This window comes from Mycobacterium sp. UNC410CL29Cvi84 (genome assembly GCF_000686745.1).
GTDB lineage: Bacteria > Actinomycetota > Actinomycetes > Mycobacteriales > Mycobacteriaceae > Mycobacterium > Mycobacterium mucogenicum_B.
This window is the reverse complement of the sequence record NZ_JMLM01000023.1, coordinates 1-84,391: the sequence shown is the minus strand read 5'-3', so window position 1 is coordinate 84,391 and position 84,391 is coordinate 1. Positions and strand designations below refer to the sequence as shown.

At 66.3% G+C, this 84,391-nt stretch carries 80 protein-coding genes and 2 pseudogenes; 48 read left to right on the top strand and 34 right to left on the bottom strand.

Going from position 1 to position 84,391, the window contains the following annotated elements; translation table 11 throughout:
- Positions 1-279 (top strand): annotated as a pseudogene (locus BR47_RS33605) (IS481 family transposase); the annotation flags it as partial.
- A 312-nt stretch (positions 280-591) separates the two neighbouring features.
- Positions 592-1,962 carry a flavin monoamine oxidase family protein gene (locus BR47_RS0125300; protein WP_029121192.1) on the top strand — a complete coding sequence of 457 codons (1,371 nt, stop codon included), beginning with the start codon at positions 592-594 and terminating at the stop codon, positions 1,960-1,962.
- Here BR47_RS0125300 and BR47_RS0125295 read toward each other — a convergent pair.
- From BR47_RS0125295 to BR47_RS0125285, 3 genes are read right to left on the bottom strand one after another with little or no spacing between them, the layout of a single operon-like run.
- A complete protein-coding gene (locus BR47_RS0125295; protein ID WP_029121191.1) occupies positions 1,959-3,323 on the bottom strand; it encodes an ABC1 kinase family protein in 1,365 nt (454 codons plus the stop codon). The two genes, BR47_RS0125300 and BR47_RS0125295, sit on opposite strands and share 4 nt — an antisense overlap.
- A gap of 50 nt (positions 3,324-3,373) precedes the next feature.
- On the bottom strand, positions 3,374-4,270 hold the full coding sequence (locus BR47_RS0125290; protein ID WP_029121190.1) for a hypothetical protein: 897 nt from the start codon (positions 4,268-4,270) through the stop codon (positions 3,374-3,376).
- Between the two features lie 7 nt (positions 4,271-4,277).
- A complete protein-coding gene (locus tag BR47_RS0125285) occupies positions 4,278-4,508 on the bottom strand; it encodes a hypothetical protein (protein ID WP_020099741.1) in 231 nt (76 codons plus the stop codon).
- A gap of 114 nt (positions 4,509-4,622) precedes the next feature.
- Between BR47_RS0125285 and BR47_RS0125280 the strand changes: the two genes are divergently transcribed.
- On the top strand, positions 4,623-5,267 hold the full coding sequence (locus BR47_RS0125280) for a TetR/AcrR family transcriptional regulator (protein WP_051634994.1): 645 nt from the start codon (positions 4,623-4,625) through the stop codon (positions 5,265-5,267).
- A gap of 7 nt (positions 5,268-5,274) precedes the next feature.
- Here BR47_RS0125280 and BR47_RS0125275 read toward each other — a convergent pair whose 3' ends face one another.
- On the bottom strand, positions 5,275-5,838 hold the full coding sequence (locus tag BR47_RS0125275; protein ID WP_029121188.1) for a peroxiredoxin-like family protein: 564 nt from the start codon (positions 5,836-5,838) through the stop codon (positions 5,275-5,277).
- Positions 5,835-6,905, bottom strand: coding sequence for an oxygenase MpaB family protein (locus tag BR47_RS0125270; RefSeq protein ID WP_029121187.1), 1,071 nt, complete (start codon positions 6,903-6,905; stop codon positions 5,835-5,837). Before BR47_RS0125270 ends, BR47_RS0125275 begins: the two co-directional genes overlap by 4 nt.
- 124 nt (positions 6,906-7,029) lie before the next feature.
- Here BR47_RS0125270 and BR47_RS0125265 point away from each other — a divergent pair, with 124 nt between their 5' ends.
- The gene (locus BR47_RS0125265; protein ID WP_029121186.1) at positions 7,030-7,491 is read left to right on the top strand and encodes a nuclear transport factor 2 family protein; all 462 of its coding nucleotides are present in this window, start codon (positions 7,030-7,032) and stop codon (positions 7,489-7,491) included.
- A gap of 5 nt (positions 7,492-7,496) precedes the next feature.
- On the opposite strand, the gene BR47_RS0125260 is transcribed toward BR47_RS0125265, so the two are convergent.
- Entirely contained in the window at positions 7,497-8,519 is a 1,023-nt protein-coding gene (locus tag BR47_RS0125260) for a fused (3R)-hydroxyacyl-ACP dehydratase subunits HadA/HadB (RefSeq protein ID WP_020099736.1), read from the bottom strand.
- Positions 8,520-8,712: 193 nt separating this feature from the next.
- Between BR47_RS0125260 and BR47_RS0125255 the strand changes: the two genes are divergently transcribed.
- A complete protein-coding gene (locus BR47_RS0125255) occupies positions 8,713-9,600 on the top strand; it encodes an SCO6745 family protein (protein WP_029121185.1) in 888 nt (295 codons plus the stop codon).
- On the opposite strand, the gene BR47_RS0125250 is transcribed toward BR47_RS0125255, so the two are convergent.
- The 4 genes from BR47_RS0125250 to BR47_RS0125235 are packed head-to-tail and all read right to left on the bottom strand — an operon-like array spanning position 9,597 to position 13,342.
- Positions 9,597-10,694 carry an LLM class flavin-dependent oxidoreductase gene (locus BR47_RS0125250; RefSeq protein WP_020099733.1) on the bottom strand — a complete coding sequence of 366 codons (1,098 nt, stop codon included), beginning with the start codon at positions 10,692-10,694 and terminating at the stop codon, positions 9,597-9,599. The two genes, BR47_RS0125255 and BR47_RS0125250, sit on opposite strands and share 4 nt — an antisense overlap.
- A gap of 10 nt (positions 10,695-10,704) precedes the next feature.
- Positions 10,705-11,730 (bottom strand): ABC transporter substrate-binding protein, encoded by a 1,026-nt coding sequence (locus BR47_RS0125245; protein ID WP_029121184.1) that lies wholly within the window; start codon positions 11,728-11,730, stop codon positions 10,705-10,707.
- Between the two features lie 12 nt (positions 11,731-11,742).
- The gene (locus BR47_RS0125240) at positions 11,743-12,495 is read right to left on the bottom strand and encodes an ABC transporter ATP-binding protein (protein ID WP_029121183.1); all 753 of its coding nucleotides are present in this window, start codon (positions 12,493-12,495) and stop codon (positions 11,743-11,745) included.
- 10 nt (positions 12,496-12,505) lie between these two features.
- Complete coding sequence (locus BR47_RS0125235; protein ID WP_029121182.1) at positions 12,506-13,342, bottom strand: ABC transporter permease; 837 nt, start codon at positions 13,340-13,342, stop codon at positions 12,506-12,508.
- A gap of 230 nt (positions 13,343-13,572) precedes the next feature.
- On the opposite strand from BR47_RS0125235, the gene BR47_RS0125230 reads away from it, so the two are divergent.
- Positions 13,573-14,322 carry an SDR family oxidoreductase gene (locus BR47_RS0125230; RefSeq protein WP_029121181.1) on the top strand — a complete coding sequence of 250 codons (750 nt, stop codon included), beginning with the start codon at positions 13,573-13,575 and terminating at the stop codon, positions 14,320-14,322.
- A 35-nt stretch (positions 14,323-14,357) separates the two neighbouring features.
- Complete coding sequence (locus tag BR47_RS0125225; protein WP_029121180.1) at positions 14,358-15,269, top strand: AraC family transcriptional regulator; 912 nt, start codon at positions 14,358-14,360, stop codon at positions 15,267-15,269.
- Positions 15,270-15,282: 13 nt separating this feature from the next.
- Here BR47_RS0125225 and BR47_RS33330 read toward each other — a convergent pair whose 3' ends face one another.
- Positions 15,283-15,492, bottom strand: coding sequence for a hypothetical protein (locus BR47_RS33330; RefSeq protein ID WP_141772309.1), 210 nt, complete (start codon positions 15,490-15,492; stop codon positions 15,283-15,285).
- A gap of 101 nt (positions 15,493-15,593) precedes the next feature.
- Positions 15,594-16,232, bottom strand: coding sequence for a TetR/AcrR family transcriptional regulator (locus BR47_RS31415; protein ID WP_051634993.1), 639 nt, complete (start codon positions 16,230-16,232; stop codon positions 15,594-15,596).
- A gap of 181 nt (positions 16,233-16,413) precedes the next feature.
- On the opposite strand from BR47_RS31415, the gene BR47_RS0125210 reads away from it, so the two are divergent.
- The 5 genes from BR47_RS0125210 to BR47_RS0125190 are packed head-to-tail and all read left to right on the top strand — an operon-like array spanning position 16,414 to position 22,496.
- Positions 16,414-17,064, top strand: coding sequence for a hypothetical protein (locus tag BR47_RS0125210; RefSeq protein ID WP_141772308.1), 651 nt, complete (start codon positions 16,414-16,416; stop codon positions 17,062-17,064).
- A gap of 57 nt (positions 17,065-17,121) precedes the next feature.
- Positions 17,122-18,930 (top strand): peroxidase family protein, encoded by a 1,809-nt coding sequence (locus BR47_RS0125205; protein WP_020099724.1) that lies wholly within the window; start codon positions 17,122-17,124, stop codon positions 18,928-18,930.
- A gap of 6 nt (positions 18,931-18,936) precedes the next feature.
- Positions 18,937-20,247, top strand: coding sequence for a cytochrome P450 (locus BR47_RS0125200; protein ID WP_029121179.1), 1,311 nt, complete (start codon positions 18,937-18,939; stop codon positions 20,245-20,247).
- Between the two features lie 48 nt (positions 20,248-20,295).
- Positions 20,296-22,218: an acyl-CoA dehydrogenase family protein gene (locus BR47_RS0125195; protein ID WP_029121178.1), complete on the top strand. Its 1,923-nt coding sequence runs from the start codon at positions 20,296-20,298 to the stop codon at positions 22,216-22,218.
- 11 nt (positions 22,219-22,229) lie between these two features.
- The gene (locus tag BR47_RS0125190; protein WP_020099720.1) at positions 22,230-22,496 is read left to right on the top strand and encodes a hypothetical protein; all 267 of its coding nucleotides are present in this window, start codon (positions 22,230-22,232) and stop codon (positions 22,494-22,496) included.
- Positions 22,497-22,559: 63 nt separating this feature from the next.
- On the opposite strand, the gene BR47_RS0125185 is transcribed toward BR47_RS0125190, so the two are convergent.
- Positions 22,560-23,081: a DUF302 domain-containing protein gene (locus tag BR47_RS0125185; protein WP_029121177.1), complete on the bottom strand. Its 522-nt coding sequence runs from the start codon at positions 23,079-23,081 to the stop codon at positions 22,560-22,562.
- Positions 23,082-23,293: 212 nt separating this feature from the next.
- On the opposite strand from BR47_RS0125185, the gene BR47_RS0125180 reads away from it, so the two are divergent.
- The 3 genes from BR47_RS0125180 to BR47_RS0125170 are packed head-to-tail and all read left to right on the top strand — an operon-like array spanning position 23,294 to position 26,460.
- Positions 23,294-24,310 (top strand): glycoside hydrolase family 6 protein, encoded by a 1,017-nt coding sequence (locus BR47_RS0125180; RefSeq protein ID WP_029121176.1) that lies wholly within the window; start codon positions 23,294-23,296, stop codon positions 24,308-24,310.
- A 51-nt stretch (positions 24,311-24,361) separates the two neighbouring features.
- Positions 24,362-25,465 carry an MBL fold metallo-hydrolase gene (locus BR47_RS0125175; RefSeq protein WP_029121175.1) on the top strand — a complete coding sequence of 368 codons (1,104 nt, stop codon included), beginning with the start codon at positions 24,362-24,364 and terminating at the stop codon, positions 25,463-25,465.
- Between the two features lie 14 nt (positions 25,466-25,479).
- The gene (locus BR47_RS0125170; RefSeq protein WP_029121174.1) at positions 25,480-26,460 is read left to right on the top strand and encodes an amidohydrolase family protein; all 981 of its coding nucleotides are present in this window, start codon (positions 25,480-25,482) and stop codon (positions 26,458-26,460) included.
- On the opposite strand, the gene BR47_RS0125165 is transcribed toward BR47_RS0125170, so the two are convergent.
- The 5 genes from BR47_RS0125165 to BR47_RS0125145 form a co-directional block, all read right to left on the bottom strand.
- Positions 26,457-27,290, bottom strand: coding sequence for a hypothetical protein (locus BR47_RS0125165; protein WP_029121173.1), 834 nt, complete (start codon positions 27,288-27,290; stop codon positions 26,457-26,459). The two genes, BR47_RS0125170 and BR47_RS0125165, sit on opposite strands and share 4 nt — an antisense overlap.
- 15 nt (positions 27,291-27,305) lie before the next feature.
- Entirely contained in the window at positions 27,306-28,421 is a 1,116-nt protein-coding gene (locus BR47_RS0125160; RefSeq protein ID WP_231506774.1) for an alpha/beta hydrolase, read from the bottom strand.
- A 77-nt stretch (positions 28,422-28,498) separates the two neighbouring features.
- Positions 28,499-29,272: a glucose 1-dehydrogenase gene (locus BR47_RS0125155; protein WP_036420142.1), complete on the bottom strand. Its 774-nt coding sequence runs from the start codon at positions 29,270-29,272 to the stop codon at positions 28,499-28,501.
- 75 nt (positions 29,273-29,347) lie between these two features.
- Positions 29,348-30,826 carry a WS/DGAT/MGAT family O-acyltransferase gene (locus BR47_RS31410; RefSeq protein ID WP_177127431.1) on the bottom strand — a complete coding sequence of 493 codons (1,479 nt, stop codon included), beginning with the start codon at positions 30,824-30,826 and terminating at the stop codon, positions 29,348-29,350.
- A 228-nt stretch (positions 30,827-31,054) separates the two neighbouring features.
- Positions 31,055-32,527 (bottom strand): APC family permease, encoded by a 1,473-nt coding sequence (locus BR47_RS0125145; RefSeq protein WP_029121171.1) that lies wholly within the window; start codon positions 32,525-32,527, stop codon positions 31,055-31,057.
- A gap of 220 nt (positions 32,528-32,747) precedes the next feature.
- Between BR47_RS0125145 and BR47_RS0125140 the strand changes: the two genes are divergently transcribed.
- Positions 32,748-33,545 carry a L,D-transpeptidase gene (locus BR47_RS0125140; protein WP_029121170.1) on the top strand — a complete coding sequence of 266 codons (798 nt, stop codon included), beginning with the start codon at positions 32,748-32,750 and terminating at the stop codon, positions 33,543-33,545.
- A 349-nt stretch (positions 33,546-33,894) separates the two neighbouring features.
- Here BR47_RS0125140 and BR47_RS32815 read toward each other — a convergent pair whose 3' ends face one another.
- From BR47_RS32815 to BR47_RS0125120, 3 genes are all read right to left on the bottom strand, one after another.
- Complete coding sequence (locus BR47_RS32815) at positions 33,895-34,311, bottom strand: hypothetical protein (protein ID WP_412457992.1); 417 nt, start codon at positions 34,309-34,311, stop codon at positions 33,895-33,897.
- 323 nt (positions 34,312-34,634) lie between these two features.
- A complete protein-coding gene (locus tag BR47_RS0125125) occupies positions 34,635-34,850 on the bottom strand; it encodes a three-helix bundle dimerization domain-containing protein (protein ID WP_020099708.1) in 216 nt (71 codons plus the stop codon).
- 120 nt (positions 34,851-34,970) lie between these two features.
- Positions 34,971-35,573: a TetR/AcrR family transcriptional regulator gene (locus BR47_RS0125120; RefSeq protein WP_029121168.1), complete on the bottom strand. Its 603-nt coding sequence runs from the start codon at positions 35,571-35,573 to the stop codon at positions 34,971-34,973.
- Positions 35,574-35,598: 25 nt separating this feature from the next.
- On the opposite strand from BR47_RS0125120, the pseudogene BR47_RS0125115 reads away from it, so the two are divergent.
- Positions 35,599-36,364 (top strand): annotated as a pseudogene (locus BR47_RS0125115) (SDR family NAD(P)-dependent oxidoreductase).
- A 160-nt stretch (positions 36,365-36,524) separates the two neighbouring features.
- Positions 36,525-37,511, top strand: a complete 987-nt coding sequence (locus BR47_RS0125110; protein ID WP_036427743.1) for an alpha/beta fold hydrolase — start codon at positions 36,525-36,527, stop codon at positions 37,509-37,511.
- An 18-nt stretch (positions 37,512-37,529) separates the two neighbouring features.
- Here the strand turns inward: BR47_RS0125110 and BR47_RS0125105 are convergent, their stop codons facing one another.
- On the bottom strand, positions 37,530-38,669 hold the full coding sequence (locus tag BR47_RS0125105; protein WP_029104809.1) for an acyl-CoA dehydrogenase family protein: 1,140 nt from the start codon (positions 38,667-38,669) through the stop codon (positions 37,530-37,532).
- 93 nt (positions 38,670-38,762) lie between these two features.
- Here BR47_RS0125105 and BR47_RS0125100 point away from each other — a divergent pair, with 93 nt between their 5' ends.
- Positions 38,763-39,347 (top strand): TetR/AcrR family transcriptional regulator, encoded by a 585-nt coding sequence (locus tag BR47_RS0125100; RefSeq protein WP_020099703.1) that lies wholly within the window; start codon positions 38,763-38,765, stop codon positions 39,345-39,347.
- Positions 39,348-39,493: 146 nt separating this feature from the next.
- Entirely contained in the window at positions 39,494-40,585 is a 1,092-nt protein-coding gene (locus BR47_RS0125095) for a cellulase family glycosylhydrolase (protein ID WP_404822190.1), read from the top strand.
- 1 nt (position 40,586) lies between these two features.
- Here the strand turns inward: BR47_RS0125095 and BR47_RS0125090 are convergent, their stop codons facing one another.
- Together BR47_RS0125090 and BR47_RS32280 are read right to left on the bottom strand one after the other, a co-directional pair.
- Positions 40,587-41,837, bottom strand: coding sequence for a DUF445 domain-containing protein (locus tag BR47_RS0125090; RefSeq protein WP_029121164.1), 1,251 nt, complete (start codon positions 41,835-41,837; stop codon positions 40,587-40,589).
- 216 nt (positions 41,838-42,053) lie between these two features.
- The gene (locus BR47_RS32280) at positions 42,054-44,177 is read right to left on the bottom strand and encodes a PecA family PE domain-processing aspartic protease (protein ID WP_141772307.1); all 2,124 of its coding nucleotides are present in this window, start codon (positions 44,175-44,177) and stop codon (positions 42,054-42,056) included.
- A 413-nt stretch (positions 44,178-44,590) separates the two neighbouring features.
- Between BR47_RS32280 and BR47_RS32275 the strand changes: the two genes are divergently transcribed.
- The 16 genes from BR47_RS32275 (at position 44,591) to BR47_RS0125015 (ending at position 60,530) form a co-directional block, all read left to right on the top strand.
- On the top strand, positions 44,591-46,516 hold the full coding sequence (locus BR47_RS32275; protein ID WP_141772306.1) for a hypothetical protein: 1,926 nt from the start codon (positions 44,591-44,593) through the stop codon (positions 46,514-46,516).
- A gap of 93 nt (positions 46,517-46,609) precedes the next feature.
- Positions 46,610-46,834 carry a hypothetical protein gene (locus BR47_RS32810; RefSeq protein WP_081831393.1) on the top strand — a complete coding sequence of 75 codons (225 nt, stop codon included), beginning with the start codon at positions 46,610-46,612 and terminating at the stop codon, positions 46,832-46,834.
- 169 nt (positions 46,835-47,003) lie between these two features.
- Positions 47,004-47,447 carry a hypothetical protein gene (locus BR47_RS33885; protein WP_231506773.1) on the top strand — a complete coding sequence of 148 codons (444 nt, stop codon included), beginning with the start codon at positions 47,004-47,006 and terminating at the stop codon, positions 47,445-47,447.
- Between the two features lie 18 nt (positions 47,448-47,465).
- Entirely contained in the window at positions 47,466-49,091 is a 1,626-nt protein-coding gene (locus BR47_RS31400) for an alkyl/aryl-sulfatase (protein ID WP_353582983.1), read from the top strand.
- 271 nt (positions 49,092-49,362) lie between these two features.
- Positions 49,363-50,073 carry an MlaE family ABC transporter permease gene (locus BR47_RS0125070; protein WP_051128409.1) on the top strand — a complete coding sequence of 237 codons (711 nt, stop codon included), beginning with the start codon at positions 49,363-49,365 and terminating at the stop codon, positions 50,071-50,073.
- A complete protein-coding gene (locus BR47_RS0125065) occupies positions 50,070-50,924 on the top strand; it encodes an ABC transporter permease (protein WP_029104806.1) in 855 nt (284 codons plus the stop codon). Before BR47_RS0125070 ends, BR47_RS0125065 begins: the two co-directional genes overlap by 4 nt.
- Before the next feature lie 5 nt (positions 50,925-50,929).
- Positions 50,930-52,240, top strand: a complete 1,311-nt coding sequence (locus BR47_RS31395; RefSeq protein ID WP_051634988.1) for an MCE family protein — start codon at positions 50,930-50,932, stop codon at positions 52,238-52,240.
- Positions 52,237-53,265 carry an MCE family protein gene (locus BR47_RS0125055; protein ID WP_029121162.1) on the top strand — a complete coding sequence of 343 codons (1,029 nt, stop codon included), beginning with the start codon at positions 52,237-52,239 and terminating at the stop codon, positions 53,263-53,265. The genes BR47_RS31395 and BR47_RS0125055 overlap by 4 nt, the downstream gene beginning before the upstream one ends.
- Positions 53,262-54,623 carry an MCE family protein gene (locus BR47_RS0125050; protein ID WP_081831392.1) on the top strand — a complete coding sequence of 454 codons (1,362 nt, stop codon included), beginning with the start codon at positions 53,262-53,264 and terminating at the stop codon, positions 54,621-54,623. Before BR47_RS0125055 ends, BR47_RS0125050 begins: the two co-directional genes overlap by 4 nt.
- A 2-nt stretch (positions 54,624-54,625) precedes the next feature.
- Positions 54,626-55,948, top strand: coding sequence for an MCE family protein (locus tag BR47_RS0125045; RefSeq protein ID WP_036427735.1), 1,323 nt, complete (start codon positions 54,626-54,628; stop codon positions 55,946-55,948).
- Positions 55,945-57,066: an MCE family protein gene (locus BR47_RS0125040; RefSeq protein ID WP_029121159.1), complete on the top strand. Its 1,122-nt coding sequence runs from the start codon at positions 55,945-55,947 to the stop codon at positions 57,064-57,066. Before BR47_RS0125045 ends, BR47_RS0125040 begins: the two co-directional genes overlap by 4 nt.
- Before the next feature lies 1 nt (position 57,067).
- A complete protein-coding gene (locus BR47_RS0125035; RefSeq protein ID WP_081831391.1) occupies positions 57,068-58,546 on the top strand; it encodes an MCE family protein in 1,479 nt (492 codons plus the stop codon).
- A complete protein-coding gene (locus BR47_RS0125030) occupies positions 58,516-59,091 on the top strand; it encodes an Rv1363c family protein (RefSeq protein ID WP_029121157.1) in 576 nt (191 codons plus the stop codon). Before BR47_RS0125035 ends, BR47_RS0125030 begins: the two co-directional genes overlap by 31 nt.
- A gap of 37 nt (positions 59,092-59,128) precedes the next feature.
- Positions 59,129-59,713 carry a hypothetical protein gene (locus BR47_RS0125025; protein WP_036427734.1) on the top strand — a complete coding sequence of 195 codons (585 nt, stop codon included), beginning with the start codon at positions 59,129-59,131 and terminating at the stop codon, positions 59,711-59,713.
- Positions 59,683-60,054 carry a DUF732 domain-containing protein gene (locus BR47_RS0125020; protein WP_231506772.1) on the top strand — a complete coding sequence of 124 codons (372 nt, stop codon included), beginning with the start codon at positions 59,683-59,685 and terminating at the stop codon, positions 60,052-60,054. The genes BR47_RS0125025 and BR47_RS0125020 overlap by 31 nt, the downstream gene beginning before the upstream one ends.
- Positions 60,051-60,530: a CAP domain-containing protein gene (locus tag BR47_RS0125015; protein ID WP_020099687.1), complete on the top strand. Its 480-nt coding sequence runs from the start codon at positions 60,051-60,053 to the stop codon at positions 60,528-60,530. The genes BR47_RS0125020 and BR47_RS0125015 overlap by 4 nt, the downstream gene beginning before the upstream one ends.
- 14 nt (positions 60,531-60,544) lie before the next feature.
- Here the strand turns inward: BR47_RS0125015 and BR47_RS0125010 are convergent, their stop codons facing one another.
- Together BR47_RS0125010 and BR47_RS0125005 are read right to left on the bottom strand one after the other, a co-directional pair.
- Positions 60,545-61,582, bottom strand: a complete 1,038-nt coding sequence (locus BR47_RS0125010) for an LLM class F420-dependent oxidoreductase (protein ID WP_029121154.1) — start codon at positions 61,580-61,582, stop codon at positions 60,545-60,547.
- A 2-nt stretch (positions 61,583-61,584) separates the two neighbouring features.
- Positions 61,585-62,004 (bottom strand): nuclear transport factor 2 family protein, encoded by a 420-nt coding sequence (locus BR47_RS0125005; RefSeq protein ID WP_029121153.1) that lies wholly within the window; start codon positions 62,002-62,004, stop codon positions 61,585-61,587.
- A 110-nt stretch (positions 62,005-62,114) separates the two neighbouring features.
- Here BR47_RS0125005 and BR47_RS0125000 point away from each other — a divergent pair, with 110 nt between their 5' ends.
- Genes BR47_RS0125000 through BR47_RS0124985 form a run of 4 tightly spaced genes read left to right on the top strand, consistent with a single transcriptional unit; the run spans position 62,115 to position 65,319 of the window.
- Positions 62,115-62,675: a PadR family transcriptional regulator gene (locus BR47_RS0125000; RefSeq protein WP_029121152.1), complete on the top strand. Its 561-nt coding sequence runs from the start codon at positions 62,115-62,117 to the stop codon at positions 62,673-62,675.
- Positions 62,676-62,683: 8 nt separating this feature from the next.
- A complete protein-coding gene (locus tag BR47_RS0124995; protein WP_029121151.1) occupies positions 62,684-63,442 on the top strand; it encodes a helix-turn-helix domain-containing protein in 759 nt (252 codons plus the stop codon).
- A 49-nt stretch (positions 63,443-63,491) separates the two neighbouring features.
- A complete protein-coding gene (locus tag BR47_RS0124990) occupies positions 63,492-64,067 on the top strand; it encodes a class I SAM-dependent methyltransferase (RefSeq protein WP_029121150.1) in 576 nt (191 codons plus the stop codon).
- 40 nt (positions 64,068-64,107) lie between these two features.
- On the top strand, positions 64,108-65,319 hold the full coding sequence (locus BR47_RS0124985) for a DUF7373 family lipoprotein (protein WP_020099681.1): 1,212 nt from the start codon (positions 64,108-64,110) through the stop codon (positions 65,317-65,319).
- On the opposite strand, the gene BR47_RS0124980 is transcribed toward BR47_RS0124985, so the two are convergent.
- Positions 65,309-65,824 carry a hypothetical protein gene (locus BR47_RS0124980; RefSeq protein WP_029104801.1) on the bottom strand — a complete coding sequence of 172 codons (516 nt, stop codon included), beginning with the start codon at positions 65,822-65,824 and terminating at the stop codon, positions 65,309-65,311. The two genes, BR47_RS0124985 and BR47_RS0124980, sit on opposite strands and share 11 nt — an antisense overlap.
- 81 nt (positions 65,825-65,905) lie before the next feature.
- Between BR47_RS0124980 and BR47_RS0124975 the strand changes: the two genes are divergently transcribed.
- Complete coding sequence (locus tag BR47_RS0124975; protein ID WP_020099679.1) at positions 65,906-67,576, top strand: alpha-keto acid decarboxylase family protein; 1,671 nt, start codon at positions 65,906-65,908, stop codon at positions 67,574-67,576.
- 7 nt (positions 67,577-67,583) lie between these two features.
- On the opposite strand, the gene BR47_RS0124970 is transcribed toward BR47_RS0124975, so the two are convergent.
- Positions 67,584-68,360, bottom strand: a complete 777-nt coding sequence (locus BR47_RS0124970; RefSeq protein ID WP_029121149.1) for an alpha/beta hydrolase family protein — start codon at positions 68,358-68,360, stop codon at positions 67,584-67,586.
- A gap of 155 nt (positions 68,361-68,515) precedes the next feature.
- On the opposite strand from BR47_RS0124970, the gene BR47_RS0124965 reads away from it, so the two are divergent.
- Positions 68,516-69,409, top strand: a complete 894-nt coding sequence (locus BR47_RS0124965) for a mycobacterial-type methylenetetrahydrofolate reductase (protein ID WP_020099677.1) — start codon at positions 68,516-68,518, stop codon at positions 69,407-69,409.
- 32 nt (positions 69,410-69,441) lie between these two features.
- On the opposite strand, the gene BR47_RS0124960 is transcribed toward BR47_RS0124965, so the two are convergent.
- Positions 69,442-69,903, bottom strand: coding sequence for a hypothetical protein (locus tag BR47_RS0124960; protein WP_029121148.1), 462 nt, complete (start codon positions 69,901-69,903; stop codon positions 69,442-69,444).
- 125 nt (positions 69,904-70,028) lie between these two features.
- Here BR47_RS0124960 and BR47_RS0124955 point away from each other — a divergent pair, with 125 nt between their 5' ends.
- Positions 70,029-70,547: a MarR family winged helix-turn-helix transcriptional regulator gene (locus tag BR47_RS0124955; protein WP_029121147.1), complete on the top strand. Its 519-nt coding sequence runs from the start codon at positions 70,029-70,031 to the stop codon at positions 70,545-70,547.
- Here the strand turns inward: BR47_RS0124955 and BR47_RS0124950 are convergent.
- Entirely contained in the window at positions 70,537-71,766 is a 1,230-nt protein-coding gene (locus BR47_RS0124950) for an acyl-CoA dehydrogenase family protein (RefSeq protein ID WP_020099674.1), read from the bottom strand. The two genes, BR47_RS0124955 and BR47_RS0124950, sit on opposite strands and share 11 nt — an antisense overlap.
- A gap of 82 nt (positions 71,767-71,848) precedes the next feature.
- Between BR47_RS0124950 and BR47_RS31390 the strand changes: the two genes are divergently transcribed.
- Positions 71,849-72,463 (top strand): TetR/AcrR family transcriptional regulator, encoded by a 615-nt coding sequence (locus tag BR47_RS31390; protein WP_036420135.1) that lies wholly within the window; start codon positions 71,849-71,851, stop codon positions 72,461-72,463.
- Here BR47_RS31390 and BR47_RS31385 read toward each other — a convergent pair.
- On the bottom strand, positions 72,460-73,053 hold the full coding sequence (locus BR47_RS31385; protein ID WP_036427733.1) for a TetR/AcrR family transcriptional regulator: 594 nt from the start codon (positions 73,051-73,053) through the stop codon (positions 72,460-72,462). The two genes, BR47_RS31390 and BR47_RS31385, sit on opposite strands and share 4 nt — an antisense overlap.
- Before the next feature lie 199 nt (positions 73,054-73,252).
- Between BR47_RS31385 and BR47_RS0124935 the strand changes: the two genes are divergently transcribed.
- Together BR47_RS0124935 and hrpA are read left to right on the top strand one after the other, a co-directional pair.
- Complete coding sequence (locus tag BR47_RS0124935; RefSeq protein ID WP_029121146.1) at positions 73,253-74,470, top strand: oxygenase MpaB family protein; 1,218 nt, start codon at positions 73,253-73,255, stop codon at positions 74,468-74,470.
- Positions 74,471-74,563: 93 nt separating this feature from the next.
- Positions 74,564-78,460: an ATP-dependent RNA helicase HrpA gene (gene hrpA, locus BR47_RS0124930; RefSeq protein WP_029121145.1), complete on the top strand. Its 3,897-nt coding sequence runs from the start codon at positions 74,564-74,566 to the stop codon at positions 78,458-78,460.
- A 49-nt stretch (positions 78,461-78,509) separates the two neighbouring features.
- Here the strand turns inward: hrpA and BR47_RS0124925 are convergent, their stop codons facing one another.
- Positions 78,510-79,610, bottom strand: a complete 1,101-nt coding sequence (locus BR47_RS0124925) for a DUF1214 domain-containing protein (protein ID WP_029121144.1) — start codon at positions 79,608-79,610, stop codon at positions 78,510-78,512.
- A complete protein-coding gene (locus BR47_RS0124920; RefSeq protein WP_029121143.1) occupies positions 79,607-80,182 on the bottom strand; it encodes a TetR/AcrR family transcriptional regulator in 576 nt (191 codons plus the stop codon). Before BR47_RS0124920 ends, BR47_RS0124925 begins: the two co-directional genes overlap by 4 nt.
- 108 nt (positions 80,183-80,290) lie before the next feature.
- Here BR47_RS0124920 and BR47_RS0124915 point away from each other — a divergent pair, with 108 nt between their 5' ends.
- A complete protein-coding gene (locus BR47_RS0124915) occupies positions 80,291-81,454 on the top strand; it encodes a sulfotransferase family protein (RefSeq protein ID WP_231506775.1) in 1,164 nt (387 codons plus the stop codon).
- Between the two features lie 9 nt (positions 81,455-81,463).
- On the opposite strand, the gene BR47_RS0124910 is transcribed toward BR47_RS0124915, so the two are convergent.
- Entirely contained in the window at positions 81,464-83,233 is a 1,770-nt protein-coding gene (locus BR47_RS0124910; protein WP_036427738.1) for a CocE/NonD family hydrolase, read from the bottom strand.
- A 342-nt stretch (positions 83,234-83,575) separates the two neighbouring features.
- On the opposite strand from BR47_RS0124910, the gene BR47_RS0124905 reads away from it, so the two are divergent.
- Positions 83,576-84,301 (top strand): Rv3717 family N-acetylmuramoyl-L-alanine amidase, encoded by a 726-nt coding sequence (locus BR47_RS0124905; RefSeq protein WP_029121140.1) that lies wholly within the window; start codon positions 83,576-83,578, stop codon positions 84,299-84,301.
- Positions 84,302-84,391: the final 90 nt, after the last annotated feature.

Genomic DNA, 84,391 nt, shown 5'->3' with positions numbered 1-84,391 from the left:
CAGCTTCAGCCCGTACCAGCGCTACCGGCCAGCACCAGCATCCGCACGCTGACCACCGCCGGCACATTCATGCTCGCCGGGGTCATCTACAAAGTCGGGGGCCGATACGGCCTCCAAGAGGTCTTGGTCGCTACCGACGGCGACAAAATCATCGTCGCCGACCTCGACGGCGAGATCCTCATCGAGCACACCCGGGCCGCACTAGGAGTGACCTACGTCGGCAACGGAAAGCCCCGCGGCTCACACCCCAAACCAGAGGAAACGTTACCGATGTCCTGATACACCAACTGTCACCGATGTGCTGATGCAGAACTGTCACCGATGTCCTGATACATCACAGGTCTGACATGTGCCAGTGATGCATCAGGACATCGGTGACACTTGGGCTCGCAGACTCGGGTCGCAGCCGCGACTTCGCGAAAGCACATTTACGCGCGCGCATATTTTGTGCAAATCCGGATTCGGCACTGGCCAGGCCGGCGTACCTTGAGCTCAGCCCACCCTCGCCGTCGATGAGCTGGCCAGGCCAACCGCACCTGATCGCAGGGCGTGTGGCACGAGCACGGAACTTCCGAAGCGAAGGGGCGACTCATGACAGCCGATGTCGATTTCTGTGTTGTGGGAGCGGGTTTCGCGGGATTGACCGCCGCCCTGCGGCTGAAACAGGCGGGCCGTTCGGTGGCCCTGTTGGAAGCGCGGGACCGGGTCGGGGGCCGCACCTTCACCGAAGTGCTGCCGGACGGGACATGGATCGACCGCGGCGGCGCGTGGGTCGGGCCGGGGCAGGACCGCATCAAGGCCCTGATGGCCGAATACGGCGTGACCGAATACAAGGAGTACGTCGACGGCGACGCCATGATGATCGTCGACGGCAAGAAGCACCGGTACTCCGGCACCATCCCCTGGGCGATGAGTCCGTGGGCCATCGCCAACCTCGGTGCGGGCCTCCTCGAGATCGGGCAGATGTGCAAGACCATCCCGTTCGACGCCCCGTGGGAGGCGAAGAAGGCCGCCGAGTGGGACCGAATCACCTTGGGGGAGTGGCTGCATCGCAACATCCGCTCACATCAGGCGCGCGAGATGCTCGACATGGCCATGGCCGGCATCTACACCTCGGCCGCGTCGGAGACGTCACTGTTGTGGGCGCTGCATCAAATGGGTTCCGGTGGCGGCCCGGTGTTCGTCATCTCCAACGCCGGCGGCGCGCAGGACGCCCGGGTGTGCGGCGGTATGGGCGCGATCTACGGGCCGATGGCCGCCGAACTCGGTGACGCGCTGCATCTTTCGCGCCCGGTGGACCTCATCGCGCAGGACGACGACGGCGTCACCGTGCACGCCGAGCGATTGACGGTGCGGGCTCGGCACGCGATCGTCGCCGTCCCGTTGGCCGTCGCCACCCAAATCGACTATGAGCCAATGCTTCCCGTCGACCGGATGTTCCTGCACCGGCGCATGCCGAGCGGCGCCGTGTTCAAGATTTCAATCGTCTACGAGACGGCGTTCTGGCGTGCGGACGGTCTGTGTGGGCAGTCGGCCGCCCCGGGCACTCCGGCGACGCTGACCATCGACGCCTGTACCGACACAGGCACGCCGGGCATCATGTGCGTCATCACCGAAGGCCCGGCCGCGCGCAAGCTCGGGCTGCTCGATCCGGCGGAACGCAAGGCCGTCGTCGTCGATGAACTGGTGGACCGCTTCGGGCCGCAGGCTGCGGCACCGGTGAGCTACCACGAACAGAACTGGACGGTCGAGCGCTACTCGGGTGGCGGCATGATTGGTCACGCGCCGCCCGGCGTCCTCACCGAATTCGGCCACGCGCTGCGGACCCCGTGCGGGCGGATCCATTGGGCCGGAACGGAAAGTTCGGCCATCATGTGTGGCTGGATCGACGGCGCGGTGCGTTCCGGAGAACGTGCTGCTGCCGAGGTGCTGGCGGCGGACAGCGTGGTCCAAGCGGGCTAGCGGCTCGCGCGCCACCGCGCGATCTCGCGGCCGATCTCGGTCTCCGCGGGTCGGTCGAAGAACCATTCCTGGCCGATCCGGTACCAGTTGTTGGTGCTCTGCAGATGTCCCAGCGTGCCGAAGGTGAGGAAGTCGGCACGTCGCGAGAAGACGTGTTCGGGTGGCAGCATCTGCCGCTTCATCCCCGCGAATTCGGTCTGCCGTGGATCGATGGCCGAGACGACGGCGCCGGTGGCCAGCTCAGGCGTGATGGTGAGGTCCTCGTCGATCATGTGCCATTCGCTCGCGGCCCAGATGTACTCCAGGCAATCCTGTGCTGTCACACCGGATTCCGTGTCCACGATGCCGCGGTCGAGCATCAGGCGGTACAGGTCATCGGCCCGGCCGTCGATCGCGGCGTGAAAGCAGTCCAGCTCGAACGCGACGTTGGCCGGGTCCATACGGTTGTACAGCCCGAAGTCGACGAAGCCGACGCGGCCGTCGGCGGCCAGCATGATGTTGCCCGGGTGGGGATCACCGCAGAATTCGTGGTTGGCGAACAGCGAGCCGATATAGAAGCGGTAGACCAGTTCTCCGATGCGATTGCGGTCGGCCGCCGGCAGCGTGCGCATGTGCTCGAAGCCTGCGGCGTCGAGGTATTCGGTGACCAGCACCCGCGGTGTGCAGAACTCGACCACGCTGTCGGGGACGACGATGAACGGGTGTCCCCGGTACTGTTCGGCCACCATGTGCTGCGTCTCGGCCTCGCGCAGGTAGTCCAGTTCGCTCTCGAAGTTCCGGGTGATCTCGTCGAGCATGGCGGTGTTCGCCGACGGCCACAGCCGCCAGAGCTTCATCAGCAGGGCGAGATTGCGCATGTCGGCCTGGATGGCCCGATCCACGCCGGGGTACTGAACCTTGACGGCGACGTCGCGGCCGTCGCGCAACCGGGCTCGGTACACCTGGCCGATTGATGCTGCGGCCGTGGGGGATTCGTCGAAATCTGCGAAGACGCCGGACAGGGGACCCAGGTCGGTTTCCATGACCTCGCGCATGGCGCTGAACGGCGCCTGCGGCGCCTGATCCCGTAGCGCGGCAAGCTTTTCCCGGAACTGCTCCCGATGCGATTCCGGCACCAGATCCAGCTCGATCACCGACAGCATCTGGCCGAGCTTCATCGCGGCGCCCTTCATGGAGCCCAGCACCGTCACGAGATTCTCGGCCATCTGGATGGTGGCCCGCTCGGCCAGCAGCTCTTTGGCGCGTTCCGACCGGCCGACCATCGACAGCCGGGTGCGGCCGCCGCGCACAGCTTGCTTCGCGGCGAGGGCGCCCAGCTTGCCGCCCCGCGCAAGACGCCCTTCAGGCAGTCGGCGTGCCACGCTGCCTCCCACGGAATCGGTGCAACGACGCCATCAACGTACCGGCCCGGTTACGCAGGTGTCTCGTGTGCCCAGGACTCGGCTTCGCGGGCGATCCGTTGCCAGGCCTCGAGGCTCGCCAGGCGTGCGCGGGCCTCACCGTCCAGGACGGCGGAGATTTCGAGTACCTCTGTGACAACGCCTTCGGTCTGGGCGACCTCGAGTACGTGCGCGACGACGTCGACGTCGGGATGGCCGAGCAGTTCGGTGACCGCGGGCCGCGCGAGCTCGGGGTCGATCCGGTTCAGCAGGGACAGCAGCGCTGCCAGCACCTCCGGCTTGCCCGCGGCGGCAGCCCGGGCCATGCGCAACGACCGGTCAGGTCCGGCGGCCCGCATGATGTCGTTCATGACGTGCGTGTCCGATACCAGTACGCCGGTCAGGATGATGCCCTCGTCGTCGTCGATGGCCCGCTCGAACGCCACGATGAGTTCGTCAGTGGCGAATTCGACGAACCGCGACGCCGTCAGGTAGTCGCGGCGCCGCAGCAGTTCCTTCGCGGCCGGGATCAGCAGTTTGGCGGGCAGTCGCGGGGCGAAGTGCGGGATGACCCGAGGGTCGACGTACGGCGCCGCGTCGGCGAGATAGCTCGGTTTGAGCCCGGACAGTACGCCGATGGCGCGGTCTCCGTGCGCAAGTCCCACTGCGCCCCCGACGCGCCCCGCGACTTCCGGCGGCACCGCGCGGTGAGCCACGGTGACCACCAAGGCATTTGGGACCAATGGCGCGAGCTTGCCGACGCGTGCGAAGGCCTCGGCCTGTTCGTCGAACAGCGCGTCGGACAGTGCGCTGCGAAGCGCCTTGAGGTCGTCGGCACCGAGTCGTTCGAGGCCGGCCAGGTTTGCGGCATCGGTCTGCAGCAGTGCGGCCAGCAGCGACAGTTGTGCGCGGGTCAGGATGTCGGCCATCAGTGAGTCACCGTCCGAACAGGATCTTGCGGGCGGCGGGCCGGATCAGCCGGGGCAGGACTTTGAGCCCGTCGTCGAGTGAGTCGTTCAGGCTGCGCTGGTGTGCCACCTTCGCCTTCCTGAGCAGACCGAGCAGCTGGGCTGATTCCTCGGGGGTGAGCTTCTCGAGTACTTCCCGCGGTTGTCCGAGCTCGTCGAGCAGCGGGTTGTCGGTACCCCGGGTAGCGGCTTTGTCCATTCTAAATAACTACCACATTCGGATGGTGCAGCTATCCGAAGACGTCCGGATCGGCGGAAAAGAGCCCTTAAGCTGGCCCGTTATCTGGATAGCGATAGTATCGAAGCTCGTCGTGTGGAGAATGTGGAGGACGTGGTGGCGGCTCGGAAGGTGCTGACGCGGGCGGAGAGCCAAGCGCAGACACGGCAGGAATTGCTGGACGCCGCGGAGCAGCTCTTCTACGCCAACGGGTACCACGCCACGTCCCTGGCGGCCATCGCAGCGGAGGCCGGACGCACCATCGGTGCGGTCTACAGCAACTTCGAGGGCAAAGAAGCGCTGTGCCTCGAGGTGATCCGCAACCGCTCCATGGCCGAACTCAATCAACTGCTCGGACCGCTCGTGGCGGCCGGCGTCTCCACCGACGACAGGTTGGCCGCGCTCGCGAGTTGGTGGGCCCGCATCGGCGCCAAGCCCAACCTCGTCGTGTTGACCGCCGAGTACGTCACCAGCACCTTCCATAATCCCGAGCAGCTCGCCAAGGCGCGTGAGGCGCTGGAACGATTCAAGGAATCGACGCGGGTCTTGCTCGAAGACGCCGTGCCGGAAGGGGTTCCGGCCGACCACCCGCTCATGGACGACGCCATCGAAGTAGCGGTGGCGACCGGCGCGGGCATCGCCATGGCCCAGGCGCTGGGCACGATCGACGCCGAGCGGGGTGCGGCGCTGATGGTCGCCAACATGCGGTTGTGGTTCGACGCGCTGGTCGTCGGCAAGTAGCGCCGAGTCAGTCTGTCCCTGCCGTCACCCGTTGTGCCGCAACGGCGCGGAGCGCTGCGACCACGTCGCTCCCGGTCGCCAGGTCCGCGGCGTACCGCGCCCGGTGTTCCCACGTGACCCGTCGGCCGCCTCGTTCGACGACGAACACACCACCGAGCCGGCGCGGATCGCCGGTGCGCTGATAGGGGTAGATCCCGGCCCGGACGAAGTCGAGGAAGGCGCTCGCATTCCGGATCGGGTTCAACCATCGCCGTCGGGCGGCCAATCCCATTGTGCGGTAAAGGGTGTGGTCCTGAGTGGCCATGACGGGAGTGCGGCAACCGGCCCGCTTCCGGAAAGTGAAGCCCTGGATCGACGTGCCGATGCCGATCAGGATCACCTGGGCGCCAAGAGCTTCCGCTTCATCGAAGTGCGCCGTCAACTCTCTGGCTTGGGCCAGGCCGAAGGCGCTGCCGAACTGCGGCAGGAACACCAGCGCCACGGGTCCGTCGCGCCAGAAGTCCTGAAACTCGTGCAGGTGGTGCCGGTCGTCGAACACCCGCTCGTTGCTGATGACGTCGACGCGGCTCATATGCTCGCTCCCGCAACGGCGAACGGGCACATCGTGCCGCGCTTGCCGTGCTGCAGCGTCAGGCCGGGGTCGTGCGTCATCTCGACGAAGCCGCTGCTGTCGGCATGACGAATCACGTTGTGCAGATGGCCCCACATTTCGGGACCGAAGTACGGGATGAAGATGCGGTCGAAGACCGGGTTCTCCAGCGCCTTGACGGTCGCCTTGACCAACAGTGAGCCCAGCCGTGGCCGCATCCGGTAGTCCTCGAGGCCGCAGATCTGTCGCACATACGGTGTCAGTAGCGGGATGGCGGCCCAGATCGCCACGCGCATCAGGGTTCCGAGGACGAGGTTCGGGTTCAGTGGTGTCACCGGTGGATGGGTCATGAAATCGGTGAGTTCCTGCGCCGGGCGCGTGAAGGCCATGAGCTCCTGCTCGGCCCGCTGCACCCAGGCTTCGACATCCTCGGGAGTGTCCGGCAGCTCGCCCGCCGGCATACCCATCAGCTGACACACCCTGACCTGCTCGCGGTAGAACTGGCGCTCCTCTTCGTCGGTCGCATTCGGGTCGCCGAAGGCCTTGTACGCGCGCCACAGGTGCGGCCAGCCCACCACGTAGGTGAACTTGAGCGTCTCGACGTGGTTGGCCTGAAACAGCTCGCCGGTCGCGGGTACCTCGCCGGTGATGTGAGAGTGCTTGCGGAACAGGTCAACTCCCACCTTTTCGGCGCTGGCGGTGTCGCCCGCTACGGCGCCGGCGAAGAAGTGCAGGCTGCGCCGGATGCGGCCGATCGTGTCGTAGTAGTACGTCGTGTGATGGCCGACGCCGTACGCCCCGTCCGGGTCCAGTACCGAGATGAAAAGCCCTGAGAGAGCGCCCATTCCGGCAACCATGACGTTCTCGTAGACCTTCCAGCTGATCGACTCGGGCCCGAAGTAGCCGTTGTCGATCCGTGGGGCCTCGGCTATCGCCAGGGCTTTCTTCCCGTTCTTGCCGTGCAGCTTGAGCAGGAAGTCGTACCGGCGGTCGATTCTCTGGCGTTCGGCTTTGGGCATCGCGACGTCCTGTAGGCGGACGGACTTCATGGGCTCCTCCGGTACCAATTGAAATAGCAACGTTATTCCAATGGTGACGTTACTCCAACCGGGACGGGCCGACAAGACTTACGGCCGCCATAGGATGCGGAGGACGAGCAGGACGGAGAACTGGATGTCAGACGCCGCAACGCACAACGCCGTGCAGAAGTTGGTGGACGCCGAGGAGTTGCGGACGGGCTTGGGCACGTTCGCGCGCGTGGTCGACGGCAAGCGATGGGCGGAGGCTTCGCAGGTCTTCGCCGACGACGTCACGTTCGACTATGGCGACCAAGGGCCGCAGTCAGGCCTGCCCGCGCTGGTGGCGACGTTCCGCCGATATCTCGAAAAGTGCGGCGGCACACAGCATCTCATCGGTTCCATCCAGGTCGAGGTGCGCGACGACGACACGGCAGTGACGCGGGCGTACGTACAGGCCCGGCACCAGGGCCTCGGCCCGCTCGCGGCGGACACCTTCGACACCAACGGCGAATACACCGACACCTGGGCCAGGCGGCCCGAAGGCTGGCGCATCGTCAACCGCATCAGCTGGTGGTCGTCGATGTCGGGTAATCCCGCGGTTCTGTTCCCGCAGTAGCGGGATCAGCGGAAGCGGACGTCCATGGTCGCGAGGCCGAAGATCTTCTTGCCGCCCGACTTGGCGCCGACGATGACGACACCCGTGCGGGTCTCGGGATCCAGCGACTTGATCTTGCCGCTGAACTCGATGTCGCAGCCTTCGGTGGCAGGCACCACCGCGGGCGCCGACAGGCGCACGGTGTAGCGGCTCACGGCACCGGGGTCGCCGGACCACGTCGAGGCGTATCCGGCACCGAGGCCCATGGTCAGCATGCCGTGGGCGATGACGTCGGGCAGCCCGGCCAGTTGCGCCAGGTCCTTGTCCCAGTGAATCGGGTTGGCGTCGCCGGCCACACCGGCGTAGTTCACGAGGTCGCCGAGCGACAGCCGCAGGTGACTCGCGGGCAGTTCGTCACCGACGGACACGTCGTCGAACGACGGTGTCCCCGGCGTCCGGGCCGAGTCGGTGGCGAACCGGATCTCGCCTTCCGGACGCACCGTCTTGCGGTACTCCTCGGAGCCGATGTCCAGGATGTTCATGTCGTGCATCATGGCCTTCTGCACGGCCGTCTTGACGTCGCCGTCGATGTCCTCGGCCGTCACGCCGACGACGGTGGTGTGCAGGGTGTGGACACGCTCGCCCTTGGTGTCGGTGAAGGTGTTGGTCACGGTGATGAAGTCGCGGCCCGCGGTCCGGCGCACCGACGTGAGCTCGACGTCGATGACCAGCTCATCGCCCGCCACGATCGGGCGGTGCTGCTCGAAGACCTCTTCGGTCTGCAGGTATGTGTCGTAGCCAACGACGATCGACTCGAACATCCGCCGGTTGCACTTCATGCCGGGGGTCGAGGTGAACGTGATCGGTGCGATGACGTCGGCGTAGCCGAGCTCATTGGCGGCAGCGACGTCCCAGTGCGCAGGGTGGTAATCCTGCACCGCGCGGGCGTACTCGCGCAGCTTCTCGCGGCCGACCAGGTAGGTGCCGTCCATCTGGTAGTGGTGGCCGATCCGCGCTTCGAGCGGCGACGCTTCTGCTGCTGTCGTCATGACTGTGCCCAACTTTTCTATCGACATGTTCGCTGAGGCCGACCAAAGCACCCTACGTGGCGAGGTGGTGCCAACACACCTCGATGCGCCGTCTACCTGCGCGGGGCGGATGCAAATGTGCCGAAAACCACGCGATTCCCGGCAGCGCAGTGGCTGTTCGCGGGTGCCGGAGGCCCCGTGCTTGACTGGCATCATGGCCCGCACACCCATTTTGGCCCGTCGGTTGTTCGAGCGATTCGAACCCGTGCACGCGATCACGTATTTCGCGCCCGAGGCGCGGGCTGCGGCCGTCGACCTCGGCTATCGCAGCTTCTGGAGCGGCTACTTCGTCACCAGGTCAGCACCACTGGGCCCGGTGCCGCCGCAGGTCGTCGAGGCGGTCTTCTACAACTTCGCCGCCCATCGCGTCGCGAAGTCGCTGGCGGGTGCGTGGGACATCGCGACGCCCCAGCAGGCGATTGCGGCCAGGGAAGCGGGCGCGGTCGCCGCGTTGCGTCGCTACGGCCTGGTTGCCGACGACAACCTGCGCACCGCCGCCGATCTGCTGGGCCGGGCCGCGCGAGACGCGGCGGTCGACGGTCGTCCCTTGTTCGCCGCGCTGTCCGCGGCGCCGTGGCCCGACGAGCCCGTGGCCGCGCTCTGGCACGCGGCGACCCTGCTGCGCGAACAGCGGGGCGACGCCCACGTCGCGGCCCTGGTGGCGGCCGGCATCACGGGCCGCGAGAGCAATGTGCTGCACGTCGCCGCCGGCCGGACCACCAAGGAGAAGGTCCTGGCCACACGCGACTACGACGAGGCCGAGTGGGCGGCGGTGACGGCGCAGCTCGCCGAGCGCGGTCTGTTGACGGCCGACGGTTCGCTGACCGATGTGGGTCGCGAGCTCAAGGCCGACATCGAGTACCGCACCGACGCGGCCGCGCTGCCGACGCTCGACGTGCTGAGCGACGCCGAGGTCGAGACGCTGTTCCAGACGCTCACCCCGATTGCCCGGATGGTGGTCGCCGGCGGCGATCTACCGGTGATCACCCCGATGGCGTCGCGGCACAGCGATCTCGGCGATCCCAGCGCGAACCTCGGCTAGGCGGCCAGGGCGCCGCGCTTGCGCAGCAGCGGCAGCACGCCTTCGGCGAACCAGTAGGCCTCTTCGAGGTGCGGGTAGCCGGAGAGGATGAACTCGTCGAATCCGAGGTCGTGGTATTCGGAGATCAGCGACGCGACTTCTTCATGGCTGCCGACCAGCGCGGTCCCGGCGCCGCCGCGGACCAGCCCGACACCGGCCCAGAGGTTCGGGTAGACCTCGAGGTGGTCGAGCCGGCCGCCGTGCAGCGCCGTCATGCGCCGCTGTCCTTCGGATTCGGAATTAGCATGCAGCGCAGTGGCTTTGGCGATCTGCTCGGGCGTCAGCTCGGCCAGGAGTGAATTGGCGACGGCCCAGGCGGCCTCCGAGGTGTCGCGGGTGATGGTGTGCAGCCGGATGCCGAACCGCAGGGTGCGCCCGCGGGCCTTGGCCAGCTCGCGCACCTGCGCGATCTTGGCCGCGGCGGCAGCCGGCGGCTCGCCCCATGTCAGGTAGACGTCGACGTGCTCGGCCGCGATGGGCAGGGCCGCCGGCGACGATCCGCCGAAATACAGCTGCGGCAACGGGTTCGGCGGCTCGGACACGCGGGCATCGGTGACGGAGTAGTGCCGGCCGCGGTAGTCCACGGGGCCGCCGCGCCAGATATCGCGCACGATCTCGAGGAACTCGCCGGTGCGCTCGTAACGCTGGTCGTGGCTGAGCCAGTCGCCGAACCGGCGCTGTTCGACATCGTCGCCGCCGCTGACGATGTTGAGCAGCAGGCGTCCTTCGGAGAATCGCTGGAAAGTCGCGGCCTGCTGTGCAGCCAGGGTGGGCGGCACCAGGCCGGGCCGGAATGCGACCAGGAACTTGAGTCGTTCGGTCTGCTCGAGCAGAGCAGCGGAGGTCAACCAGGCGTCCTCACACCAGGTTCCGGTCGGAGTCAGGACCCCTTCGAAACCGAGACGGTCGGCGGCGCGGGCGATTTCGCCGAGGTAGCGCAGGCTGGGCTTGCGGTATGACGCCGGAACCGTGTGGTGCGATGACGCGTGCGACGCGCCGACGATCGAGCGACTGTCACCGTTTGTGGGTAGGAACCAGAAGAACTTGGCGGACAAGACGATCCTCCTATTTTGCGGTGGTCCAGAACTGTGACAACTGATCGCCGAACCGGTTGTCGACGAACTGCGAGAAGGTGGTTTTGTGGTCGATCTGTCCGGATTGTGTGAACGCGTCGGCGAGCTGCTGCTCAGAGGCGATCACCGCATCGTTGATGGGAATGGCCAGCCGCAGGCTTCGGGACTGTGCGACGCGGGCCACCTGGGGATCGATTCCGATTGCGGCAGCGTACTTTTGGTACCACTCGTCAGGGTGGTCCTTGGCCCAGAGGGAGGCCCGGGCCACCCGTTGGACGAAGTCGGCAAGCGCGCTATTGCGTTTGGCGTCCTGCAGCGCGGCCACCGCGGCGATGCCGAATCCGTAGCCGTTGGTGACGGTTTCGGCGGTGGCGACGGTGCGCACCTTCAGCTGGTTCTGGGCCAGGGCCGTGTACGGATCCCAGATGGCCCAGGCATCTGCCTGCCCCTGGCTCAGGGCGGTGAAGGCGTCGGCCGGCTGCAGGAACACCAGCTGGATGTCCTTGACCGTCAGGCCGGCCTTCTGCAGCTGGAGCAGCAGATGGCCGTGTGCCGAGCTGCCCTTGCCGACGACGACCTTCTTTCCGCGGAGGTCGGCCACGGTATGAACCGCTGAGCCGGCGGGGGTGAGGATCTGGTCACCGGCCGCGCTGTTCGAATAGGCCGCGATGACACGGATTTTCGCGCCCGCAGCGGCGCCGAAGATCGGCGGCGTGTTCCCGGTGACGGCGAAATCGATCTTGCCTGCGGTGGCGGCTTCGACCTGCGGGGGCCCGGAGGTGAACGTCGAGAACTGCACCTTGTAGGGCACGTTGTCGAGCTCCCCGGCGGCCCGGAGCAGCGATTCGGTGCCGCCCTTCTGGTCGCCCACCTGCAGCGTCAGCCCGGTCAGGTCGGATGCCGGAACTGTCTGGGGCACAGCCACTTCGTTCTTGGCGTCACGGCTGGAGACGCAGGCGCTGAGCAATGCGCCGGCGGCGAGGATGGATACCAGGCGTGCGGCCCGGGAATGCTTCACAGTGTTCTCCCGTCAGACACCGAGTTGCGCGAGCAGCTCGGTGCGGTAGTCGTCGGTGCGTCGGTCGCGCTGGTCATGCGGCTGGCGCGGATTCTCGATCGTCAGGGTGTGCGCCACGCGGCCGTGCTCGAGCACCACGATGGTGTCGGCCAGTGCGATGGCCTCGTCCACGTCGTGCGTGACCAGGAGCACCCCGAAGTTGTGCTGGCGCCAGAGGTTCAGCAGCAGGCGGTGCATCGAGAGCCGGGTCAGGGCGTCGAGCGCGCCGAACGGCTCGTCGAGCAGCAGCAGTTGCGGCTCCGCCACCAGCGCGCGGGCCAGTGACACCCGTTGTGCCTGCCCGCCCGACAGGGTCAGCGGCCAGGACTGCGCCTTGTCGGCGAGGCCCACCTCGTCCAGCGCTTGATCGGCCCGGGAAAGTGCCTCGGCGCGGGACAATTTCGTGCGGGTCAGACCGTAGCGGACGTTGTCGCGTACGGATCGCCACGGGAAAAGTCGGGGCTCCTGGAACGCGACGGCGGGTGCGCCCTGGACCTCGCGTTCGCCCTGGAAATCGCCGGCGAGGCCGGAGAGCACGCGGAGTATCGTCGATTTGCCCGAGCCGCTACGCCCGACGAGCGCGACGATCTCGCCGCGCTTCACCCGAAGGCTGACGTCGTCGAGCACCCGATTGGCGCCGTACCATTTGGATACCGAGCGCAGCTCTGCTGCGGGCGGTTCCGATACCGCGGGCGGTTCCACGGGTACTTCGTAAAGTGCTGTCACGGGGTGCCTTTCAGACTCGATAGCGCAAGGCACGGCGCTCCAGGACCCGCACCAGCGCGTCGGTGATGATGCCGAGCAGCGCGTAGACGACGAGACCGAAGATGATCACGTCGATGCGGAGGAAGTCGCGCGCGTTGTTGATGAGGTAGCCGACGCCGGAGTCGGCGTTGATCTGTTCAGCGACGATTAGCGTGAGCCACGAGATGGCCAACGATTGGCGCAACCCGACGAGGACCTGGGGAGCGGCGCTGGGGATGACGACCGTCCGCAGCCGCTGGAGCGGCGAAAAGCCGAGTACGGCCGCCGTTTCGAAGAGCTTGGGGTCGACCTGGCGGATTGCCGACGAGGTATTGAGGTAGAGCGGGAATGCCGCACCCAACGCGACCATGAGCACCTTGGGCAGTTCACCGATGCCGAACCAGACGATGAACAGCGGGATCAAGCCGAGGTGGGGCAGCGCCCGGATCATCTGCATCGTCGGATCGACCGTGGCGTCGGCCCACTTGGAGAACCCCACGAGGGCGCCGAGGGCGGCGCCGATGACTCCGCCGAGGAACAGGCCCTCGGCCGCGCGGATGCCGGAGATGCGCAGTGCTTCGGCGAGTTGACCGTTGCTGATCAGCTCGATGCCGGCCTCTGCGATGGTCTGGGGCGCCGGCAGGACCTCGGGATCGATGAGGCCCCACGCGCTGCCGGCCTGCCACAGGATGAGTACCGCCAGCGGTGACAGCCAGCGGATGATTTCCCAGCGCCGAGCGCGGACGCGGCTGAGCCAGGAAACCGCCTGCACTGCAGCAGGTTCAGTACCGGGTGCCGCGGCGGCCACCGGGGCCTCGCGGGTGGTCATCACGCTCCTAACGTCGACGGCTATCGGTCAGGCGCGCACGCCATCACACTGAAATTAGGAGGCCGTCCATGGGGTGTGAAGATTTACCGTCGCCCTGATTCCACGGGAACGGGGGTGGCCGACGGCCTGCAGCGCTGTTTGTGAGCGCACGAGGTTGCCAAGACGATCACGCATGGATCTCAGACGAAAGCGCATTGATCGTCGCGGTTAGCGTGTCTACGTTTTGAGCTATGAAGACAGTGATGATCACGGGTTGTTCGTCGGGCTACGGGCTGGAGATCGCCCGGCACTTCCATGCGCAAGGCTGGAATGTCGTCGCGACCATGAGAACGCCACGGCCGGAACTACTTCCGGACTCGGACCGAATCAGGGTGCTGGCGCTCGACGTCACAGATCCGCAGAGTATCGCCGGCGCCATCGCGGCCGCCGGCCCCATCGACGTGCTGGTCAACAACGCCGGCGTCGGGGTGGTGGGCGCGTTCGAGGCCACCCCGATGGCGACGACCCGGGAGGTGTTCGAGACCAACACCTTTGGCGTCATCGCCATGACGCAGGCCGTCGTCCCGCAGTTCCGCGAACGGCGGTCCGGCGTCATCGTGAACGTGACCTCCAGCACGACGTTGGCGCCGATGCCGCTGGCGGCGGTGTACACCGCGAGCAAGGCGGCGATCGAGGGGTTCACCGGCTCGCTGGCATTGGAGCTCGAATTCTTCGGAGTGGTCGCCAAACTCGTCGAGCCGGGCTACGGACCGGGCACCAACTTCACCGCCAACGGCGCCTCCCGGATGGACGGCCTGCTGCCGCCGGAGTACGAGGAGTTCGCGGGTCCGGTGATGGCCGCATTCGGCGACGTCGACGTGTTCACGACGGCGTCCGACGTTGCCGAGGTCGTCTACCAGGCCGCGACCGATACGTCGGGCCGGCTGCGGTTCGCGGCGGGCCCGGATGCGCTGGCCCTCGTCGTCGCGCAGAGCGAATAGACACGTACTCGTGCGGTCGCGGGTACCGTGTCGAAATGGCAACGGACCCGCTCGATTTCATCGTCGCGCTGTTGCAGTCCCGGGCGGTGCGGTCCAAGATCGTGGCCGGTGGCGGTCGATGGAGCATCCGCAAGCCGCGGTATACCGATCCGTCCTTCTGCGTGATGCTCGAAGGCGCATGCTGGTTCCTTCCGGAAGGCGGCGACGCGATCGAGCTCCGCGAAGGTGACTTCCTGCTCCTGCCCGAGACACCGAGCTTCGTGTTGGCGAGCGATCCGGCACTGCCGCCGGCGGATGCGCCGATCGACATCGACGGTGACGCCGCCTACGGCGACAGTGCGCCGACAATGCGGATGCTGGGTGGGTACTTCCAGTTCGATCGGGCGAACGCGGAATTGGTTGCCCGGCTGTTGCCGCCGGCGATTCTCATCCGGCGCGGCGAACCGGGTGCGTCCCGTCTCGGCCGCATCGTGGAGCTGATCGCCGAGGAGGCCGGCGAGCACAACCGGTGCCGGGACCTCATCCTCGAGCGCCTGGTCGAGGTGCTGCTCATCGAGGCGTGGCGGTTCGAGACCGACCACGCGTCGGTCGAGCAGGGATTGCTTGGGGGACTGGCTGATCCGGCGTTGTCCGGGGTTCTGCGGGCATTGCACGCCGATCTGGCCGGGCAGTGGACGGTGGAGAAACTGGCGCGCACGGCGGGGATGTCCCGGGCCGTTTTCGCCGAGCGGTTCTCGCGTACCGTCGGCATCCCGCCGATGCAGTACCTGACGGAATGGCGGGTCGCGCGGGCCAAGGAATTGCTGCTGGGCGAGCGGCCCGCGCTGTCGGCGATTGCCGGCAAGGTCGGCTACAGCTCGGCAAGCGCCTTCAGCGCGGCATTCGCGCGGGTGGTCGGATGCTCGCCGGCGGAGTTCGCCAAACGTGGCGATCGCGGTGTGGGGTAGCGGCGAAAATGCTTCAGAGCCGGTACATCTCGCGTGCCATGGCGGCTTCCTCGAAGGATTCGTCGCGCCGCGGCGGATAGTAGTCGGCCCGGTGTTCAGGCCAATGTGTGCGGCTCTGAATCCACGTGCCGGCTGCGGTGAGCGCGTCGGCGAACTGCTGAGCGCTGTGGCGCAGCCAATCCCGCAGCATTTCTGCGGGGGTCGGAACGTGTGCGTGTGTCATGGCATCGACGCTACGAATCCGTCTGGCTGTACACATCGCGCCCAGGGCTGATCTCGATGTCCGACCAGGGTAGGGCGTCGCGATCGACTGCGGGCGGATGCCTAGGCTGGCGGCCCGACGAAATCGTCCAGCGCCGACTCGATTTCGTGTGCGAGTCGTTGTGGCGCCTCGGTGTCTCCAGTGATCAGGTCGCGTAGCGCGCGGTGGAAGAGGCCGTCGGCCGTCGCGTAGACGATGGCGGGCGTGACGATGACAGCGGACTCGGTGAGCTCGGCGTAGGCGATCACGGCCTTCCAGGTCAGCGCGGCGAGGCTGTCGTCGATCTCGTTGATGCTCACGGCGAAACGGTCGTCGAAGAGCGCCTGCGTGCGCAGGTCGTACCAGAGCCGGTGCATGACGGCCGACTCGCGCAGAGAATTGCTCAGCGCGCCGCTGATGCGGGTCTTGAGCTCCGGCCCGGAGCTGCCGTCGATCACGATGGAGTTGTAGCGGTCGATGAAATGGTCCTTGTACTGCCGCACGCAGCACATGACGAGGTCGTCTTTGTCGTCGAAGTAGTAGTGCAGAACGCCGAGCGATATCCCGCAATGCTGGGCGAGCTCGCGCATGCTGGCCCGTGCGAAGCCCAGTTCAGCAAGCCCACTGGTGGCCTGGGCGGCCAGTGCCTGACGGCGTGCAGCGAACTTTTGCCCGCGCGGACCCGACAACCGGCCTGCAACGCGGCTCGAGGCGGTATCCACAGGTCTCCAGTGGCAGATGAGGTGGCAGTGAACTGGCGGGAAATTCTAAGTCTATTCCTCTGATCAGGCACTTCTGCTCGCGCCGGCAAAGTTTGGACGATCGTCTTGAAATGCCCGCGAAGAGTGGCGCAGATCACTATCATGCTCCGCGGGTACTCGAAATTCAACGGAAATGGTGCCGATGAGCGAACAAGGAACCACCGCGGATTCTGCTGCGGACGACAGGTTGGAGTGGTTGCGCAAATCGGTAGCGGAGGGTCAGCCGGGGGCGGTCGACTCGGCGTGGAGTTGGATCGTCGAACTCTCCGCCTTGGCCGACAACGACGCCGACGCGGCCGAGGCGCAGCTCAACGACCTTTTTCGGCTGGGTGCACCACCTGTCGACCTGGACGGTCCGACCGAGGGCATCCTGGTCATGACGACGACGAACCCCGCGCTGGACACGGTGACCCGGGCCGTCACCGCCCTGTGGATGCCCTGGCAGGGCAAACGCTTCGACTCCGATAGCGGGACCGGGGACAATCGGCTGACGCGCAGCACCGGCCTGGTGGGCAAACTGCTGTGGCCGCTGTACTCGATGCGCGACGCCGAATCGGGCAAACTCGCCTTCGATTTCGCCACGTACGTCGAAGCCGGCAAGGACGACCCCGACCGCCAGGTGATGGTCATCGATTACGCCAACGTGGAATCCAATCCGCGGCTGGTGATCCGCAGCATCCGCGACGAGTTGGTGGAGCTGGTACCCGGCGTCTACCTCGGCAAGATTCTGTTCAACACCGGTTCCGACCGGTTCAGCAAGATTGGATATTTCGCGCTGCGCACGCCTCGCTGACGGACCCCAGATCATCCGACGACCACCGACAAACTTCGAAAAAGAAATGGCGACAACATGATTCCGTCCCAGTGGCACGAATATCCCTCTCTTCTCCTGCAGTTGAACGCGTTGGCGAAGACCCGCGACGAACTGCGCGAGCACAACCTCTACGAGGCGTACGGCATGCGGCCGTCCGATGACCTGGGACAGCCCAATGACGAGGTGCGCCGGGCCCGTCAGCCTGATGGCACCTGGAACGATCTCCAAGACCCGCACATGGGTGCCAAGGGCACCGGCTTCGGGCGCAACGTCCCGCTGTCGATGACGGTTACCGACGTCAAGCGCCTCCTCAAGCCGGACCCACGCGTCATCAGCCGCAAGCTCATGGCCCGCGACGACTTCAAGCCCGCCGGCATCATCAACGCGCTGGCCGCCGCGTGGCTGCAGTTCGAGAACCACAACTGGTTCTTCCACGGCGACGGTGTGCCCGACAAGACCATCGACATCCCGCTGAGCGCCGATGATCATTTCCCCGAGAACCCGATGAAGATCCGGTGCACCATCCCGCTGCGGGGTGAGATCGCCGACGGTTGTCCCGCACCGGTTTTCGCGAACGCGGAGACGCACTGGTGGGACGGTTCGCAGGTCTACGGCAGTGGCAAGGAGCGCCAGTCGCAGGTCCGCACCTTCGTCGACGGCAAGGTGAAGGTCGACCCGAACGGTCGTCTGCCCGAGAGCGACATCAAGGGCATCGACCTGACCGGCATGCAGGAGAACTACTGGGTCGGCACCGGTCTGCTGCACACCATGTTCGCGCGCGAGCACAACGCGGTCTGCGACGCACTGAAGAAGGCCTACCCGAGCTTCGATGATCAGCGTCTCTTCGAGATCGGCATGCTGGTCGTCTCGGCGCTGATCGCCAAGATTCACACCGTCGAGTGGACGCCGTGCGTTCTGCGTCACCCGGCGCTGCAGATCGGCATGAACGCGAACTGGTATGGCGCACTGGGGGAGACGTTCCAGGAGAAGTTCGGCCGGATCAGCGACAACGAGGCGATCTCGGGCATCATCGGCTCACCGACTGATCACCACGCCGCGCCGTTCTCGCTGACCGAGGAGTTCGTCTCGGTCTACCGTATGCACCCGCTGATCCCGGACGACTGGAACTTCTTCTCCCTGGAGTCCGGTGAGCACCTCGTCAAGGCGGACTTCACCCAGCTGCAGGGCGCGCACACACGTGGCTTCATGGACAAAATCCAGATGGGCGACATGTGGTACTCCTTCGGGCTGGCCAGCGCCGGCGCGGTGTGTCTGCACAACTACCCGAATGCGCTACGCAACCTCACCCGCGTCGACGGCCAGATCACCGACCTCGCCACGCTCGACATCGTGCGCGACCGGGAGCGAGGTGTGCCGCGCTACAACGACTTCCGCGAAGCACTGCGGATGCCGCGGCGCAAGACGATCGATGACATCACGCCGAACAAGCAGTGGGCGCGTGAGATCAACGAGGTCTACAACGGTGACGTCGACGCCGTCGACCTGCAGATCGGCATGCAGGCCGAGCAGCCGCCGAAGGGATTCGGCTTCTCGGACACCGCTTTCCGGATCTTCATCCTGATGGCGTCGCGGCGGCTCAAGAGCGACCGCTTCTTCACCAACGACTTCAAACCCGAGGTGTACACGCAGGTCGGGTTCGATTGGGTGAACAACAACACCATGAAAGACGTGATGCTGCGGCACTATCCGGAGCTGGAGCCGGTGATCGGCGACGTCGAGCGGGTGTTCGCGCCGTGGCCGAAGCTGGGTGCACCGGTGCCGGGGAAGAAGAACCCGGTGGTGCAGCTGGCCGACTCCGTCCGCGCCTACCTCCCCTGGGGCTGACGGACGATGGCCGAGGATTTCCCGCACGCGTCCATCGTCGAAGGGGTTCGGTTCACCGCCCAGATCGGCGTTCCGAATGTCCTTCTGGGACTGTTCAACAAGCGAGAGTTGCCCACGCGCATCGCATCTGGGCTCGGCTCGGACTATCTGGGATACCAGCTGGTCGAGGGCATGGTGCGCAGCTACGGGCCCGGTCCGTTCTACGTCCGGGTCGTCGCTGACGAGGCGCTGCTGGTGCACCATCCCGACGATCTGAAGTTCGTGCTGGGCGGGTCGCCCGACCCGTTCGCGTCCGACCCCAAGCCCAAGAGAGAAGGCATGGCGGCCTTCCAGCCGGACGCGCTGACCATCTCGCGCGGGCAGCCGTGGGAGGACCGCCGGCGGTTCGCCGAGGCGGTGCTGGACACCGGCCATCCGGTGCACCGGTTGGCGCAGGCATTCGTCGAGAAGGTCGCGCGGACCGTCGAAGGCCTGGGCTCCGGAGAGCTGAAGTGGGCGGAGTGGAACGCGGCATTCCAGCGGTTGACCCGCAGCGTGGTCTTCGGCGACAAGGCCGCCGACGACGCCCGGCTCACCTCGCAGCTCAGCGAACTGATGTCGGCGGGCAACGGGATGCCCGGCGAGCCCGCGTCCGGCTACCCGGAGTTCGTCGGGCACATCGAGTCCTACCTGAAGGATCCTGAGCCGGGCAGTCTGGCCGCGCTGATCGCCGAGACGACGCCCCCGGAGACGGCGAGCCCCGCGAGCCAGGTGATCCATTGGCTGTTCGCGATGGGGGACACCTTGGCGGCCAACGCGTTCCGCACCCTCGCGGTGTTGTCCACCCACTCGGAGAACCTGCGTGAGGTTCGTGCGGAACTGGCGTCGGCCGACATCAACTCGGGGCAGGGCATCGCCTCGCTGAAGTACCTCGGCGGGTGCCTGCTCGACACCATGCGGTTGTGGCCGACGACGGGGCTGTTCGGCCGCGTCGCGACCCGGGACATCGAGTTTCCCAGTGGCGCAGTGCTGCCCGAAGGCAAGCAGGTCCTCATCTACAACGTGTTCAATCACCGGAACCGTGACCGGATCCCCTACGCCGACCGGTTCTCGCCGGGTGAGTGGGTCAGCGGGGACGCCGGCAGCGACTGGTCGTACAACTTCTTCAGCCACGGCCCGCAGGGCTGCCCGGGCGCCGGCCTGTCGGTGTTCCTCGGGCAGGCCTTCCTGGCGCACGTACTGAACGAGTCCGGCCCAGTGCTGCGCGGCGCTACGCTGAACCCACAGAAGTCACTGCCGCATAGCATTGATCTGTACGGCATCAGCATCGAACGCTAGATGGACCATGCGGTCGTCACCGCGACCGTGCGATGGAGGGGACTCTTTGTGACGACGACCGCCGAACATCTCCGTTACGCCCTGGACGGGCGTTGGCGCGACGTGAAAGACCGTATTCGCGAAGAGCTTTCCGCGGAGCTGTTCAAGCCCCACTACACCCCGGACACCGCGGTGGCCCGGGCCAAGGTCACCGAGCAGATGAAGTACATGGCGTCGCGCGGCGCCGCCGAGGACGCCTTTGCGAAGGGGCATGGTGGCAACGGCGATGCGGGCGCCACCATCGCCCGTATCGAGATGCTGGCCATGAGCGACCTGTCGCTGATGGTCAAGGCCGGTGTGCAGTGGGGCCTGTTCGGCGGCGCGATCGACAACCTGGGTACGGAACGCCACCATGAGGCGTACGTGCGCAAGGCCATCGACCTGGACCTCGTCGGCTGTTTCGGCATGACCGAGACGGGGCATGGCAGCGACGTGCAGTCGCTGGAGACGACCGCCACGTATGACCCGGCGACCGGGGAGTTCGTCATCGATTCGCCGACCCCCACCTCGCGTAAGGACTACATCGGTGGCGCGGCCGAATCAGCCCAGGTGTCAGCGGTTTTCGCGCAGCTGATCACCAAGGGTGAGAACCACGGCGTGCACTGCTTCGTGGTGCCGCTGCGCGACGAGTACGGCAACGACCTGCCCGGCATCCGTACCTCGGACTGTCACTACAAGGGCGGACTGCCCGGCGTCGACAACGGTCGCATCCAGTTCGACCACGTGCGGATCCCGCGGGAGAACCTGCTCAACCGCTACGGCGACGTCGCCGAGGACGGGACGTACTCGTCTCCGATCGACAACCCGAACCGGCGGTTCTTCACGATGCTGGGCACGCTGATCCGCGGCCGCGTGACGGTGGGCGGCAGCGCCGCGGCCGCCGCCCGCGTCGCATTGGACATCGCGACCCGGTATGCGTTGCAGCGCAGGCAGTTCGAGGCGCCGAAGACTGACGATGAAGTCCTCATCATGGACTACCTGGTGCACCAGCGCCGGCTGCTGCCGCTGATCGCGAAGTCGTACGCGCTGCAGTTCGCGCAGAACGAGTTGGTGTCGGACCTGCACGATCTGACCGAGGTCGACGAACCGGACGGTGAGGTGCAGCGGGAACTGGAGGCGCGGGCCGCGGGCCTGAAAGCCGCAGCGACCTGGCACGCCACCAAGGCGATCCAGGAGTGTCGCGAGGCCTGCGGCGGTGCGGGTTATCTGGCCGAGAACCGGCTCATCGCGCTCAAGGCCGACACCGATGTCTTCACGACCTTCGAAGGCGACAACCACGTCTTGACCCAGTTGGTGGCCAAGCACCTGCTCACCGAGTACGCCGACGACATCAAGGGCATGAGCCCGTTCGAGTGGGTGAAGTTCGCGACCAGCACCGCCCGGGAGCGCGTGCGCCGGAGCACCGGAACCGAGACCATCCTGCAGAACCTGCTCGACACTCGGCAGGACAACGAGGAAGAGGGCAGCCTCTTCAACCGCGGCACGCAGGCGAAGATGTTCGAGGACCGGGCCGACTACCTGCTGTCGACCGTGGCCCGCCGCCTCCAGGCCAACTCCAAGGAGATGAGCCCCTTCGAGGCGTTCAACTCGGTGCAGGACCATGTGCTGCACGCGGCGTCGGCGCACATCGATCGCATCGTGTTCGAGTCGTTCGCCGCCGGCATCGACGCGTGCACAGATCCCGAGGCTCGCGAGATCTTCGGCCTCCTGTGCGACCTGTATGCGCTGTCGGTGATCGAAGAGGACAAGGCGTGGTACATCGAGCACCGCTTCCTGTCCATGGATCGGGCCAAGGCCGTCACCGCCGGGATCAACGATCGCTGCCGCAAGCTCCGGCCGTACGCCGAGGTGCTGGTCGACGGCTTCGGTATCCCCGAGCAGCTGCGCTACGCCGAGATGCTGCACCCGGAGCGCATCCCGGAAATCCGATGAAAGGACCCGCCATGGACCTCTCGAAGAAGGCGGCGCTTTTCGCGGCGGCAGGCGTGGCGGTGGGCGTCCTCGTCGCTCCGGCCGCGCAGGCCGACATCTGCGACCCGTCGGTGACTGTCTGTCAGGGCAGTGAAATCAGCGGCCCGACGTCGGTACCGGCCGCGTCGCCGTCGGTCATCGCGAGCGATGACGAGTTCCCGTTCGGCGATGACGAGTGGTACCTCTACCCCGGCACGGGCGTGATCAACCATGGCGGCGGTGGCGGCGGGCACCGTTAGGGCAGCGCCTCTCCCTCGGCTCCAGATCGAGTGTGTTGACGGAGAGCCGACCCGTCGGCGAGTTCACGCTGCGTCGCCGGTGCTCGCTACCTTCTCGGCCAGGGCGGCGAGTTTGTCGTCCAAGATCAGTGCCGCCGCCAGTAGCGGCGGGTTGTCGTCGACAACCATCAGCGACGAGGGCTTGACGTAGGTCAAGGCGCTCCGGCTGTCATCCTCTTCCGTCAGCAGGACCTCCACGGGAGCGAACAGCCCGGCCGTGAGGTCGTGCCTAATCATGGTGATCGCGATGAGCGGATTGCCCAGGATGACGCGCAGGGCCTTGCGCTCCACGCCAGCGGTGCTGAGCCACCGGGTGTGGTCGATCAGGTGCATCAACATGAAATCGCTCGGTCCGGCCTGTCGCTGGACGTCCGCTGCGAACGCATTCCAGTCGCGATCTGCCAGCGCCTGCAGGTCCGTTATCTGCGCGGGTTCGGTACCGATATCGGCGAGCAGGTCGGCACTCAGTTCGTCGAATGTCTTGTCACTGTCGAACCGCATCCGGACCCCGTTGAACGGAATCGCCTGAACCTTCACTGTGGTCATCGTCGTTTGTCCTCGCGTAGTAAACGGGTCCACACCACATTCGGCCAATCGGTGGCCGGGTGGGGAGGCCGAGCTGATCCTGGTGTTCGCAGGAACAGGATGGGCAGCGGTTCGGCCGTGAGCCGAAGTAGCAACTAGCCACATTGATCACTCGCACACCAACTTTGGCCCCCGATTGGCGCTTATTGACCAAGTCGAACTATTTTCCTGAGGTGATCTCTTCGGCTGTTGGCGTTGTCGCCCGCTGGACCGCTCCCCTCCTCGCTGTCGCCGCTGTCGCGAGCGTCGGCCTGACCGTCGACCCGGCGCCGCGCGCCGACAACCCGGCAATCCGCCTGGTCGACGACAGCAACCCGTTGGCCGGCCGGCCCTTCTACGCCGACCCGATCTCGAAGGCCCGGGCCGCCGCCGCGCAGGCCGACCCGCCCAGCCCCGAGCTCACCGCCATCGCCAACACGCCGCAGGCCTACTGGCTCGACCAGGCGTTCCCCGCCTCCACCGTCGGCGGCACCGTCGCCGGGCTGGCCGGCGCCGCGAACGCCGCCGGCGCCACTCCCGTGCTGGTCCTCTACGGCATCCCGCACCGCGACTGCGGCAGCTACGCGGCGGGTGGCTTCGGGTCGGCCGACAGCTACCGGGCGTGGATCGACAGCGTGGCGGCGGGCCTCGGTGGCTCGCCGGCGGCGATCATCGTCGAACCCGACGCGCTTGCGATGGCCGACTGCCTGTCGGCCGGCCAGCGTCAGGAACGCTTCGACCTGATCCGCTACGCCGTCGACACGCTGACCCGTGACCCGGCCGCGGCGGTCTACATCGACGCCGGACACTCGCGCTGGGTGAGCGCCGAGACCATGGCCTCGCGGCTGAACGATGTCGGTGTCGCCAAGGCGCGCGGCTTCAGCCTCAACACGACCAACTACTTCACCACCAATGAGGAAATCGGGTACGGCGAAGCGATCTCCGGCCTGACCAACGGCGCGCACTACGTCATCGACACCTCGCGCAACGGTGCCGGGCCCGCCGAAGGCGACCCGATGTACTGGTGCAACCCGGACGGCCGTGCGCTGGGCGTCGCGCCCACCACCGACACCGCCGGTGCGCACGCCGATGCGTACCTGTGGGTCAAGCGCGTCGGCGAGTCCGACGGGTCATGCGGCCGCGGGGAGCCCGGCGCGGGCACGTTCGTGAAGTCGTTCGCCATCGACCTGGCGCGCAACGCCGCACACTGATTCCGCGCGCCGAGACCACGGTTTCGGCGAAAAGGGCGATACGTTGCCGTCATGCACGGGTGTGGCCCTGACTGCGCCGACGGCGTCGATGCGATTTCCCGGCGGACCGCGATCGCCGCGTCGGTGTCCGCGCTGCTCGGCGGCGCCGCGTTGGCGACCTCAGCCGGCAGTTCAGCCGCGCCGGGCGGTGGGGACCTTCCGCAGAACGCACTGATCACGCTCGGAGTACAGGCGGGCCCGCCACCGGTGCCGAACCGGACGGGCATCTCGTCGGCACTCAAGATCGGCGACGACGTCTACCAGATCGACTGCGGCCTGGGCTCTTTGAACGCCTTCACGAACGCGGGGCTGAGATTCGACCAACTGCGCAGCCTGTTCATCACGCACCTGCACACCGATCACATCGTCGACTACTACAGCTTCTTCCTCTCCGGCGGCTACACCGCGTCACCCGGTAAAGGCCCGGTGTCGGTGTACGGACCCGGCCCCGCCGGTGGTCTGCCACCGAGCGAGGTCGGCAACCCCAACCCACCGACCGTCGAACCGGCCAACCCCACACCGGGCATCGCGGCCACGACCGATGCACTGCACCGGGCTTTCGCCTACACCAGCAACATCTTCATCCGGGACATGGGCACCGACGACATCCAGAGCCTGGTCAACGTGCACGAGGTTGTCGTCCCTCCTGGATCGGACTACCAGAACCGGGCACCACGTACCGACCCCTTCCCGGTCATGACCGACAATAATGTGCGCGTCACCGCGACCCTGGTGAGCCACTACGACGTGTACCCGGCCTTCGCCTTCCGGTTCGACCTCCTGAAAGCCGGTGTCGCCGTCACGTTCTCGGGTGACACAACCAAGTCCGACAACCTGATCGCGCTGGCGCAGGGCACCGACATCCTGGTGCACGAAGCACAGTTCAGCCTCGCCGACGGCGGCAACAACAGCAGGTTCCCGCCCGGCTATCTGGTCCGGTCCCATACGTCCGCCGAGCAGGTGGGTGAAGTCGCCGCGGCGGCGGGTGCCAAGCATGTTGTGTTGAGCCACTATTCGCCCACCGATCTGCCCGACTCGAAGTGGCGGGATGCGATCGGCCGCCGCTACCAGGGCAAGATCACCGTCGCGCGCGACGGCCAGGTCTTCGCCCTCTGACCTATCCTCGGCCTATGCACCTGATCGCGCTGGAAGAGCATTACGCGTGGAACCCGGCGAGTGACGGCAATGTGGTCGCGACGTGGCTGGAGTCCAACAACCGCCTCGGCTTCGACCGGCTCTACGATCGTGGGCCGCTGCGGCTGGAGCAGATGGATGCCGCCGGCATCGACTTCCAAATTCTGTCCCTCTTCGATCCCGGCGTGCAGGAGTACGACGACGCCGCGCTGGCTGTCGATTACGCGCGCCGCGCCAACGACGATCTCGCCGAGACGGTGCGGCAGTATCCCGATCGGTTCGGTGGCTTCGCCACTCTCGCCACGCAGGACCCGGACGCCGCGGTGGCCGAATTGCGCAGGGCCGTCGTCGATCTCGGTCTGGTGGGCGCGCTCATCAACGGCCACACCCATGGCCGGTATCTGGACGACCCTGCCTACGAGCCTTTGTTCGCCACCGCCGAGACGCTCGGGGTTCCGCTCTATCTGCACCCGACCACCCCGCACCCGGCGGTGATGGATGCCTGGTTCGCGCCGTACGTCGATCAAGGACTGCACCTGGCGTCGTGGGGGTTCGCCGTCGAAGCGGGCACGCACGCGCTGCGGCTGATCTACTCAGGCCTGTTCGACCGGCACCCGAACCTGCAGATGATTCTCGGACACCTCGGAGAGATGTTGCCGTTCACGGCTTTTCGCACCGATCGGTACTACGGACTCGGCGGATCGGGTGGCCAGCTGCAGAAGCTGCCGTCGGACTACCTGCGGGAGAACTTCTACTTCACCACGAGCGGCAATTTCTCCCCGCCGGCCATGGCGTGCACGTTGTCGGTCATGGGCGCCGACCGCGTCATGTTCTCGGTAGACTACCCGATGGACGACAACGTCGACGGGGCGAACTTCCTGGCGTCGTATCCGATGGACGAGGCCGACCGCCGCAAGGTCGGCTATGAGAATGCGTTGCGGCTCTTCGGGGATCGAATCCCGAGGATCGGCAGCTAGAGGCCGCGCCCCAGCCAGCTGAGGTTGAGTGCCTTCCCGACCTGGTTGAGCTGGTTGAGAATCTCCTCGATGCGGCGGCGCGGCACTGCGACCCGCCACTCAGGCATCCGCCCGGTCAACTGGATCGTCTGAGGACTGAAGCTGACGGACGTCGGCGCGAGCTCACGCGGTAGTTTCGGCAGCTGAATCCGGTAGGCGGGCAGCCGGTTCGGCAGGTGCCACCGGGCCCGGCGCAACGCAACCATCCGCGGCTTCACCAGAAGTGTCGACCCGTCGATGGTCGCGTCGACCTCGAGGTGACCGATATCAGGTCTTCTGGCCCAACGGATTTGCGCGACACCGCCGGCGTCGATGCGGCCGAGCAACTTCGGCGCAGCGCGCCCCGGCAATGATGATGCCCGGTCGATCATCCTGTCGAGCGCCTTGGTGGACATCTCGATGGTCAGATCCAGTGGTGCGGCCACCAGGACCGGCGTATTGCTCGGTTTGATGTGCACGTTGTGCAGGACTGCGGTGGCTCTGTCGAATTGCCAACCGTTCCAGACGATGTCGGCCGCCGAGATGGAGACGGTGTTGAGTTGACCGACCGAAAGGCTCCGCATGTCGAGGTCCGCATCGATGGTCGTCACCGTCAGCGTCATCTCGCCCGAGGTGAGTTTGACGGTCATGCGGCGGCCGACGACCTGCTTGCGCAAGGTGTCGAACAGGGACTTGTAGGCGCCGGCCGGCCCACCGGTGAGCGCGCTGCCCGCGGTCGACGACCAGAACGACGACAGCGCGTCCCAGTTCGGGAACGAGTCCCAGGACGGGAACGGTCCGGAGTTCGCCATGATCGGGATACCGGCCTACGCGGTGCCCAGTGACTCGCGGAACCGACGGCCGAGGATTCGACGCGCCGCGCGGGTCCAGGTGAACCCGACGTGCCCGGCGTTGACCCAGCGCACATGTTCGGCATGCCACGAATCAGCAAGGGCCTCAGACTGTTCCATCGGGATCAGCCGGTCTGCCTTGGCCACGAACAGCGTCCGGTCCCGCGGTGCGACGACCGTCGGCAGCGCCAATGGGGACACGACCTGGAAGACAGTTCGGGCGTCGTCGGAGGCAACGACGTCCCGGTACGCCGCGGGCGGGCCATGGTGCGTCAGCAGCGCGAGTGGATCGGCGAATGGCAGCGCCGCGGCCACCGCGTCGAACCGTTCCAGGCCGGCCAGCACGGTGGACAGGTAGCCACCGAGTGAGACGCCGTACAGGCCAACCGGGGCATCGGTGGTGCTGCGAATCCAGCTCACCAACCGGCGGACATCCCACACGGCCTGCGTGATGCCGTGCAGCATGGAGGCGAGATCGAGGGACAGCAGCTGGCCGTCGCCGGGCTCGCGGCGCGGCCCGTGCAGTGGCGAAATCGGCAGCGCCACATTGTATCCGAGCTTGTGGTGCAGGTGGTTGGCCCACAGGACGTTCAGGTCGAAGCGCGATGACCCCATGCCGAACCCGTGCAGGATCACGACCCACGGAGCGGGGGAGTCGGGGCGGCGCAGCAGCCGGACGGTGACGGTGTCGTTGCGGTCGTTGCCGGGCCACCGGTCCGCACCCGGCTCGAACGACCGGGCGTCGAATTCCGATGCGAAGGACATCGACTCGTGCCCGAGTGGGCCGTTGTGGGTGCTCCAGTGCAGGACGTCGGCGTCGTTGAGTTTCGGGGGAGTGCGGTGGTACTTCGACGGTTTGGAAATCCAGCCCCGCCTCTTGAACATCGTCGCGGCCTTGTCCAGGTCGGCGGCGAGCCGGTCCGGTGCGGCTTCGGCCGGCAGCTTCGGCTGGCGCAGGCGCATGACGGCGAGCACGGCTTCATCGACGGCGATGTGCGGGGCCACGGCCATGCGCTCGCCGACGTCCATGCACTCGGGACGGCTCACCATGGGCGGCTCGGGCAACTCATCGTTCCTCAGTGGGGCAGACACCATTGTCTCCTTGCTGGAAGTCGTCCCTCAGTTCAAACATGTTGAACTGAGGGACGATTGGCTGGTCGCCTATGTAGTTATTGACCCATCACGTACTTGACGGTGGGGCCGGTGGTCCAGCCGCCGTCGACCGCGATCTCGGCGCCGGTGACGTACGAGGCGGCGCGCGACAGCAGGTAGGTGACGGCGCCGGCGATCTCGTCGGCCTCGCCGACGCGACCCATCGGGGTGTTGGGGTAGTTGCCCTCGCCCTGCTGGATGCCGACCTGCGCCGTCATCGGCGTGTAGGTCATGCCGGGGTGCACGGAGTTCACCCGGATGCGGTCGGTGCCGAGCTCCACGGCGGCGATCTTGCTGAGGCCGCGGACGGCCCACTTGGAGGCGCCGTAGCCGGCGGTCAGGGCCAGCCCCATCAAGCCCGCGGCCGAGGAGATGTTGACGATCGAGCCACCGCCGGCGGCGCGCATGGGCGCGATGACGGCCTGGATGCCGTTGAAGACGCCGACCAGGTTGACGTCGAGCACCGTGCGGAAGTGCTCCAGCGGTTCGTGCTCGATGAATTGGCCGGTGGAGATGCCGGCGTTGTTAACCAGACCGGTGATCTTGCCGAACTCCGCGACCGTCAGCGCGACGGCCGCATCCCACTGGGCACGATCCGTCACGTCGAGGTGTATGTAGCGCGCAGCGTCCCCGAGCTCGGCTGCCAGCTGCTTGCCCTCATCGTCGAGGACGTCGGCGATGACGACCTTGCCGCCGCCGGCCACGATGTGTCGTGCCATCGACGCGCCGAGACCACGTGAACCACCGGTGACAATGGCCACCACGTCCGACAAGCTATCCGAATCTGCCATCGCAGCAACTTCCTTTCTCACATCGTCAGGGCATGGATCGCCATCGCGTCTGCCCTCATGTGAAGGCAATCACATCTATTCGGCGCTGCCGCCGGAGCTCCCACCCGGTGGGACTGCGGCACCGGTTTTATTGGTCGCCGAGGCGCTCTTCTTCGCGACGGGCTCCTCCCAACCGGACGCGGCGAGAAGCCGGTCGAGCTCTGCCTTGGCGCCCTCGAGGATTTCCCACGGGTCCTCGACGAGGTCCGGATCGGCCTGGATGCCGACGTCGACGTTGCCGCCGTAGCTGAAGACCGTGACGTTGATGCCCATGCCGACGGTCAGCGGGCCGACGGGAACGATGTGCTCGATCTTGGCGCCGGCCATGTACAGCTGGATCGGCGGGCCGGGGACGTTCGAGACGATGAGGTTGCTGGCCAGCGGCAGTTTGTCCTCGAGCTTGGCGGCGCGGAAACCCTTGAACATCAGGTTCAGCAGTACCGGCGGCGCGAAGTCGGTGAGGCCGATGGACTGACCGGCCTGCAGGTCCTCGGCCAGCGCCTTGGCGCTGTTCATGCCGTTGTGGATGGCGGACAGGCGTTCGACGGGATCCTCCACATCCGTGCACATGGAGGCGATCATGGTGTGCACGTGGTTGCCGGGGGTCTCGTCGCCGGCGTCGCGGGTGGACATCGGCACGGTCGCCAGGACCGGCGTCTCGGGCAGGGCGTCGCGCTTGGTCAGGTAGGTGCGCAGCGCGCCGGCGACGACGCTGAGGATCACGTCGTTGACCTTGACGCCGAGACCGTTCTTGACGTGCTTGATGTGCGCCATCGGCAGCGACGTGTACGCGAAGCTGCGGTGCGAGCTGAGCGCGCCGTTGAAGCTGGTCTTGGGGGCGCTCATGGGGCGTGGCGGCGGGTCGTCGCGCCGCAGGTGGCTGATGGTGGTCACCGCGTTGCGGACGGTTTGGCCAAGGTACTGAACGACTTTCGGGGGCGTCGTCGCGGCCGACAGCGTGCCCTTGGCGAACAGTTCGAGGCTCGAGTGGCGGGGCTGCTCACCCTCGTCGGGCAGGTCGACGATCGGGCCCTTGGCGTCGGGCGTGACGTCGCACAGCACCGATGACAGGCCTGCGCCGGACACGCCGTCGACGATCGAGTGGTGGGTTTTGGCGATGAAGGCGACGCGGCCGCCTTCGAGGCCCTCGACGAACCAGCTCTCCCACAAAGGCTGGTTACGGTTGAGCTGGCGGGCCAGGATTTCGCCGACGACGTCGGCAAGTTCCTTCTCGCCACCAGGAGCGGGTAGTGCCGCGCGGTGAATGTGGTAATCGAGCTTGAAAGCCGGATCGTCGACCCACACCGGCCGATCCAAGCCCAGTGGCACCTCTTGGATACGGCGCCGGAACGACGGCAGGTAGGGCAGCCGGCGGTCGAGGTGATCACGCAGATGCTCGAAGTCGAATCCTGGTGCGTCACTGGGATCCAGAATCATCAACCCCAGCGTGTGCTGTGGCCATTCAGTGCCCTCCATGGACAAGAACATGGCATCCATGCCGGACAAGCGCTTCACCGCAATACTCCCCTCGTGGACCACGGATTTGTGGCGGCAATAACGTATCCACGAATGCGGATTCTGCAATTGCTACTTCCCAGTCAGCGAGATTGAAATTCGCGGCCTATCAGCGGTTCTCCCGCCATTCGAAATGCTGCCACTAAGTACACTCGGTTAGCTGTTTCATTTTTCCCACGACTGGCGAGAAGATGTGAAGAATGCTCGCGCAAATATATTCTGCGGAAATCAATTGGGCGAGACGGCGAATTCATCGATTCCCGGCTCGGTGTCGAGCACTTCGCGATTCAAGATCAACATCTTCACGAAATATCCGACGCCGAGGGCGATGAGGCCGAGGACGATGAAGCTGGGTACCCGCGCCGTCGTGGGTGTCACGAGCACGAAGATCGCCACGTATACCCAGACCAGTGCGACGCCGGCTACGGGCAGTTCGAAGCGGCCCAGGCTGAATCCGCCCTCCTTGTGTTCCAACCGTTTTCGCACGGCGAGATACAGCACGACGATGGCACCGTAGATCAGCGCGGGCAGGATCGTCGACGCGATGATCAGCTGGATCAGTGCCGCCCCGTGGAGGGTAGCCATCAGCACCACACCTACCGCCAGGATCAATAGCGTTGCGGGCACCGGAGTTTGGGTGCGCGGGTTGACCTGCCGCATGATGCGGTGTGCGGGGAAGCGGGCGTCACGCGCCATGGCGAAAACCTGCCGCGAACACGCGGCCATCACCACCAGGCCGGCGCCGAACATCGCCAATACGATGCCCGCCAACAGGATTCGTTCAGCGACCGGCCCGAGCTGTTCCCGGATGATGAGCGCGACCGGGGAACCGCTGTGACTGACGGTGCCGACGTCCTTGATCGCGATGGTGAGCGCGATGAGGAACACCAGGCCCGCTACGCCGGCCGCGACGACGGACGCGACGATGGCGCGCGGCACGCTGCGGAACGGGTCCTTGGCTTCCTCGGCGAGGTTCGCGGCGGAGTCGAAGCCGACCAGCGTGGTGAGACCCATGATCATGCCGGCCATGAGGCCGCCGCCGACGGCGTAGTAGTCACTGGCGCCTGCGGTGATCCCGCGGGTCGTGAGGTTCTCGATGTGTCCGCTACCGGTCACCGCCATGACTATCCCGAGTACGAGCACCAGGATGAGGACGATGCCCAGCTCCAATCCGACTGCGCCGGAAGTGATCAGGCCGAGCAGCCGGGTCGACGCGATCACCAGGGTCGCCTGGACGACGAGTACCGCGATGGTGATCAGGCGTGCGGTGTCCTCGCTGTCGCTGAGCCCCAGCAGCGGCATGAGGGCTTGGCTGGCCAAGGCGTTGTCCACGGCAACCGCCGCTATCGCGAGATACCAGAACGTGAGCCAGCCGAACAGCCAGCCGATCTTCGGGTTGGCCAGCCGCGAGGCCCATTGATACGACGACCCGCTGAGCGCGATACGGGCCGTGAACTGTGCCACCACGAGAGCCACGAGCGTCTGTCCGATGGCCGCGATGATCCACAGCCAGATGCCGACGGGTCCGGATGTCTGCAGGAGATCGTCATAGGTCCCGAAGATGCCGACCGCCACCGAGATGAAGGCGAACGAGACCGCGAAGACCTGAAAGCCGCCGAGGGTGCGTTTCAGCTCCGGTGTGTAGCCGCAGTCGACGCACTCGTCGTCCGCCGCCTGGACCGCTACGCGCTCTGTTGCCATGGCCTGCCCAGCCCTTCTGTAGCCCCCTAACACATAATTGTCGCGCACGTCAACGATAGCTGCCGGGGATTGCTCATGTTGGTCTGCGCCGTGATGTTGGGTGGCCAATCCGTGACGAATCTTTGACCGAAATATTGACGCGCCGTACGGATTTCGGCGTTTCCCGCCCAATACCATGACGGTGTTCAACCATGCGGCCAGCGACAAAGGGGTCGGATATATGCGGGTGTTAGTACACGGTGTCCTTGCCGTGGTCGTGGTCGCCACGACTACCACTGGCGGCGCGCTCGGTATCGAGACAGCGGGCCTTCGCCTGCCGTTGGGCTCGATGATCGAGTCGACGCAGCCGACGCAGGGAGTGCCGGTCGGCGTCGCGCATCCGATCGTGGTGACATTCAAGCGGCCGATCACCAACCGTGCGGCCGCCGAAATGGCCCTGGACGTGACGTCGACGCCGGCGATGACCGGCAAGTTCGAATGGCTGGACAACAAAGTGGTGCAATGGGTTCCGGATGGCTTCTGGCCCGCGCACAGCACCATCAAATTGACGGTCGGCGGTCAGCCGATGGCGATGACCACCGGCCCGGCGGTCATCGGAACCGCCCATGTCGCGGACCACACCTTCACCGTCACGATCGACGGCCAGACCCCACCGGATATGCCGGCGCCACACCACCTTCCGCATCTCGGCGAGTCGGGCGTGCTGCTCGCGACCATGGGTCGGCCGGAGTATGAGACGCCCATTGGCAAGTACACCGTGTTGGCGAAAGACCGCAACGTCCTTATGGATTCGAGCAGCGTCGGTATTCCCGTCGACCATCCGGACGGGTACATGACAGAGGTCGAGTTCGCGGTACGGATCAGCCGCCGTGGACTGTTCGTGCATTCGGCGCCCTGGGCCGTCGAGTCGATGGGCTTCGAGAACGTCAGCCACGGCTGTATCGGTGTGGCGCCCGCGGGCGCCGAGTGGTACTACAACACCGTCAACGTCGGCGACCCGGTCATCATCGAGCCTTAGTTAGGTTGCACCTCAGCGCAATTCGTGGCCCTGTGCCGCGTTGACTCTGCGACTGGGGCTGTAGTTACTCGCACTAATTCGCCGTGGCCGCAGGGTCAACGGAGGTACGGGGTTGACTCTGCGTCCAGGGTGCTGGTTACTCGCACAAGTTGGCCCTCATCGCAGGCTCAACGAGACGTACATTGACTCTGCGGCGACGGTGGTCGTTACTCGTGCAAGTGCGCCCTCAGTACAGGGTCAATCTGGATGTGGCTGCCGCGGTCCGCTGACTCTGCGCCCCGAACGCCTGAAGCACCCGAGCCGCGAGGGCTCGGGTGCTTCATTGAAAGCGGTTGTGCAGCTGGGTGGTTCAGTTCTGCGGGCCGGGCTGGGTCGGCAGGTTGGGGGTGGGGCCACCGGCGTCGACGGGCCGCAGGGTCCGGGCCTCCTTGCCGTCGGCGACGCCACCCATGTCCATCGGGATGGCTGCGGGGGCCGCGGCGATCGGGATGGGCGCCCCGATCGGCAAGCCGGCGGGGATCGGGGGCACGACCGGGGGCACCGCTGCAGGGACGGGCGGGACGACCGCGGGAACCGGCGGGACTGCCGCCGGAACCACCGGAGCGGCCGCCAGCGGGCCGACGATGCCCGAGGATTCGACGGCGGGGGCGGCGCAGGGCGCGGCGGCTGCCGCGGCTGCGGGTGCCCCTGCGGCAGGGGCTACGGCGCCCGCGTCGCACGCGTACCCGCCGGTCTTGAGTGGGACTGCCGCTGCGGTCGGGCTCACGGCCACGGCCGTCGCGCACACACCGGCGCTGGCAACTATTTTCACAGCGATTCGACCAAAGCTGATCATCACCGGCGTCTCCTTGAACGTGCCCTTAAATTACAGCGCCGAAAATTTGCGCAGCTGAACCGTAGGGCACCGCGAGTGGCTGGTTCAAGACATGTTTTCAATCGGATGCGCGCTCGACATGGGACTGAGCCGCGACCGTGACCGCATCGTTTCAATTGCCTCAAAGTCCTCACAGAGAGGTCTCGGCAGGTAACGGGTCGGTGCCGGAACCCATTGTGAGGCCGGCAAACTCGGCGAGGGCCGAGCGGGCCGGACTAGCGAGTGGCGTCGCCGGCCAGCTGTCGTGCCAACTCTTCCTCGGCACGCCGTTCGACGAGGAGCGGGACGAAGTCGCGAATGGTGCTGTCGGCGAACTGCCGGCGGGCGCCGTCGATGACGGTGGCCACCCGGGCCGGGGGCAGGTCCGCAAACTTGGCCGTGAGGCGGGTCTCGATTTCGGTGAATACCTGCTCTTCGGTCTTGGCGGCCATGCCGTCGATCCTTCTCGGCGGCTTTGACGGCTGTCAACGCAGATGGGGTGGCGTGTAGGCGAACTAACAATCGCGGGTGCCGTGTGAGCCGGGGAGATGACACCGGTGCGCCGCCGACAGTTATCGCTGCCGGAGCGCGTTGATCCCTTCGTCGAGGGCAGCCTCGAGATACGTGAGGTCGCCGGTGGCGAGCATGACGCCGACGCCGCCCTGGATGCCGGCCAGCAGCGCGGCTGCCGCCCGCTGGGGGTCGACGGTGTGCGCAATCTTGTCCTGTTGCTGCATCGCCACGATGCCGTCGGCGATGGCGCCCCGCCAGGAGTCGATCAGTTCGGTCGTGACCGCCTGCGCGCCGGTGCTCGTGCGACCGATCTCGGACATCAGTACCGCGATCGGGCAGTTCTGGCCTTGTTGGCGGTAGCGGTCGACCACGGCGTCCCGCCAGCGCTGCCAGGCCGCCCATGAGGTGAGCGCGCCGAGGTGGGGTTGTTGATCGTCGAGCACCCGTTGCGATTCCAGCGTCGCAACGGCGAGCAGCAGCTGTTCTTTCCCATGGGGAAAGTAGTGAAAAATCTGGCTTTTCGAGGTTCGGGTCCGCGCCATCACGTCCTCGATGGTCGTGAGCGCGACACCACGTTCCCGGATCTCGGCCGCGGCGCCGTCGATGATCCGGGCTCGGGTGGCCTGTCCCTTGGCTGTCAGTTTTTGGACTTGCAGGTCCATTTTGTCCGGTGAACCATGTGGACTCATGAGTCCAAAAGATACGCGACTGTCCGGTCGCACAGCACTTTGTCACGGGTTCCACCGGCGGCCTGGGGACGGCCATCGCGCGCAGACTGGCCGATGAAGGCGCGCACGTTGTGATCAGCGGACGGAATGCCGAGCGCGGCGCCGCGCTGGTGGCCGCGATCCGGGCGGCCGGCGCCGAGGCGTCGTTCGTCGCTGCCGACCTGACGGGCGGTGACGATGCTATCCGCAACCTCGCCGAACACGCCGCCGAAGCAGTAGGTGGGCGGCTGGACATTCTGGTGAACAACGCCGCCACGCTGCTGATGCCGACGCCGACGGCCGATGTCGCCCCGGAGGTACTGCGGGAGGCGTTCGAGGTCAACGTCTTTGCGCCATTCCTGCTGACCGGCGTGATCGCGCCGCACATGGTGCGCAATGGCGGCGGCGCCGTGGTCAACATCGGATCGATCACCGGGTTGCGCGGGGCCAGTGGTTCGGCGATCTACAACTCGAACAAGGCGGCGATCCACTCTCTCACCACATCCTGGGCCGACGAGTATGGCCCGTTCGGGGTTCGGGTCAACGCGGTGGCGCCGGGGCCGATCGCCACCGAGCGGCAACAGGAGTTCGCCGACCACGTCCAGCCCGTGCTGGACCGGCTGCCCTCCCGTCGGATGAGCACGCCGGAAGAGGTCGCCGCGTCGGTGGCGTTCCTGGCGAGTGATGACGCCGCCAACATCCACGGCGTCGTCCTCAGCGTGGACGGTGGCTGGGCCGCAGTCTGACGTAGTGGTCGGCGCACACCCACGAGGCAGGTGCGGTCGGTCGAAATCTATCGTTGGACACGACGCGCAACGGCGTGCATCGTTGGCGGCGAACTGGCGAACTCTGGAGGAACGACGGACCGTGAACGGCTTCAACAGAAGGCAGTTCGGCTTGACGGCGATGGCAGCGGTGGGTGCGGCGTCATTGGCGGCGTGCGGGTCGTCGTCGGAACCGGCTGCGGTCGAGAAGACGGCACCGCCGCCCACGCCGGAACACAACCTGAACGCGGTCAAGCAGATTCGGGCCGGCGACCTCAATGTCGGCTACGTCGAAGCGGGTCCGGCCGAAGGTCCGCCCGTCATCCTGCTGCACGGCTGGCCGTACGACATCCACAGCTATGCCGATGTGTCCGCGCTGCTGGCGGATCAGGGCTTCCGGGTGATCGTGCCGTATCTGCGCGGCTTCGGGTCGACCCGGTTCCTGTCCGACACCACGGTCCGGAACGGACAGCAAGCCGCCCTGGCCGCCGACGTCGTGGCCCTGATGGATGCGCTCAACATCCCGCGAGCGATCCTCGGCGGCTTCGACTGGGGTGGACGTTCGGCGAATGCTGTTGCGGCGTTGTGGCCGCAGCGGGTCACCGGGTTGGTCGCGGTCAGCGGATACATCGTGGTCAATCGTGCCGCCAATCTCCAGCCGCTGGACCCGGAAGCCGAACTGGGATGGTGGTATCAGTACTACTTCGCCACGCCTCGCGGTGAACTCGGCTACCGGAAGAACACCAAGGAGTTCAACCGGCTGATCTGGTCCAAGGCGTCGCCGCTGTGGCACTTCACCGACGCGGCCTACGGCCTGAGCGCCGGCGCGTTCGACAATCCCGACCATGTCGCCATCGTGATCCACAACTACCGCTGGCGCCTCAGCCTCGCGGAGGGTGAAAGCCGTTACGACGCAGACGAACAACGACTGCAGGCCAAGCCGCTCATCCATGTCCCGACCATCACGATCGGCAGTGACTTCGACGGCGCGGCGAAGGACGGTGCGGGATACCGCGCGATGTACACCGGGGCGTACGAGCACCGTGTTCTCGACGGCATCGGGCACAACGTGCCCCAGGAGGCACCCGCGCAGTTCGCGAACGCCATCATCGACGTCAGCCGGATGTAGCCCGGCTGGCGTCGGTCGCTACTTGGCCAGGCTCCGACTGATCACCAGTCGCTGAATCTGGTTGGTGCCCTCGAAGATCTGCATGATCTTGGCCTCACGCATGAAGCGCTCCACGCGGTAGTCGCGGGTGTAGCCGGCGCCGCCGAAGACCTGCACCGCGTCGGTCGTGACTTTCATGGCGGCGTCGGTGGCGACCAGTTTCGCGACCGAGGCGTTACGGGAGTAGGGCAGCCCGGCGTCGCGCCGGCGGGCGGCATCGAGGTAGGTGGCCCGCGCCGAGTCGACGGCGGCGGCCATGTCGGCGAGCAGGAAGCCGAGTCCCTGGTGGTCGATGATCTTGCGGCCGAACGTCGTTCGCTCCTGGGCGTAGGCCACCGCCTGATCCAGCGCCGACTGGGCCAGGCCGACGGCGACGGCGGCGACACCGAGCCGGCCGGCATCGAGCGCGCTGAACGCGATCGGCAGGCCTTGACCCTCGGCGCCGATCAGCCGCTCGGCCGGCAGGAACGCGTTGTCGTAGTGCGCGGAGGTGGTGGGCACCGCGTGCAGGCCCATCTTCTCCTCGGGTCGCCCGAAGGACAGCCCCTCGGTGCCGGCGGGTACCAGGAAGCACGAGATGCCTTGCGACCCTTCGCCGGTGCGCGCGAACAAGGTGTAGAAATCGGCGAGTCCACCGTGCGTGATCCAGGCCTTCGAACCGGTCACCCGGTACCCGCCATCGGAGGCGACGGCCTTGCAGGCCAGTGCTGCGGCGTCGGAACCGGCCTGCGGCTCGGACAGGCTGTAGGCGCCGACCAGGTTGCCGCTCAACATCTCTGGCAACCAGCGCTGCCGCTGCTCGTCGGTGCCGAAGGTCATCAGCGGGTGGCAGGACAGGCTGTGCACGCTGACCGCGATGGCCACCGAAGCCCAGCGGGCGCCGAGTTCTTCGAGCACCTGCAGGTACACCTCATAGGGCTGGCCGCCGCCGCCCCATTCCTCGGGGTACGGCAGGCTCAGCAGTCCGGCCTCGCCGAGGGTGGGGAACACCCCGTCGGGGTACGTCTCGTCCTTCTCGTGCTTGTCGACGATGGGGTCCAGCACCTTGTCCGCGATGTCGCGGGTGAGTTCGATCAGCGCGTGGGCTTCATCGTTGGGCAAGAGGCGATCAACAGGCACCGGGAACTCCACTAATACGTCGGACAGTACTGAGTTACCTGACACAGTACTGTTTGAGTAGTACTGAGTAAAGGGCCGCAGTACTATGCCGGGGTGAGCACGCGCACGTCCCCGGCGTTCGGCACCCGCCGACGCACTGAGCTGTTCGACGCCCTGATCGCGCTGTTCCTCGACGAGGGATTCGCCCACCTCACGCTCGACGACATCGCCGCTCGGCTGCGGTGCTCGAAGTCCACGCTGTACACGCTCGCCGGCAGCAAGGAGCAGTTGGTGCGCGCTGCGACCGTGCAGTTCTTCCGGCAGGCAACCGACGAGGTCGAACAACTGGTGGCCGGAGTCGACGGCGCCCGGGCGCGGATCACGGCCTATCTGTCGGCGGTGGGGACGGTGCTGGACGCCGCATCGGACCAGTTCATGATGGACCTGGACGCCTTCGCCCCCGCGCGCAGTGTCTACGAGAAGAACACCCAGATCGCGGCCCGCCGGGTCCAGGAGATGATCGCCGACGGCGTCGAGAGCGGTGAATTCCGCGATGTCCATGCGTCTTTCGCGGCCGACCTGGCAGCGACCATGATGGTGCGCATCCAGCAGCGGCGGGTGCGCGAGAGTACCGGACTCGACGACGCCAGTGCATATCGCGAGCTTGCGGCGATCCTCACCGCCGGCATCAACGCCTGAGCCCGCCGCCCGACGTCACCGCCGGACATCGTGTTTGTTGCAACTCGATAAGCACGCCCCAATTGCTCCATCAAGATCAGTAGCCTCGTGCGGTGGACCGCAGAACCGCTCTCAAGGTGCCGCTGCTGCTGGCGGCGGGCTCTGCCATGGCCGGATTCTCCGGACCGGCTCTGGCGTCCGCGGCCGGGGCGCGCTGGACGCCCGAGCGGGCCAACAGTTGGTACCAGGGACAGGGCTGGCTGGTCGGCGGGAACTACATCACCTCCACCGCGGTCAATCAGCTCGAGATGTTCCAGGCCGGCACCTACGACCCCGGGCGCATCAAGGCCGAGCTCGGCGCCGCCCGCTGGTTCGGGTTCAACACTGTCCGCGTCTTCCTGCACGATCTGCTGTGGGCGCAGGACCCGCAGGGCTTCTCGCAGCGGCTGTCGCAGTTCGTCGGCATCGCCGCGAGCAACGGCATCAAGCCCCTGTTCGTGTTCTTCGACTCGTGCTGGGACCCGCATCCGAAACTCGGCGTGCAGCGGGCGCCGACCCCGGGGGTGCACAACTCGGGCTGGGTGCAGAGCCCGGGCGCGGACCGGATCGCCGATCCGAATTACCGTGGGGTACTGCAGAATTACGTCACCGGTGTGATCAACCTGTTCCGCAACGACAACCGCGTACTCGGCTGGGATCTGTGGAACGAGCCCGACAACCCGGCGGCGGTCTACCGCAAGGTCGAGCGCAGCGACAAGATGAAACTCGTTGCCGATCTGCTGCCGCAGGTGTTTGCGTGGGCGCGCGCCGTTGACCCGGTGCAGCCGCTGACAAGTGGTGTGTGGCAAGGAAGTTGGGCCAACCCCGCGCAGCGCAGTGCCATCGCGTCGATCCAGCTGGACAACTCGGACATCATCTCGTTCCACAGCTACGCCAAGCCGGCCGACTTCTCCGCTCGGATCGACGAGCTGGCTCCTTTGGGCCGGCCCATCATCTGCACCGAGTACCTCGCCCGCAACCAGGGCAGCACCGTTGAAGGCATTCTGCCAGTTGCCAAGCAGCGCAACGTGGGTGCGTACAGCTGGGGACTCGTGGCCGGCAAGACCCAGACCTACTTCCCGTGGGATTCCTGGGATCACCCGAACCCCGCGGAGCCGAAGGTCTGGTTCAGCGATCTGCTCTACCCCAACGGGCGGGCCTTCCGCGACAGCGAGGTCCTCACCGTCCGGAAGCTGACCGGAACACCCGGCCCGACGTAGGTCAGTGCGCCAGCAGCAGGATCAGCTGCGCCTGCAACTCACCGAACAGGAAACCGAGGGCGGCGCCGAGTACGACGACGATCCACTCGTCATCCTTGAACGCCGGGCGCAGCAGGTTCTCGAACGCCAATGAGTCCAGCACCATCATCTTGCTGACCATGACGTTCTCCAGATCGAGGCGATCGCGCATGTATCCCTCGATGTACGTGGACGTTTCGGGCAGCTTGTCGATGATCGAGTCGGTGATCTGCTTCTTCATGTCGACGTACTGGCGGCCGCCGACGGATTTGATGATCTTGCCCGTGAAGCCCATCTGCGTGTCGATGGTCGCGCTGATCTCGGTGGAGATCATGTCGAAGAACCGGTCCGACGACGGGCCGTTCAGCATGCTCTCCATGATGGCCTGGGGCGTGAAGATCTCCCGGGCCATCAGCGCCGCGTAACCCTCGACGACCTGCTTGCGTTCCCGCTGGAAGACGCCCTGCCACTTGATGCCGAGGAAGACGTTCTTGCGCTCCAGCGGGCGGAAAATCATCTGCAGCGCAACATAATCGGTGAGGCCACCGGTCAGCAGACCGAACAGCGGCAGCGACCAGTGCCAGTTGGTGATGCCGAACACCACGGCCTGCACCAGACCGATCAGGAAGCCGAAGAGCAGGCCGGACATGATGAGGAACTTGAACGCCGGCTTGCCGATGTCCTGGAAGACCGTATTGAGCGTGACCTTGTCGCGCACCAGGTTGGTGACGACCATGTGCTTGATGTCGAAGATCTGGTCGACCTGGCCGCGCAGCTTGTCGAACATCGCGGCCATGGCCGTCGGGATGCGCTTCTCGACGTTCTTGACGACGACGTCCTTGAGCTGGTCCGGTGTAGCCCGCCAGACCTGCGGCTGGAACGACATCATGATGGTGTCGACCATCTCGGCGGAGGTCTGCCGCAGTGGCTCGGCGAGCTCCTTGACCAACTCGTTCGGATCGATCTTGTCGAACATCTCCTCGGGTTTGAGGATCTCCGACGTCAGCGAATCCACCGCCACCGCAGCCATTTTCGGCGCCCGCTTGGGAATCTGGCCCTGCCAGCCGAGGTAGGGCGGAATGCCCTTGAATTCGACGGGGTAGAACATCATCTTCAGGGCCATGATCTTGGTGATCCAGCCGACGAACGCCGCGCCCAACGGGATGGTGACGTACACCCACCAGGGGTAGGCGAACGCATTGGCCATGAGATTCTCCACCTGGCTGTCTCCCATCAGTCGCGTCCAGTGAAATAGCTGGACTACGTTAACCGGCGACCACGTGCGAGAAGACTAACGGGCACGTCAGATCCGCAACGTGGGATCGCGTATTTTGTTAACCCCGCTCGAAGCGCCTGATGATTGGGTATCGCGCGCCGAAATTCGACGTGACAGCCGTCCGCTGTCCCGCCGCGGAGTGCGGCGAAACCAGCGGACGATTTCGGGTTACGGCTACAGGTCGAAGACGGTCGATCCGTTTGCGGTGGAGTAGTCGATGTAGATCCGGTTGTGCAGGAACGGCATTGCGCCGGTGTTCGACAGTTCGGCGTTGTAGTCGTCGGTGGTCACCGTCGGTCGGTACGTCGAAGTGGTCGTGTAGGAGTAGAGCAGGTTGCCGTCAGCGTCGTACACCGAGATCGGCGTGCCCGCGTTCAGCAGGTAGTAGCTCACCGTGCCGTCGGTACCGTTGACGGCGGTCATCTGGGAGGAGTTCACCAGCGTCGACGGGATGGTGCCGTAGACACCTCCCGAGTCGATCAGCAGATTGATCGGTGTGTTGACCCCGTTGATGGTTATCGAACCGATCACGTTCGGTGAACCCGACGTGGTGACGCGCGCCGGCAGCGGGTTGGGACCGAACGTCAGCGTCTTGGTGGCCTCGTCGATGTAGATGCCGTTCTTCAGCGCGCTGGGCAGGCCGGTGGTCACCAGGCCGGGGCCGGGGCCCACCGCGTTGGCGCCGACACCCAGGACGCCGACGACGCCGTTGTACTTCAGGAAGTTGGCGAATGCGGTCTGCTGCGCCGGGTCGGTGATGACGTCGACCGGGACAGGCGTGGTGACGAGGCCGCTGCCGAAGTCCACCGTGGTGTTGTACGTGTTGTAGGTGTAGGTCAGCCCGCCGCTGTAGGCGCCGGTGCCGGTGCCCACCGAATTGCCGAGGCCGGTCTGGCCGACGTTCTTGGCGTTGACCACCAGTCCGGACGATCCGGTGTCCACCAGCACCTTGATCTTCGGCCCGCCGTTCACGGAGATGGTGACGATCGGCTCGACGCCCGCATACATGGACAGCGGGACCGAGGCGTAGATGCGGGCGTTGGTGGTGGCGTCGACGATGACGGCCTTGATGTCGCGATTCGCCGCCCAGTAACGCGCGGTCTTCAGCGCAGTCACGGCCTTGCCGATCAGCGCCTCGTTGGACTTGAGGGCCTTCAGGGCTGTCGCATTGGTCGGATCCGCCGCGTAGGCGTCCATCAGATTCTGCTGGTTCGCCTGGTACGTCGTGAGGTAGGTGGCCGCCATCCGCAGCTCGTACCGGGAGTACCCGTTGGCCGAACTGGTGCCGAGGAGGGTGCGCGCCTGCGCGATCTCCGCCAGCGCGGTGTTGATGTACTCGTCCGCGGTGACGGTCTGGCCCGGCTGCCACGTGTCGGTGGGCGCCGGAGTGAGAGTCGATGCGGCACTGGTCTTTTCGCTCGTGGCCAGCGCGGGCACGATACCGAGCAACCGGCTCACGGTCTCGGTGGTGCCGACGACGGAGGCGGCCAGGAACTCCTCAGTGCGCTGCGTTGCAGCACCGACAGCCTGACCGAAGGCGGCCAGCACCGACAGCAGTCCGGAGATGTTGGTGGGGGCCGTCGGCGAGGTGACGCTGCTCAACGCCTTGGCGGTGGTGTTGGGAATCGAAGTGATTGCGGCCGTGGATGTCTGGGCCGCGGCGACGGTGACCTGCGGGGTGGCGGCTGCTGTCGGTGACGGCGTCGCCGCGACCGTCGCCGCGGCCGCCGGCGACTCCGTGTCCTTGGCCGCCGTGTCCTTGGCCGCGGTGTCGGTGGCCGGCTTGACCGCGGCGGCCGTCTTGAGCGGATTCTTGGTCGCCGGGTTGTTCGTCACCGCCTGGGCGGCGGCCGAAGGGAGCTTCGCGACGGTCCCGGCGTTCGGGGCGGTCGCCGAACGTCCGGTGTTGTCCGCCTTGGTGCGGCGGTTGCGCGCCGGCTTCGCGTCGTCGTCGCCGTCGGCGGAGGCGTCGGCCGCGGCGTCGGGGGCGGCGTCGGGGGCCGACGCGGCCTTGGTGTCCGATGCGGGCTTGCTGTCCGACGTGGCCTTGCTGTCCGACGGGTCCGCGGCAGCGGCCGTGTCCTTCTTCTTGTTCTTGGTGGTCTTCTGCGCCGGCGGCTTTTTCGGCTGTGCCGGCGCCGACGACGAGGCGGACTCCGAGTCGGTCGATGGGGCCGCGCTCGCGACGGCCGCGCTGCCGAGGAGTGCGGCGCTGACGCCGACGGCGGCGACTCCCGTGCCCAGCCACGTCGATACCGCCAACTTCCGGCGTTGCGGGCGACGGTGCGCACCAGCCATTTTCGGGCCCTCCATAGTCACGCCGCACGGCCATCGGACCCCGGCAGATCGACCGCTACTGCGGCATTACCGCACTGCAGTCTGGCAGACGGGTGTCCTGCCGCAGTACAGACAGAAAATTAACAGTTGTGAACGGCTGCCGCAGCGCTTCTGGCAAAGATTTTTGCCAGCATCGTCAATAACCGTAGCTCGGCGAACTGCGGGCATCCGCCGCCGGTAGGTGGCACCGCCTCACGCCGTCGACCTGCGGCGGGTGAGGAGACTCCGGCAAATCGCCCACGGGTTACCATCCGCGGACGTAAATTTGCGTTGGATGGCCATTGCGCGTTGCGAGGGCGGCACTTTCAAAGGGGGCGTTGGTGGCTGGACGGATCGGCAGATTCGGCTGCAGGGCAGTGCACCGGGTGTTGACCGTGTTGATTCCCCTGGCCGTGGTCTGCGCCTACGCGGCGCAACTGGTGGAGCCGGTGAGCCACACCGCGGTGACGCCCACCGCCGAAATCGTCTCGGCGCCGTCGACCATCGGCATGGCGGACTCCAGCCTGTACGGAATGTCGAAGCAGGACATCGACACCACCCTGGACATGCTGCAATCCATGGGCGTCCAGGACGTCCGGGTCTACATCCCGTGGGTGTACACGCAGCCGCTGCCGAACCAGTACAACTGGGCGCCGATCGACGACATCATGAATGCGGCGAAGGCTCGCAACATGGGCGTCCTCGCAATGGTCAACAGCACGCCGGTCTGGGCCGGCACGGACGGTAACTTCCCCGGGGCCAAGACGCCCGACCCCGTCGCCTACGCGAATTTCATGACGCAGGTCGCGACCCGGTATGGGAAGACGATCTCGGCCTACGAAGTGTGGAACGAGGTCAACTGCGTCTGTTTCTACGACCCGATCTCGCCGTCGAGCTACACCGAATTGTTGAAGGCTGCCTACCCGGCGATCAAGGCGGCCGACCCGACCGCGACTGTCATCGCGGCAGGGCTCGGCAGCGTCTTCACGTTCGGTGGCGTCACCATGAACCCGGTGGATTACGTGAACGGGATGTACGCCGCCGGCGCGAAGGGCTACTTCGACGCGCTGGCGTTCCACCCGTACCAGGAGACGCTGAAGTTCTCGGACGGCGAGAACGTGGTCCTGTCGCCCTTTACCCAGATCCAGAAGATCTACGACCTGATGGCGGCCAACGGTGACGGTCTCAAGAAGATCTGGATCACCGAGTACGGGGTGCCGACCAACAACGTCAGCGAGCACACGCAAGCCGAGTTCATCAAGAACCTCATCGAAACCTGGCAGACGATGGCCACCGACGGAGTGCAGTACGGCGGGCCGATCTTCATCTACACCACCCGGGACGACCAACCCGGCAGCGGCAAGTTCGGCGTCTTCTACGCGGACTGGATTCCCAAGGAGGCCGCTTTCGTCATCGCCCAGGAAATCCTGCGGCTCAACGGCGTTGGAGGAGTCGAAGGCATCGCGGCGCGGATACTGGCCGCGGTGCGACTGGCGATCGGCGCGGTCGTGGACACCGCCGTCAAAATCGGACAAGCCGTGGTGAAAGTTGTTGACGCTGCGTGGAATGCGTTCGTCGACGTCACCAAGGCGGTAACGAAAGCAGTGGTCAACACGGTCAAATGGATCACCAATGCCGTCGTTCAGGGCGTGAAATGGGTGGCCAACACCGCCGTCGATGTGACGAAGGCCGTGGTCGCGGGCATCTCGAACGTGATCCAGAAGATCGGCGACATCATCCGGCCGCCGGCGTCGGTCGCCGCGGTGAACCCGAAAGCGGCGCTGAAGGCAGTGGCCACCATGAAAGAGGCTGCGGCGGAACTGGACTCGCCCAAGACGACTGCCGCGACGAAACCGGAGCCGGGTGCGAAGGTCGCCCCGGTCAAGGGGACCGATGTCAAGGACGCCGACGGTCCTGATGCTGTGAAGGCGCCGACCAAGGGGACGGAGAAGGACGCCGCTGCCGAGCCCGAGGTGAAGACGCCGGAAGCGAAGACACCTGAGGCGGCGACACCTGAGGTCAAGGGCGCGCCCAAGGCAGAGTCCGACGACAACAAGCCGGTGAGCCAGAACGACTCGGCAGGATCTAAGAATGGCCAGTCGGATTCCGATACGCCGAAGCAAGCCGATGCGCCGAAGCGCGGCAAGGGCAAGAAGGCCGGGCAACACCCGACCGGCAGTGGCAAGCCGGCGGCCCGCCCGGCTGCCGACGACAGCCCGAAGGGCCAGTCGCCGCGTGGTGAGGCGCCGAAGTTGAAGCCGAAGCCGGTGAAGGCCGCTGCCGCTGAGGCGTCTTCGCAGGGTGCCTCACACAACGAGTGAGCAAATGTTAGCCAACAATTGTTGATAGCGGTCCACAGCACACGGTGGCATCATGGAATACATGACATCTGATGCGCTGACAAGGAGCTCGACATGTCTATCAACAAATTCGCAATTGTTGCCGCAGGCGCCCTGAGCTTTGCTGCGATCGGGCTGGGCGCGGGTCAGGCCAACGCCGACAATACCTGGTGGTGGATACCAGCCCCGTCACCGGGCCACATCGGCCAGCTCTTCGGTGTTCCCCCAGGTCAGGTCGGTCAATTGCCGTTTGTCCCACCTCCGGGCCATTGGGACAAGCCGGGCAAGTGGCTGCACTAGACCGCGTCTGACAATGACCGCTTCGCTTTCGGCGAAGCGGTCTTTTTATTCATTGACTCGTAAATATTTTTTGCAAATGGCGCAGGAATCCGAGCTCTCTCCGAGATCGAATGTTCGTATTCGTAAATTTGCGCGATATCGGCGGCGGGCATCGGCATAATCGGGGCGCATGGGGCGAACTACGAAAGTGCAGACGGACGGCGACAATGGCGAGAACCCGGGCGAGGTGTCGCGCCGCAAGCTGCTCGGTGGGCTGGCCGCAGCCGGCGTCGCCACCACCCTGGTGGCCGCGTGCAACGACAACGGCTCGGCAGGCTCGTCAGGCTCATCGGGCGGGGACGCCGTCAGCACCGACAACAAGGTCAAGCCGGCGACCGACGCCACCAGGGCGGCGAACAAGAAGATTCTCGACTCCCTGCCGTTCAACGAGCGCAGCGACTTCGACGATGCCAAGCGCGGACTCATCGCGCGGCCGGACACGCTGACCATCAAGGACGAGAAGGGCAACACCGTCTGGGACTTGGAGGAGTACAAGAAGTACATCTCCGACGACAAGGCCGCCCCGGACACCGTCAACCCGAGCCTGTGGCGCAACGCCCAATTGTGCATGTAATACGGGCTTTTCGAGGTCCTGCCGGACAAGATCTACCAGGTCCGTGGCTATGACCTCTCGAACATCACCTTCATCAAGGGCAATACCGGCTGGATCGTCTACGACACCCTGATCTCGCCCGAAACGGCCAAGGCCGCACTGGATCTGGTGAACCAGAAGCTCGGGCCCCGGCCCATCGTGGCCGTCATCCACAGTCACTCGCACGTCGACCACTACGGCGGCGTCCGCGGCATCATCAACCAGGCCGACGTCGACTCCGGCAAGGTGAAAGTCGTTGCCCCGCAGGCCTTCGTGGAAGATGCCGTCAGTGAGAACGTGATCGCCGGCAACGCCATGTCGCGGCGCGCCGTCTACATGTATGGTGCGTTGCTGCCGCGCAACGCCCAAGGCGGCGTCAACGGCGGCCTGGGCATGACGGTCTCCACCGGCCTGCCGACGCTGGTCATCCCCACCGACATCATCACCACCACCGGGCAGAAGATGACCATCGACGGGGTGGACCTGGAATTCCAGATGACGCCGGGCACCGAGGCGCCCACCGAGATGAACACCTTCTTCCCGCAGTTCAAGGCCATGTGGATGGCCGAGAACACCACCAACACCATGCACAACCTGCTGACGCTGCGCGGCGCCCAGGTGCGTGACGCCCGCATCTGGGCGAAGTTCCTCGACGACACCATCCGGGTGTACGGCCCCAACACCGAGATCAAGTTCCAGAGCCACCACTGGCCAATGTGGGGCCGCGACAAGATCATCGACTACTGGAAGAAACAGCGTGACATGTACAAGTACATGCACGACCAGTCGGTGCGACTGATGAACGAGGGCCTCGTCGGCTCCGAGATCGCCGAGGAGATGCAGTTCCCGCCGGAGCTGGGCAACTTCTGGCCCGACCGCGGTTACTACGGCACGCTCAAGCACAACACCCGGGCGGTGTATCAGCGCTACATGGGCTGGTACGACGGCAATCCCTCCGACCTCGACGACCTGCCGCCGCAGGCCGCCGCCAAGAAGTACGTGGAGTACATGGGTGGCGAGGACGCGATTCTGCGTAAGGCCAAGAAAGACTTCGACGAAGGCAACTACCGCTGGACCGCGATGGTGCTCAAGCACGTGGTGTTCGCGAACCCCGACAGTGTCAACGGCAAGAACCTGCTGGCCGACAGCTACGAGCAGATGGGCTATCAGTCCGAATCCGGGCCGTGGCGCTCGGTCTATCTGCAGGGTGCGTATGAACTGCGCAACGGCGTGCCCACCTCCGGCGGCACCGACACCGCGAGCCCCGACACCATCAACGCGATGCCGCCGGAGATGATGTTCGACTACCTCGCGGTGCGGCTGAACGGTCCGAAGGCCGCCGGCAAGAAGATCACCCTCAACGTGGACTTCACGGACCTCAAGAAGCAGTACGGCCTCACCGTCGAAAACGGCGTACTCAATTACGTGGACGGAACCATTCCGAACGCCGACGCCGGCCTGAAGCTGACCAAGGCGACGATGAACGAGATTCAGCTCGGCAAAGTCAAACTCGCCGACGCGATATCGGCGAACAACGTCACCGTGGAGGGCAAGCGGCAGTCGGTGGACGAGTTCGTCGGACTGCTCGACACCTTCCAGCTCTGGTTCAACATCGTGACGCCGTAACCAGGGCGCTTGCAGGTAGGTTTTGGCTCAGCGCGATTCAATCCGGGTGAACCGAAGCAATTGCGTTGAGTCCACCTGCATCTTCGGTAATTGACGTTGCCGTACCCCCCTTTGTTGCGTTGACAGCAAACTGGTGCCTTCCTAACGTCCGGGCCAAGCTCGACGACGGACCGACACTGGGAGGCAGCTTGTGGCGCAAACGCTCCAGTCGTCTCCGCGCGCCTCCACGGCCTGGACGCGCCCCGCTGTGGCAGTCGGCGATTTCATCGTCATGGCCGGTGAGACGTTCGCCGCGATGCTGCGTCCGCCGTACGCCTGGCGTGAACTGATCGAGCAGATCTGGTTCGTCGCGCGCGTCTCCGTCGTACCCACCGTCGTGCTGTCGATTCCATACACGGTGCTGATCGTCTTCACGCTCAACATCGTGCTGATCGAGGTCGGCGCCGGTGACCTGTCCGGTGCCGGCGCGGCGCTGGCCTCGGTGACACAGGTGGGGCCGGTGGTTACCGCGATCGTCGTGGCCGGTGCCGGTTCGACCGCGATGTGTGCCGACCTCGGCGCACGAACCATCAGAGAAGAGATTGACGCCATGAAAGTCATTGGCGTCAACCCGATTCCGGCACTCGTCGTGCCCCGCGTCCTCGCCGCGACATTCGTCGCGGCGATGCTCTATTCCATGGTGGCCGTCGTCGGCCTGGCCGGCAGCTACTTCTTCGTCGTCTATATCCAGCACGTGACGCCCGGCGCGTTCATCGCGGGCATGACGCTGCTGACGGGCCTGCCGCAGGTGATCGTCTCCCTGGTCAAGGCATTGCTGTTCGGGCTGTCGGCCGGGCTGATCGCGTGCTACAAGGGACTTTCGGTCGGTGGCGGACCGACGGCCGTCGGCAACGCAGTCAATGAGACCGTCGTCTTCGCGTTCATGGCGCTGTTCCTGATCAACATCCTGGCGACCGCGTTCGGCGTGAAAGTGGCGCCATGACAGCAGATGTGGATGTCGACCACCCCTCACCGCTCAGCGAACTGGCGGGCCAGGCGATCGCGGCGACCCGCCGGCTGGGCGAACAGACGGCGTTCTACGGCAGCGCCCTGGCCGCCACCGCCGACGCCGTCCGGCGCTACCCGGGCGAGGTGCTGCGGCTCATCGCGGTCATGGGCATGGGGACCGGCGCACTCGCCGTCATCGGCGGCACCGTGGTCATCGTCGGGTTCCTCACCCTGTCCACCGGCGCCCTGATCGCCGTCCAGGGCTACAACACCCTGTCCAATGTCGGTATCGAAGCGCTGACGGGCTTCCTGGGGGCCTTTCTGAACGTGCGCTTCATCGCTCCCGCAACGGCCGGGGTGGCACTCGCCGCCACGATCGGGGCCGGGGCGACGGCACAACTCGGCGCCATGCGCATCAACGAGGAGATCGACGCCCTGGAAGTGATGGGCATCCGGGTGATCACGTACCTGGCGGCGACCCGGATCGTCGCCGGCGTGGTGGCCGTCGTGCCGATCTACACCGTCGCGGTGTTGATGTCCTTCCTGGCGACCCGGTTCGGGACCACGATGATCTACGGCCAGTCGCGCGGCGTCTACGACCACTACTTCACGACGTTCCTGCATCCCAATGACCTCGCCTGGTCCTTCTTCGAGGCGCTGGCCATGGCGGCCGCGGTGATGGCGGTGCACACCTACTACGGCTTCACCGCCACCGGCGGACCGGCCGGTGTCGGCGAGGCCGTCGGCCGCGCGGTGCGGACCTCGATCACCGCCGGCGTGTTCATCCTGCTCACCATCACACTGTCCGTCTACGGCCAGTCCGGCAACTTCCACCTGGCTGGCTGAACCGAATGGCGAAGGGTGCGAACAAAACTCGGCGTGAGCAGATCGACCCGATCTGGTGGGCGCCTGTCCTGGTGATCGTGGTCGTCGCCATGACCGCCATGACGTGGCTGCTGTTCTCCGGATCATTGCGGGGATTCGTGCCACTGACCCTGATCTCCGACCGCGCCGGTCTGGTCATGGAGGACGGCGCGAAGGTGAAGCTCCGGGGCGTCCAGATCGGCGAAGTGGAATCGATCGGCAGTCGGACAGATGCTGCGGGACAAGTACTTTCGACGCTGAAACTCCGGATGTACCCGGGGCCGTTCGCGCAGCTGCCGGGCAATGTCGAAGCGCAGATCCGATCGAGTACCGCGTTCGGCGCCAAATACGTCGAACTGAATGTGCCGTCGACCGGTCCGAGCGGCGGCCACCTCCGATCGGGCGCGGTGCTGCAGTCGCGGAACGTGACGGTCGAGGTCAACACCGTGTTCGAGAACCTGCAGTCGGTGGTCCAGGTGATCGACCCGACGAAGCTCAACTCGGTGCTCTCGGCGGTGGCTGAATCGTTGCGCGGTAAGGGCGACGTCATCGGCCAGGCGATCACCGACGCGAACCACGTTCTGCTGGAGGTGAATCCGCGCATGGACACCGTGCGCAAGGATTGGCAGCTGTTCGGGCAGACCGCGCAGGCGTATTCGGCCGCGGCACAGGACATCGTGTCCATCCTGGATTCGTTCTCGACCACCGCCACCACGATCACCGGCCAGTCGAAGGAACTCGACGGCCTGTTGTTGTCGGCGGTCGGCTTCTCGCAGTCGGGCATCGACACCATCGGCGCCAACCAGACTGCCCTGGCGCGGGCGATGGAAGTGCTGCGACCGACCACCGCGCTCCTCGAGAAGTATTCGCCGACGTACACCTGCCTGTTCCAGGGCGCGCAGTGGTTCCTGGAACACGGCGGCCGATATGCCATGGGCGGCAACGGGAAATCGGTGATCATGGATGTCGGGCTGCTGGCCGGCGCCGATCCCTACCGGTTCCCCGACAACCTGCCCGTCGTCAATGCCAGTGGTGGGCCCGGCGGCAAGCCGAGTTGCGGTTCGCTGCCCGACGTCAGCAAGAACTTCCCGGTCAAGTACCTGGTGACCGACACCGGTTACGGTGACGGCCTGGATATGCGGCCCAACCCCGGCATCGGTTTCCCCGGTTTCGCCAACTACTTCCCGGTGACCAAGCCGCAGCCCGAACCGCCGCGAATCCGGTACCCAGGTGGCCCGGCTCCCGGGTTGCCCGGTGTCGAGATGGGCGTGCCCCAACCTGAGCCGGGGTCACCATGAGAAGCCGGATTCGTGGGACCGTAACCCGCGTCGTGATCTTCACCGTGGTCAGCCTGCTCTTCATGTTCGGGCTGCTGACGGTGTTCGGGCAGTTCCGTTTCGATTCGCGGGCTTCCTACCAGGCGGTGTTCAGCAACGTGTCGGGGTTGAAGGGCGGCAACTTCGTCCGTATCGCCGGCGTGGAGGTCGGGAAGGTCAAGAGCCTCACGCTGCACAAGGACGGCACCGTCACCATCGACTTCGCGATCGACAGGCAACTGACACTCACCGAAGGCACCACCGCGACCATCCGCTATGAGAACCTGATCGGCGACCGCTACCTGTCGCTCGAGCAAGGTCCCGGGGCGGTGCGCAAACTCCTTCCGGGCCAGACGATCCCGTTGGCGCGGACGTCACCGGCATTGGACGTCGACGCGCTCATCGGCGGCTTCCGGCCACTGTTCCGTGCGCTCGATCCCGATCAGGTCAACGCGTTGAGCGGCGAGCTGCTTCGGGTGTTCCAGGGCCAGGGCGGCACCATCTCGTCGGTGCTGGCCCAGACGTCGGCACTGACGACAACCTTGGCGGGCCGGGACCAGCTCATCGGTGAGGTCATCACCAACCTGAACACCGTGCTGGGGACGTTCGCGGCCCGCGACACGCAGTTCGCCGACGGCCTGGACAAGCTGTCGCAACTCGTTCAGGGTTTGGCCACCCGCAAATCCGACATCGCGACCGGGGTGGCGAACATCAACAGCGCGGCGCGGTCGGTTGCCGACCTGCTGACTGTGGCGCGCGAGCCGATCAAACAGACTGTGCAGCAGACGGATCGGGTGTCCGGCCAGATCGAGGCGGACCACGCCTACGTCGACGAGCTGGTGCGGACGCTGCCGGACGCGTACCAGATTCTTTCCCGCAACGGCCTGTACGGCGACTACTTCAGCTTCTATCTCTGCGACGCACTGCTGAAGCTGAATGGAAAGGGCGGCCAACCGGTGTACGTCAAAGTGGCCGGGCAGGAGTCGGGGCGGTGCACACCGAAATGACGCGCATCAAGCTGAACATCAAGCCCCTGGCCGAACGTAACCGGTTGGCGGTAGGCGCGACCGGCATCGCGCTGATCGTCGCGATCGTCGTCGCCGCTTTCAGCTACGACAAGATCCCGTTCATCAAGGGGACCTCCGACTACCAGGCGTACTTCGCCGATGCCGGCGGTATCAAGACGGGCAGTGACGTGCGGGTGTCTGGCTTGGGCGTCGGACGGGTCTCGGGAATTCACTTGGAGGGTGCCAAGGTTCGGGTGGATTTCACGGTGCGTGACGGCGTCGAACTGGGCGACCGCACTGAAGCCGCCATCAAGACCGAGACGGTGCTGGGTACCAAGGTGCTGGAGCTGACGCCGCGCGGTGACGGAAACCTCAACGGCCCCATCCCGATTGAACGCACCACCTCGCCGTACGATCTGCCGGCCGCGCTGGGTGATCTGACGACCACCATCAGCGGTCTGGACACCACCCAGCTGTCTTCGGCACTCAAGACGCTGGCGCAGACGTTCCAGAACACGCCACCCGATCTGAAGTTGGCGCTGGAGAGCGTGGCGCGATTCTCCGACACCCTCGGTACCCGCGATGCCAAGCTGCGCCAGCTGCTCGCCGATGCCAACAAGGTGACTTCGGTGCTGGCCAAGCGTAGTGACCAGATTGCGCAGTTGGTGGTCAACACCGACGCGCTGCTGGGGGAGATTCTGTCGCAACGCAATTCGGTCGAGACACTGATGGCCAATATCAGCGCCGCCACCGTGCAGCTTTCCGGTCTGGTGCAGGACAACCGGACGCAACTGAAGCCGGCCGTCGACAAGCTCAACGGCGTTCTCAGCATCCTCGACAACCGGAAGAAGGAGCTGCAGCGCACGCTGTACCTGTTGCGCCGGTACGCCATGTCGTTCGGCGAAGTGCTCGGTGCCGGGCCGTTCTTCAAAGCATCGCTCGTGAACCTGTTCCCGGGTCAGTTCGATCAGCCGTTCATCGACGCGGCGTTCTCCGACCTGGGATTGGACCCCAACGTGCTGCTGCCGTCGCAGCTGACCGAGCCCGGCGCCGGCCAGCCAGGTACCCCGCCGCTGCCGTCGCCGTATCCGCGCACCGGCCAGGGTGGACCGCCGAATCTCACTCTGCCCGACGCGATCACCGGCAATCCCGGAGATCCGCGTTACCCCTATCGGGAACCGCTGCCCGCGCCGCCACCGGGAGGCCCGGCACCCGGACCGCCGGCGCTGGCTCCGGCCCCTGGTGAGGTGCCGCCGCCGACGGTCCCGCCCCCGACGCCGCTCCCGCCGTCGAACAATTCGCACACCGGTTCGCCCGGTGTGGTGTCAGATCCCGTTTCGCCCGTCGGAGGGAGGTGACCATGACCAGCCCCGAACCCACACCTCACGTGGGCAGCCGCCGGACGTGGCGCATCGCCCTCGCGCTCGGTCTCGTGGTCATCCTGGCGGTTGCCGCCACCGGACTGGCTCGATCCTGGTGGGTCACCGCTGTCCGGAGTACCTACGTCGCGTACTTCGCGAACACCAACGGCCTGTACACCGGCGACGACATCAGGATTCTGGGCGTCACCGTCGGCACGGTCGAGAAGATCGAACCGCAACCGCATGCCGCCAAAGTGACTTTCTCGGTGGACTCGCAATACGCGCTGCCCGCAGACGTCCGTGCCGCCATCTTGTCGCCATCATTGGTGAGCGCCCGCGCGATTCAGTTGGTGCCCGCCTACACCAGCGGGCCCAAACTCGCCGCGGGCTCCACCATCGCCCTGGACCGCACCGTGGTGCCGGTGGAATGGGACGACTTCCGTCAGCAACTGGAGAAGCTCACCGACTCGCTGCAGCCGACGAGTCCCGGCGGGCCCAGTGCTGTCGGCGAATTCATCAACAGCGCCGCGGACAACCTGCGCGGCCAGGGCGACACCGCGCGTGACACCGTCATCAAACTGTCCCGCGCGATGTCGGCTCTCGGCGACCACAGCACCGACATCTTCAGCACGGTGCGCAATCTGCAGTTGCTGGTCTCGGCGCTGTCGTCCAGCAGCGATCTGCTCGCCGCCTTCAACACCAACATGGCGTCCATCACCACCGCACTGTCGAGCACACCGAACAACATCGCCGATGCGACACGCAATCTGGACACCGCGGTCAAGGATCTGCGCGGCTTCATCGCGGAGAACCGGGAAGGGCTGGGGACCACCTTCGACCACCTCAACGCGATCACCACGGCGCTCAACGACAGCCGCACGGACCTCAAGCAGGTCCTGCACATCGCGCCGACGGTGTTCCAGAACTTCACCAACATCTACGACCCCGCGCAGAGCGCCATCACGGGCATCCTGGCGCCCGTCAACTTCGCCGACACCGTGCAGTTCCTTTGCGGCGCAATCCAGTCCGCGGCACGGGAAGGCTTCGAGCAGTCCGCCAAGCTGTGCGTGCAGTACCTGGCGCCGATCATCAAGAACCGGCAGTACAACTTCGTGCCGATCGGCGGCAATCCTTTCGTCGGCGCGACGGCCCGGCCCAACGAGGTCACCTACAGCGAGCCGCGACTGCGGCCGGGCGGGGCCCCGCCGCAGGAGAACCCCGCGTCGGCTCCGCTGCCGGCAGAGGCCCCCGTATCGACCCCGACCGACCCCGGCCAGGGGCTGGCCGGCCTCATGGTCCCGCAGCAGGGGACGCAGCCATGAAGCGCCTCGTGACCGCAACCCTCGTCATCCTCGGTGTGCTGACGTTGCCGGGATGCCAATGGCGCGGCCTGAATTCGCTGAGCCTGCCCGGCACCGCCGGCGACGGACCAGGTTCGTATGTGATTCAAGCGCAATTGCCCGACGTCGTGGTGATCCAGCAGAACACCCGCGTGCGCGTCGGTGATGTCAACGTCGGCAACGTCACGAAGATCGAGGTACAGGACTGGCACGCGCTGGTCACCATGCGGATCAACGGCGACGTCCACCTGCCCGCCAACAGCACCGCCAAGGTCGGGCAGACCAGCCTGCTGGGCTCGATGCACATCGAGCTCAGCCCGCCGACCGGCGAAGCGCCTCAGGGCCAGCTGACCAACGGCGCGGTGATCCCGCTGTCCAGGGCCGCAACATATCCCACCACCGAGCAGGCCCTCGCGTCGGCGTCGATCCTCCTGAACGGTGGTGGCCTGGCCCAGTTGCAGGAGATCAACCAGACCTTCGCGAAGGCATTGGCCGGCCGCGAGAACGACATGCGCAGCCTGCTGACCCAGCTCGACACGTTCATTTCCCGACTCAATGCCCAGACCGACGACATCATCTCCGCCACAGAGCATTTGAACTCGCTGGTGGGTCAGTTCGCGGCGAATCAGCGCACGGTCGACAAGGCGCTCACCACCATCCCGCAGGCCCTGGCGGTACTGGCAGAGCAGCGGACGAAGCTCACCGATGCGATCGATGCCGTCGGACGGTTCAGCGCTGTCGCGTCGTCGACGGTCAAGCAGACCAAGGAGAGCCTCGTCGCGAACCTGCGGAGCATGGTGCCCGTGCTGCGGTCGCTGGCCGATGCGGGACCGGCACTGACCAAGGGACTGGACTTCCTGTCGACCTACCCGTGGGTGAAGAGCAATCTCGGCAACTGGTTCCGGGGCGACTTCGCCAACATCACGATGGTCATCGACCTGACGCTGAGCCGGCTCGACAGCAGCCTGTTCACCGGAACCCGGTGGGAGGGCAACCTCACCGAACTCGAAATGCAGTGGGGCCGCACGATCGGTCAGATGCCCAGCCCGTACACCGCGGGCAACCCGCTGATCGCTCCCTATCACTTCGGGGGGTACTGACATGCTGCGTCTGCGCTTGTCCCGGACAGTCTGGATCCAGCTGGCGATCCTCGGTGCCGTCACCGTGATTGCCTGCAGCGTCATGGCATTCGGCTTCGTGCACGTACCGGCTCTGCTCGGGTACGGCCGATACACCGTGACGGTCGAGCTGCCGGAGTCCGGTGGTCTGTACCCGACGTCCGTGGTCACCTACCGCGGCACCGAGATCGGGCGGGTCAAAGCGGTCGACGTCACCGCGGGCGGGGTTCGGGCCGAGCTGAATCTCGACTCCGCCATCAAGGTGCCTGCGGACGTATCGGCCGCGGTCCACAGCCGCTCGGCCGTCGGTGAACAGTTCGTCGAATTGATCCCTGCGGCAGGGCAATCCGATACCGGCCCGACCCTGCGCGGCGGAGCGACCATCCCGGTGGCCAAGGTGCGGATTCCGCCGGATATCGGCAACCTGCTCGATGCCACCAACCGGGCGCTGGAAGCCATCCCGCAGGACAATCTGCGTACCGTCGTCGACGAAGCCGACAAAGCCGTGAGCGGACTCGGCCCTGAGCTGTCCCGTATCGTCAACGGCTCCACGTCACTGGCCATCGAGGCCGGCAAGAACGTCGGCCCGATCACGCAACTGATCGACCAGAGCCCGGCCGTGCTGAATTCGCAAGTGCAGACCGCGGACTCGATCGCGACGTGGGCGCAGCGAGCCGCGTCCATCACCGGCCAGTTCAAGGCCCAGAATGCGGCGTTCGCCGAGCTGCTCAAGCTCGGGCAGCCGACCCTGAACGAGGGCCGCGCCCTGTTCGACAGGTTCGCCCCGGCACTGCCGGTCCTGCTGGCCAACATGGTGAGCCTGGGTGAGATCGCGGTTGTCTATCGGCACGACATCGAACAACTGCTGGTGCTCTTCCCGCAGGGCACCGCGTTGATGTCGGCGATCGCGGTCGCCGACGCGGACCTCAAGACGCCCTATCGGGGCATCTATCTGGACTTCAAGCTGAACATGAATCTGCCGCCGCCGTGCAACACCGGCTTCCTGCCGGTCAAACAGCAACGGGTACCGACCGAGGTGGACTATCCCGAGCGTCCCGCCGGTGAGCTGTACTGCCGGGTTCCGCAGGATTCCGACCTGAATGTTCGTGGCGTGCGGAACATTCCGTGCGAGAACAACCTGGCCAAGCGGTCGCCGACCGTGGAGCTCTGCGAAAGCAACGAGCAGTACGTGCCCCTCAACGACGGCTACATCTGGAAGGGCGATCCCAACGCCACGCTGACGGGGCAGGGGGTCCCGCAGTACGCGCCGGGCACCGATCCCCGGCAGCGCCCCAGTGCCGCACCTGGGCCGGCACCCCCGGCACCCCCGGTGGCTGTCGTGCCCTACGACCCCGCGACCGGCGGTTACGTGGGGCCTGACGGCAAGCCGTACACCGACTCCGACCTGGCCGCCACCACGAAAGGCAAGACATGGCAGAGCATGCTGATCCCGAGCAGCTAGACATCGCCGATGCAGCCGACGCGGATGCGGTCGTGACGCCGAAACCGTCGCTCCGGCAACGGTTGCCGCGTGTCTCGCCGCTGGTGGCGACCGGACTGGCACTGGTCGTCGCCGGGGGTGCCCTGGTGGGCTGGCTGGGCTTCCGGGCGCACCAGGCCGAACAGGGACAGGCGCTGCGGAACCTGTACGTGCAGACGGCCCGCCAGGCCGCGCTGAACCTGACCACGATCAGCTACACCGAGGCGGACACCGACATCCGCCGGATACTCGACTCGTCGACCGGCGAATTCCGGGAAGACTTCCAGCGCCGGTCCGAGCCGTTCGTCGCGGTGGTGAAGCAGGCCCGATCCAAATCCGAGGGCACCGTCACCGAAGCCGGCCTCGAGTCGGCGACCGGTGATGGCGCACAGGTGCTTCTCGCGGTGTCGGTGCGGACATCGTTGGCCGAGGCGCCTGCGGGTCCACCACGAAACTGGCGCATGCGGATCAGCGTCGCCAAGGACGGCGCGGGCGCCCGAATCTCCAACGTCCAGTTCGTTTCATGAGCACATCGGACGGTCAGGGCAACATGAAGGACAGATCATGACAGTGGATGTCGAAGAACGTCCCGTCGAACCCGACGAGACCGAGGCCGCCGAGGAGGCGGTTGTCGAAACCGAACCCGCAGCGGTGCAGAGTGATTCGCGGAGGCCATGGGCGCGGTGGACGGGTCTGATGCTGGCGTTCGCCGCGATGCTGCTTGCCGTCGCCGCGGGATACTTCAACTGGCAGGACGGGTCGGTGCGGCTCGCGCAAGCCGCGGCCACCGAGTCGGTGCGGGCGGCCAGTGACGGCACCGTCGCCATGCTGTCGTACCGGCCGGAAACGGTTGACACCGAGCTGAAATCGGCCGCCGGCCGGCTGACCGGCGGCTTCCGCGACGAGTACACCAAGTTGGTCGACACCGTCGTGGCGCCCGGGGCCAAACAGAAACACATCTCCGCGGTCGCGACCGTTCCGGACGCCGCCTCGGTGTCGGCGACCGAAAACCACGCCGTGGTACTGGTTTTCGTGAACCAGACGACCACCATCGGTGCCGACGCGCCCACCGCGTCGACCTCGACGGTGCGGGTGACTCTCGACAAGGTGCACGATCGATGGCTGATCTCACAGTTCGACCCCGTGTGACGCGGGCGCTGGTGATGGTGTTCGCCGCGGGGGCCGCGGCCGGATGGATGGTGCCGCCGGCCCAGGCCGACCCGGTGACGTACATGAACAGCGTCAACGTGCGGGGCGGCTTCAACTTCCCGAGCGGCGATGCCGCCATCGCCTACGGGCGCGGCGTGTGCGACAAGATCGCCGCGGGCCGGAGTTACGGGCAGATCATCGGTGACATCAAGGTCGACGTCACGGGTGGCGACGAAGGCCAGGCCAATTATCTTGTCGGACAGGTGATCAACGAACTGTGCCCCGAGCTGATCGGGCCGCTGCGCAGTTCCGCGGGCAACTACCGACCGGCGGCACAGTGAGTACCCGGTTGGCCGGGGTGATCCTGGCGGTCTTCGCGTGCGGCGCCGCGCTGCCTGCGGTGGCCCACGCGGACAACACGCGCCTCAACAACAGCGTGGTCGCCAACGTCTACACCATTCAGCACCAGGCCGGCTGCACCAATGACGTGGCGGTCAGCCCGCAGCTGCGGCTCGCCGCCGAGTGGCACGCGAACGATGTGCTGAACAACCGCGACCTCGACGGCGACCTCGGCTCGGACGGGTCGACGGCACAGCGGCGCGCGGAAGCAGCGGGCTTCCGGGGCAAGGTGTTTCAGACGGTGGCAATCAACCGGTCCATCGCCATCAACAACCTGGATGTGCTGAACCAGTGGTACTACGACCCGCCGACCTACGCGATCATGGCCAACTGCGCCAACACCGTCATGGGCGTCTGGTCCGAGAACAGTTGGGACCGTTCGGTCGTCGTCGCGTTGTACGGTCAGCCGGGCGCGTAGAGGTAGCGCCAGCCCTACACCAGCTCGCGCAGCTCCTCGATGAGCTTGACGCGGTCGGCGGTCGTCGCACCCATCGGCACCACGTTGAGCACCGTTACGCCGGCTTCCCGGAATGCCGCCACCCGTTCCTTGACGAACTCGCGGCTACCGATCAGCGAGATGTCCCGAACCAGTTCGTCGGGAACGACTTTCGCCGCACCGTCCTTGTCGCCGGCCAGGTACAGCTCCTGGATGCGGTCGGCCTCGGCGCCATAGCCGTACTTGGTGGCCACGTTGTGATAGAAGTTCTTGCCCTTGGCGCCCATGCCGCCGATGTACAGGGCGATGTGCGGTTTGATGAACTCGCGCATCCCCTCGACGTTGTCGCCGATGGCCAGCGCCGGTCCGGCGTAGATGTCCATGGGCGGCAGCGACGCGTCGCGCTTTGCGTAACCGGCCGCCAGCGCGTCGCCCCAGACGTCCTTGGCCTTCTCCGGCATGTAGAAGATCGGCTGCCAGCCTTCAGCGATCTCCGCGGCCAGCTCGACGTTCTTCGGCCCGAGTGCTGCCAGCAACACCGGAATACGTTCGCGCACAGGGTGGTTGATGAGCTTGAGCGACTTCCCGAGCCCGGTGCCCTGGCCTTCCGGCAGCGGGATGGTGTAGTGCTTGCCCTGGTAGGCGAGTCGCTCGCGGCGCCACACCTGGCGGCAGATCTCGACGACCTCGCGGGTGCGGCCGATGGGGCTGTCGTACGGGACGCCGTGGAAGCCTTCGATCACCTGCGGGCCGGACGCGCCGAGACCGAGGATGTACCGACCGTCGGACACGTAGTCGAGGCCCGCGGCCGTCATGGCCGTCAAGGTGGGGGTGCGGGTGTAGAGCTGCAGGACGCCGGAGGCCAGTTCCACCCGCTCGGTGGCGGCGGCCAGGTAGCCGAGCGCGCTGATGGCGTCGAACGAGTACGCCTCAGGGACGAAAACGACGTCCAGGCCGGCCTTTTCAAGGTCGGCGACCTCGGCCACGACCTCTTTGAAACCGCCGGCGTAGTTGATGCCGAGACCGATCTTCATGCTCACTGCTCCTTCGCGGCCATGGCGGCGATGGCTTCGGCGGCCTCGGCCTGGATCTGCGGGAACTGGGCGGCCATGGCCTCCGACAGGGCCTGCGCTCCGGACAGTGGCCGGACCATGACGGTGAACTCGTCGATCAGGCCCTCGTCGTTGACGTGGATGAAGTCGCATCCGTTGATCGTCTTGCCGCCGACCTTGGTCTCGAAAATCAAAGCATGGCTGTGGTTTTCGGGGTCATTGATCTCGCGGATGTAGCGGAAGTCCTCGAAAACCCGCATCACGCCGCGCAGGATGGCGGCGGTGATGGGCTTGCCCGGGTAGGGCTTGAAGGCGACGGGACTGGTGAACACCACGTCGTCGGCCAGACAGGCGGCCATGGCTTCGCCGTCGGCGGCCTCGACCGCCTTGCGGAATGCCTGCATCGCATACCTCGCATAGTCAATTTGTTGATTAGGTACCGGTGACGCTAGCGGGACAAGCGCGGCATGTCTATATGTGACTAATCACTTTGTTGACTATTAGACTCCTGGGCATGGCTCTGCGCGACGCCGTGTTGGCGGCCCTGCTCGACAGTGAGGCCTCGGGATATGACCTGGCCAAGGGCTTCGACGCGTCCGTCGCCAACTTCTGGATGGCCACCCCGCAACAGCTGTACCGCGAACTCGACCGGCTCGCGGCAGACGGGCTGATCGAGGCCCGCGTGGTCGAGCAGGAGCGCCGGCCCAACAAGCGGATGTTCACGCTCACCGAGGCAGGCCGCACCGCGGTGCATGACTTCACCGAAGCGACACCCAAGCCCCTGGCCATGCGCGACGACCTGTTGGTGCAGGTGTCCACCGTCGACAGTGGCAACGCGGCTGCCGTATGCGCCGGCCTGCGGGACCGAATCCAGTGGTCCACCAAACAACTCGAACTCTACGAACGGATTCGCAACCGAATCCTGGGCGGCCGCAGCGAGGCGGCGTTCCTCGCCGAGGCGGAGCGGGTGGGGCCCTATCTGACGCTGATGCGCGGGATCTCGTTCGAGCAGGAGAACCTGCGGTGGGCGCAGCAGGCGCTCGAGGTCATCGAGCGGCGCCAATCGCGGCGTTAACATCGGGTATGCCCGTCTGGGAGCTGGGTCCGGCGCAGATGATGGTCGTCGGCACCTTCGGCGACCTGGATGTTCATCACCATGCGGCAGTGCAGGTCGGGGTGGGGCTGACCGGGCCACTGACGGTCCGAACCGCCGGCGAGGCGTCCCGCAGCGGACACGTCGTGGTCATCGCCAGCGGCGCCGGCCACGCGGTGCGGTCGCAGCCCACCGATGTGACGTTGGCTCTGTATCTGGCGCCGCACACCTGGCCCGGGGCAGCGCTGCACGCCCTCAGCCAGAGCGAATCCGGTGACGGCATCTGGCTGCCGGCCGACCACCGGGCACTCGCACGGGCCGTGGCCGCCGCGTTCGACACCGCCCCCGAGTTGGCCGCCGCCACGCTGATCCAGCGTCTCTGCGGTGATCCGGGACAGCAGCCCGGGCTGCATCCGCAGCTGAAGCAGGCGATGGACCTGATCTACAGCGGCGCAACCGAATCCGTGGACCTGGCATCGATCGCGCACGAGGTCGCGGTGTCGCCGGACTACCTCGGCCGCCTGTGCCGGCAGCAGACCGGTGTCTCCTTCTCGGCGGCCACCCGCTGGGCGCGACTGCTTTCCGGGTTGAAACATCTCGCGGGCGGTGAGCAGGTCACCGACGCCGCGCATCTGGCCGGATTCGCCGACGGTTCCCATGCCAACCGGGTATGCCGTGAGATGACCGGAGCGGCGCCGTCCGAGATCGCCCGCGCGCTGCGGGATTCGACGGATCCGTCCAAGCGTTGACGGTGCAGGCGGTTCCATACTCGACGCACACTACGAGGAGGAGACCGCGATGCCGGTGATGTCCAAAGTCGAGCGGGCATTCTGCTGCGGCGCCATGTGGAGAACCACCACCCGAGCCGTGCTCGATATGCTGCCCACTGATCAGCTGGGCGAGCAGTTGCTCGAAATCGGTTCCGGCAGTGGCGCCATCGCCGAGGGGTTGTCGACCGCGCGTCCCGGGCTGGCCATCACCGCGACCGATCTGGACCCGGTCATGGTCGACGCCGCAGCGCACCGGCTGAAGGACAACCCGAACGTGACGGTGCAGAGCGCCGATGCGACCCGCCTGCCGTTCGCCGACGAGGCGTTCGATTCGGTGGTCAGTTGCCTGATGATGCACCACGTCATCGAATGGGAGGCCGCCGTCGCCGAGATCGCCCGGGTGCTCAAGCCCGGCGGGGTGTTCGTCGGTTACGACCTGACGCGGACACCGGTGGCCACGGTCGTGCACCGGGTGGACCGGTCGCCGTTCCGCTTGGTGAACCCCGATGAACTGGTTGCCGAAGGACGTCGCAACGGGCTGCGTATCGATACCAGTACCAAGGTGTTTGGGCATGTGATGCAGTTCAGTGCCGCGAAGACCTGACACTGAGTAGGTTGGTCTGCAGTCGGCAGGGGAGGGACGCATGCGGGGTCTGGTCAGCTGTGGAGCGGTGGTCGCGGTAGCGCTGCTGGCCGCGGGCTGTGGTGGCGGATCGACACAGTCGAGCCCGGCCACGTCATCTGCGAAGCCGGCGACGTCGACGACACCGCCGCCACCGCCGATCGTCGCCCCGGCGCAGCTGAAGCCGGGGAACTACCCGACCAAGCCGCATGAGCCCTACGGCACCGCGGGTGCCCCCGGGGCCGGCGCGAGGCTCGAGGCGCAACAGCTGGCCGGCTACGTGGTGGGACCCTGGCAGGTCGACAGCACGCTCATCGAGCCTTATCTGTCAACGTATTTCGTGCTCGACGAGCCCGGTCTGCTGGCCCAGTTCGGGCCCGAGAACATCGCGACCGCAGCCGGCAGGCACAACTTCATCGATGGGTTCGCCTCGGCGCGGGAGTCTGCGGCCAAGACGGTGCTGATCAACGGCGTACTGCGCTTTGCGTCGCCCGCTGATGCCACTGCCGCGGCCGGCGACATGAACGCGGCAGCCCTCCAGGTCAAGATCCGCGGCGCAGAGCCGAAAACCGTTGCCATTCCGGAGCATCCGGATGCGCTGGCGTCGACGTACGACGTCGACTCCCGCGGCACGAAGGTGACCACCGTGCGGTCCTTCACCGCGCACGGCCCCTATGTCCTGACGCAACTGGCGCAATCAACAGCCGGCCCGGATCCGGCCATCGCGTTGGTGGCCAAGGCGACAGGCGCCCAGGTCACCGCGATCGAGCCCTTCAAACCCGCGGCAGAGTTGCCGACCGTGCCGATCGATCCGACCGGGCTCCTGGCCTTGACGCTGCAGACCGAATCGCCACGCAATTCGCAGAACGCCGTCTACTCCGGCACCGGGGCCCTGCACTTCCAGAGCGACCCGGTCGCGTCGAGCAAGGTGTTCCAAGACAACGGGGTGACAGCGTTCGCGCGCGGCAAGACGAGCGTGTATCGGGCCAAGGACCCGGTGTCGGCGGTGAACGTGGCGAACACCTTCGGCAAAGAGGTGTCGGTGGACGGCACCGAGACCGCCGATCCGGTGCCGTCGCTGACGCTCAGCCGCTGCATCCTGCTGGCCAACCCGAAGCAGTTCTACTGTGTTGCGCCGGCAGGCGACTATGCCATCGAGGCGCGGGGCGCCGAGTTGAAGGATGTGCACGAACAGGTTGCCGCCCAATACATCCTGTTGACGGCTAAGCCTTAGCGGAGCCGTTCAGGGACACGCCGGTGGCCGACTGCAGCAGGCAGATGACGGTGCTGGGCAGCGGCGTGTGTCCGGTGCGATCCATGTTCGAGTCGATGAGATAGGTCGAGGTGTACCGGCTGCTCTGGCCGGCGTACTGCGTCAGGCCCGCGGCGCATTGCTGGTCGGCGACACCGGCGATGGCGTCGTTGACCGCGACATTGGCACGCAGGAATACCTCGGCGATGTGCGGGGCCGCGCAGTCCACGAGTGTGACCTCGACGACGCTCGGGTCGGTGGGTGGCGGTGAGTTCAGGCAGTCGCCCACCTGCAGGTCGACCCACTTGGCCTGCCGCGCATTCGGTTTCACCGGTACGACGGGCACCGGCGGCGGGAGCTGGGCTGCCGTTGTCGTGGGCGCGGTCGATGTGGTCGACGACGGTGCCGCTGACGTATTCGAACCACAGGCCGCGAGCAGCGACACCGCCGCGACCTGCCACACGAGCCGATGTGGGCGAACGGTCATGGCCGTCATGGTAGTGCTTGTGGGGCGGTGTCCGGGCTGGGACGGTTACCATCGCGGTACCAGCGACACCAGGAGGTCGGTATGCCCGAGTACACCGTCGGTGACTACCTGCTGGACCGGCTCGCTGAATTGGGTGTGACCGAGATTTTCGGTGTACCAGGTGATTTCAACCTGGAACTGCTCGATCATGTGATCGCGCACCGGGATGTCCGATGGGTCGGCAGCGCCAACGAACTCAACGCCGGCTACGCCGCCGACGGCTACGGCCGGCTGCGCGGCATGGCGGCGCTCATCACCACGTTCGGCGTCGGCGAGTTGTCCGCGGCGAACGCGATCGCGGGCAGTTACGCCGAGCATGTCCCGGTGGTGCACATCGTCGGCACGCCGTCCATTGACGTGCAAGGCTCGCGCCGGGTGATCCACCACTCGCTCGGTGATGGCGACTTCGACCACTTTCACCGCATCGCCCGCGAAATCACATGCGCACAAGCCAAACTCGTGCCGGCCACGGCCACCCGCGAGATCGACCGGGTGCTGTCCGAGGTGCACGAGCGCAAGCTGCCCGGCTACCTGATGCTGGCCACCGATGTCGCCCGGTTCCCCGTTGAACCGCCGACCGGACCGTTGCCGCGCTACACCAGCGGCACGAGCCCGCGGGCGCTCTCGCTGTTCACCGCGGCAGCCGCTCGTCTGATCGGCGAGCACCAGCTGACGGTGCTGGCCGACCTGCTGGTGCACCGACTGGAAGCCGTCCCGCAGCTGGAGGCACTGCTGGCGGCCGACGTCGTGCCGCACGCAACGCTGATGTGGGGTAAGAGCCTGGTCGATGAATCCGCACCGGAGTTCCTCGGCATCTACGCGGGTACCTCCAGCCAGGAGTCGGTTCGCCGGGCCATCGAAGAGGCCCCGGTGCTGGTGACCGCCGGGGTTCAGTTCACCGACATGGTGAGCGCATCGTTCACACAGCAGATCGACCCCGCGCGGACCATCGACATCGGACCCAACCAGAGCACCGTGGCCGGCGAAGTCTTTGCGCCACTGGACATGTCGGCCGCGCTCGAAGCGATCACCAGCATCCTGACGGCCCGGCCCACCCGGTCGCCCGCGGTACCGCAGCCGGTGCCCGACGCACCCGACCCGGTGCTCGAACCGGATCAGCCGCTCACCCAGAAGGCCCTGTGGGACAAGGTCTGTGGTGCGCTCACCCCGGGCAATGTGGTCCTGGCCGAGCAGGGGACGTCGTACTACGGCATGGCCCGGCACCGGCTACCCAGCGGCGTGGCGTTCATCGGCCAGCCGTTGTGGGCCTCCATCGGTTACACGCTGCCGGCCGCCCTCGGTGCGGGTCTGGCGGAGCGGGACCGTCGTCCGGTGTTGCTGATCGGCGACGGCGCCGCGCAGCTCACCATCCAGGAACTCGGCCAGTTTGGCCGCGAGGGTGTGCCCGCCGTGGTGATCCTGGTGAACAACGACGGTTACACCGTCGAACGCGCGATCCACGGTCCGGCCGCGCCGTACAACGACATCGTGACCTGGCGGTGGCGCGACATTCCGGCGGCGCTCGGTATCCCAAACCCGTTGTCCCACCGGGCGACAACCTGTGGTGAGTTGGAGGCCGCACTGGCCGACGCGGCTGCCCATCCGGACGACCTCGTCTTCATCGAAGCCGTCGTCACCGAACTGGATGTGCCGCCGCTGCTGGAGGAACTCGCCGCGGCCATCGCGAAGGCCAACAAGGCCGCCGGTAGCTGAAGGCGGGTTACCGCGGACGTGCCTTGTCCGGACCCAGGTAGGCGTCGGCCCAGGCGCCGATGATCCGTCCCGCCCGCTTGGCCTGTCCTGGCCCGGTGAGCAGGTGTTCGGTGCCCTCCAGCGAGACGAAGCTGCGCGGGTGACGGGCGGTGCGGAAGATCTCGCTGGCGTTCTCGATGCCCACGGTGTTGTCGGTGGGAGAGTGCAGGATCAGCAGCGGCAGGTGCAGTTCCTTGATCTTGGCGTGCAGCTTGGCCGCACGGACGTCCTCCACGAAGTCGCGCTTGAGCGTCAGCTCGCGCCCGCCGACCATCCACTGCGCACTGCCGTTCGCGAGCACGCAGTCGAGGATGTCGTCGTACTGCTTCTCGACGTGCGACGGGTCGATGGGCGCACCGACCGTCACCACCGCGCGGACGCCGGGCGCCTGCCGTGCCGCCGCCAGCACCGACGCCCCGCCGAACGAGTGGCCCACCAACAACGCCGACGGCGTGCCGCGCTCGGACATGAACTTGCATGCCTCGATGACGTCGTTGGTCTTGTGGGTGAAGGACCCGTCGCCCCAGTGGCCTTCCGAGTCGCCCAGGCCGATGGCGTCGAAGCGGAGCATTCCGATGCCATCGGAGGCCAGTTGCTTGCAGATGCGCGCCGCGGCAGGGGAGTCCTTGCCGAGCGTGAAGCCGTGGGAGAAGACGCCCCAGCCGCGCGGGGTGCCTTCGGGGAGGTCGATGATCCCGGCGAGCATGGGGCCGGTGGAACTCTGGAACTTGACGCGTTCAGCCACGGGACGGGTTTATCACGGCTGGCAAGCCGGACGTGGCCGATTCTTTGCTGGAGGCCATCGGTAGGGTGGAGGTTTCACGGGAAACACGACCTGCGGGTCGTAGCGGTCAGTGACGCCTGCGCCCCGTATGTAGTCCTGAGATCCGGAGCAGAGTCGTGACCCTGAACACCATCGCCTTCGAACTGGTCCCGCCCAATATTGAGCGCGGTCCCCAGTTTGCGGTCGACGAGGCGCACAAGGTGCTGCTCAACGCCGCGGCCGTCGGCCTCGAGGGCCGCATCCGGCACGTGATGATCCCCGGGATGATCGAGGAAGACGGCGACCGGCCCATCGAGATGAAGCCGAAGATGGACGTCCTCGACTTCTGGCAGTTGATGAAGCCCGAGCTGCCGGGCATCCGTGGGCTCTGCACCCAGGTGACGTCGTTCCTGGACGAGGACGCGCTCTCGAAGCGGCTGGCGGTGCTGCAGGAGGCGGACTTCGACGGCATCGCGTTCGTCGGCGTCCCGCGCACCATGAGCGACGGTGAGGGCGCCGGCGTGGCACCGACCGACGCGTTGACGATCTACCGCGATCAGGTGCCGAACCGCGGCGTCATCCTGATTCCGACGCGCGATGGCGAGCAGGGACGCTTCAACTTCAAGATCAACCAGGGCGCCACCTACGGGATGACCCAGTTGCTGTACTCGGACACGATCGTGGGCTTCCTGAAGGAGTTCGCTGCGACCACCGAGCACCGGCCTGAGATTCTGCTGTCGTTCGGGTTCGTCCCGAAGATGGAGTCGAAGGTCGGCCTGATCAACTGGCTGATCCAGGATCCGGGCAACCCGCTGGTCGCCGCCGAGCAGGAGTTCGTGTCGCGGCTGGCCGGCGAGGAGCCCGCGGCCAAGCGTGCGCTGATGCTCGACCTGTACAAGCGCGTCATCGATGGCGTCGGCGAGCTCGGCTTCCCGATCAGCATCCACTTGGAAGCCGCCTACGGCGTCTCCAAGCCGGCGTTCGAGACCTTCGCCGAGATGCTGGAGTACTGGGCGCCCGACAAGGGCTAGCCTCTCGCGCCGATACTTCGTTGTGGCGGAGCCTATTTCGAGGCTCCGGCCATTCCCCCGAACAACCGCCCAGCGTCGGCGGGTGTCAGTCCGCCGGGCATGGTCGGCATGCGGACCTCGGCGCGGCGGGCGGTGTCGCCCGGATCGTCGATGGAGTCCGACGTCTTACGAATCTGAGTCGCGGCCGGATCGACGGCGCCTCCGGTGTACTGCTGCGCGTTGATGGACACCGCCGGCTGAGACCTGGGGATGGCGCCGGGCGCCACGCGCCCGGCGGGTGTCATCGGCGCGGTGGACGTGCGGCCGGCATTGGTCTGTGCGCTGACGGAACTGGTCGGTTCGGGGCGGTCGATCACGGGGCCCGGGTGGGGACCTTTTGCCGCCGCCGGCGCGGCCATGGCGATGGACAGCGCCGACAACCCGATGGCGGTCCCTGTCACGAGGCGCGTGATGGAACGACGGAGCTCGGTGCCGGTGTGGTGGGTGGTGTTCATGGCGCTGCCCTTTCTAGATACTTGCTCAAACAAGTATCTTCTGGCAGCTATTCCAACTGGGGTTTCCTTGTCCTCCGGCCGAGGTAAGATGGTTAGACAACCAATGAGTTTCTGGGGGTGTGTCGATGGCGACGGACGGCGATGAAGATCGGGAGACGTGCGAGGCGATGGCATTGCCGACGGCGGCCCGCAGCGGCCCCGTCAGTCATGCGGTCTTTCAGCTCACCCGGCTGACGCGAACGATCATCGCGACGCTCCTGCGTCCCCTCGGTCTGTACCCGGGCCAGGAGCTGGTGATGATGTACCTGTGGGATCGCGGCCCGCTTCGTCAGACGGATCTGGTGCGACTCACCAGCTCCGATGCGCCGACGATGACCCGCATGATCCAGCGGCTGGAGCATGCCGGATTCGTCCGCCGCTTCCCGAGCCCCGAGGACAAGCGCGCCCATCTGATCGAGGCCACGCCGGCCAGCCGCGGACTGCGGGACCAGATCGAGGGTGTGTGGCGTGAGATCGAAGAGTTGACCGTCGGCGATCTGAGCGAGGCGGAACGGATGACCGTGCTGCGCGTCGTCCAGGGTCTGGAACATCGGCTTGCCGGCGCGGCGATGGGCTCGGCCGGCCGCGATCCGCTCAGCCCGTGATGTCGCGGCCGATCAGGTGGCGGGCGATGACCCACTGCAGAACTTCGTTGGCGCCTTCGAAGATTTCCAGGATCTTGGCGTCGCGGTAGATCTCCTCGAGTCGGTAGCTTTCGCCGGTCGCCGACACCCGCCGTGCGAACCCGTAGCCGCCGTGGATTTGGAGCGCGTCGCGGGCGAGGTCGTTGGCGAGCCGGGTCGCGTAGGACTTGGCCATGGATGCTTCCGGCTCGCCGGACCGGTCGCCGCGGTCGAGGCGGACGGCCGCCTTCTGGTACATCGAGCGGGCGGCTTCGAGTTCGGTGGCGCGTTCGGCCAATTTGTACTGCCAGTACTGCATCTCGCCGAGCTTGCGGCCGAACAGCTCTCGGCTCCGCAGCCGGGCCACCGCCAGGTCGAGTGCGATCTGGGCGACGCCGACACCGGCCGCGGCGATGCCGAGTCGCCCGGCCGCCAAGGACGCCAATGCCGTGGCCAAGCCGCGGCCGGGTTCGCCGAGCGCGTGGTCTGCCGGCACGGCGACGTTGTCGAAAACGATGTCGGCGGTGATCTGGCCGCGGTGACCCATCTTGAGATCCGGTTCACCGACCTGGACGCCGGGGCTGTGCATGTCGATCAGGAGCATGGTGGCGTTGTCGGTGTCACCGTCGCGGCACAGGATGCAAACCCAATCGGCGACAACCGAATTGGTGATCCACCGTTTGCGGCCCTTGACGACGAATCCGTCCGGGGTTCTCGTGGCGACGGTCTGCAGCGCGGTCGGCGTCAGATCGCTCGACGCGTCGGGTTCTGTTGTGGCGAAGGCGAACACGGCGTCGCCGTTGATGAGGCCAGGTAGGACCTGCGCGCGGATGTGGGGTTGGGCGAACGAGAGGGCGCGGGCGTTGAGGATGCACTGCCCGTCGTACACGCCGGCCAAGCTGGAGCTCTCGTAGGCGATTTCCTCGGTGACGATGCAGGTCGCCAGCATCGGGTGCTGCAGACCCGCGCCGAACGGCTGCTCGAACGGCACCGCGAAACAACCGGCGCCGGCAAGGCCCTTGAAGGCGGTCCACGGGAACGAGTCGACGGACTCCTCGCGTTGGGCGATCTCGCGGGCGACCGGTGCCAGGTGCGTGGCGACGGCGTCGCGGGCCATTGCCCGGACGTGCTGCACGTCGTCGGGCAGGAACACGTCGTGCCACATGCGATCGGCGGTCCGGGTGATGGATTCGGTGTCCATGCGCGTCCTCCTGCGTCGGTTGCGGCCGAGCGTAGGCAAATCCGGGCAAACTAGTCAACTCTGACTAGTTTATGATTTGATGATGACGCCACCTCGACGTGCACAACGCCGCGGCATCGCGGTGCAGGAACGCATCCTGGACGCTGCCGTGCGGGCGCTCGTCGAACACGGGTACGCGGGCACGTCGACGCTGCGCATCCAGCAGATGGCCGAGGTCAGTCGGGGAAGCCTGTTGCACCAATTCCCTTCGCGTGACGCCTTACTCGTCGCAGCAGTTCAGCACCTCGCCGAAGCGCGGTTCAATGAACTGAGCACGCGGACCGCGTGGCCGGACGATCCCGGGGAACGGATCCGTGCTGCCGTGATGACGATGTGGTCGACCTACCAGCAGGACTACTTCTGGGCGGCGACCGAATTGTGGCTTGCCGCAAGACATAACGCCGAGCTACGTGACAGCCTCGAGCAACAGGAGCGGGTTCTCTACCGCCAGGTCCGCACGGTGACCGATGCCATGTTCGGCGAGCCGCTGAACCAGCATCCCGACTACGCCCGCGTGCGCGAGACGCTCAACACCAGCATGCGCGGCGTGGCGCTCACCTACGCCTTCGATCGCCGGAATGCGTTGCGCGACCCGCATCTACCGGACTGGATCGCGCTCGCGGCATGTCTGTTGCCAGCGGATCCGGCCACAAGCTAGCGGGCTTCGGTCGTGATCTCGGACGTATCGTCCGGACGGCTGCGGATCATGCAGAACGCCACGAGAGCGGTCAGTTCGTCGAGGAATTCGTCGTGGTCGATGGAGGGGCGGTCGAGCACGTATCGAATGGTCAGATGCTCGACGGCACGGACCACCATCCAGATTCTCGTGTCGGGGTGGTTCGAATTCTGGTCGCGCAGCCGCAGGTGCGCGATCGCAAGCTCGCCGACCCGCTGTTCGAAGTCGGCGATCTTGTTTCCCAAGCCGAGTCTGGGAGTGTGTTCGATCAGCGCTCGCAGCATCTCTGGTTGATCCATCATCGCGTCGAGCAGGATCGCGATGACTTCCCGGAGCGAGCGGATGTCTTCGGGTTGGCCGACCTGCTCCACGAGGCGTGTGGTCACTGAGCGCAGGACCTGGTCTGTGTACGCGTCGATGATGGCCGCGACGATGGTGTCCTTGTTGGGAAAGTACTGATAGAGAGAACCGGGACTGATGCCGGCAACCTCCGCGATCCGATTTGTTGTAGCTGCGTCGTATCCGCGGTCGATCAGCACTTGCCGACCCGCCTCGAGTATGCGTTCGACCATCAAACGCGAGCGTTCCTGTCGCGGGGTACGTCGCGGGACCCTCGGTGTGCTGCTCATCGGGCACTCACGAAACGAATTGTATGCGAGTAAAAGCTCGTGTCAGCATTTTGGGCATGGCTTCATCGACCCGAGAACAACGACGTTCTGGCAGCTCCGGTGCCTCGCGGAATTGGCACCCGCACATCGACGGAGTGCGCCGATGACCGCACCCATTCCCGCTCGTCACCCTGAGGAGCCCCGCGGTGTCCCGGCTTTGGTGCGGTTGTTCGTGCTGCTGCTGGGTATTGGCAAGCCGAATGCCGAGCAGTGGGAGCACCTCGGTCAGCGGCTCACAGTCGGCGACGAGCCCGCCGACCGCCTTGTCGATTGGATGATGACCGCAGGCACGCAGCAGGCCCGGCCGTTGTTTGACCGGGCGCTGGCCGAGGGCATCGCTGGAGTGCCCGACGCGCCGGAACCGCTGCGGGAATTCTTTACCCAGATCGAGGAGACCCCGGACTGGGTGGACCTGGCCAAACTGCGTGTCGGTGCGCGCACGCTCCGCCGGGCCGGAGCTGACGGGATGTACGTCGCGCGTGACGTGTCACTTCTGGGGGGCTATCAGTTCTCTGGCTTCAACAAGACGCTGCTGCGCACCGGCGCGCTCGAGAAAGGTTCCAACAAGCGTTTCGCCGAGACCATGCAGTGGGCGCTGGATGTCATTGCCGATGGTGGACTGGAGCCGCTCGGCGTCGGTTACCGGTCCACGGTCCGGGTGCGGTTGATCCACGCTTTCGTGCGTCGCCATGTCGCGGCAATGCCGGACTGGCGGGCGGATGAGTGGGGTGTGCCGGTCAACCAGACCGATATGGCCGCCACGCTTGTCGGTGCACTCATTGCTCCGCCCGCCGCAGCGATCGGGATGGGATTTGTGTTCTCGCCGAACGAACTCGAGGGTGTTGCGCATCTGACCCGCTATGTCGGGTGGCTGATCGGTGTCCACGACGAGTGGCTGCCGCGCAGCTTCCGTGACGGGGTTCGCGTCCTGTACCACACGCTCACTGCTTTGGCTGCGCCCGATGAATCAACCAAACAGTTGGCGATGCCGATGGCTCAGGATCCACTGGCCTGGCATTACCGCGTACTGCCGAGCCTGCGACGCCGCGTCGCACAGGCACAGCACCTGTCGGTCACCAGTGGGTTCCTGGGACCCCGCGCAATGCAAAACCTCGGCCTGACCTACGTGCCGCCGTGGTACCCGGTGCTGCGCATCCCGGTGAACCTGACGCGCAGTGTGGCTGCCCTGGTTCTTCCTGGTGGCATGGATCGAGCTGACGTGTGTGGACAGCGCGAGCAAGAAGCGTTGCTACGCACCATGATCGGCGACACCACGACAACAATCGGAGAATCAGCCGCGCACGTCAGCCGCGTTGCCTGAGCGGGCACGCTGCCGCGAATTCGTCAACTGCTGTGGTCCTCGATCTCTACAGCCGAACGACCGTGCTGCAGGCCACCACCTATCCTGGGACTGGTGTCCGACCTTCAGCTGCGCGAACTGCGTGATCGTCTGGATGGTCTGACCATCCGTGACGCCGCGCGGCTGGAGCGTCGGCTGAAGAATCTGCGGGGCGACAATCCCGAGAAGATCGCCGAACAGATCGCGGCCGCGGAAGGGGTGATCGCCAGCCGCCTCGCGGCTGTTCCTGCGATCACCTATCCCGACCTGCCGGTCACCGACCGTCGAGGTGAGATCGCCAAGGCCATCACCGACAACCAGGTGGTGATCGTCGCCGGCGAGACCGGCTCGGGCAAGACGACGCAGCTGCCCAAGATCTGTCTCGAGCTCGGCAGGGGCATCCGCGGCACCATCGGGCACACCCAGCCACGGCGGCTGGCCGCGCGCACGGTGGCGCAGCGCATCGCCGACGAAACCGGCACGGCACTGGGCGGGGCCATCGGCTACACGGTGCGGTTCACCGATCAGGCCAGCGACTCGACCCTGGTCAAACTGATGACCGATGGCATTCTGCTCGCCGAGATTCAGAGGGACCGGCGGCTGCTGCGGTACGACACGCTGATCCTCGACGAGGCGCACGAACGCAGCCTCAACATCGACTTCCTGCTCGGGTATCTGCGCGAGTTGCTGCCGCGTCGTCCGGACCTGAAGGTCATCGTGACGTCGGCGACCATCGAGCCCGAGCGATTCGCCAAACACTTCTATGACGCGCCGATCGTCGAGGTCTCCGGCCGCACGTACCCCGTCGAAATCCGTTACCGGCCACTGGAAGTACCGGTTGCGGTGGACGACAGTGATGACCCGGACGACCCGGACCACGAGATCGTCCGCACCGAGCCGCGCGACCAGACCGAGGCCATCGTCGACGCGGTGCGCGAACTGGAATCCGAGCCGGCGGGCGATGTGCTGGTCTTCCTGTCCGGTGAGCGCGAAATCCGGGACACCGCAGAGGCTTTGCGGGACGCATTGTCGGGTGACACCTTCCCGACCGAGATCCTGCCGCTGTACGCCCGGTTGCCGACCGCGGACCAGCAGAAGGTCTTCACCGCCAAGCCGGGTGGGCCGCGCCGGATCGTGTTGGCCACCAACGTCGCCGAGACCTCGCTGACCGTGCCGGGCATTCGGTACGTCGTCGACCCCGGCACAGCGCGCATCTCCCGCTACAGCCGGCGGACCAAGGTGCAGCGGCTGCCGATCGAACCGATCTCGCAGGCGTCGGCCGCACAGCGGTCCGGCCGGTCGGGCCGTACCGCACCCGGTGTGTGCATCCGGTTGTACTCGGAAGAGGACTTCGCGAGCCGACCTCGGTACACCGACCCCGAGATCCTGCGTACCAACCTGGGCGCGGTCATCCTGCAGATGGCGGCGCTGGGGCTCGGTGACATCGAGGCGTTCCCGTTCCTGGACCCGCCGGATGCGCGCAGCATTCGCGACGGCATCCAATTGCTCCAGGAATTGGGCGCTTTCGACGCGAAGGGCGCCATCACCGACGTCGGTCGCCGGCTGGCCCGCCTGCCGCTGGACCCGCGCGTCGGCCGGATGATCCTGCAAGCCGACACCGAAGGCTGCGTACGTGAGGTGCTGATTCTGGCCGCCGCACTGTCGATCCCGGATCCGCGGGAGCGGCCGTCCGACCGGGAAGAGGCCGCGCGGCAGAAGCACGCACGCTTCGCTGACGAGCATTCGGACTTCATCTCCTATCTGAACTTGTGGAACTACCTGCGCGAGCAGCGGAACCAGTTGTCCGGCAGCGCCTTCCGCCGGATGTGCCGCGACGAATTCCTGCACTACCTGCGGATTCGGGAATGGCAGGACCTGGTCGGCCAATTGCGCAGCATCGCCGGTGATCTCGGTATCCGGGAGTCGGGCGACGACGCCGACCCGCTGCGCATCCACACCGCGCTGACCGCCGGGCTGTTGTCGCACGTCGGGTTGCGGGAAGGTGAGACGCGCGACTACCAGGGCGCCCGCAACTCGCGATTCGTGCTGGCGCCGGGGTCTGTGCTGACGAAGAAGCCGCCGCGGTGGATCGTCGTCGCAGATCTGGTGGAGACGAGTCGGCTGTTCGGCCGTATCGCGGCGCGCATCGAACCGGAGACCGTCGAGCGGGTCGCCGGAGATCTGTTGCAGCGTACCTTCAGTGAGCCGCACTGGGATGCCCGCCGGGGTGCGGTCATGGCGTTCGAGCGGGTGACGCTGTACGGGCTGCCGCTGGTGCCGCGCCGTCGGGTCGGGTACGCGCAGGTGGATCCCGTGGTCGCGCGCGAGCTGTTCATCCGGCACGCGCTGGTAGAAGGTGACTGGCAGACGCGGCACCACTTCTTCCGCGACAACACGCGCCTGCGAACTGAACTGGAAGAGCTGGAGGAGCGCGCCCGGCGCCGGGATCTGCTGGCCGGCGATGACGAGGTCTACGCCTTCTACGACCAGCGGGTCCCCGAAAGCGCGGTGTCGGCACGGCATTTCGACGCCTGGTGGAAGAAGCAGCGGCATGTGACGCCGGACTTGCTGACCATGACGCGCGACGACCTGCTGCGCACCGACACCGACGCCGACCAGCCCGACACCTGGCAGACCGGCGACCTGTCGCTGCCGTTGAGCTACCGGTTCGAGCCTGGCGCTGCCGACGACGGTGTGACGGTACACGTTCCGGTCGAGGTGCTGGCCCGGCTCGGCGGCGACGGTTTCGCGTGGCAGGTGCCCGCGCTGCGGGAAGAGTTGGTCACCGCGCTGATCAAATCGTTGCCCAAGGACCTGCGCCGCAATTTCGTGCCCGCGCCCGACACCGCGCGGGCGGTGCTGCCGGACCTCCATCCGGGAGACGGCTCACTGCTCGAGGAGCTGCAGCGTGAATTGCGTAGGCGCAGCGGCATTCTGGTGCCGATCGACGCCTTCGACCTGAGCAAGATTCCGGACCACCTGCGGGTCACCTTCGCCGTCGAGAAAGACGGCACCGAGGTGGCGCGCGGCAAGGACCTGGGTGCGCTGCACGACAAGTTGGCCGGGTCGGTGCGCCAGGCGGTCGCCGGCGCCGTTGCAGGCGATCTGCAACGTACCGGCCTCAAGGCCTGGCCGGACGACCTCGCCGAGCTGCCCCGCACCGTGGAGAGCTCGGCAGGCGGCCACACCGTGCGCGGATTCCCGGCGTTCGTGGATACCGGTGCGGCAGTCGATATCCGGGTATTTCCGACGGCGGCCGAGCAGGCCGCGGCCATGGGTCCCGGGCTGCGACGGTTGCTGCGGCTCGCGGCGCCATCACCGGTCAAGGCTGCCGAGCGCGGTCTCAATCCCCGCGCGCGCCTGTCGCTGTCGAGCAATCCTGACGGCAGCCTGGCTGCGCTGCTCGAAGACTGTGCCGACGCAGCGGTGCGGGTGTTGGCGCCCAAGTCGGTGTGGACCGCGGTGGACTTCACGGCGCTGCGCGATACCGTCGCAGCCAAGCTGGTCCCGACGACGCTCGACGTCGTCGGCCGCGTCGAGCGCGTGCTGACCGCCGCGCACGCAGCGCAGGTTGCATTGCCCGACAAGCCTTCTGCGCTCCAGGCCGACGCCGTCGCCGATATCCGCGCGCAGTTGGCCCGGCTGCTGCCGGTGGGATTCGTCGCGGCGACGGGCGTGACCCACTTGGCCGACCTGACCCGCTACCTGACGGCCATCGGCCGACGCTTGGAGCGCCTGCCGCAGGCGCCGGCGGCAGACCGGGAACGGATGGACCGCGTCCACGCCGTCGAGGACGCATACGACGAACTGCGGCAAGCGCTTTCGCCGCTGCGCTGCCAAGGTGAGGACGTCCGCGACATCGCCCGGCAGATCGAGGAACTCCGCGTCAGCCTGTGGGCCCAGCAGTTGGGCACCCCACGGCCGGTCAGCGAGCAGCGGATCTACCGGGCCATCGACGCCGTCGTCCCGTGATTTGTGCACGATTTTCCGCGGTCGGCGCGGAAAATCGTGCACAAATCCCTCAGGAAGGTGACGTGGGGGCGTCGGTGATCTTGACGAGCTGCACCTCGGGACGGTCCGGCACCAGGTCTGTCAGGAACCAGCGGAACGCCAGGTTGCCCACCGGATAGTCGAGCGTGGTCAGCGAATTCGGATGCGCGGTGGTGCCGCGGGACAGGACGACCGTCACCGTGCCATCGGAGTTGGGCACCGCGCTGTAGCCGTTGAGTGAGCTCCGCGCGTCACTGGCACCGGGGGTGGCCATGAACTGGTTCCACACCACCAGGTTCCAGAACCGGCAGGCCGGCGGACGGTGGGTGATGACCAGGGCTTCGTCCTCGGCGAGCACGAAGCTGCCGTATGAATAGCAGGCGTCGCGCGCCGACCAGCCGAAGTTGGCGTCCGGCACCTGATAAGGTGCGGCGAATTCATTGGCCCGATGGGCGGTTTCGTGTCCGAGGCTGGCCTCGTCGACGGCTCGGGTGCCCACCGGCATCGGCATGATGGCGAACAGCGTCCGGATCCAGGTGGCGCTGGACCGCAGCGCGGCGGCCGTCGCGGCGTCGCTGTGCCGGAATGGTCCCGGGGGATCGAGTGCCTCGATGTTCCAGGTGACCGGACGCCCCGTCGTCGGATCGGCCTGGTAGTCGCGGGTGAGGAAGACGGCCGCGTCGGGCAGGGGTCCGAGCTCGAAGGAGAAGTTGCCGTCGGCGTCGAATTCGATGTCGCTGTCACGGATTATCGCGACGACGCGGTTGGACCAGGCGCCGGGCGAGGGCTCGTTGTACGCGGTCAGCGAGAGGTAGACGCTGTCGCCCTTGTTGCCGAAGATTCGGTATTTGCGCTCCGGGTCGACGGGGCACATGTGGTAGTAGGCGTCGGTGTTGTCGCCGCCCCAGCGGCGGTCGTGCCGCGTCGGGGTGTTGACGGCGACGAACTGCGGCCGACCCGGCTCGGGGAACAGATAGCAGTCGAGGGCGACGCCGAGTCCGGTCGCGAGCATCCGGTAACCGTCGGCGATCTGGCGGTCGTCGGTGACGGCGCGCGGGCCCTCCAGGAAGGAGGTGTCGAGCTCGCGAAGCGTGTCGAGGAGTTCCCGCCATGCGGCAGCGGATTCGGTCATGCGCCAATACCTTTCAGGATCAGTGTGGTGTTGCGGTCTATCCAGTCGTCATCGGGGGCGGTGCTCCGCGTGAGCGCGGCGAGCAGGGCGATGCCGGTGATGACCTCGGTCAGGTCGGTGGCGTTGACGTCGGCGCGGAGTTCCCCGCGGGCCGCGGCGGCATCGAGGCGGGCGTGCAATCCGGGACCCAGCGCGTCGGCGAATCGATCCAGCAGCGCGTTGTGCAGGGTGGCGTCGGCGGTCATCTCGCCGAGCAGTCCGGGGAGCGCGGCGCGGGCCGCCGGGGTGCTGAGCACCGCCACGGTGCCGCGGACCATGGCCCGGACATCGCCTTCGAGAGAGCCGGTGTCGGGCAGTTCCGTGGCGACACCGGCGGGGAATGCGGCCTCGTGGACGAGGTGGGCCTTGCTGGGCCAGCGCCGGTAGATCGCCGGCTTGCTGGTGCCGGCCTGCTTGGCGATGGCGTCCACGGACAGTGCGGCATAACCGACTTCGCCGAGGAGCTGCACGGTCGCGTCCAGTACGGCGTCGTCGATGCGCCGATCACGGGGTCTACCAAGTTCTTTCGCCATTACGAAACTCATAGTAACATAAGTAGTGTGACTGACACCACAGACGTTGTCCGGCTCGATGACCTGGCCTGTCCGACCTTCACGGCCGAGGCGCAGCAGTTCCGCGACATGATGACGATGATGGCGGCGGACTGTCCGCTCGACGCGGACGCGCTGCACGCCAAGGCGAGCGCCGACACCGGCCTCGACGACTTCGGCGCCACCGACTACCGCGAACGCCTCGAGTTGCTGCTGGGCGCGCTCCGGCAGATCGACGGCCTCAACGGCCCCGGCATCGTGAACTTCTACGGCCAACTGCTGCAGCTGTTGAAGAATCGGCTGCTGCTCACCGATTTGTTGAAGCGACACCCCGAGATTCACGACATCGAACTGCTGCCCCCGGTGGTGATCGTCGGGCTGCCGCGCACCGGGACCACGCACCTGCACAACCTGCTGGCCGCCGCCGGAACCTTCCGGACCCTGCCGTACTGGGAGTCGATGGAGCCGTTCCCGCTGGCGTCCGAGGCCGGTATCGAGCCGGACCCGCGGCGCACCCGGATGGACGTCGCGGTCAACGTGATGAACATCGTCATGCCGCATTTCCCGCTGATGCACGAGATGACCACCGACCACGTGCACGAGGAAATCCAGTTGCTGGCCAACGACTTTTCCACGATGTACTTCGAGACGCTGGCCGACGTGCCCGCGTGGCGCGACTACTACGAATCCCATGACCAGACGCCGCACTACCGGCACATGGTGACCCAGCTCAAGGCCCTGCAGTTCCTGCGCGGCGGCCGGCGCTGGCTGCTCAAGTCGCCGCAGCATCTCGAGCAGCTGCCGGTGCTCAATGCCGAATTACCCGGTGTGGTCGGCGTTTTCACGCACCGCGATCCGGTTCCGGTGGTGTTGTCGATGATCGCGATGCTCACCTACTCGGCGCGTATGCATCGCAGCCCGGTTCCCGTCGAATACATCGCGTCGTACTGGGTGCAGCGACTGGAGCACATGCTTGCCGGGCTGGTCCGGGACCGGGACATCATCGGCCGGGACCGCTCCATCGACATCCGCTTCGACGATTTCATGGCCGACGATCTCGGCGCCGCGGAGAGCGTCTTCGCCCTTGCGGAGGAACAACTTTCCGATGTCGAGCGCACCGCGATGGCGGACTACCTCGCCGGCCACCAGCGCGGCCGGCTGGGCCGGGTCGACACGTCGTGCGAGATGTTCGGCCTCGACCCCGACGACCTGAAGACCCGCTTCGCGCCCTACACGCAGCGCTTCCTGGCGTAGTCTCTCGCGCTACGACTGCTGCATCGTGGCCGGGTCGGCCAACGGCACCACGAGGTGCGAAGCGTGTACGCCCCCTTGGGAAATCCGATACGTCCCGCCTGCCAGTGCTGTCCGCTGCGGGCGGGTCGGCACCAGATGCGGGAAGTCGTACGTCGTCAGCGTCAGCCGCAACCGGTGACCCGGGGCGAGGAGCGCCGCGGTCGGGAACACCTCGATGTCGTAGCGAGTCAATTCACCGGGCACGACGGGCTCGGCGGCAGCCTTGGTGCTGATGTGTTGCGGCCGTAGCACGGTGCCGTCGGGCAGGAGCCAGCTGGCCTCGGGGTCGAGGGCACGATGCGACCCGAGGAGCGCGCCCTGTGTCAGCGGCCGGCTGACACCGTCCGGGGAGACGTCGTCCAGGTGCGCCACCCACAGGGTTTCGGTGCGGTCGGCGGTGGCGTAGATCGTGAGGCCTACCGGACCGGCGAGCAGCTGTTCGGTGTCGAACGCCTCGCTGGTGTAGGTCAGTGCGTCGCGCTGCAGCCGGGAGTTGTCCTGGTCGTACCGGACGCTGCGGCCCGTTTGCGACACCATGAAACTGCCCATACCGAGGCTCCACTGCTCGAGGCTGCGTCCGGAAACCGGTCCGCGAGAGAGGTATTGGAGCGTGGCGGTCGACTCGTCGGCCGACGGGGTGGCATGCAGGCCGCCGCCCAGGCCCAGGTACAGCCGCGTCGGGGTGGCCTCCGGGAACGGATAGGCATTGGTGCGGAACCACTTCGGGCTGCCGATCGCCTGGAACCGTACCGGCGCATCGGTGACGGCCGCGGTGTCGTCGTCTTTGAGCCAGCGGTTGAACCAGCGCAACTGCAAGGCCTGCAGATGCTGCCCGTCGAGATCCGAGACGTGATACCAGGGACCGGCCATGAGCTGGAACTTGTCGGAGACGGGCTGGTCGGCGGTCATGGCTGCGTCGGCGGGACGGCCGGCGAACGTGTTCTGCAACGCCGCATAGTTCAAGGGCGCGCCGCGCTGGAACGCGTCATGCCAGCCGGCCACCAGGAACACCGCGACGCCGTTCTCGGCGATCTTCGGCACCACGTCCGCGGGGCGCATGGTGTCCCAGAACGTGCCGTCGAATGCGGTGTCGCCGCCACCGATGGCGTCCTTGATCAGGCTCTTGAAATAGCTGCGCTGGTCGCGGCCGCGCTGACGCACCGCGGAAATGCCACCGGCCCTGGGCCTTTCATGGCTACCGCGATGGGCGAACTCCAGTGCCGGGTTGATCATGTTCAGCAGCGAGTAAGTGGCACCGTAGGCGCGAACCGTACGCATGTGCGGGACGCCGCCCATGGTGACGACGTCGCGGTAGAAATCGTTGGCGGCCATCGCCGGGAAGATCGCCTTCAACGGCGAGCCGGGACCCACCGCGGCGGCCGTCATGAGTTGGTTGATGGCCAGATACGAGATGCCGAACATGCCGACGCGGCCATTCGAATTGGGCAGCGTCGCAGCCCAATTCACCAGGTCGACGCCGTCCTGCACCTGCTCGGGCCCGAGCATCTCGAAAGACCCGCCCGAAACTCCGGTGCCCCGCACGTCGGCCATCACCTCGATGTAGCCACGACGGATCAGGTACGGCGTTGCGCCACCACCGATCTGGGCGGCCGGCGGGGGCGCCTTCTTGCCGTACGGCGTCATCGAGAGCAGTACGGGGAAAGGGCCGGCAGCAGGCTCGCCCGTCGCCGGGTCGGTCGGATAGTGGATATCCACCCGTAGCGAGATGCCGTCGCTCATCGGCACTGCCACGTTGTGGTGCACTCCGACGCCGTACTGCGCCGGCGGGGCTTCCCAGGACGGCAAAAGTGGCGATGGGCTGGTCTTGCGGGTGCGTGCGGCCGCCCAGCCTGCCATGGCCTTGATCCGTGCGCCGACGCCTGCTGTCTCGACATTCGTCTCCACGCCTCGACCGTACGCCGAACCCGAAAGAAGTTATTGCTTCGTGACGGAACCGTGTCAGGGCGCTCGGGGGTGTTCCCAGTCTCGGTCCGTAGCATCCGATCAGTGACCAGTAGCCCGTGTGAAAGAGACGACGCAGGTAAGGGCGTCGGCTGCATCTCGCGCCGAAGCATGCTGAGAATGGCTGCTGCGGCGCCGGTTCTGGTCGGTATGCCTGCCGTTGTGTCGTCGCTGACAGCGCCAACGTCCAATGCGCAGACTCTCGCGGGTTCCATCGTGTTCCTCGACCCGGGCCACAACGGGGCCAACGACGCGTCGATCACCAAGCAGGTGCCCACCGGCCGCGGCGGTACCAAGGACTGCCAGACCAGTGGCACCTCGACCAATGCAGGTTTTCCCGAGCACACCTTCACGTGGAATGTGGTGCTACTCATCCGGCAAGAGCTCATCAATGCCGGAGTGCAGGTGGGTTTGTCCAGGGACAACGACAATGCGGTGGCTGCGTGTGTGGACCAGCGGGCGGCGATGGCGAACGCCATGCGACCCAATGCCGTTGTGTCGATTCACGCCGACGGCGGTCCCGCCGGCGGCCACGGCTTCCATGTCAACTACTCCGCGCCCCCGCTCAACCAGGTGCAGGCGGGACCATCTGTCAGGTTCGCGCAGATCATGCGCGACCAGTTGGTGGCGGGGGGCCTGACGCCGGCCACGTACATCGGCAGCAACGGTCTGTACGGCCGGGCCGACCTGACCGGCCTGAACCTGGCGCAGTACCCGTCGATCCTGGTCGAGTGCGGCAACATGAAGAACCCCCAGGATGCCGCACTGATGTCGTCTCAGCAGGGTCAGCAGGCCATCGCCAACGCTGTTGCGCGGGGCATCGCCGCATTCATCCAGGCCAGCTAGCTGTACTGACCACGGACGTTAGGTACGGCGTGGCGTGGTGACATGAAGAAGACCTCCGAGTGAAGTGCGAGCTGTCTAGGAACGCACCAA

What these genes read in the sequence shown, in the direction of transcription:
- BR47_RS0125045 (WP_036427735.1), top strand. Translation starts at nt 54,626, where the DNA reads ATGACCAGCCCCGAACCCACACCTCACGTGGGCAGCCGCCGGACGTGG.
- BR47_RS0124975 (WP_020099679.1), top strand. Translation starts at nt 65,906, where the DNA reads ATGCCCGAGTACACCGTCGGTGACTACCTGCTGGACCGGCTCGCTGAA.
- BR47_RS0125040 (WP_029121159.1), top strand. Translation starts at nt 55,945, where the DNA reads ATGAAGCGCCTCGTGACCGCAACCCTCGTCATCCTCGGTGTGCTGACG.
- BR47_RS32280 (WP_141772307.1), bottom strand. Translation starts at nt 44,177, where the DNA reads ATGGCTGGTGCGCACCGTCGCCCGCAACGCCGGAAGTTGGCGGTATCG.
- BR47_RS32810 (WP_081831393.1), top strand. Translation starts at nt 46,610, where the DNA reads ATGTCTATCAACAAATTCGCAATTGTTGCCGCAGGCGCCCTGAGCTTT.
- BR47_RS0125190 (WP_020099720.1), top strand. Translation starts at nt 22,230, where the DNA reads ATGGACCTCTCGAAGAAGGCGGCGCTTTTCGCGGCGGCAGGCGTGGCG.
- BR47_RS0125110 (WP_036427743.1), top strand. Translation starts at nt 36,525, where the DNA reads ATGGCAGCGGTGGGTGCGGCGTCATTGGCGGCGTGCGGGTCGTCGTCG.
- BR47_RS0124955 (WP_029121147.1), top strand. Translation starts at nt 70,029, where the DNA reads ATGGCGACGGACGGCGATGAAGATCGGGAGACGTGCGAGGCGATGGCA.
- BR47_RS0124920 (WP_029121143.1), bottom strand. Translation starts at nt 80,182, where the DNA reads ATGGCGAAAGAACTTGGTAGACCCCGTGATCGGCGCATCGACGACGCC.
- BR47_RS0125035 (WP_081831391.1), top strand. Translation starts at nt 57,068, where the DNA reads ATGCTGCGTCTGCGCTTGTCCCGGACAGTCTGGATCCAGCTGGCGATC.
- BR47_RS0124995 (WP_029121151.1), top strand. Translation starts at nt 62,684, where the DNA reads ATGCCCGTCTGGGAGCTGGGTCCGGCGCAGATGATGGTCGTCGGCACC.
- BR47_RS0125010 (WP_029121154.1), bottom strand. Translation starts at nt 61,582, where the DNA reads ATGAAGATCGGTCTCGGCATCAACTACGCCGGCGGTTTCAAAGAGGTC.
- BR47_RS0125300 (WP_029121192.1), top strand. Translation starts at nt 592, where the DNA reads ATGACAGCCGATGTCGATTTCTGTGTTGTGGGAGCGGGTTTCGCGGGA.
- BR47_RS0125285 (WP_020099741.1), bottom strand. Translation starts at nt 4,508, where the DNA reads ATGGACAAAGCCGCTACCCGGGGTACCGACAACCCGCTGCTCGACGAG.
- BR47_RS0125235 (WP_029121182.1), bottom strand. Translation starts at nt 13,342, where the DNA reads ATGACCACCCGCGAGGCCCCGGTGGCCGCCGCGGCACCCGGTACTGAA.
- BR47_RS31395 (WP_051634988.1), top strand. Translation starts at nt 50,930, where the DNA reads ATGGCGAAGGGTGCGAACAAAACTCGGCGTGAGCAGATCGACCCGATC.
- BR47_RS0125140 (WP_029121170.1), top strand. Translation starts at nt 32,748, where the DNA reads ATGCGGGTGTTAGTACACGGTGTCCTTGCCGTGGTCGTGGTCGCCACG.
- BR47_RS0125255 (WP_029121185.1), top strand. Translation starts at nt 8,713, where the DNA reads ATGGCCCGCACACCCATTTTGGCCCGTCGGTTGTTCGAGCGATTCGAA.
- BR47_RS0125185 (WP_029121177.1), bottom strand. Translation starts at nt 23,081, where the DNA reads ATGACCACAGTGAAGGTTCAGGCGATTCCGTTCAACGGGGTCCGGATG.
- BR47_RS0125265 (WP_029121186.1), top strand. Translation starts at nt 7,030, where the DNA reads ATGTCAGACGCCGCAACGCACAACGCCGTGCAGAAGTTGGTGGACGCC.
- BR47_RS0125200 (WP_029121179.1), top strand. Translation starts at nt 18,937, where the DNA reads ATGGCCGAGGATTTCCCGCACGCGTCCATCGTCGAAGGGGTTCGGTTC.
- BR47_RS0125290 (WP_029121190.1), bottom strand. Translation starts at nt 4,270, where the DNA reads ATGGCCGACATCCTGACCCGCGCACAACTGTCGCTGCTGGCCGCACTG.
- BR47_RS0125155 (WP_036420142.1), bottom strand. Translation starts at nt 29,272, where the DNA reads ATGGCAGATTCGGATAGCTTGTCGGACGTGGTGGCCATTGTCACCGGT.
- BR47_RS0125055 (WP_029121162.1), top strand. Translation starts at nt 52,237, where the DNA reads ATGAGAAGCCGGATTCGTGGGACCGTAACCCGCGTCGTGATCTTCACC.
- BR47_RS0124905 (WP_029121140.1), top strand. Translation starts at nt 83,576, where the DNA reads ATGGCTGCTGCGGCGCCGGTTCTGGTCGGTATGCCTGCCGTTGTGTCG.
- BR47_RS0125165 (WP_029121173.1), bottom strand. Translation starts at nt 27,290, where the DNA reads ATGGCGAACTCCGGACCGTTCCCGTCCTGGGACTCGTTCCCGAACTGG.
- BR47_RS0124915 (WP_231506775.1), top strand. Translation starts at nt 80,291, where the DNA reads ATGATGACGATGATGGCGGCGGACTGTCCGCTCGACGCGGACGCGCTG.
- BR47_RS0125275 (WP_029121188.1), bottom strand. Translation starts at nt 5,838, where the DNA reads ATGAGCCGCGTCGACGTCATCAGCAACGAGCGGGTGTTCGACGACCGG.
- BR47_RS33330 (WP_141772309.1), bottom strand. Translation starts at nt 15,492, where the DNA reads ATGACACACGCACACGTTCCGACCCCCGCAGAAATGCTGCGGGATTGG.
- BR47_RS0125205 (WP_020099724.1), top strand. Translation starts at nt 17,122, where the DNA reads ATGATTCCGTCCCAGTGGCACGAATATCCCTCTCTTCTCCTGCAGTTG.
- BR47_RS0125025 (WP_036427734.1), top strand. Translation starts at nt 59,129, where the DNA reads ATGACAGTGGATGTCGAAGAACGTCCCGTCGAACCCGACGAGACCGAG.
- BR47_RS0125270 (WP_029121187.1), bottom strand. Translation starts at nt 6,905, where the DNA reads ATGAAGTCCGTCCGCCTACAGGACGTCGCGATGCCCAAAGCCGAACGC.
- BR47_RS0124990 (WP_029121150.1), top strand. Translation starts at nt 63,492, where the DNA reads ATGCCGGTGATGTCCAAAGTCGAGCGGGCATTCTGCTGCGGCGCCATG.
- BR47_RS0125090 (WP_029121164.1), bottom strand. Translation starts at nt 41,837, where the DNA reads ATGGGAGACAGCCAGGTGGAGAATCTCATGGCCAATGCGTTCGCCTAC.
- BR47_RS0125175 (WP_029121175.1), top strand. Translation starts at nt 24,362, where the DNA reads ATGCACGGGTGTGGCCCTGACTGCGCCGACGGCGTCGATGCGATTTCC.
- BR47_RS0125005 (WP_029121153.1), bottom strand. Translation starts at nt 62,004, where the DNA reads ATGCAGGCATTCCGCAAGGCGGTCGAGGCCGCCGACGGCGAAGCCATG.
- BR47_RS0125030 (WP_029121157.1), top strand. Translation starts at nt 58,516, where the DNA reads ATGGCAGAGCATGCTGATCCCGAGCAGCTAGACATCGCCGATGCAGCC.
- BR47_RS0125095 (WP_404822190.1), top strand. Translation starts at nt 39,494, where the DNA reads ATGGCCGGATTCTCCGGACCGGCTCTGGCGTCCGCGGCCGGGGCGCGC.
- BR47_RS0125210 (WP_141772308.1), top strand. Translation starts at nt 16,414, where the DNA reads ATGAGCGAACAAGGAACCACCGCGGATTCTGCTGCGGACGACAGGTTG.
- BR47_RS0124960 (WP_029121148.1), bottom strand. Translation starts at nt 69,903, where the DNA reads ATGAACACCACCCACCACACCGGCACCGAGCTCCGTCGTTCCATCACG.
- BR47_RS0125020 (WP_231506772.1), top strand. Translation starts at nt 59,683, where the DNA reads ATGGCTGATCTCACAGTTCGACCCCGTGTGACGCGGGCGCTGGTGATG.
- BR47_RS0125050 (WP_081831392.1), top strand. Translation starts at nt 53,262, where the DNA reads ATGACGCGCATCAAGCTGAACATCAAGCCCCTGGCCGAACGTAACCGG.
- BR47_RS0125000 (WP_029121152.1), top strand. Translation starts at nt 62,115, where the DNA reads ATGGCTCTGCGCGACGCCGTGTTGGCGGCCCTGCTCGACAGTGAGGCC.
- BR47_RS33885 (WP_231506773.1), top strand. Translation starts at nt 47,004, where the DNA reads ATGGGGCGAACTACGAAAGTGCAGACGGACGGCGACAATGGCGAGAAC.
- BR47_RS0125225 (WP_029121180.1), top strand. Translation starts at nt 14,358, where the DNA reads ATGGCAACGGACCCGCTCGATTTCATCGTCGCGCTGTTGCAGTCCCGG.
- BR47_RS0125120 (WP_029121168.1), bottom strand. Translation starts at nt 35,573, where the DNA reads ATGGACCTGCAAGTCCAAAAACTGACAGCCAAGGGACAGGCCACCCGA.
- BR47_RS0125065 (WP_029104806.1), top strand. Translation starts at nt 50,070, where the DNA reads ATGACAGCAGATGTGGATGTCGACCACCCCTCACCGCTCAGCGAACTG.
- BR47_RS0124980 (WP_029104801.1), bottom strand. Translation starts at nt 65,824, where the DNA reads ATGACCGTTCGCCCACATCGGCTCGTGTGGCAGGTCGCGGCGGTGTCG.
- BR47_RS31390 (WP_036420135.1), top strand. Translation starts at nt 71,849, where the DNA reads ATGACGCCACCTCGACGTGCACAACGCCGCGGCATCGCGGTGCAGGAA.
- BR47_RS0125125 (WP_020099708.1), bottom strand. Translation starts at nt 34,850, where the DNA reads ATGGCCGCCAAGACCGAAGAGCAGGTATTCACCGAAATCGAGACCCGC.
- BR47_RS0124935 (WP_029121146.1), top strand. Translation starts at nt 73,253, where the DNA reads ATGACCGCACCCATTCCCGCTCGTCACCCTGAGGAGCCCCGCGGTGTC.
- BR47_RS0124985 (WP_020099681.1), top strand. Translation starts at nt 64,108, where the DNA reads ATGCGGGGTCTGGTCAGCTGTGGAGCGGTGGTCGCGGTAGCGCTGCTG.
- BR47_RS0124910 (WP_036427738.1), bottom strand. Translation starts at nt 83,233, where the DNA reads ATGAGCGACGGCATCTCGCTACGGGTGGATATCCACTATCCGACCGAC.
- BR47_RS0124925 (WP_029121144.1), bottom strand. Translation starts at nt 79,610, where the DNA reads ATGACCGAATCCGCTGCCGCATGGCGGGAACTCCTCGACACGCTTCGC.
- BR47_RS31385 (WP_036427733.1), bottom strand. Translation starts at nt 73,053, where the DNA reads ATGGTCGAACGCATACTCGAGGCGGGTCGGCAAGTGCTGATCGACCGC.
- BR47_RS0125145 (WP_029121171.1), bottom strand. Translation starts at nt 32,527, where the DNA reads ATGGCAACAGAGCGCGTAGCGGTCCAGGCGGCGGACGACGAGTGCGTC.
- BR47_RS0125230 (WP_029121181.1), top strand. Translation starts at nt 13,573, where the DNA reads ATGAAGACAGTGATGATCACGGGTTGTTCGTCGGGCTACGGGCTGGAG.
- BR47_RS0125170 (WP_029121174.1), top strand. Translation starts at nt 25,480, where the DNA reads ATGCACCTGATCGCGCTGGAAGAGCATTACGCGTGGAACCCGGCGAGT.
- BR47_RS0125070 (WP_051128409.1), top strand. Translation starts at nt 49,363, where the DNA reads ATGGCCGGTGAGACGTTCGCCGCGATGCTGCGTCCGCCGTACGCCTGG.
- BR47_RS0124950 (WP_020099674.1), bottom strand. Translation starts at nt 71,766, where the DNA reads ATGGACACCGAATCCATCACCCGGACCGCCGATCGCATGTGGCACGAC.
- BR47_RS0125260 (WP_020099736.1), bottom strand. Translation starts at nt 8,519, where the DNA reads ATGACGACAGCAGCAGAAGCGTCGCCGCTCGAAGCGCGGATCGGCCAC.